The organism is Pseudolactococcus insecticola (genome assembly GCF_011170065.1).
Taxonomy (GTDB): domain Bacteria; phylum Bacillota; class Bacilli; order Lactobacillales; family Streptococcaceae; genus Pseudolactococcus; species Pseudolactococcus insecticola.
In genome coordinates this window covers 1-109,342 of record NZ_BLLH01000006.1, presented here as the reverse complement: position 1 = coordinate 109,342, position 109,342 = coordinate 1, and the positions used below count along the sequence as shown (strand labels likewise).

The following is a 109,342-nucleotide window of genomic DNA, read 5'->3' as shown; positions in this document are numbered from 1 at the left end:
CTACCCTTTTAATTACCCTTTTGTTGAAATGTATTGCGATTCAGTGAGTATCACTTTTTACGAAATGGCTTAACGGAGCGTTTCACACTATCAGTTGCTTTCTAATGATATAGTGTAGTAAAATAGAAAAATGAAGAAGAAATATTTGATTTTAGCTGCTTGGCTTTTAGTCGTTGCTATCTTTTTTGTCATGACACCAAAATGGCATCATAGTGTTCGCTTAGAAGAAAGTCAGATTATCCCAAAAGTCACAACAACAAACCAGGTGCTTGCTGTTCCAAAAGGTGATATTCCTAGTTTACTTGCAGATAGAGAGACAACAGTTGTCGTGATTTTGAATGCTAAAAATACAGCGCTCAATAAAAAATTCGATCATTTTGTCAATCAGGAAGCAACCTTAGGCGTTTCACGGCCAATTTACATCTTCCAGGAACTTTACCATGATAAGTTTGTGGCGGGCTTGAAGCTTGACAATGCTGTGATTAGCATCGTGCGTTTTGATGGCACAAAACAGGTTGCGACCTGGAAAATCACGGATAAGACCCAGCTTGACCAAACTTTTCTCAAAAAACTAAAGGAGTTTTCAAATGAAAAATAAAAAAATGGTGATCACAATCGCCGTCATCGTCGTGATTGGGTTGCTCTCGATCTTTGTCCCGAAATTTGTCAAGCAGCAAGACAAGGTCAAGTCTGCTGACGTCAAAATCGGTGTGCTCCAGTACGTGACGCATCCCGCATTGGACGAAATCTACAAAGGAATCAAGCAAGGCCTATCTGACGAGGGCTATGCCAATGCGAAAATCAACTTTTATAATGCGCAAGCCGACCAGTCAAAAGTGACCACCATGTCAAATCAGCTAGTCGATGAAAAAAATGATGTTCTGATTGGCATCGCAACACCAACAGCACAAGGACTTGCCAATGCAACAAGTAAAATCCCAGTCATCATGGGCGCTGTATCAGATCCCGTTGGCGCAAAGTTAGTCAAAAATGTCAAGAAACCTGAAGGCAATGTGACGGGCGTCTCTGACAAGTTCCCAGTCGCAAAAGAAGTCGGATTGATCAAAGAAGTGACACCAAATGTCAAAAAAATCGGTGTTTTATATAGTTCGTCAGAAGACAACTCAAAATCTCAAGTTGCTGAGTTTAAAAAAGCAGCAAAAAAAGAAGGCTATGACGTAACAGAGTACGCTGTTTCGTCAACAAACGACATCACAACAACCGTAAACGTTGCGCTGTCAAAAGTCGATGCCATCTATGTGCCAGTCGACAACACCATTGCCTCAGCTTTTCCAACAGTCATCGAGCTTTCAAATGCTGCGAAAAAACCCGTCTTTCCATCAGTTGACACCATGGTGGCACAAGGCGGTCTTGCAGCTGTGACCATCAACCAACGTGATTTAGGAATTGCCACGGGTAAAATGGCAGCACAAGTCCTCAAAGGTAAATCAGTTTCAAGTTTGCCAGTTGAGTTTTATGATGCAACAACACCAGTCATCAATAAAGATACGGCAAAAACGCTTAATATCACTATTCCAGAGACAGTCGTTAAGGCTGCTGATGCTGCTGCAGAGAAAGGGGCTAGCTAAAGCTCGCATATGATACTTTCTACTATCAATCAAGGTCTACTTTGGGCCATTTTAGGTCTGGGAATCTTTATGACCTTTCGGATTCTAAACTTTCCTGACATGACGACTGAAGGCTCATTTCCTTTGGGTGGTGCAGTTGCGGTCACGCTGATTACAAACGGTGTGCCACCAATTATTGCTACCATTATCGCATTTGTCGCTGGCTGTGGCGCTGGACTTGCGACGGGGCTACTGTATACAAAGGGGAAAATTCCGACGCTGCTTGCTGGGATTCTCGTCATGACGTCGTGTAATTCGATCATGCTCATGGTCATGGGTCGCGCTAACCTCGGCTTGCTGGGCAGTGCTAAGCTCAAAAGTACTGTGGTCAGTATCGTTGCTGTCATGATTGTCATTGCTGTCATGCTATATTTTTTGAACACGAACTTGGGTCAGGCATTTATCGCAACAGGGGATAATGTGGAGATGGCGCAGTCGTTTGGCATCAATACAGACCGCATGGAGCTTCTAGGACTTGTCATGTCAAATGGTGTCATTGCACTTTCTGGTGCACTAATTTCCCAAAATGACGGCTATGCTGATGTCTCTAAAGGGATTGGCGTTATCGTGATTGGTCTTGCAAGCATTATCATTGGTGAAGTTTTCTTTGGCAATGTGTCCATGTTTGAGCGTTTGCTTGCCATTGTTATTGGCTCAATTTTTTATCAATTTTTGATATTGGCTGTGATTAAACTTGGCTTTAATACCAACTATCTCAAGCTTTTCAGTGCGATTGTTTTAGCGATTTGTCTCATGATTCCAACATTGAAAGATAGATTTTTCAAGGGGGTGAAAGTCAATGCCAGCTGAGAAAACCCCGATTATTTCGCTAAAAAATGCAACTAAAATCATTGAAAACGGTGATGAGCGCAAGGTGATTTTGGATAATGTGACACTTGATATTTATGAGCAGGATTTCATTACGGTACTAGGTGGTAATGGTGCTGGGAAATCGACTTTGTTTAATGCCATTTCAGGCACGCTGACATTGAGCTCAGGGCAAGTCATCATCAATGGTCAAGATGTCACGAGAAAATCACCCGAAAAGCGTGCCAAGGACATTTCCCGAGTCTTTCAGGATCCTAAAATGGGCACAGCACCTCGGATGACGGTCGCTGAAAATCTTGCAATTGCAGCGCTTCGTGGTAAAAAACGCAATCTAAAACTGCGTAATATTGCTGCTTATAAAAAAGAGTTTTCTGAGATTGCTGAGCAGATCGGAAATGGTCTAGAAAAGCATCTGGATACGCCAACGGGTAATCTTTCAGGTGGTCAGCGTCAGGCTTTGAGCTTACTTATGGCAACGATTGTGGCGCCTGAATTATTACTGCTTGACGAACATACGGCGGCGCTTGATCCAAAGACGTCGGTTGCCCTCATGAATCTGACAGAAAGTCTTGTCATCCGGCAAAATCTGACGGCGCTCATGATCACACATCGCATGGAAGATGCACTCAAATATGGTAATCGCTTGATTGTCATGAAAGATGGCAAAATTGTCCAAGACCTTGCTGCGGATGAGAAATCGCAGCTGAAACTAGAAGATTTCTATAGGATATTTGACTAATATGACAAAACTAATTCAACGTGTATCCCGTGTCATTCTTGCTTTCTTTGCGCTGATTTTTCTCTTTATCGGCGCCATGAATTTTCAGCGCTATCTGACGGAGCATAAGGATCCAAAAACTGCCGTCATAGGACTTATTGTCCGACATGATGACGAGAAAGTGGTCCGTTATCAGTACAAGGGCAAGACATACAGTACTGCGCCTGTTGCTAATGTGCTTAAAAATTTCGGAAAAGTAGGCACGCGACCAAAAGTATATGTCAACAACCATCATCCTGAAAAAATTTACATGAAGGCTGGTGCTACTGGACTTTTGATACTTTCCTCAGTGATGATTGGCTGGGCGCTTTTGATTGGGCTTGTCCTCTTTTTCGAGTTTTGGTTCATTCATCAACTCAAGGAAATGCGGGCTACATCTGACGAAAATATAGAAAATGAAATCACTAGTCAAACAAACAAAAAGGAGTAATGATGCAAGAACAAACATTTTTTATGATCAAGCCTGATGGCGTAAAGCGCGGGCTTGTCGGTAAAGTGCTAGGTCGGCTTGAAAACCGTGACTTTAGAATTGAAGACTTACAAATGCGCATGATTACGCGTGAGTTATTAGAAGCGCATTATGCGGATTTAGTTGATAAATCTTTTTTTGAAGGGATTGCGACATTTATGATGTCAGGTCCTGTTGTCACAGGTATCGCAAGCGGTCCAGATGTGATCAAGTCTTGGCGGACGATGATGGGCGTGACAGATCCAGTGCTTGCTTTGCCAGGTACGATTCGTGGTGATTTTGCAAGGGCACAGGAAAATGGTGCAATCCAAAATATCGTTCATGGGTCAGATAGTCCTGAGTCAGCTCGGCGTGAAATACAGATCTGGTTTGGAAAATAAGCCAGTTAGTGTCAAATCTTGTCGCGAGACAAGGTTTTTTATTTCCATAATTTATGGTAAAATTGAGCTATGACTATTGACTTAAATGAAATAAAAACACGGCAGAAAAATATTCGAAATTTTTCGATTATTGCGCATATTGACCATGGGAAATCAACGCTTGCTGATAGGATTTTAGAGCAGACAAAGACTGTCACGGCGCGTGAGATGCAGGCGCAACTTTTGGATTCGATGGATTTGGAGCGTGAGCGCGGCATTACCATCAAACTTAACGCAATTGAGCTGAATTATAGTGCAAAAGACGGTGAAGACTATACGTTTCACTTGATTGACACGCCAGGGCATGTCGACTTTACCTATGAAGTGTCACGGTCGCTTGCGGCGTGTGAGGGCGCGATATTAGTGGTGGATGCAGCGCAAGGTATTGAGGCACAAACGCTTGCAAATGTCTATCTGGCGCTTGACAATGACCTTGAAATATTGCCAGTTATCAACAAAATCGACTTGCCAGCAGCTGATCCTGAACGTGTGCGCAAGGAAATCGAGGATGTGATTGGGCTTGACGCCTCAGAAGCGGTGCTTGCATCAGCAAAAGCGGGCATCGGTATTGAAGATATCTTAGAGCAGATTGTCGAAAAAGTACCAGCACCACAAGGCTCTGTTGATAATCCACTCAAGGCCTTGATTTTTGACTCAGTTTACGATGCCTATCGTGGCGTTATTCTCCAAGTTCGTGTCATGGACGGTATTGTTAAGCCAGGCGATAAAATCCAGCTCATGAGTAATGGTAAGACATTTGACGTGACGGAAGTCGGCATTTTCACACCTAAAACAGTCGGACGCGAGTTTCTTGCGACAGGGGACGTTGGCTATATCGCAGCAGCGATTAAGACGGTTGCTGATACGCGAGTTGGTGATACCATCACCCTTGCTGACAATCCTGCAAAAGAGGCATTACACGGCTATAAACAACTGAATCCAATGGTTTTTGCAGGGATTTATCCGATCGAGTCAAATAAATACAATGATTTGCGTGAGGCGCTTGACAAGTTACAGCTTAACGATGCAAGTTTGCAGTTTGAACCTGAAACGTCTCAGGCGCTGGGATTTGGCTTTCGCTGTGGCTTTCTTGGCTTGCTTCACATGGATGTTATCCAGGAGCGTTTGGAGCGTGAGTTCAACATTGATCTGATCATGACGGCACCAAGCGTGGTGTATCATATCAATACGACTGACGGCGAGATGATTGAGGTCGCAAATCCGTCAGAATTTCCTGACCCGACGCGTGTTGACAACATCGAAGAGCCATTTGTAAAGGCACAGATTATGGTGCCACAGGACTATGTAGGTGCTGTAATGGAGCTTGCCCAGCGTAAGCGTGGCGACTTTGTGACCATGGATTATCTCGATGAAAATCGGGTTAATGTCATCTACCAAATGCCCTTGTCAGAGATTGTTTTCGACTTTTTTGACAAATTGAAATCAAGCACTAAGGGCTACGCTAGCTTTGACTATGAAATCTCAGAGTATCGCAAGAGCTCGCTTGTTAAGATGGATATCATGCTAAATGGTGAACGTGTGGATGCGCTGAGCTTTATTGTGCATAAGGAATTTGCCTATGAACGCGGCAAAATAATCGTGGATAAACTCAAAAAAATCATCCCACGTCAGCAGTTTGAAGTACCAATACAGGCAGCCATTGGTCAGAAAATCGTTGCGCGTAGTGACATCAAGGCTCTGCGTAAAAACGTCCTTGCCAAATGTTACGGTGGTGATATTTCCCGGAAACGCAAGCTCCTTGAGAAACAGAAAAAAGGTAAAAAGCGCATGAAAGCGATTGGCAATGTCGAAGTGCCACAAGAAGCGTTTTTGAGTGTTTTGAGTATGGATGACGAGTGAAAATAACGATTTTTTAAAACGAATCAAAACTGATTCGTTTTTTTTTTGTTTTTTTGATGTCATATACTTGACTTAAAGTATGGTTTAAGGTGTAGAATGAACACTAAAGGAGTAAAAAAATGACAAAAGGTTATGCAATGCAGGATTTGGCAGATGCGTTCAATCTGCCATTAACAACACTTGAGCATTATCGTGAGCAAGGATTGATGCCAGTACGTGAAAAATATACGACTGAAGAAAAAGATGAGATTGCAACAAAACTGAATCGGACCTACACGATGCAGGAGATTGCAGCAGCCTATAACCTCAGCGAATCATCTCTGCGTTACTACGATAAACAAGGTCTGCTACCTTTTCTTGAACGTTCATCATCAGGGCATCGTATTTTTACGTTAGCACAGAAGTATTTGCTTGAAACCGTGATTAAACTCAAACTAACAGGGATGCCAATCAAGAAAATTCGTCACTATATTGATCTGGTCGTTGTAGGTGATGAGACAGTTAGTGAGCGTTTAGTCTTAATGCAGGCGCACAAGGAAAATGTGTTATCACATATCAAGTTGTTAGAGGAAAATTTAGAAGGTGTCGACATAAAAATCGCACGCTACACAAGAAAGGTTAGGAAACAAAATGAAAACAGCATTAGTGACAGGAGCAAATAAAGGAATTGGATTTGAAATCGCAAAGCAACTCGGTTTGAGTGGCTGGCGAGTAGTCGTAGGTGCGCGTGATGCATCACGTGGCAAAGCCGCAGTTGCAACTTTAAAAGCGTTAGGAATCAGCGCGAGTTGGCAAGCGATTGACTTGACTGATAGTGCGACTTTGGATGCTGTAGGAAAACAACTTGAAAATTCAGACTTGAGCTTACTTGTGAACAATGCGGGTATTCCTGGTAATCAAGAATTGATTGGCTATGACACGCCGTTAGCAGATTTACGATCAACAATGGAGGTGAATTTTTTCGGTACCTTTGCATTAACTCAGGCACTTTTACCAATACTTGAAGCTAGTCACGGGCAAATCGTCAATATCACGGTGCCAACCAGTCCGAATGTTTTTTTGAATCCATTTGCTTATAAGACTTCTAAGGCAGCGCAAAACACGATGACGACTTCAATGGCCTTGTGGCTTGAACATGAAAATCAAACGACGACGATTGCTGGCATTCATCCAGGGCCTGTGACAACGGACTTGAATGGCAACATGACAGGTGACTTCATGCAAGATGCGCCAACGGTTGGTGAGAAAATTGTCGCTTTGATCAATAATGGCTTGGCTAATGGGACGCTGGTGGAACTAGATGGGATGGCAATGCCATAAAATGAGATTTTGAAAAAGAGAACTATAACAGTTCTTTTTTTGTATAAAGATACTATTTTAATATTTTTTTGCATAAAATATCAGATTTCACTTGACAATTGCAATATTATACATTAAAATTGAATATATATTCAATAAAGAGGTGATCAAGATGAAAAAAATAGCAATTGTTGGGATTTCTGGGTATTCTGGTTTAGAGTTATTAAGACTATTACACGGCCATTCTGAAGTTGAAATCGATGGTGTTTATGGCACATCAAATATTGGTACATCATTAACAAGTATTTTTCCAAAACTTGCATTTTTTCCAGAATATGCAAGTCTGACGATAAAAGCATTTTCTGCGTCAGAAATCATGGCGACGTCTGATCTGGTCTTTTTTGCAACGCCTGCTGGTATTGCGTCTGAGCTTGCGCGTGAGCTGATTTTAGCTGATTTTCCAGTTATTGATCTGTCGGGTGATTTTCGGCTGCAAGACGTCAACCAATATGAAAAATGGTATAAAAAATCAGCCATTCATAGCGATCTGCTGTCAAAGGCTGACTATTTATTAGCGGATTTTGATACACCACAGCAAAACTACATCTCAAATCCTGGGTGTTATGCGACGGGAACTTTGCTGAGTTTGGCACCACTTTATCAGAGCAAGGTTGATTTGATTGCTTACGATAGTGTCATTGTTGACGCCAAATCTGGCTTGTCAGGCGCAGGTAAGAAGCTGACAGACAGCAGCCATTTTGTCAATGTAAATGAAAATGTTAGCATGTATAAACTCAATCAGCACCAGCATATTCCTGAGATTTTCAATAAATTGAAGTCTTGGCAAAATCAAACGCTGCCTATCCAGTTTACAACGTCGTTGATTCCAGTCAATCGTGGCATTTTCGTCTCAAGCTATGCGAAACTTGCAAAAAATATTACGTTTGAGCAGGTTGTTTCCGCCTATCATGAGCTTTATGACGATAAATATTTTGTTAGGGTGTTTGATCAAGGTCATCTGCCTGACTTGCATCAGGTTGTCGGTACGAATTTCACGGACATCGGTCTTGACTATAATCCTCTGACAAATACGCTGACTGTCGTTACTGTGATTGATAATCTCGTCAAAGGAGCTGCTGGACAGGCGATTCAGAACATGAACCACTTTTTTGGATTTGACGAAAAAGCAGGGCTTGACCTCGTGCCAATATTTTAAAAATGAAAGATGGTAGTAAAGATGACTAAAATGACTGAAATAAAAGGCAATATCGCCTCACCAAAAGGATTTGTGGCAGACGCGACGCACGCTGAGCTCAAGTTTCAAAAGCTTGACATGGGGGTTATTCTATCAGAAGTGCCCGCAGCGGTAGCAGGTGTTTTCACGACAAATAAAGTGTCAGCAGCGCCCGTAAAGCTGGATAAAACAGTTGTGGCAGGCGGTGTGGCACAGGCGATTATCGTGAACTCGGCGATTGCCAATGCCGTAACAGGCGAAGAAGGGCTGATTAATGCGAAAAAAACACAGCGCCTGCTTGCTGAAAAATTTGATCTGGATGCAAAACACGTTGCAGTTTGCTCAACTGGCGTGATTGGCAAGCAGTTGCCGATGGATAAAATTGCGCTTGGCATTTCAAAACTTTCTGCAACAAATGGGCATTCTGACGGCTTTTCTGAGGCGATTCTGACGACGGATTTGGTCAAAAAAGAAATCGTCTATCAAGTCGAATTGGGTGGAGAAGTCGTGACAGTAGCAGGGGTCTGTAAAGGCTCTGGGATGATCCATCCCAACATGGCGACCATGTTAGGATTTATCACAACTGACGCCAAGATTGCGCAGCCGTTGCTGCAAGAAATCCTGTCAGAAGTCATCGAAGTGACTTTTAATCAGATCACGGTGGACGGGGACACGTCGACAAATGATACAGTGCTGGTCCTTGCAAATGGTCAAGCTGGAAACGCTGAAATCACAGCTGACACTGCGGATTATGACGGTTTTAAAGCTGTTTTAGCTGCTGTATGTCAAACCTTGGCAAAGAAAATTGCGGCAGACGGCGAAGGTGCTACAAAGTTGATAGAAGTCAATGTTACAGGTGCGCCAGATGAGTTGTCAGCTCGCATGATTGCCAAACACATCGTAGGCTCTAGCCTTGTCAAAACGGCTATTTTTGGAGCTGATCCAAACTGGGGACGGGTGATTTCAGCCATTGGCCAGGTTGCGCCGTTTGAGGTGCCAGATATTGAACTTGAGATTCAGAGTGACCTGGTTTTATTGCATTCGACACCTGTTGATTTTGATCAGGCTGAGCTGTCAGAAAAGCTCAAAGAGAAAATTGTCGTGATTGATGTTGAACTAAACAATGGTGATAAATCAGGCACTGCTTGGGGATGTGATCTGACCTACAAATATGTCGAAATCAATGCTCTTTACCATTCATAAGCATACAAAATAATAACTAATAGAGTCAAATAGGAGCCGCCATGACAAATTTATTACAAAACTACGGGACTAGAATCCCAATCACATTTACACACGCAGAAGACGTTTATCTGTATGATGCGTCTGGTAAAAAATATTTGGACTTTACAAGTGGCATCGGTGTGATGAACCTAGGCTATTCTTTTGAAGCAGGAAAATCAGCCGTCAAAACGCAGATTGATGCGATTTCTCATCTGTCAAATCTTTATGAAAATCCCTTGCAGGAAGATGTTGCTAGTTTTCTGAATTTTTCTGGTGCTTACAAAGGATTTTTTGCAAACTCAGGCACTGAGGCCAATGAAGCTGCGCTTAAACTCGCCCGTCTCATCAAGCCAGATACTGACATCTTAGCCTTTGTTGATGGGTTTCACGGCAGGACCTTTGGATCAATGTCAGCAACCATGCAAGACAAGATTCAGGCAGGCTTTGCGCCACTCGTGCCGAATTTTACCAAGGCGATTTATAATGATGTTGCTAGTCTGAAAGCAGCAGTGACGGTAAAAACAGGTGCCATTATCTTTGAAATTGTCCAGGGCGAAGGTGGCGTTATGCCAATCACAGCAGATTTTGCGCAAGCTTTGAAAGAGTTTCAAAAGCAAGGCATTCTATTGATTATTGATGAAGTGCAGACGGGCATTGGACGGACAGGTAAATTATTTGCCTTTGAACATTTTGGCTTTGAGCCTGATATTTTCACGTCAGCTAAGGGGCTTGGCAATGGTCTGCCTGTCGGTGCTATGTTTGTCAAAAATGAGTGGGCAGACTTTTTTAGTGCTGGCAAACACGGCTCGACATTTGGTGGCAATCCACTTGCCATGGCGAGTGCAAAGGCAGTTTTAACTGAGCTGTCACAGCTAGAGTTTTTGAAAGATGTTAGAGATAAAGCGGAATTTTTCAAGCAAATATTGTCTGATAAACTGGCTAAAAAAACGTCTGTCAAAGCCATCAGAAATCTTGGATTGATGGTGGGGATTCAGCTTTCTGATGAAAGTCAGCTAGGGCAGGTCTTGTCAGAAGCACGAGAAAAAGGTCTACTTGTCTTATCAGCAGGTCATGACGTTGTCAGACTCCTGCCACCATTAGTCATGACAAAAGCGCAACTAGAAGCAGGCGTTGTGATTTTGGAGGAGGTGCTATGAATATCGCTGAAACGCTGACTGCGGCGCTGCCTTTCATGCTCAAATATCAGGGGCAGACGGTCGTGATCAAGTACGGTGGCAACGCCATGACGGACGAAAAAATCAAGCGCTCCGTGCTGAGTGACATCTTGCTTTTGAAAACCATGGGCATAAACGTCGTCCTCGTTCACGGCGGAGGCCCTGCGATCAACGAGATGCTAGCTAAATATGGCAAAGAAAGTAAGTTTATCAATGGTCTGCGCTATACGGATGCTGAGACGGCTGAGCTTGCTCTTGTTGCCCTTGCGGGCATGGTAAACAAGAGTCTGGTTCGCGATATTCAACGGCTTGGGGGTGAAGCGATTGGTATCTCTGGCGTCGATGGGCGGATGATTGAGGTAGAACAACTATCAGAAGAACTAGGATTTGTCGGCAAAATCAAGAAAATCAATACTGAAATTATTGAACGGATTGCAAAAACGTCAGCTATTCCAGTCATTGCAACGGCGGGTGTGGATGCGTCAGGCGAATTTTACAATGTCAATGCGGACACAGCAGCTAGTCGCATTGCAGGGGAATTGCAGGCGGAACGTTTTATTCTCTTGTCAGACGTTCGTGGGCTTTACTCGAATTTTCCAGAAGAATCGTCATTTTTGTCAGAAACGACATTGTCAGAGATTGATACGCTCATTTCTGACGGTAAGATTTCAGGCGGTATGATTCCAAAACTAGAAGCTATCAAGTATGCCATGAAAAATGGCTTGAATGAAGCTGTGTTGCTTGACGGACGTTTGAAAAATTCCCTAATTTTTGAATTATTCACAGATGAAGGCGTTGGGACCTTGATCAAAAAAGAGGATCTTGCGCTTTCGAAATTTAACAATCTTATCAAATGAAGCACGTCAAGGCAGGGTCAACACACACGGTAGAACTAGGAATTTCCTAGTTTTTTTGGTATAATAGAATCAATACACAGATGCAATATCAATGCGTGTTTGAAAGGCTGTAAATCAATGCAAGACAAAAATGTGGTCAGTGTCAATCTGACCAGTGAAATGAAGACGAGTTTTATCGACTACGCCATGTCTGTTATCGTTGCACGGGCCCTGCCTGACGTACGTGACGGGCTGAAACCAGTTCACCGCAGGATTCTCTACGGGATGAATGAACTTGGCGTGACGCCTGATAAACCGCATAAAAAGTCAGCGCGTATCACAGGTGACGTCATGGGTAAATATCACCCGCATGGTGACTCAGCAATCTACGAGTCTATGGTGCGGATGGCACAATGGTGGAGTTATCGCCATATGCTTGTCGACGGCCATGGCAACTTTGGCTCTATGGATGGCGATGGCGCTGCTGCCATGCGTTATACTGAGGCTCGGATGAGCAAGATTGCGCTTGAAATGTTGCGCGATATTAACAAAAAAACGGTTGATTTTATCGACAACTATGATGGTACTGAGCGTGAGCCGGTCGTTTTGCCAGCCCGTTTTCCAAACCTTTTGGTCAATGGGACAACAGGGATTGCAGTCGGAATGGCGACAAATATTCCACCGCATAACCTTGGTGAAACGATTGACGCAGTTAAGCTTTTGATGGATAATCCTGAGGCGACGACGCGCGACATTATGGAAGTCCTGCCTGGGCCCGACTTTCCGACGGGTGCACTTGTTATGGGGCGCAGTGGTATTCACCGCGCCTATGAAACAGGTAAAGGTAGCATTACCCTGCGTGCCAAGTCTGAGATTGAAACAACTAAAACTGGCAAAGAACGCATCGTCATCACAGAGTTTCCGTATATGGTCAATAAGGCCAAGGTACATGAGCATATCGTGCGTTTGGCACAAGAAAAACGCATTGACGGTATTACGGCAGTCCGTGATGAGTCCAATCGTGATGGCGTTCGCTTTATTATCGAAGTGCGCCGTGATGCATCTGCAAATGTTATTTTAAATAATCTCTACAAGCTGACAAGTGTGCAGACTAACTTTAGTTTCAACATGCTTGCGATTGTGGATGGCGCACCAAAAATTCTGTCAGTTAAAGAAATTTTGACGCATTATATTGCGCACCAAAAAGAAGTGATTACACGTCGGACACAGTTTGACAAGGAAAAAGCTGAAGCACGTGCTCATATTTTAGAGGGCTTGCTGATTGCGCTTGACAATATTGATGAGATTATCACGATTATTCGTGGGTCAGAGACGGATGCGATTGCACAAGAGCAGCTCATGAGTCGTTTTAATCTGTCAGAACGTCAGTCTCAAGCAATCTTAGACATGCGTTTACGTCGTTTGACAGGTTTGGAACGCGATAAGATTCAAAAAGAATATGATGATTTGATTGCTTTAATCGCTGATTTGATTGATATTCTTGCGAAACCTGAGCGTGTCATTGCCATTATCAAAGAAGAGATGGACGACATCAAGAAGAAATTCGCAGATAAACGTCGGACTGAGCTGCTTGTTGGCGAAGTGTTGAGCGTTGAAGATGAAGACCTGATTGAAGAAGAAGATGTTCTGATCACCCTGTCAAATAAAGGGTATATCAAACGTCTTAATCAAGATGAATTCCGTGCGCAAAACCGTGGTGGTCGTGGCGTTCAGGGGTCAGGCGTGTCTGACGAAGATTTCATCAAACACATGGTGTCAACGTCGACGCATGACCATCTGCTCTTTTTCACAAATCTTGGCCGTGTTTACCGCATGAAAGCCTATGAAATTCCTGAGTATGGCCGTCAGGCCAAAGGTTTGCCGATTGTCAATTTACTTAAACTTGACGAGGGTGAAGTGATTCAAACGGTGATTAACGTTGAGAAATCTGACCAGGAAAGATATCTGCTCTTTACTACCTTGCGTGGCGTTGTTAAACGCACAAATGCGCATCAGTTCAGTAACATCAGAACCAACGGCCTCAAGGCGTTAAATCTGCGTGAGGGTGATCAGTTGGTCAATGTTTTATTGACAACTGGTAACGAAGAGCTAATCATCGGGACACATAACGGGTATTCAGTGCGTTTCAAGGAAAATATTCTGCGTGACATGGGGCGTGCAGCAGCCGGTGTCAAAGGTGTCAATCTGCGAGAAGGTGACTTTGTCGTGGGTTCAAGCACTATTGATGATAGCCAAGAAGTCCTAGTGATCAGTGAAAATGGTCTAGGCAAACGCACAAGCGCTGAGCAATATCCGACGAAAGGTCGCGGCGGTAAAGGGATTAAAGTTATGAATGTGACTGAGAGAACAGGTAAACTTGCGGGGCTTGTTACTGTTTCAGGCGACGAGGATCTGATGTTGATCACAGACACAGGTGTTATCATCAGAACACGTGTGGACAATATCTCACAAACAGGTCGTAGTGCGCAAGGTGTCAAGGTCATGAGACTTGATGATGCCGCACATATTGTGACATTTGCCCTGGTTGAACCAGAGCCTGAGTTGTCTGAGCGTGTTGCCACGCCAGATTCAGAAAACCAAGCAATAAAGGATACAGCAAGTGAAGAAGTCTAATCAAATCCTAGTCGCTTGTCTTAGCTTGTTAATCTTGCTGAGTTTGAGTGCCTGTCAGCCTAAACGCGACTTGCGCACAAAAGCTTATGTCAAAGAAACATTTACCATGGGTACCTACGTCAAAATCACGTCTTATGACAAGGGACACGAAAAGGTCATCCAAAATGCGCTTGCGATTGCAAAAGATTATGATAAAAAAACGACGGTCAATCAATCAGGCAGTGAGCTAGATATGATCAATAAAGCGGCTGGTATCAAGCCTGTCAAGGTCTCAAAAACAGTCTACGCCCTTTTGAAATCTGCCTATCGCTACTCTGACAAACAAACAGGCTTTGACATGGCAATCGGTGCTCTGACAAGCCTATGGCATATCGGATTTGATGACGCCAGAAAGCCAAGTCAGGCTGAGATTGATAGGAACTTGCCATTAGTTTCATACAAATTAGTCAAGTTCAATGACGAAAAACAAACCGTTTATCTGACGAAAAAAGGCGTCAAACTTGATTTAGGCGCCATTACCAAAGGCTATGTGGCTGACCGAATGGTTGCTTATCTCAAAAAAAATGGCATTACAACGGCTATTGTTGATTTGGGTTCTTCAAGCCTGTACTTGATTGGGCACTCGCCGCGTGGCGATAAGACGCCTTGGACGATTGGCATCAAAGACCCCAACAAAGAAGTTTCAGCTCAGGTTGGGTTGCTTGACGGTGAAAATGAGTCTGTCGCAACATCTGGCATCTATGAGCGTTATCTGACGGTTGACGGCAAGGTTTATCCGCATATCCTCAATCCCAAAACTGGTTATCCTTTTGATAATGACATCCAAAGTGTGACCATTGTCAGCAAAAAAGGGGTTGACGGGGATGCACTCTCAACGACAATCTTTGCTTTGGGCACCAAAAAAGGCTATGAATTTGTTGAAAAGACGCCCAATGTTGATGCGATTTTTGTAGATAAAAATAACAAAGTTTATATCACGAAAAATCTAACAGACAAGTTTGAGATTGACAAAGATTCTGGCTATACGCTGGGGAAGCTATCTCACTTGAAATGATGCCATCTAGGCAGTATAATAAAGCGAAAGGAGCTTTAGAATATGAAGAGATTTCGTCGTTGGTGTGTCAATATCTTACTGATTTTGCTCTTGTTACTGGGTCTTGCCCTAGTTTTCAACAAGGCAATTCGAAATATATTTATGAGTCTTGGTGCCAATAGGTACCAAATCACAAAAGTAGATAAAAAGACGCTCAAAGATAATGATAAAAAAGGCAAGGGAAATTTTGATTTTTCTGCTGTCAAGTCCATTAGTTTTGAAGATGTGATAAAAAATCAGTGGAATGCGCAAGATTTGCCAGTTATTGGCGGCATTGCCATTCCAGATCTCGGTATTAACCTCCCGATTTTTAGGGGAGTTGGCAATGCTGAGCTGACCTACGGTGCAGGTACCATGAAAGAAGATGAAGTCATGGGGCAAGGTAACTATGCACTTGCTAGTCATCACGTTTCTGCTCTGACGGGCGCACCACAGCTCCTTTTTACACCGCTTGAACGCGCTGAAAATAACATGACAATCTACATCACCAATAAAACAACGATTTATCAGTACAAGATTACCAATATCAAGGTGGTGACGCCTGAGCACGTTGAGGTAATTGCGGATCACCCTGGCAAGAAAGAAATTACACTTGTCACCTGTGCAGACCTAGAAGCGACGCACAGGATCATCGTCCTTGGCGAGTATGTCAAGGAATTCAAGTTTGACACGGCAAGTGACACCGTCAAAAAAGCCTTTGAAGTTAAGTACAATCAAATCGGCAATATGTAACATACAAAAATCACATAGAAAACAGCTTGTTCGAGGCTGTTTTTTATGATTTTCAGTATTGTTTTTTTGTGCTATAATTATGAGAGTTATAAGTAGATGCTTGTACCTATAAAATAGTAAAAAATGTGCCAGCATAATCAGAAAGTGAGTAAAATGAATCCATTATTAGTAGGTATGAATGACCGTCAGGCTGAGGCGGTAGAAACAACAGAAGGACCGCTTTTGATTATGGCGGGGGCAGGCTCTGGAAAGACGCGTGTTCTGACGCATAGAATCGCTTATCTGATAGAAGAAAAACTGGTCAATCCTTGGAATATCCTTGCGATTACCTTTACAAATAAAGCAGCCAGAGAGATGCGAGAAAGGGCTGTGACGCTCAATCCTCGTGCTCAGGACTCGCTAATTGCGACTTTTCACAGCATGTGTGTACGAATTTTACGGCGTGATGCAGATCATATTGGCTATAATCGAAATTTTACGATTATCGATCCTGGTGAACAACGCACGCTCATGAAACGGATTTTAAAAGAGCAAAATGTTGATCCGAAAAAATTTACAGAGCGGACGATTTTGGGCACGATTTCAAATAGCAAAAACGACCTAATCACAGCCGAGCTTTATGAAAAAAATGCGAATGATATGTACTCGCTTGTTGTGGCTAAGGCTTATAAGCGCTATGAAACTGAGCTGAAACGTAGTGAATCTATGGATTTTGACGATCTTATCATGAACACTATCTTGCTTTTTGACCGCAATCCTGACGTTTTGGCCTATTACCAAGGGAAGTTTCAGTATATTCACGTGGATGAGTACCAAGATACCAACCATGCCCAGTATCAATTGGTGCAATTGATGGCAAAACGGTTCAAAAATCTCTGCGTCGTTGGGGATGCTGACCAGTCGATTTATGGTTGGCGTGGCGCAGATATGCAAAATATCCTTGATTTTGAAAAAGACTATCCAGATGCCAAAGTCGTTTTGTTAGAAGAAAATTATCGCTCAACAAAAACGATTCTTAAAGCCGCAAATGAGGTCATTAACAATAATAAAAAACGCCGGCCCAAAGACCTGTGGACGCAAAATCCAGATGGTGAAAATATCATCTATAACCGTTCTGGTGATGAGCGTGAAGAGGCAAACTTTGTTGCAGGTCAGATTAACTATGAACTGCAAGAAAATAATCGGAACTATTCAGATTTTGCTGTTTTATATCGGACAAATGCCCAGTCCCGTGCAGTTGAAGAAGCGCTGCTCAAGTCAAATATTCCTTATACCATGGTAGGCGGCACAAAGTTCTACTCACGTAAAGAAATCCGTGACGTCATTTCCTACCTGAACGTCATTGCCAACCATCGTGACAATATCTCGTTTGAGCGGATTGTCAATGAACCTAAACGCGGTGTCGGACCTAAGGCACTTGATAACTTGCGTGATTTTGCGGCGCAACAAAATACTTCTTTGCTTGAAGCAGCGCGCGATGTAACCTTGAGCTCACTCAAAGGGAAAGCAGCGTCTGAGCTGTTTGGTTTAGCGCATATCTTGCTAAATCTAGCAGATGACATTCAACAGTTTAGCATTACCGAGCTGGTTACGGCTGTTTTGGATAAGACAGGCTATAAAAAAGCGCTCGAAGTGCAGACGACAAGCCTTGAAGCACAAAATCGTCTTGAAAATATCAACGAATTTTTGAGCGTGACGCAAAATTTCGATGAAAAAGATGACGCGCCTGAGGGTGAGACGGGGCTTGATAAGCTCAGCCGTTTCCTCAATGATCTGAGTTTGGTTGCGGACACTGACAGCTATGAAGAAACGTCGCAAGTGACATTGATGACATTGCACGCAGCAAAAGGCCTAGAGTTTCCTGTCGTTTTTTTGGTCGGCATGGAGGAGGGCGTCTTTCCGCTCAGTCGGCAGGCCGAAGATGAAGACGAGCTTGAAGAAGAGCGCAGACTTGCATACGTGGGCATTACGCGGGCTGAAAAAGTGCTTTATCTGACCAATGCGAGCACGCGGATGCTGTTTGGTAGAACGAGCTACAACCAGCCGTCACGTTTTTTACGAGAAATAGACGACGAGCTTCTGACGTATTCTGGTCAAGCACGAAAAGCAAACGCGTCATTTAATGCGACTTATCAGACAAAATCCGAGTCTAGCACGCGCTTTGGCACGGGCATGAGCCTGTCTGACGCCATAAAAGGCAGAAAGTCGCAAGTTTCTGGTAGCCAAACGTCGTCAGCCTTTTCAAATGCCAGACGACATGCTACTGAAAAGCCAAGCGTTGACTGGGCAATTGGCGACATCGCGCGCCACAAAAAATGGGGAGAGGGCACTGTTTTAGATGTCTCAGGAACGGGCGCCAACATGGAGCTCAAAATCGCCTTTCCAGAAGTCGGCTTGAAACGCTTGTTAGCTCAGATGGCGCCGATTGAAAAGGTTGCGAAGTAGTGAGAAATGAGTATGAAAACAGCCACTTGGTTTGATTATTTGGTGACTTGTATATTGAAAACGCGGTATTTCACACACCGGCAACCAATATGTCTAATCGTAGAAAAATCAGTGAAAAGGATTTGCTAAATCCGACTGATTCCAGCGTTAGTCAGAATATAGCTTATGCGCGTCAAATTATCGCCTATCTTGGTAACTTGTAAAGAAAGAATAAATTTTTAGCATGTGAAAACTAAGGAGAAATCATGAATCAAATCAAATGCCCACATTGTGGCGAGTTATTTACAGTTGATGAATCGGGTTTTGCAGATATTTTGTCGCAGGTTCGTACGAAGGAGTTTGAGCAAGAAGTTCAGGCCCATTTGGCTCAGGAAAGAGCCTTGTTGACGGCGCAATCAGCTGCCAAAGTAGCCGAACTTGAAAACCAGCTGAAACTGGTCGAAGAGCAAAGTAAATCAGAAACACAAGCTGCTTTAGCGGGCTTAAAAAGCGAACTTGAAAAGTCAAAATTAGCCCAAGAAAATAGCGAGAAATCAAAAGCGGCTGAGCTAAAATTAGTTGCGACACAAACCAAATCGGAGCTGCAAGCAGAATTGTCAGAACTCAAACAGCAGCTTGCAACCATTAACTCTGAAAAAGAACTTGTTGTGCAGCAGACCATTTCTGAAAAGGAAAAAGCTGTGGCACAAGTTGCGCGTGAACGTGATGCACTCAAAAGTCAGCTTGATTTAGCAGAGAAAGAGCAGGAAATTGTTCAAAATACGGTTAAGGATAAATACGAGGCGCAGCTAAAAGCTAAGGACGAAGAGGTCGAATTTTACAAGAATTTCAAGGCGCAACAGTCGACCAAAGCGATTGGTGAAAGCTTGGAGAATTTTGCTGAAAACGAGTTTAACAAAGTGCGCGCAACCATGTTTCCAAAGGCTTATTTTGAAAAAGATAACGATGCAAGAACGGGCAGTAAAGGCGATTTTATCTATCGTGAAAACGATGAGTTTGGTAATGAAATCATCTCGATTATGTTTGAGATGAAAAACGAAGCCGACGAGACGCAAAGTAAGCACAAAAATCGTGATTTTTACAAGGAACTTGATAAAGATAGGCGCGAGAAAAACTGTGAGTATGCGGTGCTTGTGACCATGCTTGAGGCTGATAGCGACTACTATAACACGGGTATCGTCGATGTGTCTTATGAGTTTGAAAAGATGTATGTGGTGAGACCGACGTTTTTCATTCAGCTGATTGGGCTTTTGCGCAATGCTGCCATGAATTCGCTTGCTTATAAGCAGGAAATTGCCTTGATTCGTGAGCAAAATATCGATATTACGACATTTGAGGACGATTTAGAAGTTTTCAAAACAGGTTTTGCTAAGAACTACACGTCTGCGAGTAAAAACTTTGCCAAGGCTATTGACGAGATTGACAAGTCAATCAAGCGCATGGAAGAAGTGAAAAAGGCCTTAATGACGAGCGAAAATCAGCTCCGCCTTGCAAATAACAAACTTGAGGACGTGTCAGTCAAAAAATTAACAAAGAAAAATCCGACCATGGCTGCGAAGTTTGCGGATTTGAAAAAGGACTAATATGAGCTACAACGGTATTTTAGACATCTACAAAGAAGCGGGTATGACCAGTCATGACGTGGTTTTCAAGCTGCGAAAAATCTTACAGACGAAAAAAATTGGTCATGGTGGGACACTTGACCCTGATGTAACGGGTGTTTTACCGATTGCGGTCGGTCAGGCGACGCGTGTCATCGAGTACATGACTGAGGCTGGTAAAGTCTATGAAGGTCAGGTCACGCTTGGCTTTTCGACTGAAACTGAGGATGTAAGTGGCGAGGTAGTGTCGCAAACGCCAGTGACAGCAGAGGCTGCTGCGCGTCTCACACCAGAATTGATTGATGCGACAATGGCGACTTTTACAGGCGAGATCACGCAGATTCCGCCCATGTATTCGGCGGTTAAGGTCAATGGCCGCAAGCTCTATGAGTATGCTAGGGCCGGGGAAATGGTTGCAAGGCCTGAGCGTCGGGTGACCATTTCTGAGTTTGTCAGAACATCAACGCCTGTTTTTGATGGTGATAATCAGCTCATCAGATTTGATTTTCGGGTGGCTTGCAGTAAAGGTACCTACGTCAGAACACTCGCAGTTGATCTGGGCGCAAAACTTGGGTTTGCCAGTCACATGTCCTACTTGCAGCGTACGGCGTCAGCAGGACTAGGAATTGCACAAGCGCTGAAACTATCAGAAATCGAGCAACTAAAGGCTGATGATCAGCTAGATAAAGCTTTTTTACCTGTCGAGTACGGGGTGTCAGATCTTGAAAAAATCGAATTATCTGACGCGCAAGTCTCAGAGATTAGTTTTGGACGATTTATCAAAATAACAGCGCAAAATGAGACCGTTGCTGGTTTTCAAAATGGCAAGCTCATTGCAATTTTGCAGCAGCGTGATGGCAGACTTTATAAACCAAAGAAAGTGATGATATGAAAGTAATCAATTTTAAAGATGGGCAATTTGACACGGCGAAAACGATTTTAGTTTTGGGCTATTTTGATGGCCTTCACAAAGGACATCAGGCACTGTTTGACAAGGCTCGTGAGCTTGCCAAAGCAAAAAACGCCACGGTATCCGTCCTGACATTTCCTGAAAATCCTTCCATTGTCTTTGACAAATTTCATGAGAATTTACTCAAACATCTGACGTCTTATGACAAGCGTTTGGCGCTTTTCGAGGCAAACGGTGTAGATTTTCTCTATCTGACAGAGTTTACCAGCCATTTTGCCAAGCTGACCAGTCATGATTTTGTACGAGATTATGTGAAAAAATTACAGGTTGAGGCGATTGTGGTCGGATTTGACTATAATTTTGGTTCTGACCACGGTGATATTAGCAAGCTTTCAGGCTATGACACTTATCAGATTGCGCAGGTTTCAGATGAATCCGGTAAGATTTCATCGACTCGGATTCGTAAGGCTTTGCTTGACGGCGATGTGTCACTTGCAAGTCAATTGCTTGGCTATGATTATGAAGTGGCTGGTCTTGTCGTTCACGGTGAGGCGCGAGGGCGTACGATTGGCTATCCCACTGCAAATATTGAGACGAAAAATTATCAGTATATGCCTGCCATTGGTGTCTATGTGGTGGATATTGAAGTCGCAGACACGCGCTATCGTGGCATGGCGTCTATTGGCTACAACGATACATTTGGCGGGGAAAATAAGACGCTTGAAGTCAATATTTTCGACTTTCATGACGAGATTTATGGCGAGATGGCGACGGTTTATTTTCTCAAATTCATTCGTGGCATGGTCAAGTTTGATGGTGTCGAAGCCTTGATTGATCAAATGGCTGATGACGAACGGGTGGCGCGTGATTACTAATACAAAGCCAAGCTCGAGCTATGTTCACATTCCTTTTTGTACGCAAATTTGCTATTATTGCGATTTTGCCAAGGTTTATATTAAAAATCAGCCTGTTGATGCCTATCTGACAAGCTTACTTGATGAGGTTGAAAAGAGTCAAATTACTGAGCTAAAAACGCTTTATATCGGTGGTGGTACACCGACAGCCTTATCAACGAAACAGCTGGATTATTTATTAGCCGGTTTGACTGCAAATCTGGACCTTTCAAAACTGCATGAATTTACCGTTGAGGCAAATCCTGGGGACTTGTCTGATGAGAAGATAAAAGTACTCAAAAAGCATCATGTCAACCGTGTTTCGCTAGGCGTGCAGACTTTTGATGATAAACTGCTCAAAAAAATCGGGCGCAGCCATACGTCGCAAGATGTCTTTGACACGATTGAAAAACTGCGTCAGAACGATTTTGACAATATCACGATTGACCTGATCTACGCGCTACCCACTCAGACGATGGCAGATGTCAAAAAGGATGTGGCAACTCTTTTAAATTTGAATCTGCCACACGTTGCGCTATATAGTTTGATCCTTGAAAATCACACCATTTTCATGAATAAAATGCGCCGTGGCAGGCTGGATTTGCCAGATGAAGATCTGGATTTTGAGATGTATAACTATATCATCGACAGCCTTGAGGCTGCAGGGTATGACCACTATGAAATCTCAAACTTTGGCAAGGCAGGCTATCAAAGCGCGCACAATCTGATGTACTGGGATAATTCGGAATATTACGGATTTGGTGCGGGGGCAAGTGGTTATGTCAATGGCATCCGCTATAAGAATCATGGGCCAATCCATCATTATTTGGAAGCGACTGATAAAAAAGTCACACAAGAAGTCTTAACTTTAAATGAACAGATGGAAGAAGAGTTGTTTTTAGGTCTTCGCAAGAAATCAGGTGTTAGTTTGTCAAGATTTTCTGAGAAATTTGATAGAAGCTTTGAGTCAATTTATGGCGATATTGCAGACAAATTAATCCAAAAACAGCTCTTAAAGCTAGAAAATGACCACATTTTCATGACACGTCAAGGACTTATGTTAGGAAATGATGTATTTGAAGCATTTATTCTAGACGAAGACTAAATTTTTTTGGTATAATTATAATAATGAACATTATGCGCAAACATCTGAATATCGTGGGAACTGTTGTGACAGTCGTATTGTCGGCTTGTTTTGCTGCGCTGATCATCGGGTTGAGCTTCACAAAAGTTCAGCCTGACCCATTTTCAGCAACAGATGAACCTGTGACAAAAGTCAAGCTTTCAGCTGCTTCTGGCGTCGATATTGCAAAACCGATTATTGATATTTCTGGCTGGCAATTGCCATCAGATATGGATTATGATACGATTTCCCAACAAATAACTGGTGTGATTGTCCGTGTGCAGCACGGCATTAGCATGAAAAAGAAAAATAACGCAGCCTATATGAACGGTAAAGACAAGGCTATGGCGACGCATATCAAAGAGTTTCAAAAGCGCAATATCCCGGTCGCAGTTTACGCCTATGTTAATGGTAACTCTGTGGCTGAAATGAAAAAAGAGGCCGACAAGTTTTATGAGCGTGCTGCTAAGTATAAGCCTGTTTACTGGTGGCTGGATGTTGAAGAAGTCACCATGAAAAAGGACTTTAACAAGGGGATTGAGGCGTTTCGAGCTGAACTTGCGAAAAAAGGTGCGAAAAACATCGGGATTTACACACAAGACTGGTTTGTAACGGCAAATAATCTGACGGTCACGTCTTTTGACAGTGTCTGGTTAGCGCATTATGGTGGCGACACGGGCTACTGGGATTCATCGCCTGATACGACCATTCCCTATGATCTCCACCAATACACGAGCCGTGGGCGTCTCAACGGTTTTTCAGGCGATTTGGACTTTAACCGCGTGACGAGTGTGGCAGATTATAACAAGATTTTTAACAAAGGTAAGTTGCTAAAATAGTGGAAGCGCCCCAACAGGCGTTTTTTTTGGTAAAATAAAGGTATGCTAACTTACAAAAAAGATTATATCGTGCCTTACTATGAAAGTGATGCTAATGGCAATATGAAGTTGCCAAGCATTTTCAATGTTGCATTGCAATTATCTGGCGAGCAGTCAATGTTGTTAGAGCGAAGCGACGTCTGGCTCAAGGAAAATTATAACTACACGTGGATTGTGGTCGAATATGAAGTGGCAATCAACCGTCTGCCGATTTTTAATGAAACAATCAGCATTGAGACAGCTGCGCGTTCCTATAATAAATTTTTCTGCTACCGTGACTTTATTTTTTATGATCAAAGTGGTCAGGTTTTACTTACGATTACTTCCACTTGGGTTTTGCTGGATTTTGAAACACGTAAGGTCGTTCATGTGGCTGATGAGATAGTGGCACCATATGAGTCTGAAAAAATCTCGAAAATCATCCGTGGTCACAAGTTCACAGCGCTTGAGTCTGACATTTTAGAGCGGGATTATTTTGTCAGATTTAATGACATTGACCAAAACGGTCATGTGAATAACAGCAAGTATTTTGACTGGATGGTTGATTTGCTTGGCTTTGATTTTTTGAGCGGACATGTGCCAAAACAGATATCACTCAAATATATCAAGGAAGTGCTTTACGGCGTCAAAGTCACGTCGCGCGCGGTTCTGGACAAATCTGACGTGCTTGAAGCAATTTCCAAACATGAGATTGCGACTGAAGAACTGCATGCGCAAGCTGAGATAACATGGCAGGTGAAAAATGGCTGATAGAAAAAATTATAAGGGCTATCTGATTGATTTAGATGGCACGATTTATATGGGTGAAAACAAGATTGAGGCGGGGACACGATTTGTTAAGCGATTACAAGATGCTGGCCTTCCCTATCTCTTTGTGACCAATAACACGACGAAGACACCAGCGCAGGTGCAGACGCGCTTGCGGGAACTCTTTGACATCGAAACGCCTGAAAATAGTATTTATACGGCGACGCTTGCAACATTGGACTACATGGCTGATATGGCAAAAGGTGATAGCGCCTATGTGATTGGCGAGTCAGGATTGAAGTCTGCGATTTACGCCAAGTATAAGCGAGAAACTGAGCACCCTGCCTATGTGGTCGTTGGACTTGATAATGATCTTACATATGAAAAGCTTGTGATAGCAACCCTTGCGATTGCACGTGGTGCCATGTTTATCGGGACAAATCCGGATCTGAATATTCCAACAGAACGGGGATTATTACCAGGTGCAGGCAGTATCAATAAACTGTTAGAGGTGGCAACAAGAATCAAGCCGATTTTTATCGGAAAGCCAAACGCCATCATCATGAATAAGGCGGTCGAGCATATCAATATGGCACGTCGTGACTTGCTAATGGTTGGAGATAACTATCTGACGGATATTCGCGCTGGGATTGATAATGACATTGATACCTTACTTGTGACGACGGGCTTTACGAAGTCTGAGGAAGTTCCTGATTTACCGATTGCGCCGACACATGTCGTAAGCTCACTTGATGACTGGACTTTTTCTGACAAATGACGACACCTCTAAAAGATAATGTTTATTTTGTTCTGACGATACTCTGGTCAATTGCGGCAGGCACAACAGTTACGATTTTCGCTGCAATTCCGATGTTTCAGGGCCTAGTTAGCGTGTTTAAGCTTTCTGAGATTACTTTTCTGACACGTCGCACAATCGTCTATAATTTTGATGTTTTGATGCGCTATCTGCTCAATCCCTTGTCTAACAAGCTTGTCATGCCTGACTTTATCAGCTCAAGCGCTGGGCTGAAACATTTTTTAGATGTGAAACACTTGTTTTTAGTTGCGATTGTCGGGACCATTTTACTTGCTGTGCCTGCTGTGATGTTCGTCAGAAGACGGCTGTTTATCCAGTTTTACCAAGGTCTCAAAATCATGGTTCTGATGCCAGTACTCGTGGGTGTTACCAGCCTTTTTGGCGGGTTTGATGCCATTTTCATCGCCTTTCACGAGCTGTTTTTTAGAAATAGTGACTGGCTGTTTGATCCTGTGACAGATCCTGTCATCAATATCCTGCCAGAGCGCTTTTTCATGCTTTGTTTTATTGTTTTCGGCGTACTCTACCTGATTTTCTGGGGGGGGTTACTCATTTTCACAAGAAGGAGTTTGACACATGCAAAAAATTAATCTAGTGATTATTACCGGAATGAGTGGTGCGGGGAAAACCGTTGCCATTCAGTCTTTTGAGGACATGGGCTATTTCACGGTCGATAACATGCCTGCAAACCTCATCGAAAAGTTCGTGAGTCTCTTAGTCACATCAGATAAGGGCGACATTGACAAGGTAGCAATGGTTGTAGACATGCGAAGTCGTAGCTTTTTTGACGAGCTAAGTGATATTGTCAATGATCTTTCTGACAATCCTGCTGTTGAGTTTAGACTGCTGTTTTTGGATTCATCCGATGAAGAACTCGTTGCCCGCTACAAAGAAACACGACGTAGTCATCCGCTTGCAGTGGACGGTCGTGTGCTCGATGGGATTAACCGTGAACGTGAATTACTGAGCCCGCTCAAGTCATTTTCACAGAACGTGATTGATACAAGTGAGCTAACGCCGCGCAATCTTCGCTCAAAAATCACCCAACAATTTGCGACTGAAAACACCAAAGCACCGTTTAGGATTGAAGTCATGAGCTTTGGGTTTAAGTATGGTCTGCCGTTGGATGCAGACTTAGTCTTTGATGTCAGATTTTTGCCAAATCCGCACTATGTCCCTGAGCTTCGTAATCTGACGGGCCTTGATGACGCTGTTTATCACTACGTGATGGATGCGCCGGAGTCTGGCGCCTTTTATGATAATCTGATGCGGATGCTAAATCCAATTATCCCAGGCTACGAAAAAGAAGGCAAGTCGGTTCTGACCATTGCCATTGGCTGCACGGGTGGTCAGCATCGCAGCGTCGCATTTGCCAAACGTATCTCGGAGGAATTGGCTGAAAACTGGCCGGTCAACACGAGTCATCGGGATAAGGACAGACGAAAGGAGACGGTCAACCGCTCATGAGAAGGAAGAAAATTGTTGTAATTGGCGGTGGGACTGGGATTCCAGTCATCTTGAATTCGCTAAAAAAAGAAGATGTTGATTTGACGGCGATTGTGACTGTGGCTGATGACGGCGGAAGCTCTGGCGAGTTACGTAGTGCACTTGACATTGCCCCGCCAGGTGATTTGCGTAACGTAATGGTGGCAATGAGTGACATGCCAAAGCTCTATGAACGGATATTTCAGTACCGCTTTAATGAAAATGACGGCCCGCTTGGCGGACACCCGATTGGAAATTTGATCATTGCAGGTGTTTCTGAGATGCAAGGCTCGACTTATAATGCCATCCAGATATTGGCCAAATTTTTTCATGCACAAGGGCATATTTTGCCATCAAGTGAGGCGGCTTTGACCCTACACGCTGTTTTTAAAGATGGTGCTGAGGTCGTGGGCGAGAGTCACATTGCTGACTATACGGGCGTGATTGATCACGTGTTTGTGACCAATACTTATAATGACGAGCTACCTACGGCATCAAGGCGTGTGGTTGACGAGATTATGGTGGCAGATACCATTGTCATGGGACCTGGTAGCCTGTTTACGTCTATCTTGCCAAATGTCGTCATTCCTGAGATTCGCGAGGCGCTGGTTGCCACTCAGGCACAGGTTGTCTATGTCTGCAACATCATGACGCAGCGTGGTGAGACGGAGAATTTTACCGATGCCGATCATGTACGCGTGCTTCACGAGCATGCTGGCACACCCTTTATCGATACCGTTTTGGTCAATGTTGAAACCGTCCCTGACGCCTATATGAACACGAATAAATTTGACGAGTATTTGGTTCAGGTCAAGCATGATTTTACGGGTCTTATGGCGCAAGATGTGCGCGTGATTTCTGCCAATTTCCTAGAGTTGATCGATGGCGGTGCTTTTCACAATGCCGATGCTGTCACAGATGAGATTATGAACATCAGCGAGATCCGAATACAATGAGTTTTTCATCAGAAGTCAAAAAAGAGCTGACTCAGCTAGACGTTTCTGACGGGGTTATGATTGCGCTTTTGCGTATGAATGGGACACTTGGCATCTCAAATGGTTTGAGTCTGTCGATTACCACTGAAAATGCGACAACAGCGCGTTTTATCTACGGTGCTTTGTCAGAACACTATCAGATTAAGTCAGAAATCAAAACGCATCAGAAGACAACCTTATCAAAAAATCGTGTCTATACAATCATGATCACAGACAATGTCTCAGAGATTTTAGACAAATTTGAGCTAGCTGATAGTTTGCTGCTTGATCACGGCGTACCTGATTCTGTCAAATTCGACGAAAAATTACGGATTGGTTATCTGCGTGGTGCCTTTTTGAGCAGCGGCAGCCTGACCAATCCTGAAAATGGGAAATACCACCTTGAAATCGCGTCCTATTATGAAGAACATGCTGCTGATTTACAAAGTTTGCTTGCCAGTTTTGGGATTGCAAGCAAGGTTATCGCTCGAAAAAATAAAGTTGTAACCTACCTTGCAAACTCGGAGATGATGATTGATTTTCTGAGCTTGATTGGAGCTAATCATGCCCGTTTCAAGTTTGAGGATGTGAAAATCTTCCGTGAAATGCGAAATAATGCCAACCGTCAGACCAATTTTGAGTCGGCAAATATTGACAAAACAGTCAATGCTGCGCAGTCTGTTATCGAAGACATTCGATATCTGCAAACTCAGGACAAGCTCCCTGAGAATCTGCGTGAGATTGCCATGGCACGCATCGCAAATCCAGATGCGACGATTGTTGAGCTTGGTCAGAAACTTGAACCACCTCTGGGTAAATCTGGCGTCAACCATCGCCTGAGAAAAATTAAAGCATTGGCAGCAGAAAGTCGTCAGAAATGATGGCTTTTTTTAACGCATAAAAATACGAACAATCATACCAATTGTTATGAAAAGATTAGGAAAATACTTGAAATAATCCTGAAAAAGGGATATAATAAGTAATAATAGAAATTTTCAGAAGATTCACTCGAAAGAAAGAGCCGTCATCTATGACCAAAATGAATAAATATACAGAAAAAATCAAAGAAAATACAGTCATTCCCCTGTCGTTTTATGAACAATTCGACGTCAAAAAAGGCTTGCGTGATGTTAATGGAAAAGGTGTATTAGCTGGACTAACTAATATTTCAGCCATTCATTCGTTTGATGAAAACGGCGAGCCAATGCCTGGTGTGCTCGAATATCGGGCCTTCAACATCAAAGATATCACAGCTAATATCAAGTCTGAAAACCGATTTGGTTTTGAAGAGATTACTTATCTGCTCTTGTTTGGTGAGCTGCCGACAGCAGAAGAACTTGCAACATTTACCCAAGAACTTGCTGAAAAACGTGCCTTGCCACAAGATTTTGTCCGTGATATTATCCTAAAATCAACGTCAAGTGACATCATGAACTCAATCAGCCGCAGTATCTTGTCGCTTGCCACGCTTGATCCAAAATCGAGCAATCTGTCGCTTGAAAATGTCTTGAATCAGTCGCTTAGCCTGATTGCAAACTTTCCGCTTTTAGCGATTTACGCCTATCATGCCTACAACCACTATGAAAACGGGGAGAGCCTATATATTCACTATCCTGACCCAAGTCTCACGACGGCTGAAAATATTTTGCGGCTCTTGCGACCTGATAAGAAATTCAGTGATATTGAGGCAAAGGTGCTTGATCTGGCGCTCATTCTCCATATGGAGCATGGCGGTGGGAATAACTCAACGTTTACCACACACGTTGTGACGAGTTCAGGCACGGACACCTATGCCTCTGTCGTTGCGTCGCTATCCAGTCTCAAAGGTGCAAAACACGGTGGCGCCAACATCAAAGTATCACAAATGCTGGATGATATTTCTGAAAATGTCAGCAATCATGCAGATGAGGCAGAAATTTCAGACTATCTGCGCAAGATTTTGCATAAAGATGCCTTTGATAAAAAAGGGTTGATCTACGGCATGGGGCACGCCATTTACAGCGTTTCTGACCCACGTGCCGAGGTACTCAAGTCTTATGTTAAAGAATTGGCTGAGGAAAAAGGCCTTCACGATGACTATCAGTTTTACAAAAAAATCGAGCGTCTGGCGCCTGAAGTCATTGCCCAAGAACGCAATATCTACAAGGGTGTCTCTGCCAATGTTGACTTTTATAGCGGCTTTGTCTATCAGATGTTAGGTCTGCCTGAAGCGCTTTATACGCCGCTGTTTGCCATTGCGCGGATTGTCGGCTGGAGTGCTCACCGCATGGAAGAGATGCTCAACATGAACAAAATCATCCGCCCAGCCTACGAAAGTGTGCTCGCTACCAAAAAATATGTGAAGATTGAGGATAGAAAATGACTTATAAAAAGACCCTGACTGCCAATAACACAGACTATACCTATTTTGATGTCGCATCAGCTGTTGACAATATCGAAAAATTGCCCTATGCGCTTCGCATTCTGACGGAAGGTATTTTGCGCAATTTTGACGGCAGCAAATTTTCGTCAGAACATCTTTCAAAGCTTCAGGTTTATGACGGCAAAACACTGGACAAGGGTGAGATTCCATTTAAGCCTAGTCGTGTGATTTTACAAGATTTTACAGGCGTGCCAGCCGTTGTGGACTTGGCTGCCATGCGAGATTCTGTCAAAACCCTAGGAGGTAATCCACGGCTGATCAATCCAGAAGTGCCAGTTGATCTAGTCATTGACCACTCTGTTCAGGTCGACTGTGCAGGTTCTGAGCTGGCGCTACAATTTAATGCCAAACGTGAGTTTGAACGCAATAGTGAGCGTTATGAATTTCTCAAGTGGGCGACGGAGTCCTTTGACAATTTCCGCGTTGTGCCACCTGCGACGGGGATTATCCACCAGGTCAATATCGAATATCTCTCAGATGTTGTGACCGTCAAAGACGGTGTAATCTTGCCAGATACAGTTTTTGGTACAGATAGCCACACGACCATGATCAATGCCTTAGGCGTCCTTGGTTGGGGTGTTGGCGGGATTGAGGCTGAGGCTGCAATCTTAGGTGAAGCGTCTTATTTTCCTATGCCTGAAGTCATTGGCGTGCGTTTTGTCGGCAAGTTAAATCCGATGGCGACAGCAACTGATTTGGCGCTCACTATGACGAAAATCCTGCGTGACGAAAACGTTGTCGGCAAATTTGTCGAGTACTTTGGTGAAGGTCTGTCAAGTCTGACTTTGGCTGACCGTGCCACTGTTGCTAATATGGCACCCGAATATGGTGCAACCTGTGGCTATTTCCCGATTGACAAGGAAACCTTGAACTATCTGACCAATACCAATCGTGATGCAGCACTTGTCGACTTGGTAGAAAGCTATGCCAAAGCTAATCATCTTTTTTACGATGCAAATAGCCAGGTTGAAGCGAACTACAATAAAGTCATCGAAGTAGATTTGGCAAGTATCGAAACTTACCTGTCAGGCCCCAAACGCCCTCAAGACCTAATCGCACTAGGTCAAATGTCAGACGAATTTGCAGCCTTTTCAAAAGACCTCATCCCAACAACTGATGCAGTTGCTAGCAAAAATGCCCTCGTCCAAAACGGTGATATCGCAATCGCAGCTATCACGTCATGTACTAACACCAGCAACCCTTACGTCATGATGATGGCGGGACTCCTTGCAAAAAATGCCGTTGCAAAAGGCCTCAGTGTACCTGAAACGGTCAAGACATCACTCGCACCAGGTTCAAAAGTTGTCACAGCTTACTTAGAAAATGCTGGACTTATTGAGCCACTTGCGGCGCTCGGATTTGACGTTGTCGGCTATGGTTGTACGACATGTATCGGCAACTCTGGTCCGCTTGATGATGCCGTTTCAAAGGCAATCACAGACGATGACCTGCTTGTGACCTCCGTTTTATCTGGTAATCGTAACTTCGAGGGTCGCATTCATCCGCTTGTCAAAGCTAACTATTTGGCAAGTCCCCCGCTTGTTGTGGCCTACGCCATTGCGGGCAATGTCAAAAAAAATCTGACAACAGAGCCACTTGGCGCGGATCAAAACGGTAAGGATGTCTACCTCACAGATATCCTGCCTGACTATGACACGGTCAAAAGAGAAGTGGACAAGTATGTCACACGTGATCTCTATAAAGAATACTACGCTCACGTTTTTGATGCCAATGAAGCCTGGAACGACATCAAATCCTCTAAATCTGAAACCTATAACTGGAACGACAGCTCAACTTATGTCGCAAATCCACCATATTTTGACGGCATGAGCCTGGCTGAAAATGCCAGCCATGCACCACTTGAAAAGATGCGTGTCCTTGCGAAATTTGCTGACTCTGTCACAACAGACCACATCAGCCCTGCAGGAAACATTGCCATGAAATCACCAGCAGGTGAGTTTTTAGCGAGTCAAGGCGTTGAACCGCGTGATTTCAACTCATACGGTAGCCGACGTGGCAATGATAAAGTCATGACGCGTGGGACTTTTGCCAATATCCGTATCAAAAATCAGCTGACGCCTGGCTTCGAAGGTGGCGTGACCAAATATAAAGAGACGGTGATGCCGATTTACGATGCAGCTATGGCATATAAAGCCGAAAATACGCCGCTTCTTGTTTTGGCTGGAAAAGACTATGGCATGGGCTCATCACGCGACTGGGCGGCAAAAGGCACGAATTTACTGGGTGTCAAGGTCGTGATTGCTGAGAGTTTTGAGCGAATTCACAGGAGTAATCTTGCTATGATGGGCTTGATTCCTTTGCAATTTTTAGCAGGTGAATCAGCTGAAAGTCTGGGATTGACAGGTTTTGAAACTTACAGTTTTGACTTTCCTGAAAAGCCAGAAATCGGGCAAAACATCACCGTTCATGCAGATGAGAAGACATTCCAAACTAAGCTCAGATTTGACTCACAAGCTGATTTAGAGTATTACGAAAATGGCGGTATTCTGCAAATGGTGATTAGAAAAAAGGTGACAAATGGCTAAAATAGACATGGTAGCAGGAAAACTTTCAGTCCCAAACACCCCTGAAATCCCTTATATCAAGGGTGATGGCGTTGGCATTGACATCACACCTGCCATGATTGAGATTGTGGATGCGGCTGTGGCAAAAAGCTACGCCGGTGAGAAAAAAATCATCTGGCAAGAACTTTTGGCAGGAGAAGCAGCCTTTGCTGAGACAGGAGACTATCTGCCTGAAGCGACGCTTGAAGCTCTGACGGCGCATCTCATAGCCATCAAAGGTCCGCTCATGACGCCAATTGGTGGTGGTTTTCGTAGTTTAAATGTCACCTTGCGTCAGAAGTTCGATCTTTTTGCTAATGTTCGTCCCGTGACCTATTTCCCAGGGGTTGCGTCACCTGTCAAGCATCCTGAAAATGTCAACATGACCATTTTCCGTGAAAATACGGAGGATATCTACGCTGGTATCGAGTTTGAAAGTGAGAGTGCTGATGCGACTCGTTTGATTGAGATATTAAAATCTGACTTTGGCATCAACAAAATTCGCTTTGACAAAACCAGTGCGATTGGCATCAAACCTGTTTCACCTGATGGTTCAAAACGCTTGGTACGTGCGGCTTTTGAGCATGCGATTGCGCATGGCAATCAGCGTGTGACGCTCGTGCATAAAGGCAACATCATGAAATTCACTGAGGGTGGTTTTAAAAAATGGGGCTACGAGGTTGCGAAAGACTATCCGACATTTACAGTCAATGACTTTAATGCTATCAAAGCTGATAAAGGTCTAGAAGCTGCGAAAACGGCTAAAGTTCAAGCATTAGCTGACGGAAAGATCTATGTAGACGACGCTATCGCTGATAATTTTTTACAGCAAATCCTGCTCAACCCGTCAGACTATCAAGTGGTCGCCACACTCAATCTCAACGGCGACTATATCTCTGATGCCCTTGCAGCACAGGTTGGTGGCATTGGCATCTCGCCAGGCGCCAATATCAACTTCATAACAGGTCATGCGATTTTTGAAGCAACACACGGCACTGCGCCAGATATAGCAGGTTTAGGCCTTGCCAATCCATCAAGCCTGATCTTGTCAAGTGTGATGATGCTCGAATTCCTAGGTTGGAATGGCGCTGCCAAAGCTATCGAGTCAGCGCTCGCCGCAGCCGTATCTGACGCTCAGACAACGAAGGACCTAGGCGGGACACTAACGACAGCTGACTTTACGCAGGCTGTGATTGAAAGATTATAATAATTTTAAAACACAAAAATCTGATGAAAAATCGGATTTTTTTCTCAGAAAAATGTCGGAATATTTCCTGTAAATTTCTGAAAATAGGTGTATAATAGAAGGATACCGATTTTGGAAAAGAAACACAGTAAAACAGGGCTTCTAGCCGATAGGAATGAGTGAAAATATAAAAACTAACCACAAAACTAACCAAGAAAAAACAAAACATTAGTTGAATAAAAAATAAAGTCCATCAGTGAGAATTGATGGATTTTACTTTATATTTAAAAAGAAAAGAGGATGTAGGAATGAAAAAATACTTAGTATCATTCTTTAATTACAGAAAAGCATTAGCTGTACCAATTTCATATGCGGTTGTTGAAGCAGATAGCGCTGAGCAGGCGGCAGAGAGTGTAGAAAGTCAGACAAACTTGTTCATAAATCAAAATGGAGATGATGCAGCAATGTCTATTAGGGAGCTAGACAAATCAGAGTACATTGAATTGATTGATTTAGCTGACGAACTTGAAAATAGTTGACGGTGATTCATTTGAATTTATTTAAGCTTAAATGAGTTTACAAAAACTATTTTTAATGTATAATATAGTTGTGGAGGATTATTCATTATGACAACTATACAAAAAACATACAGAATTGATGATGATTTACAGCAAAAAGCAGAGCAATATTTTTCAGAAATGGGTTTAACGCCAACGGTTGCGATAACAATGTTTTTTAAACGTGTTGTCGATGAGAAAAAAATACCTTTTACTCCAGAAGTCATAACAGAAAAGGTAGGGTATTCTGTGGAAAGCAAAAATAAATTACCTAATTTAATTAGTGAGATTCCCGTAGAAAACATTTCTGATATGACTAAAACAGAAAAAGCAAATTTGTTAGACGGTTGGGAGCTTTAAATGGAAGAATTTGATATTCTTGTCGCAAAGGTTCCACTTGAAAATTCAAAAGATTATAAATGGAGATCAGTTTGACAGATTGATTTTTGGGTTAGAGTAGTATAATAATACTAAATAGGAGGTACATAAAATGCGTAAAATAGTTGGTACGTTTGGTGAATGGCGATTGAGCATGGACAAAGAAGATATTAAAAAAAATCCTGACAAACCGCAGATTCGTTTTTATGACGATGGTGAGCTGATTGGTATTTTTGATTTAAAGACACTCAATATTTTATATGATAATGAAATGTCTATTTATGATATTAAATTTGCCAAAAAGACGATTGGAAGAAATCAAGATAATTATCTTGAAACTTGGCAAGACTATGTGAGTGGTGTTGCTCATGCCTAATGAATTTTATGAGAAATACCGGATTGAAATTAGGATGAATGAACATAATCACAAGAAACAGTTAGCTCATGTTCATATTTACATGGACGGTGAGGAAGTTGGATCGGTATTTTTAGATGGTACCTTAAGAGATGGGGACATACCCAATAGGCATTTGAAGAAAATTTCCAAAATTGTTCTTGAAAATGCAGAGTATTATCAAGAACTCTGGGATGTGTACCAGTCATCAGAATATTAAAAAAAAAAAAAAAACTAAAGAGTAGGAACATTTATGCAAGAATTAAAACTTTATATGCAAATGGCTACAAGTGATGTCATTTGTTATCCAAATTCGCCGAGGGTTCATATTTATTTAGATGACGAAGAATTGGGTACGCTTTTAATGACTGGAGAGCCTTTAGATGATTTTGGAGAAGCAATTTTAGCTTGTGCTCAAAAAGCATTGAGTGAACGTTACGAGGAAATTATGAATGATTGGAATGCTGTTCAAAAGGAAAATTTGGTATGAGTACAGCTGAAGAACGACCAAAATTGATAAATGCTGAACCCTTAGCCAATAAACAAATAAAATTGTTTTATGAGAACGGAGAGGTTAAAGTTTTTTCTGTCAAGGAATGGATAGAAAAATATCCAATTTTTGCTCATTTGAAAGATGAAGAAAATTTTAGGAATCTAAAAGTAAGATCGCCTTATGTCGCTTTTGATGAAAAGACTGATTTTTCACCTGAAGTTCTATATGATAAGAGTGAGATGTTTTATGCCTAGATATGATTTTGGAATTTTTGGTATTGAGGTTAGAACAAATGAACATAATCATAAAGGGCAAAAAGCACATGTCCACATTTATATAGGCGGAATTGAGCAAGGGTCTATGTTTTTGGATGGGACGGTAAAGGACGGGCTAAATGGCATCTCTGGTAAAGTAAAGAAAATAATTGCTCGGGCGATTGTAATTGATCAAGAAAAGTATCAAGAACTCTGGGATGTGTACCAGTCATCAGAATATTAAAAAAGTTTGTTTTTTTTTCAAAATGTAGAGTAGCGGGAGGAAGATAAAATGCGTAAAATAGTTGGAACGTTCGGAGAATCTATGTTGGAGCTTTCAAAAGAAGACATAAAAAATAATCCAGATAAACCACAAGTTCGTTTTTACGATGATGGTGAGCTGATCGGTATTTTTTCGCTTGAAACATTAGATGTCCTTTATGATAACGATATGGCTGATTACGATGTGAGGTTTGCTAAAAAGGAAATCTCAAGAAATCGTGAAAATTGGCTTGAAACGTGGGAAGATTACGTTAAAGGAATTGCTCATGCCTAAAAATTATTATGACAGGTATGCGGTTGAAATTAGAACTAATGAGCATAATCACAAAAGACAACAAGCACATGTCCATATTTATGTCCGTGGGGAATCGGTTGCTTCTATGTTTTTAGATGGGACGCTGAGAGATGGTGGGCTTTCAAGTCGAGATTTAAAGAATGTCTCCAAGATAGTTATTGAAAATAGTGAGTATTACCAAGAACTCTGGGATAAATACCAATCATCAGAATAATAAAAAAAAACGATCACAGGTTGTTTTTTTTATTTTTCATTCTCCTCATTGCCCAAATAAAAGTCCTGCGCAGTCTCTTTAACAAAAGATTCATACCTAGAAGGAATGCAGGCTTTTTCCATAAATTTGATGTAGTTAAAATCATCATCTATTGGGTAATCGTGGGCAATCAAGGACATAAAATCTCGAATCCGATCCTTTTCGGCTTCGTTTTCTATACGGTGTTGATAAGTCGGCACGTGACTTAAAATGTTTTCAGTATCAAGGCTTTTGAAATGTGCTCGTTCATGAAGAATAACTTGAATCTTTTCATCGTCATCAAGCTCTATGTTGACGATGATAATGAATCGATTACGAATAGGGACAAGCCGTCCCTTTTCTTCATAACTATCTGGAATGGAAAACAAGATTATGAGACCAAGTTTTTCTGTTTCTTGTATGATTTTAGATAAGTCCATAGATTGTTTCCGATATTCTATAAAGTGGTTAGCATTTTTTGGATGTAATAGTTGTTGCTTATTTCAAGAGAATCAAGCAGGTCAAGATTATCGTAGATTTTTTTAATTTCAGAATGGATTTCGCTGAATTTTTGGAGCGTTAGATGTTTGTCGAAATGGGATTCATCAAAACTAAGAGCGAAAATAAATTGCTTATAAAAAATCTTCTCAATAGCTTCGTAATGCTCACAGGGGATTTTTGTTTGATAGTAGGATAAAATTTCACAATTTTGCTTGTAATGTTCTTCGGCTAGAGATTCAGCTGGAATATTTGTGTGTGACATGGGGGATATCTCCTGTAATTTAGAAAGGTTTTTATATGTTAGAAAAAGAAGAGTTTGAAGTTGTAAAAGGAAGAGTGGCAATGTCTGCTTTAGAAATAAGAATGGGGGTATCAGATATTGCGGCTGAAGTTGAGATGAGCAAATACGAGCGCCGTCATTTGCTTCGGGTGGTAGAAGGTCTCGAAAGGTTTAGAACGCATATATCTTATTGTGAAGACGAGGAGCTATTACTAGAGCTTAGAGCGATGTTTATCGTGGTTAAGAGGGGCTATCGGCGTCTCTTGATGCAATATAATAGTACATCACCTTACACACCCACAGATCTTTTGAAAAAATTTGATCTGCATAAACCAGATATTGATTATATGGAACAAGCGCTTAGGGATATAGAGATGTATGTTATTTCAAAAAGAGATGGTTGGGATGATGATTATCAAAGATTACCATCTTTTTTTGCGAAGTAATCTTTAAGCAGGTACTTGATAGCTTCTCTATCGTTCTCTGACAGCTCGTTTCCGTCATAGGCGACTGATTTATCCAGTGCTTCGTCAAGGTCTATATCAAGTTGTGAGGAGCGCTTGTCAGTGTTGCCTAAAAGATAGTCTGTTGAAACATTGAAAAATTTTGCTAACTCATCTACTCTTTTAGCAGATGGTTTTGATTTTTTTGATTTATAATTTGCTAAAGAGTTTCTTGAATATCCTAGTTCTCTTTCAAGCTGATTTATAGATAATTTTTTTTCATTTGCGAGTGATTTTATAATTTCGAAAAACATTTTAGACTCCTTTTTTTATCATGCTGCACAGTTGTGTGTCAGAAAATATTTTTTCGCTAATTAACATCATATTTGAGACAATAATGTTTTCTTCTTTAAAATCAATATGATTGTGTAATGCGTTTGAGATGATCTTTACTTCTTCATCAGAAAGTAATGGAGGGGAAAATTTGACGGCGTCTATAATTAAATCTAAGTTATTTTTATTTAGTAAAAGGAATTTTGATTTATATTTTAAGTTAAGCTTATCAGAAGTCAATTTGATATTATTTTTTGAGGAAATTACTAAATATTGTTTGTAGTAGTCAGTTGAAAAAGTGTAATTAGTTTCTTGTTCAATCCATTTGGGAATGACGTCAAAATGGCGAATAGTACTCTTGCCAAGTTCTGTAGATTCTTTCTTTAAAATCATCTGTTTTCTGTATGATTTCCAAGCAAAGATTTGCGTGTATAAATTATTGGAAATATCTATTCCAGTAATTGTATTTCTTATTTTTACTGATATTTCGATTAGTCCAAAATTTCCAAGTAGATAAATATCAACTTCGTGTTTGAGTTTTTCATCATTCGTCCCTACGTTTGAAAATATTTCATACAATCCTAAATTTTCTTTTTGAAGTTTTCTAAAAACACCATCAATTTCTTTTTCAGCTATTTTAGATAGAATTTGTGTCTTGATGATTTCTTTCAATTCAATGATCTTAGGATTTTTTTCTTTTTCAATCTGTTTTAGGAGTACTTCATAGTTAATATTTGGATTGATTGTTTCGAGGATTCTTTGATTTTGTCGTATGACATCTGGTCGATTAAGATGAAGATTATTTGGATTAAACAGGGACATTTTCGACTCCAATCTTTTTTTGAATTTTTTTGACAAAAGTGTTGACAGAAAATATTTTAAGTGTTAGAATAACAATGTAGTAAAAAAACTACAAAACTTTTCAACTAAAAGCCCATCGCAAAATGAGCAATTAGTTGAAGCATACACCTATCCAAAATAACCAACAAAATCAAAGAACATAATTGTTCATCAAAACAAATTTTGTAGGTATCAAAAAAAGATAGGATTCGATCTTTGAAAATTGAATAACCGTGAGAAACACGGATACGCAACCTTACTAGATGATATAGTAATAACTAGACATTACTATTATATCAAAACTAGCCACGGTTGTCAGGATCTCGCTGCCGAAATTTGGCAGCTCTCACAACGTGTTACGCAGGCACGTATAAAAGCTGTCAGGAGAGCGGCGAACGTGAACTCCTATGAGGTGTCAGGAGAACCCACACGTGGGAAAAATGACAAAAAGTAGTTGGCGAGGATAAGAGCCATCAGCACACTTAAAGCCTTGAAGATTCTGGGTACCAAGCGGAAAGTTGCTAGACCGATAGATGACTAAAAATCTATCAGTGATGATCACAGGCTGAACAACAAGTACAAAAGAGGTCAGAATCAAGTGCAGAAAATGCTAGTTGAACGATTGAAGAAAACAATTCAAAATTGAAAAATTTATTTACAAAAACAAAAAAGGACTATCAACTTAACTGTCGATACTCCTTTTTATAAATTGTTTCGTGATTTTAGGTTCAAAGCTCAATCAAGAACAATTTATTTTAATATTATTTCATTGCTATAAGTTCATTATAGCTTAATAATCAAAACTTACAAAACCATATCTGAGTTGGTAGAAAAATCAAAAAGATTTCAGCTGATAAGTGTTTCAGCGGTTGTTTCTGTCAGACCAAGAAAACGATTATCAATGAGCCAGACAATGTCTGGTGTTTGTTTCTTTAGTAATAAAGAAAATAATCGTCAATGAACTCGATACTAGATCAAAGTGCTTGTTTCTTGATGGGATTGTAATTTTAAAAATACGGATAGCTCAGTTTTCGGATTGAGCTATTTATTATGTGACCGAGAGTATCGCAAAGTAGGTGCAACTCCTGCTGGTTGCTGAAAGGTGTTAAAGATAGTATAATAAGGTAAACAGGAGGTAGTGAATATGATGAGTCCGAAATTCATTGAACATGATGAAGATGTTGTTATTTTGACCAAAAGTGAATATAATGATCTGCAAAAAGAAAATAGTGCTTTAAAAGCGCAAGTGAAGTTCTTCCAAGAAATGGAAAAATCCTCATTTCGTCAGCGTAACGATGGAGAAACGCATTCACTGACTGACTTGAAAGAGAAATTGGGCTGGGTTTGATTTGAAAGATATTGTTTTTGCAGATGAAGCCTTGAATGACGTAGAGCGACTCGAATATTTTTTGAGCGAGTATCCGCAAGCATTGAGAAAATTTAGAAATGAATTATTAAAAGCAGTAGAAGTTATTTCTGCTAATCCTGAAGGCAGTCCTAGAATTTTGGAAACAAATTATAGGAAGAAAGTTCATTATAAGTATATTTACTTTTATGTCAATTACAATAAAGTGATTGAAATTGAAAGAGTGTTTTCTGAAAAAGAAGATTGGATAAACGAGATAAGTTGAAATAAAGAAATCAATTAGGAGGAAAAATAGTGACAGTATTAACGATTGATGAAATCAAAGAAAAAGTTAAACCGATTGCGCAAAAATATAATATTCCTAAAGTTTATCTTTTTGGTTCTTATGCACGAAATAAACCGACCGAAAACAGTGATATTGATTTGGTGATTGATTCTTCAAATATTCTTGATTATGATATTTTGTTTGATATAAAAGAAGAATTAGAAGAAGAGTTGAAACATCACGTTGATATTATTGAATTTGAGGTTTTGAAGAATAACAATACTGCCAAACGCAAGGATTTTAATTTCAATGTTACTAAAGAAATGATGGGTATTCTATGACGATAAAAACGACTATAAATCTAGTCGTTTTTTGTTTTTTAAAGAAAGGTAATAGTATGAAAGAAAACGAAGTTAAAGATGATTTAACTGTCATCGAGAAAATGATGAGTGAGATTTATTTTGGAAAAGAGGAGATCAAAAGGCGATTTAGTCTTTTAGATGATGTTCCAAGGGACGGTAAGTTTAAAGAAATCTTTAAGAAGGTAGAAGAAAATAAAGCTGACTACTTGAAATCAATTTCGGAGCTTGAACAATTAGTAGTAAAATTTATTCAACAAGAGCTGTGAGTTCACTTTGAATCTCAGAAATCAATGTTTCAAAATCGCCTGCGATGATGCTGTATTTTTCACGAGGTATTAAATCATTATCTACCCAGACGTCTAGTCTGCTCCAAAGCTGTTTTCCAATAAGAGTTGCTGAAGCGAGAATGTCATTTTTTAGCTGGTCAAGTTCACTATTCATATTTTTTTGATTAGTGTTACCTAAAAGATAGTCAGTTGAAACATTGAGAATTTTAGCTAATTCTTGTAAACGTTCAAGACTAGGAACTCGTGTTCCTTTTTCCCAATATAAATATGCTGGGACGGAAATTTCAAGTTTTTCTGAAATTTCTTTTTGGGTCAATTTTGCTTCTAAACGTAGTGTTTTCAGTCTTTCAGGCAACATGTGATTTTCCTCCGAAAAATAAATTTAAATTTATTTAAAAAACGCTTGACAAAATTTAAGCAATGAGTTAAACTGTAATTAAGTTAAGCAATTGCTTAACTGAAATTCTGAACTAAAAGCTCATCGCAAAATGAGCAATTAGTTGAAGCATACACCTATCCAAAATAACCAACAAAATCAAAGAACATAATTGTTCATCAAAACAAATTTTGTAGGTATCAAAAAAAGATAGGATTCGATCTTTGAAAATTGAATAACCGTGAGAAACACGGATACGCAACCTTACTAGATGATATAGTAATAACTAGACATTACTATTATATCAAAACTAGCCACGGTTGTCAGGATCTCGCTGTCGAAATTTGGCAGCTCTCACAACGTGTTACGCAGGCACGTATAAAAGCTGTCAGGAGAGCGGCGAACGTGAACTCCTATGAGGTGTCAGGAGAACCCACACGTGGGAAAAATGACAAAAAGTAGTTGGCGAGGATAAGAGCCATCAGCACACTTAAAGCCTTGAAGATTCTGGGTACCAAGCGGAAAGTTGCTAGACCGATAGATGACTAAAAATCTATCAGTGATGATCACAGGCTGAACAACAAGTACAAAAGAGGTCAGAATCAAGTGCAGAAAATGCTGGTTGAACGATTGAAGAAAACAATTCAAAATTGAAAAAATAATGGTGGTTCAGAAATGAATCATTTTCGTTAATATAACGATAACAACACCAACGATTATTTCTGTGATTATCATGTAAATGTTCGTGAAAATGATTGAAAATACAAATTCAATAATAATTGCTGGTATAGAGACTAAGATTATCAGTAATTGCATAATCTTGAAGAAAAATTCTTTTATCATAAACTTCCTTTCTGATTTGATAAAATGGAATGTGAGGAAAAGACGTGAGTCAAGGAGATGTAATTAGGGTTATTATTAGCTTAATTATTGCACAAATAATTCGTAGGTTGTTGGAAAACTTGGGATTTTTTAAATTCTTTTCGATAAAGAAATTATATCACAAAATCAATCGTCTATTTTTGACTCAATTTCGCAAGAAATAATAGCGATATAAAAATACAACAAAAAAAGGAGTATCAACTTAACTGTCGATACTCCTTTTTATAAATTGTTTCGTGATTTTAGGTTCAAAGCTCAATCAAGAACAATTTATTTTTAATATTATTTCATTGCTATAAGTTCATTATAGCTTAATAATCAAAACTTACAAAACCATATCTGAGTTGATAGAAAAATCAGTAGATTTCAGCTGATAAGAGTTTCAGCGGTTGTTTTTATCAGACCAAGAAAACGATTATCAATGAGCTAGACAATGTCTGGTGTTTGTTTCTTTAGTAATAAAGAAAATAATCGTCAATGAACTCGATACTAGATCAAAGTGCTTGTTTCTTGATGGGATTGTAATTTTAAAAATACGGATAGCTCAGTTTTCGGATTGAGCTATTTATTATGTGACCGAGAGTATCATAAAGCAGGTGTAACTCCTGATGGTTGCTGAAAGGTATTAAAGATAGTATAATAAGGTAAACAGGAGGTAGCGAATATGATGAGTCCGAAATTCATTGAGCATGATGAAGACGTTGTTATTTTGACTAAAAGTGAGTATAATGAAATTTTAGCCGAGAATAAACGATTAAAAGCACAAATTAAGTTTGATAATGAAATTGAAAAAGGTTATGTTTCTCTCATTGAAGACAGCCCAATTCCCGTGGACAGAGTTTTAGAAAATTTAGGGTGGGCTTGATTAGTGAGAAGAAGTGTTGAACTATCTAAAAGTGCTCAAGAGGATTTACAACGGTTAGAGGAATATTTGTCGCTCCAAAGCTCTACAAAGGCAGTGGCAAGGTTTAGAAATGAATTTCTAAAAGCAATGGATTTACTTTCAGATGAACTGTCAGGATTTCCATATGTGGAAGGAAAAGATCCGTTGAGGAAAATGACACATTGGAAATATTTATATTTTCATTTGGAGTTAACGGATAGAGTGATAATTGTCCGTATCTTTTCAGAAAAAGAAAATTGGATAAATGAACTAGAATTAAACGACTGAAAAAATCCAGTCGTTTTTTGTTTAAAAGAAAGCTAATAGCATGAAAGAAAACGAAAGTGAAGATGATCTGACTATTGTCGATAAAATGATGAGAAGATATTTTGCTATCATGGAGAAAATAGCAAGAAGAGTTAATAAAATTATGGATAGTAAATTGATGAAAAGGTTTAGTATGGTTCCGTCAATAATTCTTGGATTATACACGTTGTTTTTTTTAATTTTACTGAGCATATATATTATTTGGCTATTTATTTTAAAATATATAATTTGAAACAATACCAAAAGATAGACAAAATTATTGGTGCTATGAGAATGAAAAGTTTGTCGTGGTTTATTTTTTTTGACAGGAATTCTTTTTCGGGATAATAAAGTTCACCAATACATAAAATTTTAATTCCTGAATTAAGAAGGAAAATAGTATAGACAATCTGAAAAAATAGTATGAACACAGCAAAACAAGTGAGTGAGGGTTTGAAAGTTTCTAGGGATAAGTTAGGTGAAGTTGGTGAGAAAATAGAAAAGATAGAGTCAGTCCATCTAATTTTTGAAAATATATACTTCAAGTATCCTGTAAAAACAATTGACCAGAAATATAAAAGTATATTTCTGGTGCGGTATAAAATATTTTTGGTGAATATCATTTTTAATACTACCAAAAATGAAATGATAAATTGGGCGAACCAAGTTAAACTAAAAGTTTTTTGAAAAGATGAGATAAAGGATAGCGCTAGATGTTGTATTGAAATTTGAATATCTGTGACTGTTTCAAAAGTTAAGGTGATTGGATTAGAAACCCAATACTGAACCAGATAGAAAAGAATTATTGTATTTGTTGTAAAGAAAAGTATATTCGAAATTCTTTTACTATCATAATCATAGTTTTTCATTTCGATTGGTGTTGGACTTCCATAATTAGAAAAATTTTTTCTAGAATAACCATAAAAATTATTAGTTTCAGCGTAATTTATAACAGAGTTGTTGGTTATAGAATTATTGATGTTAGTATTTTGTGATTCAGAATGTTTTTGTTTTGAGAACTTTATCATTTTCCATAATTGAGGAACTGCAAAGACAACAGTGAAGATGTTTGCCAAGGAACTAAATAATGGATCAATAAAATTAAAAAATGGTTTCATAAAATTTATGCACTCCTAAGATTTGTACTTTTATTATACCTTAAATTTTACAATTTTTGGAAGCACCATATCAAGCCCAATTTTTATTTTGGGAGCTTATTGTTTGGCTGACCTAAGCAAGTCATAAAACTGCTTTTTTGACACAACTGCTCGTGGCGAGACTTTTAATATTTCCCGATTTTGAATGTCTCTTTTATGTAATTTTCTTTAAAAGTGTGGGTTCGATTCCCACCAGTTGCTTAGGCATTGTCGCAAAGATGGTGCCTTTTTTTGTATAAATTTTATGTGGAGGAAGTAATTAGCAGATATAGAGAAAAGAGATGAAAAGAATGAAAACTAACAATTTTGAAACAAGGAATGCTTTAAATGACACAGATTTTCCAGAAAAGAAAGAAAATCAATTTATTTATGCGTTTAGAAAAATATTTAGAGAAAAAGAAAAATGCGGCAGGGAATGGGAGTTCTTTGCTGATTTTGTTATTCATGAACTATTTGAAAAGTGAAAGAAAGGAGTGCTATGAGTGATGTTATTATAATATCCGATATGGACTTAAGAAGTATTCGTAAAAAACTACATATGTCGCAAAGTGAATTTGCTAAAGAAGTTGGCATCAGTGTGACAACGATTGAAAACGTTGAGAAAGGTTATTGGCTTTTTTCACCGAAAATGAAGGCTAAAGTAATCATCTATCTGAAAGTCAATCGTTTTAATCAAGAAACTTTGACACGGGTAGAAGAGAATGTTGAGCGTAAACAAAAGGCATTGGCAGAAAACATACAACGTCTTTATGATAATTTTGTGTTTTCGGTTGGCATGTATCAACAAGCCCCGAATTATGCAAGAGCTGCTTATCACAGCACGCTCAAACAATACGATGCGCTTGGCGTGGACAGTAGAGAAAGAACATATTTACAAATGAATCGGCAGACGTTTGTAGAAAAACTAGATCAGTTTTTATTGGTCAATATTTAATTGATTATGACCTAAGCAAGTCGTTAAAAGGCGAAAATAAAAAGAAAAAGGAGACATAATCATATGTCACAATTAACTAGTGTTCCTGTAAAACTTGAGGAACTTGTCAAAAACGGAGTTGTCAAAGTAGCTCCAGCCTACGTATCAGTACCAAAATCTGATACCTTGCCTGCACACATTGTTTTCAAAGCAGATGGTGATGGTCAGTCAAACTTTATCGTTATGACAACTGACTTGAACATTGCAAGTAAACAAGACTTTGCTAAAGCTGCACGCATCGGACGTACTGAGGTGGAATTGGTGAATCCAGAACTTATTGGTTTTACTTATCCAGAAAATGGCGAAGAAAAATTGCAACTTGCTTTGAAAGCAGAAACAGTGAAAATTAAGGGGGCTAAATAATGGCTAAATATGGTATTGAGACTTTTAAAGATGGCAAAAACACACGTTTTACAATTGATCAAGAAGAAGTATACGGCAAGCTATACGCAACACGTGTAGAAACTGCATACGTGTTCGAGTATATTGATGAAAATGGTGAGAGTCATTCAGAAGATGAACAAACAAAACATCAACTTTTGTCACGAACACAAAACTTTGTGCCGTGGACACCAAACAACACAGGCGAGATCGGTTCAAAATCTTTGATTGCTTATTCTGAAAAACGTGGCGAGTACATGGATATTAAATTGCCAATTGATTTCGATGGTGATTCTCTTGGATATGAAGAAGAAGTGGTGCTTAAAGGATTGAATGTCTTGGTGAATACAACAGGCTCAGGTCGTAATAAACAATATGTATTCTATGCAAGCACTGAAGCGGTTGAAAAAGTAGGTCAAGCACCTAAACAAGAAGCGGCAAAACCAAAAGAACAAGTAGCACAACAAACAGAAAATAAAAAATAAGTAGGTAAACAATGGGATTTCTAAAAAGTTTTTTTGGATTCCGTGGTTTCAAAATAGGCAATAAGGACAAAATGACGCTACCGTTGGAAGTGATTATATTGTCCTTGCCTTTTTTGGGTTTCTGGTTTGTATTTTTTTGGTTCACAAAAGCATATACGACACCTGCAACTTGGATTTTGTGCGTTGTAACAGGTCTGATTTATGCCTTTGGCGTAGTAGCAGTTTATCGTCAGCTTCAAAAGTTTAGCTTTTTCAGAGTATTAAAGTATCGCAGAATGTTGCGATTTTTTTTGGAAGAAAATGGTTATGTGACAGAGAAAAAATCGAAAAATAAAGATGCAAAACGTAAATTAAAGTATGTAGAGACGTTTTTCAGCTATAAAGATCGTGCTTATATCGTCACTTTTGGTCTGAAGGGTAACAAGCATCAACAAAAGCTGCTCAAAATATCGGGTGATTTAGAGATTACTTTTTCGCTGGATATGATCGACATGATTGATGAAACAGGTTATATTAACTACAAATTCATGAGTGGTTTACTTGATAACGTCTTGAAGAGTAGTGAAATTGCAGGTACACCTAAGGGAGGCTTACAGCTCATGAAGGACGTTGTATGGGACTATATTGGCAATCCGCATCTAATGATTGCTGGTGGTACTGGTGGTGGTAAAACAGTTCTGATGCGTTCAATGTTGATTGGTTTATTGAAATATAGCGTAGTAGATATTTTAGATCCAAAACAAAGTGATTTCGTACCTTTGAACGAGATACCTGTGTTAAAAGATAGAATCTTTTCAGAAACGCTTGAAATGGGACAACGTTTGATTGATGTTAAAAGTTTCATGGATCAACGTTATGGTCAGATGCGCAAGTTATCGAAGGCAAAAAAAGAAAAGCAAATGGAAGCCTTTCATACGTACGGCTTAAAACCTTATTTTATTATGGTTGATGAGTTTCCATCTTTCATGTCAGCTGTTGAAGATGAATTAGGATTTAAAATGGGACGTTCTGCAGAAGAGCGTGCGCCTATTAGCTCTATGGAAGTCATGTCGGCAATTAAACAGATTATTCTAAAAGGTCGTCAAGCGGGTATTTTCATGATTATTGCGACACAAAATATCAAGTCAGATGATATTCCGACAACAATACGTGACAATATCATGACACGTGTCACCGTTGGACGATTGTCTAATACATCTTATGATATTCTTTTTCCAAACTCAAACAAGAATTTCAAGTATATCAAAGAAATTGATGGCAGACGTGTGTTTGGTATGGGATATTACGGGGTCAACGGTGAATCACCACGTCAATTTTTATCTCCTCAGATGCCACCTGCGAAAGATTTTACTTTTTGGGATGCGTATGAAGCAATGCCGAGACTTGAACTTGAAACAGAAGAAGATGTAGTTGTTTCATATACGAAACAAGAGTTTGCGGAAAAACTTGGAATCCATCCACGGACGCTTGGGGAAATTACGAAGTTATTGGTTGATAGAGAATTTGAGTTATCAAAAGAGCTAAATGACGGTGATTTATCCCTATTTGAACGTATAGTTGCTTTCAAGAATCAGACAAAATCTACTTGGCAAGAAGCTGTTGTTAATGAAGTCGGGGAAAAATTTTCGGTAGTCGAAGATTAGTCTTTCGGCTTTCTTGGGTCTTTGCGTAGGGCGGAAGCGATACGGTTTAGGCATAAGAGACGTGTTAGCGATACGATTTAGGCAATGAGGGGCGTCGATGAGCCGCCCCAGCGGCGAATAGCCCCGACTGCCGTTAAGAATCGGAGAGCGTGCGTCTCGTTGCCGTTAAGAACCGGAGAGTGCCCGACCGTCAAGCGCAAAGAGCCAAGAAAGCCGTTAGACTAATAAGCGCTTGCGCTTGGAGACTGCCGAAAATTCTCTATACCCCCTCTACTAATAGGGGGTATAGGGGGTCAACCTGTCAAAAATAGTCAGTGATAGCAAGGCTTGACAGCATGTCGAAAAAGTCAACCAAGTGATAAAGCCAGTGATAGCAAGGCTCGAACAAAAATAGGCTTAAAATGAAGGGAAAAACGTGGATTTAATAACTTATCGTGAGAACATGAATCTTACGCAAAAGGATATAGCAACAGCTATCGGCAAGACAAAACAGTACGTAGCCAAAATCGAATCTGGTAGATCAAACTTGAGCGAGCAAGACGAACATAAGATAAAAAATGTGTTTGAAAGTGTCAGAACGTCAGACGTTGTGTCATGTGTTGACTGGTTACGATTGCGTTTTAAAACACTGCGCTATTACGATGTGATTGAAAAAGTCTTGAAGATTGACATGAATAAATTTCACGAAGAAGAAAAAGGCGGGTACAATTATCCGCTTAGACAACAATACGGACACATGAAAATCTTTTATCACAAAGATGATATTGATATGGGGACGATGTTTGAAATATCTGGTCAAGGCTGCCGTGAATTTGAGTCGATTCTACTTGAACAAGGACGAACGTGGAAAGATTTTTTTATTGATGCAATGATTTATGCACAAGCACACGTTACAGGTAGTGGCGAAGATATTTTTGATAATTTTTTTAAAGTTACTCGAATAGATATAGCGCTTGACGAATTGTACAATGAAAAATATAACTACAATTTAGAAACGCTGCGTATGAAGCTAAAAAACAATCTGATTCAGACAAAAACTAGAACGTTTGAAATTCACGAAGGCTTTCACAAGGATCGTGGTGAAATTGTTTCTAAGGGCATGGCTGTCTATATTGGTGCGAGGGAGTCTCCTTGCTATTTATGTGCTTACGAAAAAGACAAAGAGCAGCAGCTAAAAACAAAAGGCAGCCTTGATGAAATTCATGAAAAAACACGATTAAAAAATCGGTACGAGTTGCGCTTGTCTGATGACAAAGCTAATCAGTTTATTGTCGCTTTCGTAGATCGTGATTCAGATGTAACGCAGCTTGCAATTGATGTAATGGGAAGCTTGTTTACTGTTCATGACGAAGATGGTGATTACAATTTGGAATGGTTGCGACTTTTTGGAAGTTTTCGTAAATACAAATTTTTGACGCAGCCAAAAGATGTCTCGGAAGAACGAACAAAAATTTGGCTAGAACGTCAAGTAATTAGGACGATCAGGATTCAAAAAGAAAAAGATGAGCTTAAAGGTGATAATTGGCTTGAAAGAAAGATTGACGAATACGAACTGACTGATGAAGATATGCAAGAAATTGAATTGTCAAAACAAATCAAGGATCAACAAGATTTTATTCATGTAGCTGTTCGGACTAAAAACGGTAGAGAGCTGCTCGAAGCAACTGGTTATGGGGCAACGTTTGATTATGCAGGAAATTAACGAACCCGTTGATTGGGAAGCAATCAGAGAAAGAAAAAACTTTGAGGAAGCTATCAAGGAACATCAAAAAACATTACGTAAAAAAGGCATGGCGGAGCGCCAAAAACGAATTGACTTTTATCTAAGTGATGCAGGTCTTGAAGTGCGCAGACGAATTGATACACTGTGTGAGCATCGATATGTGCCAGAGTTTTACGAACGCCACGAGTACGAAATGGAATACTTTTTTATTATAAAAGATGAAACAGATAGACTAAGATTTATAAATTGGTTAATTGAAGAATCCGAAAAGCAAATTTAAAAATAGAGGATAGAGTGGAGCAAAATGAATGTAAATGTGTATGAAATGATCAAGGATGATAAATTTTTTATCGGAAGTTATCCAAACAACTTTGCGGTAGGGCGATGGTTCACGGTTGAAGAACTTGCTAGCAAGGATTGGTATGAAATCGAAGAAGAATATCTTGAAAAATATAATCCAGATGAATACGAAGAACTAGAACTTGGTGTCTTTGATGTAGATAACGAATCTGGTTTGTGGCGTGGAGAATATGATGTTTCAGAATTGATTGATAAGCTAGTAGAAATTTTCACGACTGAATATTATGATGTTGATTTAGAAATTTTTGAATTTACGCAAGATTTTTTCGATGAAATGGGATTTTCAGCGTATGAAGTCGCCCAGATGGTATTTTTTGGAAACATCAAGAGTTGGGGCGATGAATATATTGGATTTACAGGCGCTGGTAACTTTGAGTCGTACACTCAGTCAGAATATGAAGCTGAAGCTTTGGAGCGAGTAAAAGACTTAGGTCTTTTTTAATTTGGGGCAAAAAGGAGAAGAATGAAGTGAAAGTAAACGTGTATGAAATGATCATGGATGATAAGTTTTATATCGACCTCTATCATTCTGATTTTTCGCAGGGGCGATGGTTTACAGCTGAAGAGCTTGCAAGAAAAAAATATTCCGAAGTTATGGAAGAGTATCTTGGAAAATATAATCCAAACGAACATGAAGAACTAGAACTTGGTGTTTTTGATATAGACAACGAATCTGGTTTGTGGCGTGGAGAATATCTTGTTGGAAATTTGATGTATAATCTAGCAGAGATTTATAGAGTTGAATATTTTGACGTGGATGCTGATATTTACGAGTTCAGTACCGAGTTTTTTGAAGACATGGGACTGACAGCTATGGATGTAGCCACAAAGGTAGCATCAGGCAATATCAAAAGCTGGAACGATCCATATATTGGGTTTGATGATCAAGGTAATTTTGTGACATATTCAGAAACCGAATACAAAGAAGAACTTTTGGAACGAGCAAGAGACCTAAGCTTTTTTTAATTTAATTTATTTTCAGGGAGAAGTTAGTGGAATTTAAAGAAACAATCAAACAAAAAATCGCTGAAATTGCAGCGTCAATCAATAAATTAGAAGTAATGGACGATAGCGCCTATGATTTTGAATATCTAAGCGGTTTGCTTGACGCATATAGAGATGTTTTGGATATGTTAGAAGCATAACGAAAAGTTAAGGGTATGGGGTGTTTAGTTAGTCTTTCTCACTTAAAAATAGAAAGAAAACAGGAAAACAAAAATGAATCCAGAAAAAGAAGTATTAGCACAAAAAGTCAATGAATTGCAATTGTTGGTAGATACAACATCATCAATCGCCACAGGTACTAATGATTACACAGTAGCTGCAGGTCAGCTCAAGGGCAAAGGCAAAGAATTACTACAATTTGAAAATGCTGGCGTTGATAAGGCACTTCTTGAAGAAGCGTCAAAATCGGTTAATTCGTTGATTAGTAATCTTGTAAAAGCAAGTTCTTATTTCAATTTTATCAAGAAAAATGTGGCAGACGCACAAGCAGTGCTTGAAGCGCTTGCGGCAGAAGCTTACAAAGAAACACCAGAAGCATAATTTTTGGACTAACTAGACAATGGGTAAATTAAAGGAGTAGAAATATGCAAGTAATAGACAGCGCCGAAAACAAAGAAGCACTCAAAAGGCTTCATAACGATTTGGTAGAATCTGTCAATTCGTATCATGATAATGAATATCGTGTTTTTAGAAACTGGTTAGTTCGTAGAACGACTGTGGAAGAACTTATTGATGAAATTTCACATCTTCTTAGCGCTAAATATGTATTGTCACCGTCAATACCAGTGTACATATGTGATCAATATGGCATTGTAATTCGTGAATATACGAAAGAATTTCAGAAAGAGGTAGACGAAAAATGGAAATAGTCGATGGACTTGGAAACGAGAATGCACTCCAAAGGCTTTATAATGATTTGATAGAATGTGATCATCGAAATTACGGAAAACAAGTTTGCATTTTCAAAGGCATAAAATTGCGTAGAGAAGAAGTGGAAGAACTTATTGATAGAATCCCACATCTTCTTAAAGGCAGCTATATGGCACGGACTGTGTTTCCAGAAGCTTTAATCAATAAGTACGGCATTGAGGTTCATGAATTAACAAAAGAATACTATGAGGAGAGAAACAAGAAATGAATACAGTAAGATTAGATGGTAACGGAGAACAACTCCGCAAGCTTTATAACGATATGAAAAAAATATTGATTAGATTTCAAGATTATCAAACTTACAGATTTAAAGGAATGAAGCTCAGTAAAGCAGATGTTGAGATTACGATTGTATCAATTGAGTCGATTTTTCAAGGTCGTGCGGTAGCGACATATGGCTTTGGAGAAGGTATGATTGAAAAGTATGGTATTGTAGTCGGGGGATAGAGAATAGAAAAAGAGGTTTAAAGTGTGTCAAGTAAACAAAATAAAAGTCATAAGCGAAAGCGAATTAAAAGCAAAATGATCATTGGTGGCGCCTATTTAGTATTGTTGTCAAGTATAGTAATTGTTACTGTTATTCACAGTAGAGAGCCTACTCATCTCGAAGCTGATAAGGTGTCAAAAGTTACATCCAGTGATTCTTCTGGCAGAACTATTAAATTAGAAGCGGAAAAAGAAACTTCTAAAAAAGTTTCTGAAGATAGTCAGGAAAAAAGCGGCACGGCAAAAAGCAAAGAGGTAAAAGAAGCTGACAAGTCTAGCGTATCGTCTGATGTGGCAGATACAACTACATTCACTAGCTCAACTAAAGAGCAAATGGCGCATAACATCAATCAGAGTATCACACAAAAGGAAAGTAAAAAAGCACAAGCAACTCAAGTTAAAGCTGAAGCTAAGCAAAAAGAAGTCAGTGAGTTCTTGAACTCACCAGCAACTACAACGGCACAAAATCAAAAGAATACATCGTCTGTTAAAGAAGCGAGAAAAAAGCTTAAAGATGCTGGCGTAGATGATAGTAAATATTCTTATCCAGACATTATTGACTTGATTACTAAAGCAAATGAAGCAGGAAAAGATCTGACAGATTATGCCAAAACTAATCTTAAATAGATAGAAGGAAAAAATGTTAAAAAACGAAGTAATTCAAGTAAATGAAACCAACAAAATTATCGTATCGGATGATAAACGGATATTGGAAGTATCACCAAGCAAACGGACAGTGATTCGGAATAATGGGAGCACAAAAACAGCTGAGGATAAAGAACAAAAAGCTTTGGCTATTAACTGACGGTGGGAGTTTACAGAATCTTTAGAATGTAATTTCAGTAGTTAAATTTGCGTTCCTTCTATTAGCGTTTTTATCATAAAAAGTATATTTTTATATTGATAAGTAGGTTAAAACCATGGTATAATAGATATATAGAAAAATCACGAAAGTGATAGGAAAAAGAGGGTGTTGTTTATGAAAATTAGGAAAATTTTATCTGTTGGAGCTGTTGGTCTAATCTTGTTAGCGGGAGGAGCTTTAGGAACCGCTAAAGCTCATGCGTCTGCGGTGACGGATGCAGACGCAAAGTATCAAGCGGCAGCAAGTGCATATGAAAAAGCTGAAAGTGTTTATGAGAAAAATAAAACAGCTGCAAACTATGATGCAGCCATGAAGCTATACGATGTTCAGTCAAAATTGTATGATACGTATATAGCGGCGGTGAAAGCAGAAGCTGCGGCTGAAAAAGCTGCGGATGAAGCTAATCCAAATTCAATGGTTAATCAAATAAAAAGAATGAATAGTAGTTTTGATTTTTATAATAATCATACATGGCAAACATTGTATCGAATGTATAATCCTAATTCTGGCGAACATTTCTATACATTAAACGCAAACGAAGTTAAAAGTTTGTACAAAGTTGGTTGGAAGTTTGAGGGTACTTCTGGGCTTTTAGTTTCCAAAAGTAAAACGCCAGTATATCGTGTATACAATCCCAATGCGGGGGATCATCACTATACATCTGATAAAGGTGAAAAAGACGCTCTGGTAAAATTAGGATGGCGATATGAAGGGATTAGCTGGTATTCAAACACTGAAGCGCCTGCAAAGGATAATGTATATCGCCTTTATAATCCTAATGCGAAAAAAGCTGGTGCACATCATTATACTGCAAATTACGGTGAAGTACAGCTCTTGGTTTCAAAAGGATGGAAATTCGAGGGAACATCTTTTTATATTGTTGATCCACAAATTCCTAATGGGCAAGCAATTGACGGAAAAACGCCACAGGAAGCGCTTGATTCATATAAACTCGGGAGAGAATTGGGAGATCCAGTCTACTCAAACCGTGGCTGGACAGAGTTCAAAAAGGAAAATAAGCTGAATTACTAATAAGGATAGTTGCAAAAAAAACGTCACAAGAACGAAGAAGAAAAAAATACAGATAAATTTGCCATAAGAAATTGTGGCTTTTTTGTTTGCTTTTTTTCTTTGGAAATAGACTCAGTCTAAAAGGGTCTAGCAAAATAAAAAAATCTCAAAGGAGAAAAATGTTTAAAAACAATATTAAAAACACACACTTTCGCCAGTGGAAGTCAGGCAAACGTTGGCTTTATGCGTCATCGGCATTAGCCGTTTTAGTTGGTAGCGAAATTGCGTCATCTACAATCTTACCATTGATGAACAATCACGCAGTTGTTTATGCGGATCAAAATGACGTTGCATCCGCAAAAACAGCATTAACAAATGCGGTAACGGCAGCTGATAATGCTGGGGTAAATGTTGTGAGAGATCCGACAATCACAAGTCAAATTGGTGATGAAGCCAAAATCAATGCTGACTATGCAGCACAAACAAAAGATGTACAAGCGGCTATCGCACAACTCAATGACATCAAATCGAAAAATGCTGCAACAAAAGCGGCGTATGATGCTAAGATGGCAGATTATAATGCAAAACTTGCTACTTATAATGCACAAGTGGTAGCCGCAAAAGATGCAGCAGGTACGACAGGGAATTTCAATGAGGTTCTAAATAGTATGTTGAATTTTAAAAACGAACCCAATGCTAATATCAGCGTGAGCGGCGGCAATTACATTTCTGCGGTGGCTTTTCAATTGCAGTATCAACGAAATGATTTAAACGGCGATCCTAACACTAGCGGTATGCTCAACGGTCATACACTTAATGATGTGGAGTATGCATCAAATAGTTATTCCGCAACGCCACAGCTCAATGCAGCAGGCGGAGTTGCAGTAGAGACGTCTATTGGACAAATTATCACAGTAACTTACACAGGTCTTGATAATTCAGATTTTGGTGGAAAGAAAATTTCTAAAGTAGTCTTTCAATATATTTTGCGAAGCACGCCTTCACCTGATGGACACGCAGTATTTCAACTACACAAAGATCCGACAGACGGGATTACGCAAGGGGCACAAAATCCGAACGGTAGCACAAATGACCTCGCAACTGATGTAAATATCGCTTTTTACACAGACGATGGCGAACGAGTATCATTTAGTAGTGCAGATCCTGCGGTCTTTACTTTTGCGTCGCTAAATAACAACTCGATCACTAACGGGATTGAAAAAGTGAATAACTTCAACGGTACTTTCAAAACAATCGCTGGATCTAGTGTTGGAATCCACGGAGATTATGCCTATTCTGAAAACGATAACGACTGGGTTTCTAAAGGCGCTGCCATGGATGTGACTCAGTGGGATGGTGTTTCAGGAAGGATGTACTATGGTGCTATCGGCGGTCAAGTCACAAGTGGAGATTACGTTGGTTTAACGTTCCGTACTAGCGTTCCTGGTTTGACGGCTTGGCAAAATGAACATAACAACATGATACTTGCTCAATGGTTCCAAATCAATACACGTACGGCTGCTGGTGGTATTGTGAGTAAACCACTTAAACCAACTCCACCTACGTATCTCCCTGAAGATGTTACGGTGCATTATCAACTCTATACAAACATTCCAACTGTGACGAGTCCTAATCCACCTACACCACCAACAGTTAGTGAAGTTGTTAATCCACCTGCAGGACCGAATCTACCAGATTCACCTTCACTTGATGGGTCTACGCCACCTAAACTTGGAACATTGCCATTGTCACCAGATTTATCACTTCCCGATTCACCTGATGCACCACCGTTGCCAAAGGCACCAGCGCTTGGAACAGAGGTTGCACCAAAACTTGGCGCAACGCCTAATGTTCCTAAATTGACATTGCCGAATGCACCAACGGTAACATTACCGAAAGCACCTGCAACACCAACATTGCCATCTTATACAAAACTTGGCAAGATTCCAGATTCACCAGAGGTGCCAAAACTTCCTGTACCACCAACATTCAAACCGTTGAGTGATAACAAAGCACCAGTGAAAGACATTTTGGACGGTGACGGTAAGTCTATCAATGGTAAAACAACCTTGACAGATACACAGTGGAATTGGGTTATCTCACAAGAAATTGGCGGGACAGCCACTCAGTATACAGATTTCACAAAATACGTGCAGGCGGTTAAAGATTGGAAAGCAACAGTTGATAAGTTGATTTCTGATTATAATACAGCTTATGCGGCTTATAGCCCTGCTTATGATAAAGTCGTCAGTGACTATCTTGATGCTTATCAAAAATATTCAGACCAGTATGACGCAACTGTGAGTGCTTACAATACCGTTTATAACACTTACAGCTCAGATTACGATGCTAAGAAAACAGCATATGATGCAGCATATAAGCAATATGCTGCAGATTATTTGAAAGCAGTTAATGACTATGATGATGCTTATGATAATTATAGCGATGGTTTTGATAAAGTAGTCAATGCTTATAATGCAGCTTATACAAAGTACAAGACCGCAATGACAAGTGATATTTCTGATTATAACAGTGCTTATAGCGCTTATAGTACAAAATATGATGCAGCTGTAAGTAAATACAATACAGCTTATGATGCTTATGTAACAAAATTCCAAACAGCAGTATCTGATTATCTGGCTAAGTATGCAACTTATAGCGATAACTATGATAAGATTGTGAATACTTATAACACTGCTTATGCAGCTTATGCAGCAGATTTCAAAGATAACGCTGGAGATTATACAGAAGCTTATGCTGCTTATAGTACTGCTTATGATAAAGCAGTTGCGGACTACAATACAGCTTATGCGGCTTATGTGGCTAAGTATAATTCAGTAGTTTCTGCGTACAATGCAGACTATGCACAATATAAAATTGATTATGCGGATTATAAAGCTAAATGGGAAATATATGACGATGCTGGCGGTACAGACGATTTGGTATCAATGGCAAAACCACGGGTCTTCGCTGGTGTTAAACCCAAAATTGACTACGATGATAAAGAATCTGCGGATTCAGCTGGTAAAGTTGTTGCTAAATTAAAAATTCCTGCAAAAGATGCGAAAGATCCACTTTCTAGTAGCAAAGCTGATGCTAAAGCAACTCTAGCTGCTAAAGTTGCTAAAGTTGCCATTCCTGATATTTCTGAAAAAGCAACACTACCAGTTAAATCAAAAGAAGAAGAACTATCTGATCCAGATGATAAATTGAAACTTGACGTAAAAGCCACCAAAGCAACATTTGCAGCAAAAACAGCTAAAGAAACAATTCCTGCAAAAGCAGTTAAGGCAGTTATTACAGCACCAGCAACACCTGATACAGATATTTCAAACTTCTTGATTACAAAAGCGGTTATTGTTGATACTTTTGATACAAGTAAAGTTAGTCTACCTGATATTTCAAAAGTAACGGCTACTGATAAATCGGGCACGAAACTTACGACCAGTCAAATTAAGTTTGCTTATAAAACGATTGATGCGACACACGTACAACTTGTAGCGACATTCCAAGATGCTTTTGTGAAATCAGATGCGTTCTATAATAATAAGTACGCTATCACGATTCCAACACTGTCAAATATTGATGATCAATCAAAAGCTGATAAGGATATGAAATTTATCAATATTGCTGAATCTGATATTCCAGATCCAGACCCAGATGGCACAACGCCAGATACACCAGAGAAGTCAAATGAAGTACCAATTACGCCAAAATATACTGATTCAACTATTCATAAATCAGAACTCACAGCTGACGGTAAAAAGGCAGATGACAAATATAATCTTGCGGCACATGATGATTTCTTCGATGAGCAAATCGACTATGTCCTCTCAAACCATGCAGATTATACTGACATTCAATTGACCGAAAACTGGGAATCTGTTAAGTACGTACCGCTTAAAAACATCACTTTTAAAGACAATGACGGAAAAGCCATTGCAGGCTCTATCAAAGTGTTAAATAGCAAAGGCGAAGACGTAACAACTGATTATGAAGCTAAGAAGTTCCAAAAAGATGGCGTGAAAGAAACACTTAAAATTGTATTCACGGTCAAAGATCCAACACAATTCACACGTGCACAAGGTGATGACTTGAAGATTACTGAGTATGTGGACAATGCGACACTCAAAGGAGCAACTGTTTCTGAAGAACACAACTATCTTCAAAGTGATGGCACGATTTATGTACCAGATACGGCAAACTTAACATGGACTGATAAAACGCCTGAGGATGGTGATAAAGGGACTAAGACAATCAAGTCAAACGAGGTAGGTGTCTTACCACCAACGCCTAAGAAACCAGAAAAACCTGTAAAAACAGTGACCGATGGTAAAAATAGTCTTGATGGCAAAACAGCAACTACTGACAAACATCTTATTTTCGATGTAGCTCAAGAAGTTCCGAAAACTGACGTAACTGCTGGTTACCAAACATTCGTAATGCACGATGAAGTACCTGCTGAAGTTAATATTCTATCAGTGAAACTGGTTGATGAGACTGGTAAAGATGCGACAGATAGATTGGATCTTAAAGTCACAGGTCATACAATCACAGCAACGGCTAAGGCTACTCTTTTGAATGATATGCAGTCTAGTTTCTATAATCACACGTATCATATTGTGGTAGATACTCTTGAAAATATCGACGATCAAACGAAGAAACCAGCTGATATGGTTGTGGAAAATGAAGCAGATACGACTGGTAAACTAATTGATGACAAGTCTTGGACAGATAAAACTAATAAGACAAAAACAACACCTGTTTATACAGAACCAAGCATTCATAAATCAGAACTCACAGCTGACGGTAAAAAGGCAGATGACAAATATAATCTTGCGGCACATGATGATTTCTTCGATGAACAAATCGACTATGTCCTTTCAAACCATGCAGATTATACTGATATTCAATTGACTGAAAACTGGGAATCTGTTAAGTACGTACCGTTGAAAAACATCACTTTTAAAGACAATGACGGCAAAGTGATCGCGGGTTCTATCAAAGTGTTGAATAGCAAAGGCGAAGACGTAACAACTGATTATGAAGCTAAGAAGTTCCAAAAAGATGGTGTAAAAGAAACACTCAAAATTATATTTACAGTTAAAGATCCAACACAATTCACACGTGCACAAGGTGATGACTTGAAGATCACTGAGTATGTGGACAATGCGACACTTAAAGGAGCAACGGCTGCTGAAGAAATTAACTACCTTCAAAGTGATGGCACAATCTATGTACCAGATACGGCTGATTTGACTTGGTCTGATAAAACGCCAAAAGACGGCGATAAAGGGACAACAACAATTAAATCAAATGAGGTTGCTGTATTGCCACCAGCAATCGATCCAGACGTAGATAAATACGTTGAGAATAATCCTGCTGATGATGGTACTAAGGGACTTATGGACGACACGGGAGAAAGTGAATCCGATAAACAAACCGATGATAAAACAGAACAAGCATCAAGTAATGCTAGCCAAACGGACAATTCAACGTTAGATGGACAAATTGCTCGTGCTAATGAATTGATGAAATCTTATCCTGCGGTTCCTGCAGTCCAAACGAAAGTAGATGCGGTAATGGCACTTTTTGATAAGAGTGGGGCATTGGAAACAACGACTTATGATAAATTGAAAACAGCTCTTGATGAACTCGAATCGGCTATTGCGACAGCCAAGGCAACAACAGACACTACGTCTAAATGACAATTAAACTAAACTACGACTAGATGCGACCGTATAAACGGGGTGAGAAGCCCGTGAAAAAAATAAAAATAAAATAAAAGAGGTAAAACAGTTTGAATAAACTAAATAAAGTAATGTCTTTAGCGACTGTCTCGTTTGCGTTGGCAACACCTTTAACAAGTGTCTTTACTGCATTTGCGGATGACGCTAAGCAAGAGACTGCTGCTACTGATAACGGTCAGTCAAAGGGGGATGGTGTGTGGCAAAATGTTGTTAAAGTTAATGGTAATGCGCTTAAAAAAGATGACGTTATTTTGCCAGGGGACACAGTAACGTTTGATATTGTATTTTCGCCAGGAAATAAGGGCTTGCTAACCAGCCTAACAGATACCTTGCCAGTTGGTTTGCGTTTTGACCCTAATAATTATAATTCCAGTGAGTTTTTCAAAGCTAATAACGATGGAACACAGGGTAAAGAAGTTACGGATCAGTTCGATATTTCGATTAACCAGAGTAAAATTACGGCAATACCTAAAAATCCATTGGATTGGTTTTATGTTGGCTCGACAACAAACGCACGTGGTATTTGGCGAGTAACAACGGTTGCAGAACAAACAATTAAAGCAGATACAATTTTAACAAATAGCGTTTCACAAATTGTGACAAACCCTAAAGATCCTGATCATCCGATTACAACGGAAGATACTGCAAAAGTTCACACGCTAAAAGCCCCAGTAGGATTAACGGCTGAAAAATTTGTTTCAAAAGATAATCTTGATTTTTCGGATAAAAATAAAAAATGGGAAAAATTCACTACTCTTGATGATAAGTCAAAATCTTATGATTATAAAGTTGTGTATAAAGTAGATCGAACTGCTAAATTTGCTAATTTCACAATGAAGGATGCAGTTGAGGGGCTTCAAGCTATTAAAGCAGTAGATGTGTATGATACAAAAGGTGATAAGACTGATAAGGTAACGGATAAGTTCGATGTGAAATCTGATCTAACGCCAGCAATGCAAACAGATGGTAATGATGATCAAGCAACTGTTTCAGCAACTGCAAAAACTGTGCCATTAACAATCCAAAAAGATGAATCATATACGCTTTTTCTTGATGATGTAACTTTTAATGCGGCAAGTGATGAGGAATTAGATAATTATCTTAAAGGAGCTTTTTACGTTATTCCGAATACTGCGGGAGCTGACTATCAGGAGCAGGGACGTGATAAAAAAGAAATTAAATCAGATACGGTTAAAGTTAAAGCACGTAAACCAGCGGAAACACTTCTTGATAAAGTTGTTCAAGGAATTGTTCCACCGACAGCACCAAGCTTTTTGCCACAAACTGGTGAACAAGCTTTACGCTTTGGTGGTGTGATTGGTGCATTGATTATTGCAGGAGTTGCGTTTATTAAGCGCAAAGCAATTAAAAATGTTATTGAGAAAAGGAAGGCGTGAGTAGCAAGTGATTAAGTTTAATGGAAAAACATATCTGAATGAAGTGGTGATGATGTATGCACTCAAAATTGAGAGAAACAAAGATATTTTGATTAAGGCGGTAGCACGTGAAACATATGATTTCTTTGGGTTCAAGAGTGCTTTTGATGATCTTGGACAGCATGATTTTATTGAAGAATATGGCTTTGATTTCATGTCTAAAAAAGTTCTTGATGAAGCAACAAAACGTATTTATGAAGCAATTGTGGATTCAAAAATTGAAGATGTGTCAGATTCATATATTTATGAATACCTATATCAAGCAAGGTTAGACAGCTAAGCTTTTATTACGGGAGGAGGAGGTGGTTGGGAAGATGTCGGAGAAGCGGATTTTTCGGTTCAAACTGAATTTATTTCTTGGTATACTAGTATTTTGTGCTGTTTATAGTGGATTGATGACAAAGGTTGGGGCTGTAAAATTTGTAGAAATAGATACCAAAAGAGCAGTAACGAAACAGTTAGTGGAGCGAGAAAAAATGGTATCATTACCGCCAAAACAAAAGGTAGAGGTAAAGTCGTCAGAATCGAAACCAAAACCAGAACCAGAATCAAAATTGGAACAACAAGAAGCAGATTCTAGTGATTTGAATGTTGAAGAAGGTGCACAATCGGATGTTAATACAACTGAATCGTCTAGTCAACAAGAGGAAACTTCGGATATAAATGCAACTGACCAATCGAAAATAGATGCGTACAATGCTGAAGTAAATGCGTACAACAAGAAGCTGATGGATGATTATCAAGCGGCGCTTAAAAAATATAATGAGGGAGTAAAATAATTGTCAAAAAAACGAATATACGAGGTAGCCCGAGAGCTAGATAAAGAAAGCAAAGAGATTTTGTCTGTTGCAAAAGAATTGGGTTTTTCAGTAAAAACGGCGTCAAGTGGTTTAGATGAAGATGAGGTGGCTCAGGTTGAGCAGTATTTCAAACCTAAAAAAACCAAAACTAAGACAAAGCCAAAAAAGAAAGTAGTTAAAAAAGTTGTGGAGCCTGATTTAGAATTTGATGAAGATGATGAATTTGATGAGGAGGAAGAAGTACCTGTCAAAAAGAAAAAACCAAAATCATCTAAAAAAACAAGTGCTAAAAAGGCAGAGCTTAGTGAAACTTTGAATAAAAGCAAACTAAATCCAAAAAAATACAAGAAAAAGAAAAAACTTAAAGAACCCGCACTGAAAAAAAGCGGTACGGTTTCAAGAAAATTTGCGGACACTGCTTTGACTGCTGGTATAATGTTGATGTTTGGCGTTTTGGCAGTTGGAACAGTTAGGGTAGTATCATCAGCAACAAGAGCAGATCAAAATGAGCAGAAAATTGAAAAACTACAAGCGTCGGTAAATCATATTTTGCCAAATACAGGTCAATCTGAATTAGATGATGTTAAGCTTGCTAATTTTGCTAATCAGTTTACAAAAGGTTATATTAACTACTCAACGGATTCTGATGCCAATCAAAAACGTCAAGATTTTTTGAAATCATGCTTTGCAGAAGGTTTTAATTATAATCAAGAATCAAGCTCAGGACAACGTGATTATGTATCTTCCGAGCTGATTGATACTGAAAATCAGGGTGATATAACAATTGCTAAAGTCAGAGTGTTTTATACAACTACGGTTGACAGTAAAACGACAAGTCTTTCAAAAGTTTTGGCAATTCCAGTATCAGGAAAAACAGTCTTTACAGTAATGGCAAATCCATATTTTGTAGAAGATGAATTGGTTGCTGGTCGCACTAAGGCGATTGAACAAAAAGTAAATCAAGATGGCTTAGCAGGCGATACTAAGAAAAGTATTACCGATTTTACTGAAATGTTTTTCACAAAGTACGCTGAAAACAAAGCTGATGAGATGAAAATTCTCATGAAAACGCCTGAATTGATGGGTGATGGTTTCAGTGTAGATCAAGTGAAAAATACAACGATTCAAGAGAAAAATGATGTCTATACTGTTGAAACAACGGTGACATATAAAGATGCACAAGGTTTGACGCATGATGAAAATTATACGTTGGATCTGACAAAACAAGAAAACAGTTATTTTGTAACTGCAATGTATCATTACTTTAAGTAATATAGGAAAAAGGTAAATAAAAATGGATTTTAACAATCTTCAAAATTTCATGTCAAATCAATTGCCAATTCTTTTGACAGCTGTCGCAATTATCTTGTCTATCAAGTCTTGGAAAAATCAAAAATGGTTGGAACTAGGATCAGTGCTGCTGTTCTTCGTTATCATTATGTCATTGACTAAAGGCTTCACGGGCATTTACAACTTCTTTAAAGCAATCTTGGCATTCTTTGGAATTAACCTAGGCTAACAACTGAAAGAGAGAAAAGAGTATGGACGAGGAATACATTTACGATTACACCAAGGGCTTACACGCACCATATTGGATGCAAGAGTTCAGAAATCCTAAAACCCACGCTGTTATTTTTTCTTTTCAAACACCGATGCAGTTATCATATTTTGTGGTAATTGCTTTGGTCGCAATTATTGAGCTTTTATTTATTAAAGTTTGGGTTGTCTTAGGACACTTTACTCTCAGTTTGAGTTGGTTATTAGCAATATACTTACCTCTTAGAGCGGCAAAACTTTATGTGACGTACGAGCCTCAAGGAAAGAAGATGCACGTGTTTGCGATTGATTATATTCGTTTTTTGTTTGAATTTAAGCTAAACAAAAAATCAATCTATCAAACAGGGCGGGTTGAAAAAGTAGAAAAAATTGTTTTTGAAAAAACAATGTTATAAAATAAAGAAAGGGGTAAGATGGCATTAAATTTAGAATATCCAATAGCTAAAGTTCACAATAATATGGTTCTGACAAAAGAAAAAGAAGTCATTGCATATTATGTGATACCAAGTACACCAATTACATTGGTTGATGAAGAAAAAAAGAAGCGTCAAAAAATCAATGTGATGCAGGTCATCTCAAAATTGAAACAGAATAAAAATTTTGAGATTGCCTTAGTGCCGCAAGACTATCTCTTAATTGAAAAGATGCGGGACTTATCAAATGACTTAGCTGAAGATAGCCAAGAAATTGGGTTAAATAGTTTAGGGCGCACAGTTGATTACTTGACAAATGAGATGGAAATTCCGTATAAGTATGTTTGGGTTATTGGCGTTAAACTAGAAAAACCACAACTGATAGATGATATAAAGGCGTTTGCGATAGATCGAGTTGATACAGTAGCCGAAAAAGCTTTTAATGCACTAGGCTATCAGTTAGAAGAAAAAGAAGATTGGCAAGAAGAATATAAAACAAGTGAGCAAGACGCTTATCAAAAACTTCAAACAATCAGGGGCAGACGTGTTAAGGACGAAGAACTGTTTTATTTACAACGTAGCCAGTTCTTGAGAAACATTCCGCACCAAAAAGATGAAGTTATTGCAAGCAGGGCTATATTGAATGTGACTGATACAAATATTGACGTTGAAAGCGGCTATCTAAAATTGACTTCACCTTATGGTGAGTCATATGTGTCAATCTTGCCTATCGCAAATAGTCCCGTTATTATTAACGCTAATCATATTGCGGAATTGGCGCAACGTTTTAACTTTCCTGTTGAATATCGAATCAAGGCAGAGTTTCAAGGCAATGATAAAATTAAAACGCAAGCTGGAAGAAACAGAGTACGCTTAACCAATATTATTCAAGAAGCACACAGTCAAGGCTCTGTCCAAGATGATAATATTCTACTTAGAAAATTATCAATTGATGACTTATATAAAAAACTAGGTAATGACGAATCATTCTTTGATGTTGGTCATTTTTTTATTGTCACGGCGTCAAGCATAGAGCAGCTAAATGCGAGAAAACAAGCCATTATGGGTTATTTTCAAAATATGCGCATTGAGCTTGGAGAAGGTAATCAGGATCAGCCTTATTTGTTTCAAAATATCTTATATGGTAAAAGTTTGAATCCAGACACAAGAAAATGGGTACATACATTCACGCCAAAGGGAATTGCTGAAAGCATGTTGTTTACTACTACGTTCTCTGGAACTAAAGTCGGTCACTATATCGGTAGAGTTGATAACTATGCTGGCAGATGGGATGACATAAACGATGCGATTTACGGGTCAAGAAATCTTGTCTTGTACAATGCGACAATCGGTAACAAAGAAGGTGTAGAAGGTAAAATTACAAAGAACCCTCATATTATTATTACAGGCGCTACGGGACAAGGTAAATCTTATCTAGCACAATTACTGTTTTTCTCAACAGCAATGCAAGATGTAAAAATGTTGTACGTGGATCCAAAACGTGAAATTCGCAGTCATTACATGAAGAAAATCAATGATCCAGTTTATCGTAAGAAATATCCAGAACGTTGTGCTCAGATTGAAAAATTCAACTTCGTAACGCTTGACGCAAGAAATAAGGATAATCACGGTGTGCTTGATCCAATCGTTATTTTAGATGAACTTGATTCAATTGAGGTCGCAAAATCTATCTTGGACTTTTTGGGTGAAGATAAATTTACTAACTTTGAGAAAACAGTAATTTCTAAAGCAATCAAAGAAGTTGTTGCTGATAGAGTTGCAGGTAAAAAAGTCGGTTTCAAACATGTACTTGATAAGTTACGCACACACAAGGACGAACGTGCTCGTGAAGCTGGTGAGTATCTGTACGAAATGTCTCAAGGTACAATTCTTGACTTAGCCTTTTCAGACGGTACAGCTCGAGGGCTTGATTATTCAGAAAGAATCACAATTTTAGAAGTTGCGGATTTGTCATTGCCAAAAGACAATGCTGACAAGATCACAGATCATGAACGTAATTCAATTGCGCTGATGTTTGCGCTGGGAAGTTTCTGTAAACGTTTTGGCGAACAAAACCGTGACGAACAAACATTAGAATGGTTTGATGAAGCGTGGATTTTGATGCAAAGTTCTGAAGGTAAAAAAGTAATTAAATCTATGCGCCGTGTTGGTCGTTCACAAAATAATACACTTGCTTTGATTACGCAGTCTGTAAATGATGCAAAAAGCGATGACGATACAACTGGATTTGGTACAATTTTTGCATTTTATGAAAAATCAGAGCGAGAAATGATTTTGAAACATGTAGGACTAGAAGTTGATCAAGAAAACTTGGACTGGATAGATAATATGATTTCAGGTCAATGTCTGATGTATGATGTGTATGGTAATACAAACATTATCAGCGTTCACAATATTTTCCCCGATTTAGAAGAATTGTTCTCACCAATGAAAGCAACTGTTTCAAGTCTCGCAGAAAATAAATACGTTTAAGAAAGGAGTCAAATGGATTTTATATCAAAAGTGCCAACGCTTGTTTCGATGGCAAATTACGACATTTTCAAGATGAAGCCGTTTATTGAGCCAAGTTCAGTAGAAAATAAAATCTGGGGTGGCTTGACGTTTATTTTTGTAGAGTTACCATTTTGGATTTTGAAACTGGTAGCGTTTATTTTTTATTGGCTGATCAAGTCAATTGGGAATTTAAGCCCTTATGATACGTTTAAGTCAGCAGTCTTTGATACATCAAAGGATTTGTTTGATAAAATTGGTGGTGGTTCAGGTAATTTCTCACTAACGTCAATAGCGGGCTTTTTTATCATGATTACGTTGATTTATTTAGTCTATGCTTTTATGCAGGGCAGAAATTTCACACAAAAAGTCGTGCATGTGCTAGCTGTTTATGCGGTAGCCTTGATCTATTTCGGGTCGATTGGGGGAACGAATGGCGGTATCTACATTTTAGATACGGTGCATAATGTTTCAAAAGAGGTTACAACTAAATTGGCTGATGTGTCTGTTACTAATTCTGACGGTAAGAAAACAACTTCGGGTGCGGAAGGATCATTTGCGAATACCTATTTGTCCAATGAAGTATATGATACTTATCGTTTTATTAACACAGGTTCCACTGATCCAGACGTTAAGCCATCTGTGAAAATAGATGGTGATTATCCGCAATTGAAGCTTGACGATGTATCGGTTGGTATTGTTAAAGATAAAGATGGGGAATATAAGAACAAAAGTGATGTATCTGATTATTTGAATGCACTCGGTGAAGGTGCTGATGAAAAAGATGTACCTAATGAATGGGTATCAGCAATATCTGATTATATCATGCCAAAAATGTTTTACGTTGTTTTTAAAATAGTTGATGCGGTAATTGTTGGTATTCCAGTTTTGTTCATTCAGTTGATCTCAGTAGCAGTTGAATTTTTAGTTTTGTTGATTATGTTTATGATTCCAATCGGTATCATGATTTCATTTTTACCAAGTATGCAAAATATCTTATTTAATATGCTCAAAACATCGTTCGGATTTCTATTACTGCCAAGTATCACAAGCATTGCGTTGCTTGTTTTCTTTTATTTCAATAGTATGATTGGAAATTCATTCTCGAATTTATCAGGTGATATTAAAAAAGAAGGAGTGCTGGTCGGTGGACTTGTTGCGATTGTTTCTTTAGCAGTTACCTTAATTGTAGAAGTATTGATGTATGTTGGCATTTGGAAATTTAAGGGTACAATTGCTGGTTTTATCTTAGGTAATTCCGCAGCTAATGCTTTACCTGTTAATAATGTTAATGGAAAAGTGTTAGGCAAAGAAGGTGATATAGTGACAAAAGCGGGGCAAATTGCTCAAGTGACATCGCAAACGGTTGCTCCGGTAGTATCTGGTGCAAGTATGGTGGCAGGTAAAGCAACAAGTGGTGTAGCAGCTGTAGCTGGTATGGGTGCGGGAACTCTTTATCGTGGTGGCAAGGCGCTAAATGCTTACACGGGATTAGAAGACGCACCATATCAAAGTAATTCGTTGCCTGACAAAGATAGTGAAAGTACCAATCAAGTACAGGAAGATCTGCAAGATTCTGATGTCGATGTAGCCGAGCCAATTGAAGCAACAGAAACAGAACCAACGGAAGCGCCAGTTTTAAGTGAATCGCAAGCAGCAACTGATTTAGTAGAGCCAGAAACGGCAAGTGAACCAACGGAAGCGTCAGTTTTAAGTGAATCGCAAGCAGCAAGTGATTCAGTAGAGCCAGAAACCGTAAGTGAACCAACGGAAGCGCCAGTTTTAAGTGAATCGCAAGCAGTAACCGATTCAGTAGAGCCAGAAACCGTAAGTGAACCAACGGAAGCGCCAGTTTTAAGTGAATCGCAAGCAGCAAGTGATTCAGTAGAGCCAGAAACCGTAAGTGAACCAACGGAAGCGCCAGTTTTAAGTGAATCTCAAGCAGCAACTGATTCAGTAGATCCAGAAACCGTAAGTGAACCAACGGAAGCGCCAGTTTTAAGTGAATCGCAAGCAGCAACTGATTCAGTAGATCCAGAAACCGTAAGTGAGCCAACGGAAGCGCCAGTTTTAAGTGAATCTCAAGCAGCAACTGATTTAGTAGATCCAGAAACCGTAAGTGAGCCAACGGAAGCGCCAGTTTTAAGTAATTCTCGAGCAGTAACTGATTTAGTAGAGCCAGAAACCGTAAGTGAGCCAACGGAAGCGCCAGTTTTAAGTGAATCTCAAGCAGCAACTGATTTAGTAGATCCAGAAACCGTAAGTGAGCCAACGGAAGCGCCAGTTTTAAGTGAATCTCAAGCAGCAACTGATTTAGTAGATCCAGAAACCGTAAGTGAGCCAACGGAAGCGCCAAAAGACGCTGATTATTATTTGTCAAACAAGCCAAAAATCAAAGAAAAAGTTGTAACAGTCGCAAAAACACCATTGACCAAAACAGCTCAATTGATTAAAGATACAGCGAGCAAAAAGCTGAACGTCAATCAACCAATCACTGTGGCAGCTGCTCAAGAACATGTCGAACGTTTAAGCGATGACAAAAATATCTACAAGACACCAAAACAAGGTAATGCTTTTACACGGGGATTTAATAGAACAGGAATGAATAAACGTGCAAAAGTAGAAACAAATCTTGCTCAAAAAGCAGAGATGGAAAAATTCTTAACAGATTTAAACTCTAGTCGTGATGTATCTTTAGACTCTGATGATATTTAGTAGGTTCAAGGTGCTGAATGTGATATACTATAGGAAACGGAGGTGTTATATGTTGAATCCAAAATTTATTGAAAATAACGAAGATGTTGTGATTTTGACGAAAAGCGAGTATGAAAAGTTACTTTCAGAATTAAGTGATTATAAAGAAAAAGCTCATGTATTTTCTGATGCTTTTAATGATGCCTACTCTCAAATTGAAAAGAAAGATGGTGCAGCAACTTTCTCTAATTTTAAAAAAGAGCGAGGTTGGTCTGATTGAAAGAAGTGATTTTAACACAAAATGCTATTGCTGATATTGATAGTATTGAAGATTTTATCTCCACTCATTACAGTGTGCCTAATAGTATATCAAAGTTCAGGAGAGACTTAGAAAATGTTTTAGAAGAAATTGCAGAATTTCCTGAAAGCGGAGTGTCTTATCGAGAAATAGAAGGTGACGTTGTTAGGAAGTGGGTACGTAACAGATATATCTATTTATATGTTGAGTACAGCGTTTCAATACGTATTTTGCAAATTTCTTACGAGAAAACTGATTGGCAAAATAGAAAATAAATTCAAGAAAAAGTCGAGAAATCGGCTTTTTTGTTTATAAAAAAATAAGGAAATGAGATGAAAAAATATCTATTGATTGGCGGGCTAACGTTGTTTATGCCCGTTATTTTATTTGTAACAATTTTGTTTACCATCTCAAAGAATAACGATTCTGCTTCAGCAGATGCGCAAACACAAACAGGTGGCTACTATGTAAAACATTGGTCTGGGGCGGATGCTTATACGCACAATCTTCTTTGTCAACGCTATGGTATTACAGCAGATCAATTGGATGGTTTTTTAGCTACCACGGGTATTTCTTATGATAAGAATCGAATCAATGGTGCTAAGTTACTTGAGTGGCAAAAAGCAAGTGGTTTAGACGTCCGAGCAATTGTTGCAATTGCACAAATGGAATCGAGCTATGGAACGGCAGGCGTAGCAACACAGAAAGGCGCTAATATGTTTGGTTATGGCGCTTTTGATAATGATCCGAATAATGCGTCAAATTTCAACGATGAAAAAGCAGTTGTGGGTTTAACAACACAAACAATTATTGCTAACAAAAACGAGACGTTCAAGGATCAAGATGATAAGGCAAAAGCTTTAGCGAACGGTTCGTGGAATCCAAGCATGGGTGGCGTTTATTTTACAGCAACAAATGGTACAGGGCAAAAACGTGCAGATGTGATGACCGCGCTTGATAAATGGATTGACGATCACGGCGGAACGCCAGATCCTCCATGTGGCTACGGTGCTATCGGCGGAGTTGTTGGTGGTGGCGCCATCGGCATACTTGATCAGGTGGCGGGGCAACGGATTGGCTCAGGACAGTGTTATGCGCTGACAAGTTATTATGCAGAAAAGATGGGCTTTGGCGCTTTAAGCGGAGGTATTGCAGCAGCTGATATTGGAAAAGATTACAATTGGGCAGCTAAAGGATGGCAAGTTATAACGGATCCGAAGGCAATGAAGATGAAAACAGGTGACATTATCAATTTCAAACGTGGCGGCTTAATCAATTACGGTAGTTTTGGAGTAACGGTAGATGGAACTTATGGTCACACAGGAGTTGTTGGTGGCGTTAATGCGGATGGATCGATTGTTTTATATGATCAAAATCCCAAACCAGTTTCTAAAACGACAGTTAGTTTTCCAATGTCAAGCGTGGCGTCGATTATTCATCCACCAGCAGGCACAAAATAAAGAAAGGTAAATATGAAAAGAATGTTTTTAATTGCATTAACGGTTTTTATTGGTGTTATCGCAGTATTTAATTTTTTAGATGACAAAGATAAAGCAAAAAAAGTTGTTCAAAATCAAACTCAAAAAAGTTCGAATGTAAAGAGGGTGAAAAATAGTTTAAAGATAAATGAAGCATCTTCAATTCAATCAACAGAATCTGAAAAAATTAGCTCAAGCGAGTTAAAGACAAAAACGTCAGATAGTGAAAAAGATCGACAAGCGGTCTTTGAAAATTATCTGACAATAGAACTTAATCAAGACGCTCTGACGAAACGTCAAGCTGGTTTGAAAGCGACTATGACAGATGACCTATATCAAAAGCTGAGTGTTGCATCAGATACGAATATACTCAAAAAGATGCTATCAGATTGGACGGATAAAAAAATCATGAACTCAAATATGCCCGTTCAATTATTGGAACAAGATATTTCGGACATCAAGGTGTCTGAGAATGTACAAGATAAAAATCAGATGATGGTGCAAGTCTTTTTGAAATTAACAAGTCCAATGAGTCCTACACCAGCTAAAGCGTCAAGAATTTATAGTGTGACGTTTTCTGGCGACAAAATGAGTGATATTAACTTATTAGACGAAAGTGTGGTGAAATAATGCTCAATGCAGAAAAAATACTTGATTTTGAAACAAGTCGAGAGTATAGACGGCGTGAAAAAGTATCTGTAAGTGTTTTGGTTTATTATGTGAAACGCCCGTTTATTGTTGTAACGATCATGAATCGCACTCATAAATTAGAAGTTGACACATTTGCTTTTGAGGAGGACTTTTCAATTATCGAAAAATTGTATGACGGCGATTTAGGAAACTTTGAGATTGCTAGAAGTACGATAGTAAAAAATCAGGATCATATCAGGCGGGCGCTAGAATACTTAAAAGTACGCCAACTTGAAATAGAAAAAGAAGGCGGAAAATGAATACAGAAGAAATGATAGACGAGTTACCAAAGTATATTTCAAAAAATGTAGATGAACTTTTAGGGATTTTCGGAACAAAGGAAATGTTGCTTGAACACTGGAAGTCTGATCTGGTTCTTTATCAAGGAATTGATAATGATTGGGATTTGGGTGTATATGTTTTTGAAAATTATCCAGAGATTAAAGATGTTCAAATTGGTTGGAACTTTCTTTCAGAATATATTGACTTCCAAGCGTTAGGACGAGATGTTGAAATGAATGGTTATGGTTTTTATGTTGATGAAGGATTTCTTAAGTATGTAGGTGGAGGGCTTGAATGGTAGAGTGGTTTAAAAAATGGTTTAATACACCGTTTTTCGAAGATGATTATGATGAATACCTTGAATCGTTGGAGGTACTATGAGAAGCAAACGAGAAAAGAGTTCTTATGGGAAAAACGTAAAAAAAGCAGTTGTTTGTTCAACTATTTTTATTGCTGGGGGTCTGCTTGCTGGTGTAATGAAAGCTTCTGCAGAAGATGTTGGTAGCCAAGTCATATATAGGGTTTATAATCCTAAATCTGGTGAACATTTTTATACAGCCAATGAATTTGAACGAGATAATCTAGTCAATAAAAACAACTGGAAATATGAAGGAATTGGCTGGGTTGCTCCAGTTAGTTCAAAAATCCCTGTTTATCGTCTTTATAGTAAAAATATTGGTGATCATCATTATACGGCAAGTGTGGCAGAGAAAAACAATTTAGTTAAATCAGGATGGGAATATGAAGGAATTAGTTGGTATGGATCAGAGAGTAATAAAGTTCCAGTCTACCGTGCATATAACAAAAATGCAAAGAGCGGGCGTCATAGCTATACAACAAGTGAAGTTGAGCAACAAAACTTAATTAAAAATAAGTGGCAGGACGAAGGCGTAGCTTGGTCAGCTATTGGTACTGGGGTTGTAACAAATACGGCTGGTGCAGATGCAACGACCGTCATCAAACAAATTTCATCGAATCCGAAATTTGCGGATCCTAGTGCCATCAGTGTGAAGGGTGTTACCTACATGTATGGCACGGGTACAGGAGGAAAGAAAATTCCGCTTGCTATTATGAACGGCGATGGCAGTTATAGGGTTGTGAAAGACGCTTTGAACAGGCTGCCAAAGTGGGGTACTGGTGGAATTTGGGCACCTAGCGTCAGCAAATTTAACGGCAAATATTACCTGTATTTTTCTGTGAAAGACAAGACAACAGGAAAGCGTCGGATTGCAGTTGCAACTTCTAGTACACCCGATGGCACATTTAGCGTTTCAGATAACCCTGTGATAGCTATGGATAATGCAGGTGGTGTGATTGATCCGTCAATTTATATTGAAAACGGTACACCTTATTTGCTTTATAAAAACGATGGTAATGCAATTATGCAAGCAAGTAATCTATATATCAGAAAATTAACCGCATCGGGTTTTACCGCAGCGAGTAACCCTTATAAGATGATTTCAAATCTAAACGTGGAGAACCCTAGTCCTAAACATAAAGGCAAACCAGCTTCTACAATTGAAGCGCCAAGCTTGATTAAATCGCCTGATGGCACATATGTTTTATTTTTTGCGGGAAACTCCTACGCGACCACTGACTATTTCACGGGATACGCAACATCTAAGAGCTTACTTGGCACATATAAATATCAAAATACAGTTTTAACGACAGAGAAAACAAATAATAAAATACAAGGTTCAGGAGGGGCAGAGATACTAACAAGCGATAGCGGTGAAAAGAAGCTCTACTTGCATGGTTGGGTAAATTATAATTCGTCAACTGATAAAAAGCGTGTCACCTATGGTATACCGTTTTCTTGGCAAGGAGGACACGTACCGTATGTGAACGTGAAATGAGGGGTTAATGATGAAAAGACAAAAGAAAATAATGCTGTGTGCGGGAATTTTGACTGTGGCACTTGCAGCAGGAGAAATAATTTTAGATGGTGTTAATCATCATGGGAAATTAAGTCCATATAGTGTCAGCGCAGACTCGATTACCGATAAAGCAGGAATAAGATTACGAACGCCATACCCGTCTGGAAAATACTCAGTGCAAGGACAATTATTGACCGATAATATTACAGCGACACTTGACTTCTCAGGTAAAGTGCCTGCAGATATAACGAAAAGCGGCGTCTATTTCAAAGTTTGGTCAGAAAGCAAAGGGCAAGACGACGTTTTTTGGTACAAAGGTGTCAAAAACGCATCGGGTGGATATGTCGCTATGATAGATGCCACAAAGCCCCTCGCATCAGGCAATGTCATTGTGCAAGCTTATACGGGCGATAAAAAGCGAGTGATTATCAGTGCTACTTATACAAACGGAACAATCAAGACAGCAAGTGACATACAAACAGCAATCAATGCAACTAAATCAGGTGGGACAACTGTCTTATCTGGTATTTATCGCTTGGATGGCTCAAGTATTTATATGGCGTCCAATAAAAAAGTAGATGCAAGGAATGCGGTATTTGTTGGATCTGGGTACATTTCAGCAGTTAATGCTAACAATATTTCATGGAATGGTGGGACATTCATCAGACGTAGCGATAGCGATCCAGTGAATCGAGCAGGTAGTAGCATTTTAGTTTTTCCAATTTGGAACTCTGATCACCTTAATTTTACAAACATGACCTTCATTCACAGTGGGATAAGCAGTCATATGTTTGACCTAATGGGGGCATCCTACGTCACCTTTTCAGGGATGGCTTTCAAAGGCTATCACCCGCTAGCCAATTCCTTTGCGACAAAACAAACTGCACACACCTACTATGCTGAAAGCGTACAAGTGGACTTTGCGACATCTTTGGCTGCAGGGGGCACTATTTTTGATAAGATAATTGCTCCAAAAGGTGGAAAAGAAACAGGTGCCCCAAGTCATCACATTACAATGAAAAACTCGACTTTCACAGATTATAATGTCTGGGGGCGTCCATATGAAAAGATGAAAAATCCAATGGGCAACCATAATAACCCAAATCCAGCACTAAACGGTGCTCCTTTGCCAGGTAAAAGCAAAGGTATTGGTTGGACACACGACATTTTAGTGCAAAATATTATTTGGAATCCAAAAGTAGGTGTGCCATTACCAAGTGGCTATAAAACATTCATGTTTCCAGCTGCCTATAACGTGACGGTGAGAAAATGATGAAAAAAATAAAAGTACTCGAACTTTTTGCTGGTGTTGGTGGTTTTAGGATTGGGCTTGAAAAAGCAAACAAAGATAAGTTTGAAACAAAGTGGAGCAATCAATTTGAGCCAAGTCGGACAAAACAGTGGGCATATGAAATTTATGATAAGCACTTTCCAGACTCTCAAAATATCAACGAAGACATCGCAAAAATGAACGATGAGATTTTCAAAAATATGGATGCTGACATGATTGTTGGCGGTTTTCCTTGTCAAGACTATTCAGTAGCACGCTCACTAAATAGAGAAAAAGGAATTGAAGGCAAAAAAGGTGTGCTTTTTTGGGAAATCATCCGTGCTGTAAAAAATATTCAACCTAAGTATTTGATTTTAGAGAACGTTGATCGGCTTTTAAAATCACCATCAAAACAACGTGGTCGAGATTTTGCAATTATGCTTAAAGCCTTTTCAGATTTGGACTACTCTGTGGAATGGCGAGTTGTTAATGCTGCTGATTACGGTGCACCACAGCGCAGACGTCGTGTTTTTATTTTTGTTACTAAAAACGTTTGCGAGGTAAGTGAAAACTATCTGATTAAGAACGGTGTCATGGCTAAAGCTTTTCCACTAACAGGAAATATTATAAAAAATAGGATAAAGTCTGATAATCTGCCATCAGATATTGTCAGTGTTTCTGATACCTATTCTAGCGAATTTTATAATTCTGGCATCATGAGTCACGGGAAATTTTTGACGATTGAAGTTGAACCAAAATCAGAAGGCGCAACACCACTTAAAGCAATTGTTGATGAAAAAGTTGAAGAGAAGTACTATCTTTCTGAAGAAAAAGTTGAGAAGTTTAATTATCTTCGTGGTGCTAAAAAGATTGAACGAAAAACAGCAGATGGACATAAATACTTTTACAGCGAAGGCGGCATGAGCCCGCATGATGATTTAAGCCTACCCGGACGCACGATGCTGACGAGCGAAGGAAGTATAAATCGTTCAACGCATTTTATTAAAGATGGCGACAAATATCGTATTTTAACACCTACTGAGGCAGAACGGTTGAACACTTTTCCAGATAATTGGACAGAAATATCTGGTATTACTGATGCAACGAGACGATTTTTAATGGGGAATGCCTTGGTGACTGACATGATTGCACGGATTGCTGAGGTGATTGATCGTGGTTGAATGCAATTTTTATGAAGATTTGGAATAAGAAAGAAGGAACGGATGCACAAAGAAATTTTTAGAGCAAACAGACACATCTGCCGAAATTGTGGCAGCGAAGAATTTGAGTGGTACGGCAGCACTTTTTACGATGGTGAAAGAATAGAAGAAGGGGCATGTGTAAAATGTCACAGCAAACATTCTAGGGTGTTTGACTTTTATTATATTTATACTGAACTGATTGATAGCAAAGAAAAGCATTATGATAAAGAAACAACTTGTCCAAACTGTGGTTCTTTTTTGGATAAAGATGAAGGTGAGCGACATAGCAAAGATAAAAAAATATGGTGGGTGGTGAAATGCCCTAATCCAAAATGTAAAAAACACTCTGCGGTAGTTTATGATGATGTGTATCAATTTTCAGTTGCAGAAGTAGAAGAAAGAGAATAAATGAATTATTTAACAGAAGAAGAGCAAGAAGAAATTTCGCAATATTTTCGTGCGTATGAAAAGAGTCTACTCACAACAAAAGAGCTTGCAGAGATTTTGCTTGAGTATTCAATTAGAGAGGATAATCGTTTTGCAGCATATTGGGAGGAATTAAATTCTTAATCAGATAGTTGTTTATTTGTAGTATATCATTAGTTCAATGGTAGAACGCTTGAAAAAAAGCGATGCGGGTTCGATTCCTGCATGATATGTTGATTTTGGGTGAAAGGAGGAAAAAGTTTGAAGCTGGTTTGAACTTGAAAATTTGATATAATAGAATTAAAGAAACAGGGAGGAATAGATTATGACGGTATTGACAGTGGGTGAAATCAAAGAAAAGATCAAGCCAATTATCGAAAAGTATGGTCTAAAGGAAGTTTACCTTTTTGGCTCTTATGCTCGTGGCGAAGCTGATGAAAACAGTGATGTAGATTTAGCTTTTGACTATGAAAGTAGCATGATTAGAGGTATCTTAGGTCAAATAAAGTTAAAAACCGAGTTAGAATCTGTTCTGTCTTTACCTGTTGATTTATTGACACTAGACAGGGTATATGAAAATGGAAGACTCGAAAATAGGCTAGTAAAGAGTTTTGAGAGAGATAGGGTGGAGCTAGTTGCGAGATAGTGTGAAGGAAGATTTACGTTATATTGAATTGATGATGTACAACATTGAGCGAATTAGAGAAAATATGACTCGTTTCTCAAAATTAGGAATAGATTTAAGTGATGAGATGGTTGTAGAAAACATTTCGTTTAACTTGTCGCAAATGGGGGAACAAGCTAGTTTGGCTAAGTTGTCAGAAGAAACGAAAGAAAAATATCCAGAAGTTGATTGGAATAGTATTCGTTTGTTAAGAAACTTTATAGATCATGAGTATAATAACATTCCTAAACGTGAAATTTTAGATGCTGTCAGAATTGATGTTACTAAATTAGAAAAGATTTTACCAGTGATTTATGATGATTTGCGTCATCGAAATAATTTTAGAAAAGACTAATAGAGCTAGTCTTTTTTTGTTGCTAAAATAACATCATCCAATGAAAGGAGAAGATGAGGATGGATATAAATAATTTTCCAGATATTTTAGTTGATAAGAAGTATTTGATTGAGCACTACTTACCATCATTAAAAATAAAAACGTTGGAAAAATACATGACGGAAATCAGGAAAAATAATGAATTTAAAAATATTTTAGTAAGCCCGAGTAGCAGAATGACGTTGATCAATGTGAAGGGCTTTTTTGGTTATCTGAAATATAGAGAGACGGAAAAATTTAAGTAAAAGTGGTATAATTAGTCTATTCAACTAATGATATACCGATGAAGGAGGGTATATTGTTTTATAAAAAAACGAGCAACGGTAAATACCGTTACTATGAAAAATTCTACGATGAAAGTGAAGGTAAGTGGAAACAAGCGACTGTCACGTTAAGTGCTAAATCAAGACAGGCACAAGGAGAAGCAAGAAGACGACTTGATAAGAAAATTGACGAAAAGTTGTCAGGGGAGTATGATTCAAGGAGAAACAGAAAGAAAATTGATCTTATAACTGTTGGTGAGGTTTTTGAAGAATATTGTGCTTTTAGAAAGCAAGAACTCAAAGATAGCACCTATTGGACTCAGACTAGAACGGTTAGGAGTATTTTAGGAAGTGTTATGGATAAGCGGATAAAAAGCGTAACAACTAGATATTTTCAAGTTTTTTTCACTTCGAGTCAAAGTTCGGCTACATATAAAAGAACTCAAAAAGTGTTGTTAAATCTATTTTTTCGTTATGCTTTGAATCTTGGCTATATTGACGATAATCCGATTGAAAAAGTTGAGTTGCCAAGACAAAGGAAACAATTAGAAGTAATTGAAAGAAAAAAAGCAAAGTTCTTTTCTAGGGAAGAGATGAAGCAGTTTATGAGTTTTTTCGATCCAAATCCAATCGCAATAAGAAAGAACCTTTTAATTGAGTTTATGTATTTGACGGGTGTTCGTATTGGAGAAGCACTGGCATTAACATGGGAAAATGTTGATTTAGAAAAACGGATAATTAACATAAAATATACAGTTGATTATCTGAGCGTGAAAATAAGCGATTTTAAAATAACATCCCCAAAAACAATTGATTCATACCGAAAAATTTCAATCAACACAAGGTGTATTGAGATATTAAACGAGATGAACCGTTTGAATCATGAAATAGTACCGAAAGATAAAAGATTTGTTTTTTTGAATAACAAAGGCACCTTGATAGATCCAAAAACAGTTAATTTTTATCTGAAAGAAGTAGGCAAGCGAGCTTGTCTGAATGAGAAATATCCAGAAGGATTTTCTAGTCATATGTTAAGACATTCGCATATTAGTTTGTTGGCTGAAATAGGTGTACCAATTAAGGCAATTATGGAGCGTGTAGGTCATAGCGACGAGAAAACGACTATTGGAGTTTATATGCACGTAACAGAAAAAATGCGGGATGAAGTGAGCGAAAAAATGGAAAATATTGGGTAAAAAAGAGTAACCAAAAGAGTAACCAAAAGGCTTGGTTAGCGTGTAGAATATAGGAGGATGTAGGAGACCAATGGTGCTTTGCAAATGCCTTGAGAATGGGACTTAAGAGGATGTGGGAGTAGATGAAAGAATCTAAAAAAGGTATAATAGAAGTGTTTATCAGAAAGGTCATATCACTATGAAACTCTATTTTCAATTCATGTATATCCTCTTGTTTTCTATCGTAGGAGAATTTTTATCAACAGGACTAAATCTACCTGTACCAGGCTCGATTATTGGCATGGTTTTACTATTTGTTGCACTCAAGCTCAAATGGCTTCGCCTGCGACAGATCTATGATGTGGGGCAGTTTTTGATTGAAAATATGACGATTTTATTTTTACCAGCAGGCGTTGGCATCATGAGCCATTGGGGTGCGATTTCAAAGTACTGGTGGCAGATTATCGTGATTGTCGTGCTTGCCATTGTGGTTAATATTGCCGTGATTGGGTTTGTGACCCAGTTTGTCAAAAGACGTTTTGAAGGAGATTATAAAAAATGAGTCAAGTATTTGCAAATCCCTTGTTTGGTCTGACGGTATCGATTTTGGCTTATTTTATTGCCGCACTGATTCACAGAAAGTGGACTAATCCAGCGACGACGCCCTTGCTTCTCGCGGTGCTCATGATCATCATTTTTTTGAAACTCACAGGTATTTCCTACAAAGATTATTATGTGGGCGGCTCTTATCTGAATACCTTGATTGTGCCCTCGACCGTGGCGCTTGGCATTCCGCTTTTCCAAGCCTTTAAACTCATGAAGTTTCACGCGCGCAGCATCATCACAGGCGTTGTCGTGGGTGCTATCGTAAACACTACGCTGACAGCTCTCCTTGCCAAAGCCTTTGGCATGAATTTTTTCCTTGCGATAAGTCTCTTTCCAAAGTCCGTCACCACCGCCATGGCCATTGGTATTACTGGGAAAATGGCGGGTATGACCACGATAACGCTTGTTGTTGTAGTAGCGACAGGTATTTTGACCTCAGTTATCGGACCAGTCCTGCTTGATTTATTTGGCATTAAAGATAAAGTCGCAAAAGGTGTTGCCCTTGGTGGCACAGGCCATGCTATTGGGACAGGTGCAGCCATGCAGCTTGGACAAATTGAAGGCGCTATGGCAGGCCTTTCAATTGGCGTTACAGGCATCGTTTATGTCATCGTGAGTCCGATTATTGCAGCCATCATCCTAAAATAAGGTTAATTTTAAGGTATTTTTGATATAATAGAGATATGAAAAAATTTCAAATTATTTATAACGATTTTAGAAACAAAATTGTAAATGGCACCTATGCAGCAGGGCAAGCATTGCCAAAAGAAGCTGATGTTTGTGAAACATTTGGCGTCAGCAAGATGACAGCAAAGCGTGCGTTTGACATGCTTGTTTCTGACGGCTTCATCGTTAAACAACGTGGCAAAGGCACATTTGTCCAAGATATTTCACCAGCAGAGATGGAAATACTGGCTGAAGCCAACCAGTTTTTAGGGACGACCGCGCTCAATCCAAAAAAATCTGTCACCTCAAGTGTTCTACATTTTGAGACGATCAGTGTGCCACTTGACGTCGCAGACAAGCTCAATATTTCGCCAATCGAGCAGGTCTACGACATTTTACGTGTGCGTCAGGTTGACGGGATGCCCATGGTCATCGAGCATACATACATGCCGATCAAGACCATTCCTGATCTCAGTCTCAAAAATGTTGAAAGCTCAATTTACAACTATATCGAGCATAAGCTTAACCTGAAAATCGCCTCAGCACGTCGGACAATCAGTGCCCGAAAAGCAACGGGCGAAGAAGCAGCACTGCTCATGTTACGCAAAAATGACCCCGTAGTCGAGGTCAAACAAATTGGTTATTTGGCAGATGGGGTTGCCTTTGAAAATTCAACGAGTATTCACCGTTATGACGAATATGAGTTTGAGATTGTTTTGCATCGGAAAAACTAAGTAAACTTATGGAAGACTTAGTCAAAATAACCCATGAGTTCGTCAGAAACAGCTGGCAGATATTCATGACCGTATTCTGGAACAGTGATAAGCTGTTTTTTTGATATAATCGTGTTTAATTTGTTTAATCCACACTTGAAAAAAGATGATAAATAGCTTATACTAGATAAAGATGTAAGCGCATTCATTGCAAAACATAAAACAAATGGGAAATGGAGAAAAAATGGCACTACTTACAATAGACGTTGGTGGCACGACTATCAAATATGCGAGCTTTGAAAATGGGGAACTCGCGCACAAAGGTGCAGTTGACACGCCAAATCAACTCGCAGATTTTTATAAGGTACTCACGAAAATCAAAACAGATATGGCTGAAAAAGTTGATCTGACGGGTGTTGCCATGAGCTTGCCAGGCGCTGTCAGCAAGTCTGACGGTGTCATCTATGGTGCATCGGCGATTCCCTACATTCACAACTTTCCAATCAAGCCTGTTTTGGAGGCAAGCTTTGAGCTGCCCGTTTCCATGGAAAACGATGCCAATTGTGCGGCGCTTGCCGAAGTTGCCTACGGTGCGGGGAAAGACTATCAGGATTTGCTCTTTTTCGTCATTGGAACGGGGATTGGCGGTTCGGTCGTTCTTGACCGGAAGATTCGCCATGGCGCACACCTCATGGGCGGCGAGTTTGGCTTCATGCTCATGCGAGACCACACGCTGTCGACCGATTCTAGCCCGGTTCAGATGGCAGGGCGCTACAATCTAAAAAACGGGACTAACGTCAGTGGTCAGGAAGTCTTTGCGCTAGCGGAAAATGGAGACAGCGAGGCAAAAGTCGTTGTTGACACTTTATTTGACAGTCTTGCCCGCGCGATTTTTAACTTGCAATACGCGCTAGACCCTGAAATTGTTTTATTAGGTGGCGGGATTTCACAGGCAGACTTTCTGATACCAAAACTACAAAAAGCACTTGAAAAAGTCTATCAACAAGTCGAGATTGCAACGATCATGCCTAAAATTGCTGTCTGTCATTTTCAAAATGATGCCAATTTAATTGGGGCAGCAGCAGATTTTATTGCTGAAAACTAAAAAAGCCTATAAAAGCCGTTCTGACGCGTCAGAATCGCTTTTTTTAGATGTCAAAAAAAGCTGTTTCTCCTATAAGAAAACACAAAAACAAAGTTGAAACTTGACAAGATGAAAAAAAGCCGTTATCATAAGTTAAACAAGACTTTATCGAAAATAGAAAGTTGGCACCGCTATGGTAACAGCAACGACAACAAAAGCAAAGACTGTCAAAAAAACGGCAGCGAAAAAAACAACCACCACAAAGAAAAAAGCAACAAGCAAAATAAAGAAAAACCTCGTCATTGTCGAATCACCTGCTAAGGCAAAGACCATCGAAAAATATCTAGGTCGCAACTATAAAGTTGTCGCCTCAGTCGGTCATATCCGTGATTTGAAAAAATCAACCATGTCAGTCGACATTGAACACAACTATGAGCCGCAGTATATCAATATCCGTGGTAAAGGACCCCTGATCAATTCGCTGAAAAAAGAGGCGAAAAACGCCAAAGCTGTCTATCTGGCAAGTGACCCGGATAGAGAGGGAGAAGCGATTTCTTGGCATTTAGCGCATATCTTAGGGCTTGACGTTGCGGATAAAAATCGTGTGGTCTTTAATGAAATCACAAAAGATGCCGTTAAAGACGCTTTTAAAGAGCCTCGTTCTATTGATTTAGACTTGGTCGATGCGCAACAAGCCAGACGGATTCTTGACCGCCTAGTTGGCTATTCGATTTCGCCGATTTTATGGAAAAAGATCAAAAAAGGTCTGTCTGCCGGCCGTGTTCAATCCATCGCACTCAAGCTAATCATAGACCGTGAGAACGAAATTAATGCTTTCATCCCAGAAGAATATTGGTCGATTGAGGGCAATTTCAAAAAAGGCACGAAGAAATTCGCAGGTAGTTTTTATGGCATTGATGGTAAAAAGAAAAAACTGCATAAAAATGCCGATGTCATTGAGGTTATGGAACGCTTGACGTCTAACGACTTTACTGTCGAAAAAGTTGATAAAAAAGAACGCCGTAGAAATGCACCGCTGCCTTATACGACGTCATCATTGCAACAGGACTCAGCAAATAAAATCAATTTTCGTGCCCGTAAAACCATGTCTGTGGCGCAACAATTATACGAAGGCATTACCCTTGGTCCAAACGGTCATCAGGGCTTGATTACCTATATGCGGACGGACTCGACACGGATTTCACCTGTCGCACAAAGCGCCGCATCAAGCTATATCGTAAGTACTTTTGGGGAAAAATACAGCAAACATGGCAGCAAGGTCAAAAATGTCGCAGGCGCGCAAGACGCCCATGAGGCCATCCGCCCGTCAAACGTCTTTAACACGCCTGAAAGCATTGCCAAGTACCTTGACAAAGACCAGCTTAAGCTTTATCGCTTGATCTGGAATCGTTTTGTTGCCAGTCAGATGACATCCGCAGTCTTTGATACTGTCAAGGTCAACCTCGTGCAAAATGGTGTCATGTTCACGTCAAACGGCTCACAAGTCAAGTTTGACGGGTATATGGCTGTTTACAACGATTCTGATAAAAATAAAATGCTACCTGAGATGGCTGCAGGTGATACGGTCAAAAAAGATAGCATCAAGCCTGAACAACATTTTACCCAGCCGCCAGCTAGATATAGCGAAGCAACGCTGATTAAAACGCTTGAAGAGATTGGCGTTGGCCGTCCGTCGACCTATGCGCCAACCTTAGAGACGATTCAACGCAGATACTATGTCAAACTCTCAGCCAAGCGTTTTGAGCCGACTGAGCTTGGCGAGATTGTCAACAACATGGTTGTCGAATTTTTCCCAAATATCGTTAATACTGAGTTTACCGTAGATATGGAACACTCACTTGACGACGTTGAGCACGGCGCTAGAAAATGGGTGGAAGTCGTAGATGAGTTCTACAAACCATTTGCCAAAGAGCTTGTCAAAGCTGAAACAGAGATTGAAAAAATCCAGATAAAAGATGAGCCCGCAGGATTTGACTGTGACGTCTGTGGCAATCCAATGGTCATCAAACTTGGCAAATTTGGCAAGTTTTATGCCTGTAGTAATTTCCCTGATTGTCGCAATACCAAGGCCATTGTCAAAGAAATCGGCGTGATCTGTCCGACTTGTCATGAAGGACAAGTCATTGAGCGTAAGTCAAAACGTAATCGTATTTTCTACGGCTGTGCCCGCTATCCTGACTGCGAGTTTACATCGTGGGATAAACCTGTCGGTCGTGACTGTCCAAAATGTGGTCAGTTCCTGGTCGAAAAGAAAGTCCGCGGTGGTGGGAAACAAGTCGTGTGTAGCAATGGTGACTATGAAGAAGAGAAGATCAAGTAAGCTTGATTTTGTATGTTCGTTGTAGGCTGCAATCGCATAAAACGCTGTCTAAGGATAGCGTTTTTACACGAAATTTTGCCAAAATCAAAAAAATAAGGTATGCTATAAAGTAAGTGGTATCGTAAAGCTACCAAATGTCGTACCAAAGGAAAACTAAATTGACAATAGATATTAACAACTATAACGACGATGCCATTCAGGTTTTAGAAGGCCTTGATGCTGTTCGTAAACGTCCTGGGATGTATATTGGCTCAACTGATGGCATCGGTCTGCATCATTTGGTCTGGGAAATCGTCGATAATGCCGTAGATGAGGCCTTATCAGGCTTTGGCGACAAGATTGATGTGACCATTCACAAGGATGGCTCGCTCACAGTCGCAGATAGCGGGCGTGGCATGCCAGTTGGGATGCACGCGACAGGGATTCCGACAGTTGAGGTGATTTTTACCGTGCTCCACGCAGGCGGTAAGTTTGGCCAAGGTGGCTACAAAACATCGGGCGGGCTCCATGGTGTCGGATCGTCCGTGGTCAATGCCCTCTCAAGCTATCTCGAAGTTGAAATCACGCGCGATGGCACTGTTTATCGTCAGCGTTTTGAAAATGGTGGCAAACCCGTGACAACGCTTGAAAAAATCGGAAAAGCACCAAAAAGTCAGACTGGAACAAAAGTCCATTTTATGCCTGATGATACGATTTTTTCAACGACAGAGTTCAAGTATGCAACGATTTTTGATCGGCTCAACGAGTCTGCTTTTCTCTTGCCAAATGTCACAATGAACCTGACAGATGAGCGTCGTTTGCTAGATGACGGTAGTTTTGAGACAGCTAGTTTTCACTATGAAAATGGCGTTCAGGACTTTGTTGCCTATCTGAACGAAGATAAAGATACCTTGACGCCTGTCATGTATTTTTCAGGAGAAGCAGAGGACTTTCAAGTTGAAGTCGCAATTCAGTACAATGACGGTTATTCTGACAATATCTTAAGCTTTGTCAATAACGTTAAGACAAAAGATGGTGGTACGCACGAAGCTGGACTGAAACAGGCAATCACCAAGTCTATGAACGATTATGCGAGAAAAACAGGACTGCTCAAAGAAAAAGATAAAAACTTAGAAGGTTCTGACTATCGTGAAGGATTGACTGCGATTTTATCTGTTTTGGTGCCAGAAGAGCATTTGCAGTTTGAAGGTCAGACAAAAGATAAGCTGGGCAGTCCTAAGGCACGTCCAATTGTTGATAATGTCATCAGTGAAAAACTGGCATTTTTTCTCATGGAAAATGCTGAGCTATCGCAAAATCTGATTCGCAAAGCAATCAAAGCGCGTGATGCCCGTGAAGCTGCACGCAAGGCGCGTGATGATGCCAGATCAGGTAAGAAAGGTAAGAAAGACAAGGGCCTCTTATCGGGTAAATTGACGCCAGCGCAAGGGAAAAATCCTGCGAAAAACGAGATTTATCTGGTCGAAGGAGATTCTGCCGGTGGTTCTGCTAAACAAGGTCGTGATCGCAAGTTTCAAGCGATTCTACCATTGCGCGGGAAAGTCATCAACACTGAAAAAGCAAAAATGGCTGACATTCTCAAAAATGAAGAAATCAATACCATGATTTACACCATTGGTGCGGGCGTCGGGGCTGATTTTCAGATTGATGATGTCAACTACGATAAGGTCATCATCATGACCGATGCAGATACCGATGGTGCGCATATCCAGACGCTACTTTTGACATTTTTCTACCGTTATATGAAACCATTGATTGAAAACGGGCATGTCTACATTGCCCTACCGCCTTTATATAAAATGAGTCAGGGTAAAGGCAAGTCGGAAAAAATCGAGTATGCCTGGACTGACGGCGAGTTAAATGACATTCGCAAGCATTTCAATAAAGGTGCGATTTTGCAACGTTATAAAGGGCTTGGTGAGATGAATGCGGATCAGCTCTGGGAAACAACTATGAATCCTGAGTCGAGAACCTTGATTCAAGTCACGCTAGATGATGTGGCGCAGGCCGAAAAACGGGTATCCGTGCTCATGGGTGACAAGGTTGAGCCACGCCGTAAGTGGATTGAAAACAATGTCGAGTTTACACTTGAAGAAAAAAGCGAAGTGATGCAATAAGATGGTTCTTTTTCGTTTGATGCAGCTGATTCGGCGATTTTTTTCAAAAATGAAACCACCTCAGATGATTATTTTTGGTTTCTTATCAGTAATTTTGATTGGTTCAATCTTGCTTGCGCTGCCTATATCTGATCAAAATGATCAGGCAACGTCCTACATTGATAGTCTATTTATGGCGGTTTCAGCAACCTGTGTGACAGGACTTGCTGTGGTCAATACCGCAGAACATTGGAATTTGTTTGGACAGGTGGCGATTTTAGTCATGGTCGAAGTTGGTGGTCTAGGCTTCATGAGTTTTTTGGTCTTGCTGCTCAAAATGGGCGGTCAGCACAGCTCATTTAAGTCCAAAATGCTGATACGCGATGCCTATAATTTCACTAGCATTAAAGGCGGGGCAAAACTTGTCAAGTCAATCGTCAAGTTGTCACTCTGGATTCAAGCGATTGGGGCTGTTTTACTGAGTTTTGATTTTATTCCGAGATTTGGCCTTGAAAAAGGCGTCTGGTATAGCATTTTTCACGCCATTTCGGCCCATTCAAATGCTGGCTTTGACTTGTTTGATAATTCGCTATTTCAATTTCGGGATGATCCCTATGTACTTGTGATCATGAGTCTTTTGATCTTGTCAGGGTCTTTTGGCTTTATCGTCTGGTTTGACTTGTTAGCCATTAAAAGACGGCACCGCATCACACTTCATACGCGTCTGGCATTGACCATGACGGCTGCGCTTGTAGTGACGGGGACGGTTTTATATAGCTTGCTAAATGTTCGAAGTTACAACGGGCATTTGCTAAATTATCTGGCGCAGAATTTCTTTTTGAGTATCACACCACGCTCAGGTGGTTTTAGCTTTGGCGATTATAACGTTTCGAGCTATGCGAGCCTTGTTCTGACCATGATTTTGATGTTTATCGGTGGGACTTCAGGCTCGACTGCGGGCGGTGTCAAAACGACAACTTTTGGTGTTCTACTTTTAAATATTAAGACCATTTTTGGTAATAAGGAAAAGACGATTTATCATGAACGCCGTCTGTCACGGCGGACGATTAGTCGGGTTTATGAGATTATTTTCATGTATCTGGCGATTATCTTTACAAGTTCGTTTGTGTTGCTGATAACGGAGCATCTGCCTAGAAATAATGGTATCGAATATGTCTTTTTTGAAGTCATTTCAGCCCTTGCAACGGTAGGTTTATCACTAGGCTTAACACCAGATTTGACGGATATTGGTAAGATTATCATCATGTTACTCATGTTTATCGGTCGGATTGGTGTGATGACAGTCATCTATGCGGCTAGCCGCCCAGCAAAAATCGATGAAGATTTGATTCAATATCCTGACGAAGAAATTATCGTCGGGTAACAAGTTAAGAAAGAAAAATCATGAAAAGTTTCTGTGTTATTGGTCTGGGGCGCTTTGGTTCAAGCGTCGTCAGAAGTCTTGTCAAAAATAATTATGAAGTTGTGGTGATTGATACAGATGCCAAAAAAATTGATGATTTCAAAGATATCGCCACGCACGTAATGATTGCAGATGCAACAGATGAGCGTGTGTTAAAAAATATCGAGATTGACAAATTTGACGGCGTTGTCATCGCAATCGGTCAGAACGTTCAAGCGAGTATCCTGACTACGATGATTGTGGTGGAGTCTGGTGCCCGAAACGTCATTGCCAAGGCAACAACTGACGTTCAGGTCAAAGTACTTGAAAAAATCGGTGCTGATAGGATTATCCAGCCTGAAAAAGATGCGGGAAACCGTGTGGCTGATAACCTTGCCCACCCTGATATTTCAGACTATCTTGACCTGTCTGACGATTATTCATTTGCCAAGATGAAAGTGAGAAATATCAAGTTTGACGGTCTGACCCTGTTTCAGGCGAATCTGACGCAGACTTATCGTGTCAATGTCGCATTTATCAACAAAACAGACGGCACGGCAAGCATTGGTAGGCACGACACCAAGATCGGTATTGGTGACATTCTCTATCTTGTTGGCACTAAAACAGACATCGAAAAATTCTCTGAAATCATTTAAGAAAAGAAAAAAGTTATTATTATGAGTAATGTTCAAAAACTCTCTCTTGAGGAGATTATGGGTGACCGTTTTGGTCGCTATTCTAAATATATCATCCAGGAGCGCGCGCTGCCTGATATTCGTGATGGCCTTAAACCCGTTCAGCGTCGGATTCTTTATTCGATGAATAAAGACGGCAACACCTTTGACAAGGGTTACCGCAAGTCTGCCAAGTCCGTGGGAAATATCATGGGGAACTATCACCCGCACGGGGATAGCTCGATTTATGATGCCATGGTGCGTTTGTCGCAGGACTGGAAAATGGGCGAAGTGCTGGTTGAGATGCACGGCAATAACGGCTCTATGGACGGTGATCCACCCGCTGCCATGCGTTATACCGAAGCACGTCTGTCAGAAATTGCGACTTATTTGCTTGAGGACATAGATAAAGATACAGTACCTTTTGCTTGGAATTTTGACGATACTGAAAAAGAGCCTACTGTTTTGCCTGCCAGTTTTCCAAACCTTTTGGTCAATGGCTCGACAGGGATTTCAGCTGGTTATGCAACAGATATTCCGACGCATAATTTAGGTGAAGTTATCGATGCGACGATCTATATGATTGACCATCCGAGCGCTGATGTCGATAAACTCATGCAATTTTTACCTGGGCCAGATTTTCCGACAGGTGCTACCATCCAGGGTAAGTCAGAAATTAAAAAGGCCTATGAAACAGGTAAAGGTAAGGTTGTTGTCCGCTCAAAAACAGCCATAGAAGAGCTCAAAGGTGGTAAGACACAGATTGTCATCACAGAGATTCCCTATGAGTTAAACAAGGCGACACTGGTCAAAAAAATCGACGATGTCCGTGTCAATGCGAAAGTTGCAGGCATCGCAGAAGTGCGTGATGAGTCTGATAGAGACGGGCTGCGCATCGCAATTGAGCTCAGAAAAGACGCTGACAGCGATCTGATTTTAAATTACTTCCTCAAATACACAGACCTGCAAGTCAACTATAATTTCAACATGGTTGCCATCGACAATGCGACACCACGTCAAGTTGGGATTGTGCCGATTTTATCGAGCTATATCAGTCATAAACGTGATATTATCCGTTCGCGCTCGATTTTTGACCGTGATAAGGCTGAAAAGCGCCTGCATATCGTTGAAGGGCTCATCCGTGTTTTGAGCATCTTGGATGAAGTCATTGCGCTGATTCGCGCCAGTGATAATAAGTCTGACGCCAAAGAAAACTTGATCGCGTCATATGAGTTTAGTGAAGCGCAGGCTGAGGCCATCGTAACCTTGCAGCTCTACCGTCTGACGAATACAGACGTTGTAACCTTGCAAAGTGAAGAAGCTGAGCTAAAAGAGCGCATCACAACCTTGTCAGCCATCATCAACGATGAAAAAACCATGTTTAACGTCATGAAACGTGAGCTGCGTGAGGTCAAAAAGAAATTTGCGCAGCCACGAAAAAGCGTTCTAGTTGACGAAGTGGAAACGATAGAAGTCGAAGCGCAGTCGCTGATTGTCAAAGAAGAAACCATTGTCAGTGTGACCCGCGCGGGTTACGTCAAGCGCACGACGCCACGCAGTTTTGGCGCCTCAAAACTTGATGAAATCGGCAAACGCGAAGATGACGTGCTGCTCTTTCATCAAAATGCGCTTACAACCCAGCATCTGCTCATGTTCACGTCTCTTGGCAATGTCATCTATCGGCCGATTCATGAGCTTGACGACATCAAATGGAAAGATATTGGGACACACAGCTCATCACTCGTCAATAACTTTTCACAAGACGAAGAGATTTTAATGGTCCAAATTTTAGATGACTTTGAGCTTGAAAGTCAGGAACTTCTGATGGCAACCAAGTTTGGCTTGATCAAAAAAATTGCCATGTCAGACTTCAAACCATGGCGGACCTATCGTTCAAAATCTGCACAATATGCAAAGTTCAAGCAGTCTGACGATAAAGTCATCACCATTGAACTTGCCCAAAACGCAGATCTCATGCTTGTGACTTATAATGGCTATGCCCTCAGATTTTCGTCAGAAGACGTGCCACTTGTTGGCGCAAAAGCCGCAGGGGTTAAGTCAATCAATCTTAAAGAAGATGATTTTCTGGTATCTGCTTACTTTGCTAGTACAGACTCGTTTTACGTCTTGACGCAGCGTGGTAGTTTGAAACGTGTGAAATTCACGGAAATTCCGAGCAAGAGTCGCGCAGGTCGTGGCATGCTAATCTTGCGTGAGCTTAAAAAGGCACCACACCGCGTGTTTGCATCAGGCTTAGTGAAAAATCTTTATGGTGGCGATTTGTTTGCTGAAAGTGACAATGAGACGCAAGTGCTCGAAGTCGTCTCAGAAACAAACAAGCATTTTGACATCAATCTACCTGATCTTCATACATCTGAGAGAACCGCAAACGGCGCATTTATCTTTGATGAAGCAGTTGAACACGGCGTTTTAAAAGCTTACGAGAAACTAGCTTCTGATCACGAATAAAACTTTTAAAAATAGGGAATTGCCTAAGCAGAGCCCTGTTTTTTTTGATATAATAGACAGATGAAGTTAAAAAAAATCAGTCTACCCATTATTATCGTGCTGGGGTTAATCCTTGATCAGCTTGTCAAGCATGCCATTACACAGTATATCAAGCTATCAGGACAAAAAACAGTTATCAAGCACGTTTTATCTCTGACCAACCTCAGAAATGACGGCGCTGCGTGGTCAATGCTTGAAGGACAGCAGTGGTTTTTCCTTGTGATTACCATTGTCGCCGTGTGCGTTGCCATCTGGTTTCTGATGAAAAATCTCAGTAAAAATTGGTATGCTTTCGGTCTGACGCTGATTATCTCAGGGGCACTTGGCAATTTCATTGACCGCATGCGTCAGGGTTATGTTGTAGATATGTTCCAGATTGATTTTGTTAATTTTCCTATTTTTAATGTCGCAGATGTCTTATTAACCATAGGCTTTGTGCTGTTGTTTATCGGTATTTTGACGGATAAAGACGATATTGAAAATAATAAAAAAGATGTCAATGAAGGGCACGCATGAAACTCAAAATTAAAGCATCAAGCGCAGGATTGCGCCTAGATAAAGCCATCTCAGACAACTCAGATGTCTCACGAACGCTCGCAAATGACCTCATCAAAAAAGATGCCGTTTTTGTAAATAACGAACTCAAAAAAGCCAAGTATAAAGTACAAGAAAACGATCTAATCACTTTTGAGCTCCCTGAGCCTGAAGTGCTGAGCTACGAGCCAGAAAATATCCCGCTTGAGATCATCTATGAAGATGATGATCTAGCCGTGATCAATAAACCACAAGGCATGGTCGTGCATCCATCAGCAGGTCACAAAACAGGCACGCTTGTCAATGCGCTCATGTACCATATGACGCAGCTTTCAAGCATTAATGGCATCATCAGACCAGGCATTGTCCACAGGATTGACAAGGACACGAGTGGTCTTCTGATGATAGCAAAAAACGATCAGGCGCACGAATTTTTAGCGGCGCAGCTCAAGGCGCACACGTCAAAACGCCGTTATATCGCGATTGTGCATGGTAATTTGCTCAATGACCGTGGTGTCATCGAGGCGCCAGTTGGTCGCAGCACCAAGGACCGCAAGAAACAGGCGGTTATTGCAGGTGGTAAGCACGCGCTGACACACTTTGAAGTGCTTGAGCGTTTTGGTGATTTCACGCTTGTGTCACTTGAGCTCGAAACAGGTCGCACCCATCAGATCAGGGTGCATATGGCCTATATCGGTCATCCTGTTGCAGGCGATCCGCTTTACGGCCCAAAAAATGAGCTCAAGCCTAACCACGGTCAGTTTCTGCATGCACAAGTGCTCGGATTTGAACACCCAACGACGCATGAGTGGCTAGAGTTTGAGAGCGAGCCTCCGGCATTGTTTACTCAAACACTTGAAAAACTCAGGGCTGAAAATTAAAATTCAAGTCGCAAAACCGCCATTTTTTATGGTAAAATGGTATCAGATAAAACATAAGGAGTGCCACATTGACAACCAATTTTGACGAAAAACTGCAAAAGATTATCGTGCTGGACTACGGTAGCCAGTACAATCAGCTGATTACCCGTCGTATCCGCGAATTTGGCGTTTTTTCAGAGCTAAAAAGCCACAAAATGACGCTAGATGAGATTAAGGCGTATGATCCCAAAGCCATCATCATCTCAGGCGGTCCAAACTCAGTCTATGAAGACAATGCTTTTGACATTGATCCAGGTGTGTTTGAGCTTGGCATCCCTGTTTTGGGCATCTGTTACGGCATGCAGCTGATGACGCAAAAACTAGGCGGTAAAGTCGAAGCCAATCCTGGCAATGGTGAATTTGGTCCGACAAGTATCACGCTTGATGCGACGTCAAAACTCCTAGCTGGCACGCCGTCAGAACAGACAGTGCTCATGAGCCATTCTGACAATGTCACAAGCTTACCAGAAGGCTTTACAATTGCGGCGCATACGGATAAAACACCGATTGCAGCGATTGCAAATGATGAAAAAGGACTTTATGGCGTTCAGTTTCACGCTGAAACAACACTCAGCGAATACGGCCACGTCATCATCGAAAATTTCGTAAAAAATATTGCAAAAGCGTCAGGCGACTGGTCAATGGCAGGATTTGTTGACCAACAAATCGCAGAAATCCGTGCTAAAGTTGGCGATAAAAAAGTCTTGTTAGGCTTGTCTGGCGGCGTTGATTCATCTGTTGTTGGGGTGTTATTACAGCGTGCGATTGGTGATCAGCTGACCTCTATCTTTGTTGACCACGGGCTTTTGCGCAAAGGTGAGGCTGAGCAAGTCATGAACGACCTAGGTGGAAAGTTCGGGCTCAATATCATCAAAGTCGACTCAAAAGAGCGTTTCATGAGCAAACTCGCAGGTGTTTCTGACCCTGAGAAAAAACGTAAAATCATCGGTAATGAATTTATCGAAGTCTTTGACGATGAGGCGTCTAAGCTCGATGGCGTAGACTTTTTGGCACAAGGCACGCTTTATACGGACGTCATCGAGTCGGGAACTGAAACCGCACAAACCATTAAAAGTCACCACAATGTTGGTGGTCTACCTGACGACATGCAGTTTGAGCTGATTGAACCACTTAACAAGCTTTTCAAGGACGAAGTACGCGAACTCGGTGAAGTACTTGGTATGCCGCATGATCTCGTGTGGCGCCAACCTTTCCCAGGTCCTGGTCTTGCCATTCGGATCATGGGTGAAATTACAGAGCCGCGCCTCGAAAAAGTGCGTGATTCTGATTTGATCCTGCGTGAAGAGATTGCAAAAGCAGGACTCAATGAAAAAATTTGGCAGTATTTCACGGTTGATACAGGTGTCAGCTCGGTCGGCGTAACGGGTGATTTTCGGAGTTACGATACTGTCATCGCCATCCGTGCCATCACATCAATCGACGGCATGACAGCAGACTTTGCTGAGATTGACTGGCAAGTCCTAGCCGAAGTATCACGCCGCATCACAAATGAAGTCAAAGGCGTCAACCGCGTCGTTTACGACATTACGGCGAAACCACCTGCAACGGTTGAGTGGGAATAAAAGTTAGAGATTGAAGTAAAAAAACAGCACTTTCTTTGTTGAAAGTGCTGTTTTCATACCACCAATCACAAACGATGCGTCAAGCTAGGAAAAACATATTGATCAGCGTAGTTGATAATCGTCCCTTGAAAAAGCAGAGCGACTGCGGTGCCGATATTGACTGCGACTAGCTGATGAAAGCTGATGACAAGCAGCAACATAACAGCAGCAGGGATTGAAAAATTGACCCATTGGGCAAGTTTGGCGTTGCCGTTAAAATAGCGAAAGCGCAGGATATTGGTCATCTCATCGCCAGGATGCAAGATCAGATTTAGCCGTTGATAGATAGAAACAGCGATACCGACTAGGAAAATGCCCAAAATATCTAGAAAAATTACAGCCACTATTGGCAGCTGGGGCACACCTAAGGCGATAAAAAAAGTCTTGAATAAACTCACAAATGGACCGAAAAAAGAAATAAAGACAACATTGCCCAAAATACGTGGCAGGTCAATCTGACGGGTGAGTGCGATGTTGATCAGAATCTGCGAGGCGCCATAGATGACAAGCACCCAGGCGATAGAAAAGTTGAAATCATGCGCGATATTGGCGGCAGAAGCCGTCCACATACTGCTGCCCATGTTGGCCGCAACCGTCAGACCATTGCCTGTGGCATTGATCAAAAGTGAGAGCACAAAGTAGCAAAAAGCCTCAAAAATCGTAGGCTTTCGTAAGCCATCCTGTGTTTTTATCATGACTTTATTATACTATAATCCTAAGCGTTCTGCTGAAAAGTCCTAGCAGTTATCTTTTTCTCAGAATTATGTTAAAATGGAGGAATGAGTGATTTATTAACTATTATATGGGACGTGATCAGGACTTATTTTTTCAACTTTCTTGGCCTGATTGATATCTTGCTTTCGATTATTATCATTTTTCGTGAGCGCAAAAATACTGCCTCGACCTGGTCGTGGCTTTTTGTGGTCAATGTTTTACCGCTTTTTGGCTTTATTCTCTATATTCTCATCGGCCGTGGCATTTCGGATATTCGGATTTTTGATCTACAAACTCAGCTGAGACCAGGATTTGAGCGGGAAATAACGCACGCGAAAAAAGCGTTTTCAGAAAATAAATTTCTGACTAAAATCACGGATAATCACGTGATTGGGCAGTTATTACACATGCTTTTTATTTCTGAAGAGTCGATTGTGTCTATGAACACTGAAGTTACGCTATTTACAGATGGCAGGGAAAAGTTTGATGCACTGATTGCAGATATCGATCGTGCTCGCGAGAACGTGCACGTTGAGTACTATATTTTCCGCATGGATAATCTCGGACAAGAACTTTACCAAGCTTTGATTCGGGCACGTAAGCGTGGCGTTGAAGTCCGCGTCTTGGTTGACGCCTGGGGCTCAAACGGCACGAAATTGCGGCAATTTAAGGAATTGACTGACTTAGGTGGTCAGGTAGTTTATTTCTTTCCGCTGATCATGCCGATCATCAATCCACGGACCAACTATCGTCTGCACCGGAAAATTGTCGTCATTGATGGGAAAATCGGCTATACGGGTGGCTTTAACGTGGGCGATGAGTATGTGAGTGTGACCAAGAAATTTGGTTATTGGCGTGATAATCACTTGCGGGTGACGGGAGATGTTGTTTATTCGCTGCAAAACCGTTTTATCATGGACTGGAATAGTCAGCATAAGTACGAGATTACAGACTCGCTCAGCTATTTTCCTGAAACCGCTTCATCTGGGAATATCACGGCGCAGTTTGTGTCGAGTGGCCCTGATAGCAAGCGCGAGCAGATCAAGATGGCTTATCTCAAGATGATCAACGGTGCAGAGGACGAGATCATCATCCAGACGCCCTATTATATCCCGGATGACGCCATTCACGAGGCGCTGAAACTCGCCCTCATGAGTGGTGTCAAGGTCAAGATGCTGATACCAAACAAGCCTGACCACCCCTTTGTTTACTGGGCGACCTACTATTACAGTGCGAGTCTTGTCAAGTATGGCGCTGAGGTTTATACTTATGAAAATGGTTTCGTACACGCAAAGACGATTATCATTGATGGGAGCTTTGCATCTGTTGGCTCTGCCAATTTTGACTATCGCAGTTTCATGCTAGATTTTGAGGGGAACATGATTATCTATAACAAAGCCTTTTCTCAAAAACTGCGGGAGAATTTCATGATGGATCTGACGGTTAGTCAACAGCTGACATTGGCACGTTACGAAGAACGTTCGATTTTTATCAGATTTAAGGAAGGTATTGCACGTCTGATCGGCCCTATGCTGTAAAAACCGAACATTTGCGTGAGAAATCATGTAAAACTATGAAAACAGCTTGTCAGTTATCTGCAAGTTGTTTTATAATAGGCTATGGAAGTTGTGACGAGCAGAAGAATAATCTGTCACAATAGCGAGGTTGGCATGCCCAACTCGGTCGGTCTCTGCAAATACTAACCCTATTTGATTTGGAGAACAAACATTATGAACAACTTACCTGTATTTGACTACGAAGACATCCAGTTGGTGCCAAACAAGTGCATCATTGACAGCCGCAGTGAGGCTGATACGTCAGTCAAACTTGGCAATTATAGTTTTAAAATTCCCGTGGTTCCGGCAAACATGCAGACCATTATTGATGAAGATGTGGCTGAATTTTTGGCGAAAAATGGCTATTTTTATGTCATGCACCGATTTGACGAGGCAGGCCGAATTCCTTTCATCAAAAAAATGCAAGAAAAAGGTCTGATTGCGTCTATCTCAGTCGGTGTAAAGCCGTATGAATACGACTTTATTGACAGCCTAAAAGCTGAAAATGCCGTGCCTGAGTTTATCACCATTGACATCGCACATGGTCACTCAGACAGCGTCATTCGCATGATTCAGTATATCAAAAAAACGATTCCTGAAACCTTTGTTATAGCAGGAAATGTCGGGACACCTGAGGCCGTTCGTGAGCTTGAAAATGCGGGTGCCGATGCGACAAAAGTTGGTATTGGTCCAGGAAAAGTCTGCATTACTAAAGTCAAAACTGGTTTTGGCACAGGCGGTTGGCAACTTGCTGCATTGCGCTGGTGTGCCAAGGCTGCAAGAAAGCCAATCATCGCTGATGGCGGGATTCGCACGCACGGTGACATTGCTAAATCCATCCGTTTTGGCGCAACATTTGTCATGATCGGTTCACTATTTGCAGGTCACGAAGAAAGTCCTGGTGCAACCATCACAAAAGATGGCGAGCTCTACAAAGAATACTTTGGCTCAGCGTCTGAGTACCAAAAAGGTGAGAAGAAAAATGTCGAAGGCAAGAAGATTCTCGTGCCCCACAAAGGCAATCTGCAAGATACTTTGACTGAAATGCAACAAGATCTGCAAAGTTCGATTTCTTACGCCGGTGGGCGTGATATCGAAAGTCTGACTAAGGTCGATTATGTGATTGTCAAGAACTCGATTTGGAATGGTGATAGTAATCACTAAAACTTTTTCATCGCTGTCAAGTTTTTTTCTTGACAGATAAAAATAGTATGCTATAATAATAAAGTAAAGAAAAAAGAAAAGAGAAATATCATGTCTGTAAAAATTCGTTTGACTCGCATGGGTTCAAAGAAAAAACCTTACTACCGTATTAACGTTGCTGATTCACGTACACCACGTGATGGCCGTTTCATCGAAACTGTTGGGACATACAACCCACTTATCGCTGATGAAAACCAAGTAACATTGAAAGAAGATCGTATTCTTGAATGGCTTGGCAATGGCGCACAACCTTCTGACACAGTTAAAAACATCTTGTCAAAAGCTGGCGTTATGAAGAAATTCCACGAAGCTAAATACGCTTCAAAATAAGCAAATTTTATAAATTTGTGAGAAGAAGCGGCTGATTGGTCGCTTTTTTTGCTCAAAAATTTGTTCAAAAGAAAGAGAAAACTATGGATTTAGATGTGCAAGAATTGGTGCTGACCATTGTGAAACCTTTGACGACAGACCCTGATGCTGTCAAGATTGATGTTGTTGATGGTGAAGAGTTTACAGAGTTTCACCTCCATGTTGCTGACCAAGATATGGGTCGCATCATTGGCAAACAAGGCAGAATCATCCAAGCAATCCGAACAATTGTCTACTCTGTGCCAGTTTCTGGTCAGAAAGTACGGTTATTGGTTGATAAATGAAATGACAGATTAGTCATGTCAAAACGCTGAAATACGGCGTTTTTTTTGATATAATGGTAATATGGATTATTATAAAGTAGGAACGATTGTCAACACTCAGGGATTGCAGGGGGAAGTTCGTGTGATTTCGGTGACGGACTTTGCTGATGAGCGCTATCAAAAAAATGCTGAGTTGGCCCTTTTTGACAAGGCAGACAAGTTTGTCAGAACGCTGAAAGTCAAAACGCACCGAAAGCAAAAAAACTTAGATATTATCAAGTTTGACGGCCTTTATAGCATTAACGACGTTGAAAATTTTCGTGATTTTTCATTGAAAATCGCAGCTGAAAATCGTGCAGAACTTGAAAGCGACGACGAGTTTTACTATGACGATATCATTGGGCTTGACGTTTTTGAAAATGACGAAAAAATCGGCGTTGTTTCTGAGATTTTGCAGCCTGGTGCAAATGACGTCTGGGTCATCAAACGTCAAGGTAAAAAAGATTTGCTATTGCCTTTTATAGATGATGTGATTTTGTCTGTTAATGTGGCTGAAAATCGAGTTGACGTTGCTGTTTTAGAAGGTTTGGACGATTGAGATGCGCATTGATATATTGACATTGTTTCCAGAAATGTTTTCAGCATTAGAACACTCCATCGTTGGTCGTGCTCAAAAATCTGGCAAAATCGAGGTAAATTTTCATAATTTTCGTGATTTTGCAACTAACACACAAAAACACGTTGATGACATGCCTTATGGTGGTGGTCAGGGGATGCTACTCATGCCACAGCCGATTTTTGATACCATGGCGTCATTTCCACATGAGAATGCACGGGTGCTGATGATGGATCCAGCAGGTCGCACCTTTGATCAGAAATTTGCTGAAGAATTATCCCAGGAGTCGCAAGTGGTCTTTTTATGTGGTCACTATGAAGGTTTTGATGAGCGTATCAAAAGCCTTGTCACTGATGAGGTATCGCTTGGAGATTATGTTCTGACGGGAGGAGAAGTTGCGGCGTCTGTCATGATTGATGCGACCGTTCGGCTGATTCCAGATGTTTTGGGAAAAAAAGCAAGCCATGAAGATGACAGTTTCTCGTCAGGTCTGCTTGAGTATCCGCAATACACACGTCCTGAGGACTTTCGTGGGCTCAAAGTTCCGGATGTTCTGATGAGCGGGCATCATGAAAACATCCGCAAATGGCGCTTGCGTGAAAGTTTGGCGAAAACCTTACGATTACGTCCTGACCTGCTTGAAGCGTACGACTTTTCTGATGAAGAAAAAGCCATGCTTTCTGACTTAAAGGCGGCTGATCATGCGGTATAAAAATTATATTTGGGACTTTGACGGCACCTTGTTTGACACCTATCCAGCGATGATGATAGCGCTTAGGCAGACGATGAAGCAGCACAAGGTCAAACTTGATGCGGATTTTGACTTAGAGGATTTTGTCAAGCGGTACTCAATTCGCAAGTTTGCCTTGGACTATACATCTGGTGCTGATTTTCTAGCTGATTTTCATACTTTAGAGCATGAGCTGACGCAAGATGTGGCCTATTATCCAGCCATACCTGAGATTTTAAAAACAATCGTTGCAGGTGGTGGTAGGCATTTCATCCTCAGCCATCGTGACGATACAACCTACCGTCTTCTGGCTGATTTACTACCATTGTTCACGGAAATCGTGACGAGCGACAATGCTTTCGCCAGAAAGCCTAACCCTGAGGCAATCAACTATCTGGTCGCTAAATACGGTCTTGTGCCTGATGAGACGGTCATGATTGGCGATAGGCCGCTTGATGTTAAAGCCGGAAAAAACGCAGGAGTTCAAACAATTTTGTTTGACGACGCTGATTTATTTACTGAAAACGACGCCTTGGGCGCTGATTTACATATTAAAACATGGGAGAACTTTACTGATGAAAATTGAACGCGAAAAAGAATTTGTCCACCAATTCCACTATGATGCAAGAAACTTAGAGTGGGAAACTGAAAATGGCACACCTGAGACTAATCTCAATGTCCAGTTTCAGTTAGTTGATAATCTTGAAAATGCAAGCGAGGCAGACACGGCGATTAACGGTCTGTTGACATTTATGATTGTCCTTGAAAATCTCGTGATTTCAGGCTCTTTGAGTCAGATGAACTACATTCGTGGGCAAGTCATTGAGGATCGAAATGAACTAACGCAAGACGACATGCAGATGCTTGCCGCGCCTTTGTTTGATCTTCTAAAACGCTTGACTTATGAAGTCACAGAGATTGCCTTGGATGAGCCTGGCGTGAATTTGGAATTTTAAGCATGAAGACAGCTATTATCACAGACACGTCAGCTTTTTTGACTGATGATATTCGCGCAAAGGACAACGTTTTTGTGCTGGATATTCCTGTTTTCATTGACGGTGAGAGCTACATCGAAGGCCAAAATCTCACGACTGAGCAATTTTACAGCAAAATGGCAGCTGCGAGTGATCTGCCAAAAACCAGCCAACCTAGTGTGGCTGAGCTCTCAGATTTGCTAGAAACTTTACAAAAAGATGGCTATACCCATGTTGTCGGGCTATTTTTGACGGCTGGCATTTCAGGATTTTGGCAAAATATCCAGTATCTGACAAGCGAGTTTGACGGGCTTGAGGTTGCCTTTCCAGATACAAAAATCACGTCAGCACCGCTTGGCTACATGGTCGAGATGGCGTATAACATGACGAAAACCAACGCTGGTTTTGACTTCCTCGTGACAGAAATGCAGGAAATCATTGACAAAACAACAGCCTTTATCATCGTGGATGACTTGGACCACTTGGTCAAGGGCGGGCGCCTGTCAAATGGTGCCGCCATTATCGGTAATCTACTCAATATCAAGCCAATCTTACGCTTTGACAATGAGGGGAATATCGTCGTTTACGAGAAAATCAGAACCAGTAAAAAAGCGTTCAAACGCCTGTATAAAATACTTGCTGAGACGACAAAAGACGGCGACTATCAGGTTTATGTGATACATTCGAATATTCCTGAGAAAGCACGTGAGGTTGCTTATGAGCTTGAAGATAAAGGATTTGACGTTGCCATCGCAACATTTGGTGCTGTGATCGGCACACACTTAGGAGAAGGAGCACTCGGATTTGGTATCAGTCCGAAATTAAACTAATGACAAAAGTAATTATTGCAGGTTTCAAAGGTCGCATGGGCTCAACAGCCGTTGATATGGTTAAAAATGACAACACGCTAGAATTAGCAGCACTTGTCGATCCATTTGCAACTGAAAAAGAGATTGACGGCGTGCCTGTTTTCAATGACAAAGCTGATTTAGCTGGTTTTGCCGCAGATGTTTGGGTAGATTTCACCATGCCAAGCGTGGCTTATGACAATACAAAATTTGCCTTGGAAAATGGTTTTCGTCCTGTTGTCGGGACAACAGGTTTTACAGAAGCACAGATAACAGAATTGATTGCCTTATCTAAAAGCAAAGGACTGGGCGGATTGATTGCGCCGAATTTCGCAATTGGTGCGATTTTGCTCATGGAATTTTCACAAAAAGCAGCCAAATATTTCCCAGACGTGGAAATTATCGAGTTGCACCATGATAAGAAAAAAGATGCGCCGTCAGGTACTGCGGTCAAAACGGCAGAGCTGATCAAGGAAACGCGCACTTACAAAAAACAAGGTGCGGCTGACGAAGTTGAGACGATTGCTGGCGCACGTGGTGCTGAGTTTGACGGCATGCGGATCCATTCTGTACGCTTGCCTGGCCTTGTTGCACATCAGGAAGTGATTTTTGGGGCAAATGGAGAAGGCTTGACTTTGCGTCATGATTCTTATGATCGCGTGTCGTTTATGAGCGGCGTCAACATTGGCATCAAGCAAGTCATGACAATCACTGAACTGGTTTACGGGCTTGAGCACCTTTTATGAGACTAGAAAAAATGCCGGCGGAGTTTGTAGAAGCTCTGCCGATTTTGCAAAAAATCAGAAATGCTGGCTATGAGGCCTATTTTGTCGGGGGAAGTGTCCGTGATGTCTTGCTGGATCGTGAGATTCATGACGTTGATATCGCAACGAGCGCTTATCCTGCTGAAACCAAGCGAATTTTTGAGCACACGATTGATATTGGTATTGAGCACGGGACTGTTTTGGTACTTGAAAATGGTGGTGAATATGAGGTCACGACCTTTCGGACTGAGGACGTTTATGTCGACTATCGCAGGCCCAGCCATGTGAATTTCGTGCGGCAGTTGTCGGAGGACTTGCTGCGGCGAGATTTCACGATAAATGCCTTTGCACTCGCTGAAAATGGGGATGTCATTGACTTATATCACGGGCTTGATGATCTTGAAAATCGTATTTTGAGGGCTGTTGGCACACCACAAGACCGTTTTAACGAGGATGCACTTCGGATCATGCGTGGGTTACGTTTTGCTGCTGTGCTTGATTTTGAGCTGGCAAGTGAGACGTTTGTCGCCATGAAATCTCATGCCCATTTGCTTGAAAAAATCTCAATTGAACGAATTTTTATCGAACTTGATAAACTTTTGACAGCTGATTTTTGGCAAAAGGGTTTTCGTGATTTACTTGCGATTTCAGCAGCAGATTATCTGCCTGGTTTTTCTGATGCGCAGAAACTTGCCCAGTTGCTTAAACTGCCAGAAGGATTTGTCTTTACAAATTCAGTGCAGGCTTGGGGATATTTACTTCATTCTCTAGGCTATTCTGACGGGAAATTTTTGCTGAAAAAATGGAAAGTTTCAAAGGATTTTGCAGGTCAAGTCACGCACTTTCTGACGGCTTATCAGCATCGCAAAGCAGCTGCTTTTTCGTCAGAAGACCTTTATCATTTGGGACTATCAAGTTTGACTCTGGTTGAAGAACTGTTAGCCGCACAGGGTGCTGAGACTGATTTTGAGCGAATTTGTGCGCTTTCTGACGCTTTGCAAATCAGAGAACGAAAAGAAATTGTCATGACTGCTGGTCAGATTATGACGGCATTTGACATCAAACCTGGCCCAGAAATCGGCGAACTTTTTCATGAGATTGAGCTTGCCATTGTCAGAAACCAACTTGAAAATAGTGAGACCGCTATTTTAAACTATGTAAAGGATGTACGCAAATGACAGATTTTCGAGTGGAAAACCTGACGAAATCCGTCGGTGACAAGACTGTTTTTTCAAACCTGAATTTTCTGATTCATCCGCTGGATCGGATTGGTCTGATTGGGGTAAATGGGACGGGTAAGACGACCTTGCTTGATGTTATTTCAGGGACTGCTGGTTTTGACGGTGATAATTCACCATTTTTTGGGCGCAATGATTTTAAAATCGAATACCTGACGCAGGATCCATCTTTTGATGACGAGCTGTCAATCATGGATGCTGTCTTGTCTGACGAGTTGCCACAGATGCAGGCAATCAAGCGATATGAAGCGGCACTGTTTGATTTGACGCAAGATCCGACTAATGAAAAATTGCAAACTAAACTCAGCAAAATCGAAGAAGAAATGACTGCAATCGAAGCCTGGGAAGTAGAAAATCAGGTCAAAATTGTGCTGTCAAAACTGAAACTTCCTGATCTGACGGCGCAAATCAAGACCTTGTCGGGTGGTCAGAAACGCCGTGTCCAACTGGCACAGGCATTGCTAAATCCAGCAGATTTATTACTGCTTGATGAGCCGACCAACCATCTTGACGTTGACACGATTGCTTGGCTTGAAAACTATCTAAAAAATGCCCGTCAGACCGTCCTTTTTATCACGCATGATCGATATTTTTTGGACAATCTTGCCACACGCATTTTCGAGCTAGATAGCGGTCGCTTGATCGAATATCAGGGGAATTATCAAGATTATCTGCAGCAAAAAGCCGAAAATGATGAACGAGACGCCAGTCAACATCATAAAAATCAGCAATTGTATAAGCAAGAACTGGCCTGGATTCGCAAGTCACCGCAGGCCCGTGCTACCAAGCAACAAGCGAGAATTGACCGCTTTGAAGACATCAAAAAAGACGTCCAAAGTGTGACCACTAAAGACGATTTATCAATCAACGTCGCTACGTCACGCATTGGCAAAAAAGTCATCAATTTTGAGCAGGTTAATTTTGCATACAATCCTAAAAAAGTGATTTTACGAGATTTTGATTTACTGGTGCAAAACACAGATAGAATCGGTATTGTCGGCAATAACGGGACAGGGAAATCAACCCTGCTCAATCTCATCAATGGTGATTTAATACCTGATTCTGGGCGTGTTGACATTGGCGAAACAGTCAAAATCGGCTATTTTTCCCAACAAATCCGTGGACTTGATGACACAAAACGCGTGATCAATTTTCTCCAAGAAATTGCCGATAATGCCCAAACCTCAACAGGTGAGTCGATTAGCGTGGTGAATCTACTAGAACAGTTTCTTTTTCCACGAACAACGCACGGCACGCAGATTTCAAAACTTTCAGGTGGCGAAAAAAAACGCCTGTATTTGCTAAAAATTCTCCTTGAACAGCCAAATGTTTTGCTGCTTGACGAGCCGACAAATGACCTTGACATTGCAACCTTGACGGTTCTTGAGAACTTTATCCAGCACTATCAAGGCGTGGTCATCACCGTCAGCCATGACCGGTATTTTCTAGATAAAGTGGCTTCAAAGCTACTCGTTTTTGACAATGGTAGCGTCACAGAAATCCACAAACTTTACTCAAACTACTTAGCAGATAAGCTTGCTGATGAAAAAGCAAGTAGCGCGAAGCTATTACCAAAAGTAGAGACGCAACAGCATGTAGCGCCAAAAGAAAAAGCGCCCCGCATGACCTATGCTGAGCAGCAGGAGTGGGCGAAAATCGAAGATGAGATCATGGCGCTCGAAGAAACTATCGAAGCTATCACAGCTGAAATGACCGAAAATGGTAGCGACTTTGGCAAACTTGCGGGCTTACAAGCAGAGCTTGACGAGAAAAATGCTGACTTACTCGAAAAATATGAGCGCTATGACTACTTATCTGCCTTTTGAGCTAGTCTCTCGCAAAAAAATCAATGAAATGGTAAAATAATAGCATGAGAAAAGCAGATCAAATCTTTATTGATAACATTAACAAAATCATGACAGAAGGCGTCTGGAGTGAGAATGCCCGTCCAAAGTACAAGGATGGAAAAACCGCCAATTCCAAATATATCACAGGCTCATTTGCAGAGTATGATTTGAGTAAAGGTGAGTTTCCCATCACAACTTTGCGCCCGATTCCAATCAAATCAGCCATCAAAGAGCTCTTGTGGATCTACCAAGATCAGACAAGTGATTTATCCGTGCTTGAGGATAAGTATGGCGTCAAATACTGGAGTGACTGGGAGATTGGTGAAACGGGAAATATTGGGCAGCGCTATGGTGCGACGGTCAAAAAGCATGATATTATCGGTAAACTGCTAGATGGGTTTGAAAAAAATCCTTGGAATCGCAGAAATATCATCAACTTATGGCAATACGACGACTTTGAAGCGACAGAAGGTCTGTTGCCCTGTGCTTTTCAGTCAATGTTTGACGTCAGACGGGTTGGCGATATCATTTATCTTGACGCGACTCTGACGCAGCGCAGTAATGATATGCTGGTTGCTCACCACATCAATGCCATGCAATACGTGGCACTTCAGATGATGATCGCCAAACACTTTGGCTGGCAAGTCGGTAAATTTTTCTATTTTATCAACAACTTGCATATTTATGACAATCAATTTGACAATGCTCGTGAGCTTTTGAGTCGAGCTCCAAGCGATGTCAATCCGATTTTGAAGCTAAATGTCCCTGATGGTACTAATTTCTTTGACATCAAAGCTGAGGATTTTGAGTTGGTTGACTATGAACCTGTTAAGCCACAGTTGAAGTTTGATTTGGCTATATAAAAAGTTAGAAAATAAGCTTAGATGCTTATTTTTTTTCAAATTTTACAAAATATTGATATAACCACTAACACAAGCCATGTAAAATAGTGTATAATAAAGAAAACTAAAAATACTATATTGGGAAAAGGGTATTATTTATGAAACGAAAACGACTAAATCAATTTTTAGCTATTTTTGTTGGCTTTTTAGTAGTTGGTGCTGTGATTGGTGTGAGGCAAGTCGCAGCGGCCGGCAACCTTGTTTATAACGAGGAGAGTGAGTTGACCTTGGCTGATCCAGCAGGAAATACTAAGCCACTTGCAGGTGCAACGCTTTCAAATACTGCACAAGTTCAAGAACTTGATATTCCAGTCAAATCAGCCAATAAAACGAAAAAAACAGACTATGTTCCCGTGAATGTCTACGTTGTAGACAAGTCCGGTAAGATGACTACTTTGGTAGAGGCGATGAGTAATACAGTTGAACAGCTAGAAGGCTTTTCAGACGAGTTGATCCAGTCTTTAGGAAAACAAGCAATCTTACAAGGAGCATTAGGGACGAAAGTTATTAGCACGACTTATAATGGTTTTTCACAAACTAATTTTTATAAGTACTATATAAGGGGTGCAGTCAATATCGTGCTGTACTTAGGGTAAAATTTATGAAGACAAAACGTATTGGGAAATACCTTTTTGTGGTCCTTCTGTCAAGTGGCTTGATAAAAGCACCGATGATGCTAGAGTCAGTTCATGCGGAAGATACCATTGGTTGGACGGATATGGCTCCCTTGGAGTACATAGGACAGGGAGGAATTGTCGCCGGTCCAAAGGGGAATAATATACGTGTTAAATTTGTTTACTACTTTTATGTAGTAAACTCACCTAAATATACTCACTACGAAACAGACGATACTCTATTCTCTTATTATGATCCAGATACAGGGCAGCCACTATACTATATACTTCCTGCTAGTGGGAAAGGTCCAGTAGAGTTTACAACGGATTTCTACAGCTCGGAAGCTGCTAAAAAATCTCCCCATGTGACGCCATTACCAGAATTAACGCTTGCTTTCGAGGTCGAGGGGAGGGCAGCCGCCTATGCGGAGGCGTCCCTAACTTATACGGAGGGATTAGCTAAGTACACCCCAGAGGGTTATACATTTAGTTTGTCAGATCAAACAAGTGGTATATTAGGATTTGGAGTTTGGGAAGATGGTACAAAGGAGGTATGGGCGGTTTATGCGCTTCCAATTATCATAAGACCTATTGATCCGATAGAGTCTACGACACCAACTTCTTCAGAAGCGTCTACAGCAGTTTCAGAGCCAGAAACGACATCTGAGTCGTCTACTGACGCTGAAGAAACATCAACAAGTTCAGAGCCAGCAGAAGCACCAAGTGCTCCAACATCGAGCTCAGCCCCAGAAGAAACACCGGACACGACGACAGTACAACCGCCAGTTAAATCTGAAACTCCATCAACAAGTTCAGACCCAACGGAAGCACCAAGTGCTCCAACATCGAGCTCAGCCCCAGAAGAAACACCGGACACGACGACAGTACAACCGCCAGTTAAATCTGAAGAACCGTCAACAAGCTCAGAGTCAACGGAAGCACCAAGTGTTCCAACATCGAGCTCAGCCCCAGAAGAAACACCGGACACGACGACAGTACAACCGCCAGTTAAATCTGAAACTCCATCAACAAGTTCAGACCCAACGGAAGCACCAAGTGCTCCAACATCGAGCTCA

122 protein-coding genes, 1 tRNA gene and 1 pseudogene are annotated in these 109,342 nt (G+C 40.3%); 118 read left to right on the top strand and 6 right to left on the bottom strand.

Features of this window, described 5'->3' with window-relative positions; all coding sequences use genetic code 11:
- The first annotated feature begins 130 nt into the window (after nt 1–130).
- The 40 genes from Hs20B_RS06625 (at nt 131) to Hs20B_RS06430 (ending at nt 37,121) form a co-directional block, all read left to right on the top strand.
- Nucleotides 131–598: a hypothetical protein gene (locus Hs20B_RS06625; protein WP_172356831.1), complete on the top strand. Its 468-nt coding sequence runs from the start codon at nt 131–133 to the stop codon at nt 596–598.
- Nucleotides 588–1,589: a tryptophan ABC transporter substrate-binding protein gene (gene trpX / locus Hs20B_RS06620; RefSeq protein WP_172356829.1), complete on the top strand. Its 1,002-nt coding sequence runs from the start codon at nt 588–590 to the stop codon at nt 1,587–1,589. The genes Hs20B_RS06625 and trpX overlap by 11 nt, the downstream gene beginning before the upstream one ends.
- A 9-nt stretch (nt 1,590–1,598) precedes the next feature.
- Nucleotides 1,599–2,438, top strand: coding sequence for an ABC transporter permease (locus tag Hs20B_RS06615; protein ID WP_172356827.1), 840 nt, complete (start codon nt 1,599–1,601; stop codon nt 2,436–2,438).
- Nucleotides 2,428–3,195, top strand: a complete 768-nt coding sequence (locus Hs20B_RS06610) for an ABC transporter ATP-binding protein (RefSeq protein WP_172356825.1) — start codon at nt 2,428–2,430, stop codon at nt 3,193–3,195. Before Hs20B_RS06615 ends, Hs20B_RS06610 begins: the two co-directional genes overlap by 11 nt.
- A 1-nt stretch (nt 3,196) precedes the next feature.
- Nucleotides 3,197–3,664 carry a hypothetical protein gene (locus Hs20B_RS06605; RefSeq protein ID WP_172356823.1) on the top strand — a complete coding sequence of 156 codons (468 nt, stop codon included), beginning with the start codon at nt 3,197–3,199 and terminating at the stop codon, nt 3,662–3,664.
- A 2-nt stretch (nt 3,665–3,666) separates the two neighbouring features.
- Nucleotides 3,667–4,083: a nucleoside-diphosphate kinase gene (gene ndk / locus Hs20B_RS06600; protein WP_172356843.1), complete on the top strand. Its 417-nt coding sequence runs from the start codon at nt 3,667–3,669 to the stop codon at nt 4,081–4,083.
- Between the two features lie 69 nt (nt 4,084–4,152).
- Complete coding sequence (gene lepA / locus Hs20B_RS06595) at nt 4,153–5,982, top strand: translation elongation factor 4 (RefSeq protein WP_371863849.1); 1,830 nt, start codon at nt 4,153–4,155, stop codon at nt 5,980–5,982.
- 119 nt (nt 5,983–6,101) lie between these two features.
- Nucleotides 6,102–6,644 (top strand): MerR family transcriptional regulator, encoded by a 543-nt coding sequence (locus tag Hs20B_RS06590; RefSeq protein WP_172356821.1) that lies wholly within the window; start codon nt 6,102–6,104, stop codon nt 6,642–6,644.
- The gene (locus Hs20B_RS06585; protein ID WP_172356819.1) at nt 6,613–7,302 is read left to right on the top strand and encodes an SDR family NAD(P)-dependent oxidoreductase; all 690 of its coding nucleotides are present in this window, start codon (nt 6,613–6,615) and stop codon (nt 7,300–7,302) included. Before Hs20B_RS06590 ends, Hs20B_RS06585 begins: the two co-directional genes overlap by 32 nt.
- Nucleotides 7,303–7,453: 151 nt before the next feature.
- Nucleotides 7,454–8,497, top strand: coding sequence for an N-acetyl-gamma-glutamyl-phosphate reductase (gene argC / locus Hs20B_RS06580; protein WP_172356817.1), 1,044 nt, complete (start codon nt 7,454–7,456; stop codon nt 8,495–8,497).
- Nucleotides 8,498–8,527: 30 nt separating this feature from the next.
- Nucleotides 8,528–9,718, top strand: a complete 1,191-nt coding sequence (argJ, locus tag Hs20B_RS06575; RefSeq protein ID WP_172356815.1) for a bifunctional glutamate N-acetyltransferase/amino-acid acetyltransferase ArgJ — start codon at nt 8,528–8,530, stop codon at nt 9,716–9,718.
- A gap of 41 nt (nt 9,719–9,759) precedes the next feature.
- Nucleotides 9,760–10,896 carry an acetylornithine transaminase gene (gene argD / locus Hs20B_RS06570; RefSeq protein ID WP_172356813.1) on the top strand — a complete coding sequence of 379 codons (1,137 nt, stop codon included), beginning with the start codon at nt 9,760–9,762 and terminating at the stop codon, nt 10,894–10,896.
- On the top strand, nt 10,893–11,771 hold the full coding sequence (argB, locus tag Hs20B_RS06565) for an acetylglutamate kinase (RefSeq protein WP_172356811.1): 879 nt from the start codon (nt 10,893–10,895) through the stop codon (nt 11,769–11,771). The genes argD and argB overlap by 4 nt, the downstream gene beginning before the upstream one ends.
- A 117-nt stretch (nt 11,772–11,888) precedes the next feature.
- Nucleotides 11,889–14,384, top strand: a complete 2,496-nt coding sequence (gyrA, locus tag Hs20B_RS06560) for a DNA gyrase subunit A (RefSeq protein ID WP_172356809.1) — start codon at nt 11,889–11,891, stop codon at nt 14,382–14,384.
- On the top strand, nt 14,371–15,438 hold the full coding sequence (locus tag Hs20B_RS06555; RefSeq protein ID WP_172356807.1) for an FAD:protein FMN transferase: 1,068 nt from the start codon (nt 14,371–14,373) through the stop codon (nt 15,436–15,438). Before gyrA ends, Hs20B_RS06555 begins: the two co-directional genes overlap by 14 nt.
- A 42-nt stretch (nt 15,439–15,480) precedes the next feature.
- Nucleotides 15,481–16,209, top strand: coding sequence for a class A sortase (locus Hs20B_RS06550; protein WP_172356805.1), 729 nt, complete (start codon nt 15,481–15,483; stop codon nt 16,207–16,209).
- Nucleotides 16,210–16,362: 153 nt separating this feature from the next.
- Nucleotides 16,363–18,654 (top strand): DNA helicase PcrA, encoded by a 2,292-nt coding sequence (gene pcrA / locus Hs20B_RS06545; RefSeq protein WP_172356803.1) that lies wholly within the window; start codon nt 16,363–16,365, stop codon nt 18,652–18,654.
- Nucleotides 18,655–18,899: 245 nt separating this feature from the next.
- On the top strand, nt 18,900–20,237 hold the full coding sequence (locus Hs20B_RS06540; RefSeq protein ID WP_172356801.1) for a DUF2130 domain-containing protein: 1,338 nt from the start codon (nt 18,900–18,902) through the stop codon (nt 20,235–20,237).
- Between the two features lies 1 nt (nt 20,238).
- Nucleotides 20,239–21,147 carry a tRNA pseudouridine(55) synthase TruB gene (gene truB, locus Hs20B_RS06535; protein ID WP_172356799.1) on the top strand — a complete coding sequence of 303 codons (909 nt, stop codon included), beginning with the start codon at nt 20,239–20,241 and terminating at the stop codon, nt 21,145–21,147.
- Nucleotides 21,144–22,040: a bifunctional riboflavin kinase/FAD synthetase gene (locus Hs20B_RS06530; RefSeq protein WP_172356793.1), complete on the top strand. Its 897-nt coding sequence runs from the start codon at nt 21,144–21,146 to the stop codon at nt 22,038–22,040. The genes truB and Hs20B_RS06530 overlap by 4 nt, the downstream gene beginning before the upstream one ends.
- Nucleotides 22,012–23,163 (top strand): radical SAM family heme chaperone HemW, encoded by a 1,152-nt coding sequence (gene hemW, locus Hs20B_RS06525; RefSeq protein ID WP_172356787.1) that lies wholly within the window; start codon nt 22,012–22,014, stop codon nt 23,161–23,163. The genes Hs20B_RS06530 and hemW overlap by 29 nt, the downstream gene beginning before the upstream one ends.
- A gap of 32 nt (nt 23,164–23,195) precedes the next feature.
- On the top strand, nt 23,196–24,020 hold the full coding sequence (locus tag Hs20B_RS06520) for a glycoside hydrolase family 25 protein (RefSeq protein ID WP_172356839.1): 825 nt from the start codon (nt 23,196–23,198) through the stop codon (nt 24,018–24,020).
- Between the two features lie 42 nt (nt 24,021–24,062).
- Nucleotides 24,063–24,809, top strand: a complete 747-nt coding sequence (locus Hs20B_RS06515; RefSeq protein ID WP_172356785.1) for an acyl-ACP thioesterase domain-containing protein — start codon at nt 24,063–24,065, stop codon at nt 24,807–24,809.
- Nucleotides 24,802–25,584, top strand: a complete 783-nt coding sequence (locus Hs20B_RS06510) for a TIGR01457 family HAD-type hydrolase (protein WP_172356783.1) — start codon at nt 24,802–24,804, stop codon at nt 25,582–25,584. The genes Hs20B_RS06515 and Hs20B_RS06510 overlap by 8 nt, the downstream gene beginning before the upstream one ends.
- On the top strand, nt 25,581–26,213 hold the full coding sequence (locus Hs20B_RS06505; protein ID WP_172356781.1) for a TIGR01906 family membrane protein: 633 nt from the start codon (nt 25,581–25,583) through the stop codon (nt 26,211–26,213). Before Hs20B_RS06510 ends, Hs20B_RS06505 begins: the two co-directional genes overlap by 4 nt.
- Nucleotides 26,200–27,090 (top strand): RNase adapter RapZ, encoded by an 891-nt coding sequence (rapZ, locus tag Hs20B_RS06500; protein ID WP_172356779.1) that lies wholly within the window; start codon nt 26,200–26,202, stop codon nt 27,088–27,090. Before Hs20B_RS06505 ends, rapZ begins: the two co-directional genes overlap by 14 nt.
- The gene (locus Hs20B_RS06495; protein ID WP_172356777.1) at nt 27,087–28,064 is read left to right on the top strand and encodes a gluconeogenesis factor YvcK family protein; all 978 of its coding nucleotides are present in this window, start codon (nt 27,087–27,089) and stop codon (nt 28,062–28,064) included. The genes rapZ and Hs20B_RS06495 overlap by 4 nt, the downstream gene beginning before the upstream one ends.
- Nucleotides 28,061–28,963 carry a DNA-binding protein WhiA gene (whiA, locus tag Hs20B_RS06490; protein WP_172356775.1) on the top strand — a complete coding sequence of 301 codons (903 nt, stop codon included), beginning with the start codon at nt 28,061–28,063 and terminating at the stop codon, nt 28,961–28,963. Before Hs20B_RS06495 ends, whiA begins: the two co-directional genes overlap by 4 nt.
- Nucleotides 28,964–29,112: 149 nt before the next feature.
- Nucleotides 29,113–30,444, top strand: a complete 1,332-nt coding sequence (locus Hs20B_RS06485; RefSeq protein WP_172356773.1) for a citrate/2-methylcitrate synthase — start codon at nt 29,113–29,115, stop codon at nt 30,442–30,444.
- A complete protein-coding gene (gene acnA / locus Hs20B_RS06480; RefSeq protein ID WP_172356771.1) occupies nt 30,441–33,050 on the top strand; it encodes an aconitate hydratase AcnA in 2,610 nt (869 codons plus the stop codon). Before Hs20B_RS06485 ends, acnA begins: the two co-directional genes overlap by 4 nt.
- A complete protein-coding gene (icd, locus tag Hs20B_RS06475; RefSeq protein ID WP_172356769.1) occupies nt 33,043–34,275 on the top strand; it encodes an NADP-dependent isocitrate dehydrogenase in 1,233 nt (410 codons plus the stop codon). Before acnA ends, icd begins: the two co-directional genes overlap by 8 nt.
- 245 nt (nt 34,276–34,520) lie before the next feature.
- On the top strand, nt 34,521–34,793 hold the full coding sequence (locus Hs20B_RS06470) for a hypothetical protein (protein WP_172356767.1): 273 nt from the start codon (nt 34,521–34,523) through the stop codon (nt 34,791–34,793).
- A gap of 87 nt (nt 34,794–34,880) precedes the next feature.
- On the top strand, nt 34,881–35,171 hold the full coding sequence (locus tag Hs20B_RS06465; RefSeq protein ID WP_172356765.1) for a type II toxin-antitoxin system RelB/DinJ family antitoxin: 291 nt from the start codon (nt 34,881–34,883) through the stop codon (nt 35,169–35,171).
- Between the two features lie 130 nt (nt 35,172–35,301).
- On the top strand, nt 35,302–35,565 hold the full coding sequence (locus Hs20B_RS06460; protein ID WP_172356763.1) for a hypothetical protein: 264 nt from the start codon (nt 35,302–35,304) through the stop codon (nt 35,563–35,565).
- Nucleotides 35,558–35,803 (top strand): DUF4160 domain-containing protein, encoded by a 246-nt coding sequence (locus Hs20B_RS06455; protein ID WP_172356761.1) that lies wholly within the window; start codon nt 35,558–35,560, stop codon nt 35,801–35,803. The genes Hs20B_RS06460 and Hs20B_RS06455 overlap by 8 nt, the downstream gene beginning before the upstream one ends.
- A 33-nt stretch (nt 35,804–35,836) precedes the next feature.
- The gene (locus Hs20B_RS06450; protein ID WP_172356759.1) at nt 35,837–36,073 is read left to right on the top strand and encodes a hypothetical protein; all 237 of its coding nucleotides are present in this window, start codon (nt 35,837–35,839) and stop codon (nt 36,071–36,073) included.
- A complete protein-coding gene (locus tag Hs20B_RS06445) occupies nt 36,070–36,330 on the top strand; it encodes a DUF2442 domain-containing protein (RefSeq protein ID WP_172356757.1) in 261 nt (86 codons plus the stop codon). Before Hs20B_RS06450 ends, Hs20B_RS06445 begins: the two co-directional genes overlap by 4 nt.
- Nucleotides 36,323–36,574 carry a hypothetical protein gene (locus tag Hs20B_RS06440; RefSeq protein WP_172356755.1) on the top strand — a complete coding sequence of 84 codons (252 nt, stop codon included), beginning with the start codon at nt 36,323–36,325 and terminating at the stop codon, nt 36,572–36,574. Before Hs20B_RS06445 ends, Hs20B_RS06440 begins: the two co-directional genes overlap by 8 nt.
- A gap of 57 nt (nt 36,575–36,631) precedes the next feature.
- Nucleotides 36,632–36,886 (top strand): hypothetical protein, encoded by a 255-nt coding sequence (locus Hs20B_RS06435; protein WP_172356837.1) that lies wholly within the window; start codon nt 36,632–36,634, stop codon nt 36,884–36,886.
- On the top strand, nt 36,879–37,121 hold the full coding sequence (locus Hs20B_RS06430; RefSeq protein ID WP_172356753.1) for a DUF4160 domain-containing protein: 243 nt from the start codon (nt 36,879–36,881) through the stop codon (nt 37,119–37,121). The genes Hs20B_RS06435 and Hs20B_RS06430 overlap by 8 nt, the downstream gene beginning before the upstream one ends.
- A gap of 29 nt (nt 37,122–37,150) precedes the next feature.
- Here Hs20B_RS06430 and Hs20B_RS06425 read toward each other — a convergent pair whose 3' ends face one another.
- Complete coding sequence (locus tag Hs20B_RS06425; RefSeq protein WP_172356751.1) at nt 37,151–37,579, bottom strand: ImmA/IrrE family metallo-endopeptidase; 429 nt, start codon at nt 37,577–37,579, stop codon at nt 37,151–37,153.
- Nucleotides 37,580–37,596: 17 nt separating this feature from the next.
- Entirely contained in the window at nt 37,597–37,902 is a 306-nt protein-coding gene (locus tag Hs20B_RS06420) for a hypothetical protein (RefSeq protein ID WP_172356749.1), read from the bottom strand.
- Between the two features lie 35 nt (nt 37,903–37,937).
- Here Hs20B_RS06420 and Hs20B_RS06415 point away from each other — a divergent pair, with 35 nt between their 5' ends.
- On the top strand, nt 37,938–38,366 hold the full coding sequence (locus Hs20B_RS06415; protein ID WP_172356747.1) for a hypothetical protein: 429 nt from the start codon (nt 37,938–37,940) through the stop codon (nt 38,364–38,366).
- Here Hs20B_RS06415 and Hs20B_RS06410 read toward each other — a convergent pair.
- Together Hs20B_RS06410 and Hs20B_RS06405 are read right to left on the bottom strand one after the other, a co-directional pair.
- Nucleotides 38,336–38,677, bottom strand: a complete 342-nt coding sequence (locus tag Hs20B_RS06410; RefSeq protein ID WP_172356745.1) for a helix-turn-helix domain-containing protein — start codon at nt 38,675–38,677, stop codon at nt 38,336–38,338. The two genes, Hs20B_RS06415 and Hs20B_RS06410, sit on opposite strands and share 31 nt — an antisense overlap.
- 1 nt (nt 38,678) lies before the next feature.
- Complete coding sequence (locus Hs20B_RS06405) at nt 38,679–39,518, bottom strand: hypothetical protein (RefSeq protein ID WP_172356743.1); 840 nt, start codon at nt 39,516–39,518, stop codon at nt 38,679–38,681.
- A 1,162-nt stretch (nt 39,519–40,680) separates the two neighbouring features.
- Here Hs20B_RS06405 and Hs20B_RS06400 point away from each other — a divergent pair.
- From Hs20B_RS06400 to Hs20B_RS06385, 4 genes are read left to right on the top strand one after another with little or no spacing between them, the layout of a single operon-like run.
- Nucleotides 40,681–40,884, top strand: a complete 204-nt coding sequence (locus tag Hs20B_RS06400; RefSeq protein WP_172356741.1) for a hypothetical protein — start codon at nt 40,681–40,683, stop codon at nt 40,882–40,884.
- Between the two features lies 1 nt (nt 40,885).
- On the top strand, nt 40,886–41,167 hold the full coding sequence (locus Hs20B_RS06395; RefSeq protein ID WP_172356739.1) for a type II toxin-antitoxin system RelE/ParE family toxin: 282 nt from the start codon (nt 40,886–40,888) through the stop codon (nt 41,165–41,167).
- A 29-nt stretch (nt 41,168–41,196) separates the two neighbouring features.
- Nucleotides 41,197–41,508, top strand: coding sequence for a nucleotidyltransferase family protein (locus Hs20B_RS06390; RefSeq protein WP_172356737.1), 312 nt, complete (start codon nt 41,197–41,199; stop codon nt 41,506–41,508).
- A 56-nt stretch (nt 41,509–41,564) separates the two neighbouring features.
- Entirely contained in the window at nt 41,565–41,795 is a 231-nt protein-coding gene (locus Hs20B_RS06385; RefSeq protein ID WP_172356735.1) for a hypothetical protein, read from the top strand.
- On the opposite strand, the gene Hs20B_RS06380 is transcribed toward Hs20B_RS06385, so the two are convergent.
- Nucleotides 41,776–42,174: a helix-turn-helix domain-containing protein gene (locus Hs20B_RS06380; protein WP_172356733.1), complete on the bottom strand. Its 399-nt coding sequence runs from the start codon at nt 42,172–42,174 to the stop codon at nt 41,776–41,778. The two genes, Hs20B_RS06385 and Hs20B_RS06380, sit on opposite strands and share 20 nt — an antisense overlap.
- 1,564 nt (nt 42,175–43,738) lie before the next feature.
- On the opposite strand from Hs20B_RS06380, the gene Hs20B_RS06375 reads away from it, so the two are divergent.
- The 58 genes from Hs20B_RS06375 to guaA all read left to right on the top strand — a co-directional run bounded on the left by Hs20B_RS06375 (nt 43,739) and on the right by guaA (nt 95,589).
- Nucleotides 43,739–43,939, top strand: a complete 201-nt coding sequence (locus tag Hs20B_RS06375) for a hypothetical protein (RefSeq protein ID WP_172356731.1) — start codon at nt 43,739–43,741, stop codon at nt 43,937–43,939.
- Nucleotides 43,940–43,942: 3 nt separating this feature from the next.
- Nucleotides 43,943–44,245, top strand: coding sequence for a type II toxin-antitoxin system RelE/ParE family toxin (locus Hs20B_RS06370; RefSeq protein WP_172356729.1), 303 nt, complete (start codon nt 43,943–43,945; stop codon nt 44,243–44,245).
- 40 nt (nt 44,246–44,285) lie between these two features.
- Complete coding sequence (locus Hs20B_RS06365) at nt 44,286–44,516, top strand: hypothetical protein (protein WP_172356727.1); 231 nt, start codon at nt 44,286–44,288, stop codon at nt 44,514–44,516.
- 170 nt (nt 44,517–44,686) lie between these two features.
- Complete coding sequence (locus Hs20B_RS06360) at nt 44,687–44,950, top strand: hypothetical protein (protein ID WP_172356725.1); 264 nt, start codon at nt 44,687–44,689, stop codon at nt 44,948–44,950.
- A gap of 760 nt (nt 44,951–45,710) precedes the next feature.
- Entirely contained in the window at nt 45,711–45,884 is a 174-nt protein-coding gene (locus Hs20B_RS06355) for a hypothetical protein (RefSeq protein WP_172356723.1), read from the top strand.
- A 14-nt stretch (nt 45,885–45,898) separates the two neighbouring features.
- Complete coding sequence (locus tag Hs20B_RS06350; RefSeq protein ID WP_172356721.1) at nt 45,899–46,354, top strand: helix-turn-helix domain-containing protein; 456 nt, start codon at nt 45,899–45,901, stop codon at nt 46,352–46,354.
- 63 nt (nt 46,355–46,417) lie between these two features.
- Entirely contained in the window at nt 46,418–46,756 is a 339-nt protein-coding gene (locus tag Hs20B_RS06345) for a hypothetical protein (protein ID WP_172356719.1), read from the top strand.
- A complete protein-coding gene (locus Hs20B_RS06340) occupies nt 46,756–47,259 on the top strand; it encodes a hypothetical protein (protein ID WP_172356717.1) in 504 nt (167 codons plus the stop codon). Before Hs20B_RS06345 ends, Hs20B_RS06340 begins: the two co-directional genes overlap by 1 nt.
- Before the next feature lie 71 nt (nt 47,260–47,330).
- On the top strand, nt 47,331–48,902 hold the full coding sequence (locus Hs20B_RS06335) for an FtsK/SpoIIIE domain-containing protein (RefSeq protein WP_172356715.1): 1,572 nt from the start codon (nt 47,331–47,333) through the stop codon (nt 48,900–48,902).
- A 415-nt stretch (nt 48,903–49,317) separates the two neighbouring features.
- Nucleotides 49,318–50,604 carry a replication initiation factor domain-containing protein gene (locus Hs20B_RS06330; protein ID WP_172356713.1) on the top strand — a complete coding sequence of 429 codons (1,287 nt, stop codon included), beginning with the start codon at nt 49,318–49,320 and terminating at the stop codon, nt 50,602–50,604.
- Nucleotides 50,573–50,905, top strand: a complete 333-nt coding sequence (locus Hs20B_RS06325; RefSeq protein ID WP_172356711.1) for a hypothetical protein — start codon at nt 50,573–50,575, stop codon at nt 50,903–50,905. Before Hs20B_RS06330 ends, Hs20B_RS06325 begins: the two co-directional genes overlap by 32 nt.
- A gap of 24 nt (nt 50,906–50,929) precedes the next feature.
- Nucleotides 50,930–51,427 (top strand): hypothetical protein, encoded by a 498-nt coding sequence (locus Hs20B_RS06320; protein WP_172356709.1) that lies wholly within the window; start codon nt 50,930–50,932, stop codon nt 51,425–51,427.
- Nucleotides 51,428–51,453: 26 nt separating this feature from the next.
- A complete protein-coding gene (locus Hs20B_RS06315; RefSeq protein ID WP_172356707.1) occupies nt 51,454–51,951 on the top strand; it encodes a hypothetical protein in 498 nt (165 codons plus the stop codon).
- Nucleotides 51,952–51,977: 26 nt separating this feature from the next.
- Nucleotides 51,978–52,130 carry a hypothetical protein gene (locus tag Hs20B_RS06310; RefSeq protein WP_172356705.1) on the top strand — a complete coding sequence of 51 codons (153 nt, stop codon included), beginning with the start codon at nt 51,978–51,980 and terminating at the stop codon, nt 52,128–52,130.
- Nucleotides 52,131–52,203: 73 nt separating this feature from the next.
- Nucleotides 52,204–52,530 (top strand): hypothetical protein, encoded by a 327-nt coding sequence (locus tag Hs20B_RS06305; RefSeq protein ID WP_172356703.1) that lies wholly within the window; start codon nt 52,204–52,206, stop codon nt 52,528–52,530.
- Between the two features lie 44 nt (nt 52,531–52,574).
- The gene (locus Hs20B_RS06300; protein WP_172356701.1) at nt 52,575–52,859 is read left to right on the top strand and encodes a hypothetical protein; all 285 of its coding nucleotides are present in this window, start codon (nt 52,575–52,577) and stop codon (nt 52,857–52,859) included.
- Entirely contained in the window at nt 52,850–53,128 is a 279-nt protein-coding gene (locus Hs20B_RS06295) for a hypothetical protein (protein WP_172356699.1), read from the top strand. Before Hs20B_RS06300 ends, Hs20B_RS06295 begins: the two co-directional genes overlap by 10 nt.
- Nucleotides 53,125–53,367, top strand: coding sequence for a hypothetical protein (locus Hs20B_RS06290; protein WP_172356697.1), 243 nt, complete (start codon nt 53,125–53,127; stop codon nt 53,365–53,367). Before Hs20B_RS06295 ends, Hs20B_RS06290 begins: the two co-directional genes overlap by 4 nt.
- Nucleotides 53,368–53,391: 24 nt before the next feature.
- Nucleotides 53,392–54,033 (top strand): hypothetical protein, encoded by a 642-nt coding sequence (locus Hs20B_RS06285; RefSeq protein ID WP_172356695.1) that lies wholly within the window; start codon nt 53,392–53,394, stop codon nt 54,031–54,033.
- Nucleotides 54,034–54,046: 13 nt separating this feature from the next.
- Complete coding sequence (locus Hs20B_RS06280; protein WP_172356693.1) at nt 54,047–54,211, top strand: hypothetical protein; 165 nt, start codon at nt 54,047–54,049, stop codon at nt 54,209–54,211.
- A gap of 174 nt (nt 54,212–54,385) precedes the next feature.
- Complete coding sequence (locus Hs20B_RS09645) at nt 54,386–55,303, top strand: hypothetical protein (RefSeq protein WP_191088436.1); 918 nt, start codon at nt 54,386–54,388, stop codon at nt 55,301–55,303.
- A 158-nt stretch (nt 55,304–55,461) separates the two neighbouring features.
- On the top strand, nt 55,462–60,990 hold the full coding sequence (locus tag Hs20B_RS06270) for a GbpC/Spa domain-containing protein (protein ID WP_172356835.1): 5,529 nt from the start codon (nt 55,462–55,464) through the stop codon (nt 60,988–60,990).
- 92 nt (nt 60,991–61,082) lie between these two features.
- The gene (locus Hs20B_RS06265) at nt 61,083–62,429 is read left to right on the top strand and encodes an LPXTG cell wall anchor domain-containing protein (protein WP_172356691.1); all 1,347 of its coding nucleotides are present in this window, start codon (nt 61,083–61,085) and stop codon (nt 62,427–62,429) included.
- 7 nt (nt 62,430–62,436) lie between these two features.
- The gene (locus Hs20B_RS06260; protein ID WP_172356690.1) at nt 62,437–62,748 is read left to right on the top strand and encodes a hypothetical protein; all 312 of its coding nucleotides are present in this window, start codon (nt 62,437–62,439) and stop codon (nt 62,746–62,748) included.
- Nucleotides 62,749–62,782: 34 nt separating this feature from the next.
- A complete protein-coding gene (locus Hs20B_RS06255; protein ID WP_172356688.1) occupies nt 62,783–63,247 on the top strand; it encodes a hypothetical protein in 465 nt (154 codons plus the stop codon).
- Nucleotides 63,248–64,540, top strand: coding sequence for a translation initiation factor IF-2 N-terminal domain-containing protein (locus Hs20B_RS06250; protein ID WP_172356686.1), 1,293 nt, complete (start codon nt 63,248–63,250; stop codon nt 64,538–64,540).
- A 22-nt stretch (nt 64,541–64,562) separates the two neighbouring features.
- Nucleotides 64,563–64,787, top strand: coding sequence for a hypothetical protein (locus Hs20B_RS06245; protein ID WP_172356684.1), 225 nt, complete (start codon nt 64,563–64,565; stop codon nt 64,785–64,787).
- A 22-nt stretch (nt 64,788–64,809) separates the two neighbouring features.
- Entirely contained in the window at nt 64,810–65,220 is a 411-nt protein-coding gene (locus Hs20B_RS06240; RefSeq protein ID WP_172356682.1) for a conjugal transfer protein, read from the top strand.
- 18 nt (nt 65,221–65,238) lie between these two features.
- Nucleotides 65,239–67,731 carry an ATP-binding protein gene (locus Hs20B_RS06235; RefSeq protein ID WP_172356680.1) on the top strand — a complete coding sequence of 831 codons (2,493 nt, stop codon included), beginning with the start codon at nt 65,239–65,241 and terminating at the stop codon, nt 67,729–67,731.
- Between the two features lie 12 nt (nt 67,732–67,743).
- Entirely contained in the window at nt 67,744–70,464 is a 2,721-nt protein-coding gene (locus tag Hs20B_RS06230; RefSeq protein WP_172356678.1) for a ribonuclease E domain-containing protein, read from the top strand.
- 49 nt (nt 70,465–70,513) lie between these two features.
- The gene (locus Hs20B_RS06225) at nt 70,514–70,723 is read left to right on the top strand and encodes a hypothetical protein (RefSeq protein WP_172356676.1); all 210 of its coding nucleotides are present in this window, start codon (nt 70,514–70,516) and stop codon (nt 70,721–70,723) included.
- Between the two features lie 5 nt (nt 70,724–70,728).
- Nucleotides 70,729–71,016 (top strand): type II toxin-antitoxin system RelE/ParE family toxin, encoded by a 288-nt coding sequence (locus Hs20B_RS06220; protein ID WP_228407521.1) that lies wholly within the window; start codon nt 70,729–70,731, stop codon nt 71,014–71,016.
- A gap of 57 nt (nt 71,017–71,073) precedes the next feature.
- Nucleotides 71,074–72,201, top strand: coding sequence for a CHAP domain-containing protein (locus Hs20B_RS06215; protein ID WP_172356672.1), 1,128 nt, complete (start codon nt 71,074–71,076; stop codon nt 72,199–72,201).
- 21 nt (nt 72,202–72,222) lie between these two features.
- Nucleotides 72,223–72,849 carry a hypothetical protein gene (locus Hs20B_RS06210; RefSeq protein ID WP_172356670.1) on the top strand — a complete coding sequence of 209 codons (627 nt, stop codon included), beginning with the start codon at nt 72,223–72,225 and terminating at the stop codon, nt 72,847–72,849.
- A complete protein-coding gene (locus Hs20B_RS06205) occupies nt 72,849–73,169 on the top strand; it encodes a hypothetical protein (RefSeq protein WP_172356668.1) in 321 nt (106 codons plus the stop codon). The genes Hs20B_RS06210 and Hs20B_RS06205 overlap by 1 nt, the downstream gene beginning before the upstream one ends.
- Nucleotides 73,166–73,492: an antirestriction protein ArdA gene (locus Hs20B_RS06200; RefSeq protein WP_172356666.1), complete on the top strand. Its 327-nt coding sequence runs from the start codon at nt 73,166–73,168 to the stop codon at nt 73,490–73,492. Before Hs20B_RS06205 ends, Hs20B_RS06200 begins: the two co-directional genes overlap by 4 nt.
- A 76-nt stretch (nt 73,493–73,568) precedes the next feature.
- Nucleotides 73,569–75,047 carry a family 43 glycosylhydrolase gene (locus Hs20B_RS06195; RefSeq protein WP_172356664.1) on the top strand — a complete coding sequence of 493 codons (1,479 nt, stop codon included), beginning with the start codon at nt 73,569–73,571 and terminating at the stop codon, nt 75,045–75,047.
- Between the two features lie 7 nt (nt 75,048–75,054).
- A complete protein-coding gene (locus Hs20B_RS06190) occupies nt 75,055–76,341 on the top strand; it encodes a GBS Bsp-like repeat-containing protein (RefSeq protein ID WP_172356662.1) in 1,287 nt (428 codons plus the stop codon).
- On the top strand, nt 76,338–77,519 hold the full coding sequence (gene dcm, locus Hs20B_RS06185) for a DNA (cytosine-5-)-methyltransferase (RefSeq protein ID WP_172356660.1): 1,182 nt from the start codon (nt 76,338–76,340) through the stop codon (nt 77,517–77,519). Before Hs20B_RS06190 ends, dcm begins: the two co-directional genes overlap by 4 nt.
- A gap of 42 nt (nt 77,520–77,561) precedes the next feature.
- A complete protein-coding gene (locus tag Hs20B_RS06180) occupies nt 77,562–77,948 on the top strand; it encodes a hypothetical protein (RefSeq protein ID WP_172356658.1) in 387 nt (128 codons plus the stop codon).
- The gene (locus Hs20B_RS06175) at nt 77,949–78,110 is read left to right on the top strand and encodes a hypothetical protein (RefSeq protein ID WP_172356656.1); all 162 of its coding nucleotides are present in this window, start codon (nt 77,949–77,951) and stop codon (nt 78,108–78,110) included.
- A gap of 23 nt (nt 78,111–78,133) precedes the next feature.
- Nucleotides 78,134–78,199 (top strand) — tRNA-OTHER (locus Hs20B_RS06170).
- Between the two features lie 92 nt (nt 78,200–78,291).
- Nucleotides 78,292–78,612, top strand: coding sequence for a nucleotidyltransferase family protein (locus Hs20B_RS06165; RefSeq protein WP_172356654.1), 321 nt, complete (start codon nt 78,292–78,294; stop codon nt 78,610–78,612).
- A gap of 31 nt (nt 78,613–78,643) precedes the next feature.
- Nucleotides 78,644–78,985 (top strand): HepT-like ribonuclease domain-containing protein, encoded by a 342-nt coding sequence (locus Hs20B_RS06160; RefSeq protein WP_172356652.1) that lies wholly within the window; start codon nt 78,644–78,646, stop codon nt 78,983–78,985.
- A 59-nt stretch (nt 78,986–79,044) separates the two neighbouring features.
- Nucleotides 79,045–79,269, top strand: a complete 225-nt coding sequence (locus Hs20B_RS06155; protein ID WP_228407515.1) for an excisionase — start codon at nt 79,045–79,047, stop codon at nt 79,267–79,269.
- Nucleotides 79,270–79,322: 53 nt separating this feature from the next.
- Nucleotides 79,323–80,483, top strand: a complete 1,161-nt coding sequence (locus Hs20B_RS06150) for a tyrosine-type recombinase/integrase (protein ID WP_172356648.1) — start codon at nt 79,323–79,325, stop codon at nt 80,481–80,483.
- 178 nt (nt 80,484–80,661) lie between these two features.
- Nucleotides 80,662–81,024, top strand: coding sequence for a CidA/LrgA family protein (locus tag Hs20B_RS06145; RefSeq protein ID WP_172356646.1), 363 nt, complete (start codon nt 80,662–80,664; stop codon nt 81,022–81,024).
- Entirely contained in the window at nt 81,021–81,716 is a 696-nt protein-coding gene (locus Hs20B_RS06140; protein ID WP_172356644.1) for an LrgB family protein, read from the top strand. Before Hs20B_RS06145 ends, Hs20B_RS06140 begins: the two co-directional genes overlap by 4 nt.
- A 35-nt stretch (nt 81,717–81,751) precedes the next feature.
- Complete coding sequence (locus tag Hs20B_RS06135; protein ID WP_172356642.1) at nt 81,752–82,468, top strand: GntR family transcriptional regulator; 717 nt, start codon at nt 81,752–81,754, stop codon at nt 82,466–82,468.
- 223 nt (nt 82,469–82,691) lie between these two features.
- A complete protein-coding gene (locus Hs20B_RS06130; RefSeq protein ID WP_172356640.1) occupies nt 82,692–83,552 on the top strand; it encodes an ROK family protein in 861 nt (286 codons plus the stop codon).
- Between the two features lie 172 nt (nt 83,553–83,724).
- Nucleotides 83,725–85,872 carry a type I DNA topoisomerase gene (topA, locus tag Hs20B_RS06125; protein ID WP_172356638.1) on the top strand — a complete coding sequence of 716 codons (2,148 nt, stop codon included), beginning with the start codon at nt 83,725–83,727 and terminating at the stop codon, nt 85,870–85,872.
- Between the two features lie 134 nt (nt 85,873–86,006).
- Entirely contained in the window at nt 86,007–87,989 is a 1,983-nt protein-coding gene (parE, locus tag Hs20B_RS06120) for a DNA topoisomerase IV subunit B (protein WP_172356636.1), read from the top strand.
- A gap of 49 nt (nt 87,990–88,038) precedes the next feature.
- Nucleotides 88,039–89,352 carry a TrkH family potassium uptake protein gene (locus Hs20B_RS06115; RefSeq protein ID WP_172356634.1) on the top strand — a complete coding sequence of 438 codons (1,314 nt, stop codon included), beginning with the start codon at nt 88,039–88,041 and terminating at the stop codon, nt 89,350–89,352.
- A 20-nt stretch (nt 89,353–89,372) separates the two neighbouring features.
- Nucleotides 89,373–90,026 (top strand): potassium channel family protein, encoded by a 654-nt coding sequence (locus tag Hs20B_RS06110; RefSeq protein ID WP_172356632.1) that lies wholly within the window; start codon nt 89,373–89,375, stop codon nt 90,024–90,026.
- Between the two features lie 21 nt (nt 90,027–90,047).
- Complete coding sequence (gene parC, locus Hs20B_RS06105) at nt 90,048–92,513, top strand: DNA topoisomerase IV subunit A (protein WP_172356630.1); 2,466 nt, start codon at nt 90,048–90,050, stop codon at nt 92,511–92,513.
- A 60-nt stretch (nt 92,514–92,573) separates the two neighbouring features.
- The gene (gene lspA / locus Hs20B_RS06100; protein WP_172356628.1) at nt 92,574–93,068 is read left to right on the top strand and encodes a signal peptidase II; all 495 of its coding nucleotides are present in this window, start codon (nt 92,574–92,576) and stop codon (nt 93,066–93,068) included.
- Nucleotides 93,065–93,967 carry an RluA family pseudouridine synthase gene (locus Hs20B_RS06095; protein WP_172356626.1) on the top strand — a complete coding sequence of 301 codons (903 nt, stop codon included), beginning with the start codon at nt 93,065–93,067 and terminating at the stop codon, nt 93,965–93,967. Before lspA ends, Hs20B_RS06095 begins: the two co-directional genes overlap by 4 nt.
- Nucleotides 93,968–94,035: 68 nt before the next feature.
- Entirely contained in the window at nt 94,036–95,589 is a 1,554-nt protein-coding gene (gene guaA, locus Hs20B_RS06090; RefSeq protein ID WP_228407511.1) for a glutamine-hydrolyzing GMP synthase, read from the top strand.
- Between the two features lie 65 nt (nt 95,590–95,654).
- On the opposite strand, the gene Hs20B_RS06085 is transcribed toward guaA, so the two are convergent.
- Nucleotides 95,655–96,323: a DUF6198 family protein gene (locus Hs20B_RS06085; RefSeq protein ID WP_172356624.1), complete on the bottom strand. Its 669-nt coding sequence runs from the start codon at nt 96,321–96,323 to the stop codon at nt 95,655–95,657.
- An 84-nt stretch (nt 96,324–96,407) separates the two neighbouring features.
- On the opposite strand from Hs20B_RS06085, the gene cls reads away from it, so the two are divergent.
- The 15 genes and pseudogenes from cls to Hs20B_RS06010 all read left to right on the top strand — a co-directional run.
- A complete protein-coding gene (gene cls / locus Hs20B_RS06080) occupies nt 96,408–97,880 on the top strand; it encodes a cardiolipin synthase (RefSeq protein WP_172356622.1) in 1,473 nt (490 codons plus the stop codon).
- Nucleotides 97,881–98,072: 192 nt separating this feature from the next.
- Entirely contained in the window at nt 98,073–99,062 is a 990-nt protein-coding gene (gene guaC / locus Hs20B_RS06075; protein ID WP_172356620.1) for a GMP reductase, read from the top strand.
- 90 nt (nt 99,063–99,152) lie between these two features.
- Nucleotides 99,153–99,431: a 30S ribosomal protein S16 gene (rpsP, locus tag Hs20B_RS06070; protein WP_172356618.1), complete on the top strand. Its 279-nt coding sequence runs from the start codon at nt 99,153–99,155 to the stop codon at nt 99,429–99,431.
- Nucleotides 99,432–99,514: 83 nt separating this feature from the next.
- The gene (locus Hs20B_RS06065) at nt 99,515–99,754 is read left to right on the top strand and encodes a KH domain-containing protein (protein WP_172356616.1); all 240 of its coding nucleotides are present in this window, start codon (nt 99,515–99,517) and stop codon (nt 99,752–99,754) included.
- Nucleotides 99,755–99,815: 61 nt separating this feature from the next.
- Nucleotides 99,816–100,331, top strand: a complete 516-nt coding sequence (gene rimM, locus Hs20B_RS06060) for a ribosome maturation factor RimM (RefSeq protein ID WP_172356614.1) — start codon at nt 99,816–99,818, stop codon at nt 100,329–100,331.
- Between the two features lies 1 nt (nt 100,332).
- Entirely contained in the window at nt 100,333–101,061 is a 729-nt protein-coding gene (trmD, locus tag Hs20B_RS06055; RefSeq protein ID WP_172356612.1) for a tRNA (guanosine(37)-N1)-methyltransferase TrmD, read from the top strand.
- Nucleotides 101,051–101,665 carry an HAD-IA family hydrolase gene (locus Hs20B_RS06050; protein ID WP_172356610.1) on the top strand — a complete coding sequence of 205 codons (615 nt, stop codon included), beginning with the start codon at nt 101,051–101,053 and terminating at the stop codon, nt 101,663–101,665. Before trmD ends, Hs20B_RS06050 begins: the two co-directional genes overlap by 11 nt.
- A complete protein-coding gene (locus tag Hs20B_RS06045) occupies nt 101,655–102,035 on the top strand; it encodes a DUF1149 family protein (protein ID WP_172356608.1) in 381 nt (126 codons plus the stop codon). Before Hs20B_RS06050 ends, Hs20B_RS06045 begins: the two co-directional genes overlap by 11 nt.
- A 2-nt stretch (nt 102,036–102,037) precedes the next feature.
- The gene (locus Hs20B_RS06040; RefSeq protein ID WP_172356606.1) at nt 102,038–102,883 is read left to right on the top strand and encodes a DegV family protein; all 846 of its coding nucleotides are present in this window, start codon (nt 102,038–102,040) and stop codon (nt 102,881–102,883) included.
- The gene (gene dapB, locus Hs20B_RS06035) at nt 102,883–103,647 is read left to right on the top strand and encodes a 4-hydroxy-tetrahydrodipicolinate reductase (protein ID WP_172356604.1); all 765 of its coding nucleotides are present in this window, start codon (nt 102,883–102,885) and stop codon (nt 103,645–103,647) included. The genes Hs20B_RS06040 and dapB overlap by 1 nt, the downstream gene beginning before the upstream one ends.
- Nucleotides 103,644–104,843, top strand: coding sequence for a CCA tRNA nucleotidyltransferase (locus tag Hs20B_RS06030; protein ID WP_172356603.1), 1,200 nt, complete (start codon nt 103,644–103,646; stop codon nt 104,841–104,843). Before dapB ends, Hs20B_RS06030 begins: the two co-directional genes overlap by 4 nt.
- Entirely contained in the window at nt 104,840–106,729 is a 1,890-nt protein-coding gene (locus Hs20B_RS06025; protein ID WP_172356602.1) for an ABC-F family ATP-binding cassette domain-containing protein, read from the top strand. The genes Hs20B_RS06030 and Hs20B_RS06025 overlap by 4 nt, the downstream gene beginning before the upstream one ends.
- Before the next feature lie 44 nt (nt 106,730–106,773).
- Nucleotides 106,774–107,613, top strand: coding sequence for a thymidylate synthase (locus Hs20B_RS06020; protein ID WP_172356601.1), 840 nt, complete (start codon nt 106,774–106,776; stop codon nt 107,611–107,613).
- A gap of 137 nt (nt 107,614–107,750) precedes the next feature.
- Nucleotides 107,751–108,248 carry a hypothetical protein gene (locus Hs20B_RS06015; RefSeq protein ID WP_172356600.1) on the top strand — a complete coding sequence of 166 codons (498 nt, stop codon included), beginning with the start codon at nt 107,751–107,753 and terminating at the stop codon, nt 108,246–108,248.
- A 5-nt stretch (nt 108,249–108,253) separates the two neighbouring features.
- Nucleotides 108,254–109,342 (top strand): annotated as a pseudogene (locus tag Hs20B_RS06010) (hypothetical protein); the annotation flags it as partial.

What these genes read in the sequence shown, in the direction of transcription:
- Hs20B_RS06015 (WP_172356600.1), top strand. Translation starts at nt 107,751, where the DNA reads ATGAAACGAAAACGACTAAATCAATTTTTAGCTATTTTTGTTGGCTTT.
- Hs20B_RS06365 (WP_172356727.1), top strand. Translation starts at nt 44,286, where the DNA reads ATGAAAGAAAACGAAAGTGAAGATGATCTGACTATTGTCGATAAAATG.
- Hs20B_RS06140 (WP_172356644.1), top strand. Translation starts at nt 81,021, where the DNA reads ATGAGTCAAGTATTTGCAAATCCCTTGTTTGGTCTGACGGTATCGATT.
- Hs20B_RS06530 (WP_172356793.1), top strand. Translation starts at nt 21,144, where the DNA reads ATGAAAGTAATCAATTTTAAAGATGGGCAATTTGACACGGCGAAAACG.
- argC (WP_172356817.1), top strand. Translation starts at nt 7,454, where the DNA reads ATGAAAAAAATAGCAATTGTTGGGATTTCTGGGTATTCTGGTTTAGAG.
- Hs20B_RS06160 (WP_172356652.1), top strand. Translation starts at nt 78,644, where the DNA reads ATGATGTACAACATTGAGCGAATTAGAGAAAATATGACTCGTTTCTCA.
- Hs20B_RS06505 (WP_172356781.1), top strand. Translation starts at nt 25,581, where the DNA reads ATGACGACACCTCTAAAAGATAATGTTTATTTTGTTCTGACGATACTC.
- Hs20B_RS06215 (WP_172356672.1), top strand. Translation starts at nt 71,074, where the DNA reads ATGAAAAAATATCTATTGATTGGCGGGCTAACGTTGTTTATGCCCGTT.
- lepA (WP_371863849.1), top strand. Translation starts at nt 4,153, where the DNA reads ATGACTATTGACTTAAATGAAATAAAAACACGGCAGAAAAATATTCGA.
- parE (WP_172356636.1), top strand. Translation starts at nt 86,007, where the DNA reads ATGTCGTACCAAAGGAAAACTAAATTGACAATAGATATTAACAACTAT.
- parC (WP_172356630.1), top strand. Translation starts at nt 90,048, where the DNA reads ATGAGTAATGTTCAAAAACTCTCTCTTGAGGAGATTATGGGTGACCGT.
- Hs20B_RS06165 (WP_172356654.1), top strand. Translation starts at nt 78,292, where the DNA reads ATGACGGTATTGACAGTGGGTGAAATCAAAGAAAAGATCAAGCCAATT.
- argJ (WP_172356815.1), top strand. Translation starts at nt 8,528, where the DNA reads ATGACTGAAATAAAAGGCAATATCGCCTCACCAAAAGGATTTGTGGCA.
- Hs20B_RS06415 (WP_172356747.1), top strand. Translation starts at nt 37,938, where the DNA reads ATGTTAGAAAAAGAAGAGTTTGAAGTTGTAAAAGGAAGAGTGGCAATG.
- Hs20B_RS06050 (WP_172356610.1), top strand. Translation starts at nt 101,051, where the DNA reads ATGCGGTATAAAAATTATATTTGGGACTTTGACGGCACCTTGTTTGAC.
- Hs20B_RS06065 (WP_172356616.1), top strand. Translation starts at nt 99,515, where the DNA reads ATGGATTTAGATGTGCAAGAATTGGTGCTGACCATTGTGAAACCTTTG.
- gyrA (WP_172356809.1), top strand. Translation starts at nt 11,889, where the DNA reads ATGCAAGACAAAAATGTGGTCAGTGTCAATCTGACCAGTGAAATGAAG.
- Hs20B_RS06255 (WP_172356688.1), top strand. Translation starts at nt 62,783, where the DNA reads ATGTCGGAGAAGCGGATTTTTCGGTTCAAACTGAATTTATTTCTTGGT.
- argD (WP_172356813.1), top strand. Translation starts at nt 9,760, where the DNA reads ATGACAAATTTATTACAAAACTACGGGACTAGAATCCCAATCACATTT.
- trpX (WP_172356829.1), top strand. Translation starts at nt 588, where the DNA reads ATGAAAAATAAAAAAATGGTGATCACAATCGCCGTCATCGTCGTGATT.
- Hs20B_RS06350 (WP_172356721.1), top strand. Translation starts at nt 45,899, where the DNA reads ATGAGTGATGTTATTATAATATCCGATATGGACTTAAGAAGTATTCGT.
- Hs20B_RS06440 (WP_172356755.1), top strand. Translation starts at nt 36,323, where the DNA reads ATGCCTAGATATGATTTTGGAATTTTTGGTATTGAGGTTAGAACAAAT.
- Hs20B_RS06470 (WP_172356767.1), top strand. Translation starts at nt 34,521, where the DNA reads ATGGATTTTACTTTATATTTAAAAAGAAAAGAGGATGTAGGAATGAAA.
- rapZ (WP_172356779.1), top strand. Translation starts at nt 26,200, where the DNA reads ATGCAAAAAATTAATCTAGTGATTATTACCGGAATGAGTGGTGCGGGG.
- lspA (WP_172356628.1), top strand. Translation starts at nt 92,574, where the DNA reads ATGAAGTTAAAAAAAATCAGTCTACCCATTATTATCGTGCTGGGGTTA.
- Hs20B_RS06455 (WP_172356761.1), top strand. Translation starts at nt 35,558, where the DNA reads ATGCCTAATGAATTTTATGAGAAATACCGGATTGAAATTAGGATGAAT.
- Hs20B_RS06445 (WP_172356757.1), top strand. Translation starts at nt 36,070, where the DNA reads ATGAGTACAGCTGAAGAACGACCAAAATTGATAAATGCTGAACCCTTA.
- guaC (WP_172356620.1), top strand. Translation starts at nt 98,073, where the DNA reads ATGAACAACTTACCTGTATTTGACTACGAAGACATCCAGTTGGTGCCA.
- truB (WP_172356799.1), top strand. Translation starts at nt 20,239, where the DNA reads ATGAGCTACAACGGTATTTTAGACATCTACAAAGAAGCGGGTATGACC.
- Hs20B_RS06540 (WP_172356801.1), top strand. Translation starts at nt 18,900, where the DNA reads ATGAATCAAATCAAATGCCCACATTGTGGCGAGTTATTTACAGTTGAT.
- argB (WP_172356811.1), top strand. Translation starts at nt 10,893, where the DNA reads ATGAATATCGCTGAAACGCTGACTGCGGCGCTGCCTTTCATGCTCAAA.
- Hs20B_RS06135 (WP_172356642.1), top strand. Translation starts at nt 81,752, where the DNA reads ATGAAAAAATTTCAAATTATTTATAACGATTTTAGAAACAAAATTGTA.
- Hs20B_RS06095 (WP_172356626.1), top strand. Translation starts at nt 93,065, where the DNA reads ATGAAACTCAAAATTAAAGCATCAAGCGCAGGATTGCGCCTAGATAAA.
- Hs20B_RS06355 (WP_172356723.1), top strand. Translation starts at nt 45,711, where the DNA reads ATGAAAACTAACAATTTTGAAACAAGGAATGCTTTAAATGACACAGAT.
- Hs20B_RS06195 (WP_172356664.1), top strand. Translation starts at nt 73,569, where the DNA reads ATGAGAAGCAAACGAGAAAAGAGTTCTTATGGGAAAAACGTAAAAAAA.
- Hs20B_RS06400 (WP_172356741.1), top strand. Translation starts at nt 40,681, where the DNA reads ATGATGAGTCCGAAATTCATTGAACATGATGAAGATGTTGTTATTTTG.
- Hs20B_RS06590 (WP_172356821.1), top strand. Translation starts at nt 6,102, where the DNA reads ATGACAAAAGGTTATGCAATGCAGGATTTGGCAGATGCGTTCAATCTG.
- Hs20B_RS06270 (WP_172356835.1), top strand. Translation starts at nt 55,462, where the DNA reads ATGTTTAAAAACAATATTAAAAACACACACTTTCGCCAGTGGAAGTCA.
- Hs20B_RS06360 (WP_172356725.1), top strand. Translation starts at nt 44,687, where the DNA reads ATGAACACAGCAAAACAAGTGAGTGAGGGTTTGAAAGTTTCTAGGGAT.
- Hs20B_RS06340 (WP_172356717.1), top strand. Translation starts at nt 46,756, where the DNA reads ATGGCTAAATATGGTATTGAGACTTTTAAAGATGGCAAAAACACACGT.
- rimM (WP_172356614.1), top strand. Translation starts at nt 99,816, where the DNA reads ATGGATTATTATAAAGTAGGAACGATTGTCAACACTCAGGGATTGCAG.
- Hs20B_RS06410 (WP_172356745.1), bottom strand. Translation starts at nt 38,677, where the DNA reads ATGTTTTTCGAAATTATAAAATCACTCGCAAATGAAAAAAAATTATCT.
- Hs20B_RS06320 (WP_172356709.1), top strand. Translation starts at nt 50,930, where the DNA reads ATGAATGTAAATGTGTATGAAATGATCAAGGATGATAAATTTTTTATC.
- Hs20B_RS06550 (WP_172356805.1), top strand. Translation starts at nt 15,481, where the DNA reads ATGAAGAGATTTCGTCGTTGGTGTGTCAATATCTTACTGATTTTGCTC.
- Hs20B_RS06030 (WP_172356603.1), top strand. Translation starts at nt 103,644, where the DNA reads ATGAGACTAGAAAAAATGCCGGCGGAGTTTGTAGAAGCTCTGCCGATT.
- rpsP (WP_172356618.1), top strand. Translation starts at nt 99,153, where the DNA reads ATGTCTGTAAAAATTCGTTTGACTCGCATGGGTTCAAAGAAAAAACCT.
- Hs20B_RS06460 (WP_172356763.1), top strand. Translation starts at nt 35,302, where the DNA reads ATGCGTAAAATAGTTGGTACGTTTGGTGAATGGCGATTGAGCATGGAC.
- Hs20B_RS06495 (WP_172356777.1), top strand. Translation starts at nt 27,087, where the DNA reads ATGAGAAGGAAGAAAATTGTTGTAATTGGCGGTGGGACTGGGATTCCA.
- Hs20B_RS06305 (WP_172356703.1), top strand. Translation starts at nt 52,204, where the DNA reads ATGAATCCAGAAAAAGAAGTATTAGCACAAAAAGTCAATGAATTGCAA.
- pcrA (WP_172356803.1), top strand. Translation starts at nt 16,363, where the DNA reads ATGAATCCATTATTAGTAGGTATGAATGACCGTCAGGCTGAGGCGGTA.
- Hs20B_RS06430 (WP_172356753.1), top strand. Translation starts at nt 36,879, where the DNA reads ATGCCTAAAAATTATTATGACAGGTATGCGGTTGAAATTAGAACTAAT.
- Hs20B_RS06515 (WP_172356785.1), top strand. Translation starts at nt 24,063, where the DNA reads ATGCTAACTTACAAAAAAGATTATATCGTGCCTTACTATGAAAGTGAT.
- Hs20B_RS06300 (WP_172356701.1), top strand. Translation starts at nt 52,575, where the DNA reads ATGCAAGTAATAGACAGCGCCGAAAACAAAGAAGCACTCAAAAGGCTT.
- Hs20B_RS06230 (WP_172356678.1), top strand. Translation starts at nt 67,744, where the DNA reads ATGGATTTTATATCAAAAGTGCCAACGCTTGTTTCGATGGCAAATTAC.
- Hs20B_RS06115 (WP_172356634.1), top strand. Translation starts at nt 88,039, where the DNA reads ATGAAACCACCTCAGATGATTATTTTTGGTTTCTTATCAGTAATTTTG.
- Hs20B_RS06585 (WP_172356819.1), top strand. Translation starts at nt 6,613, where the DNA reads ATGAAAACAGCATTAGTGACAGGAGCAAATAAAGGAATTGGATTTGAA.
- Hs20B_RS06380 (WP_172356733.1), bottom strand. Translation starts at nt 42,174, where the DNA reads ATGTTGCCTGAAAGACTGAAAACACTACGTTTAGAAGCAAAATTGACC.
- Hs20B_RS06295 (WP_172356699.1), top strand. Translation starts at nt 52,850, where the DNA reads ATGGAAATAGTCGATGGACTTGGAAACGAGAATGCACTCCAAAGGCTT.
- Hs20B_RS06145 (WP_172356646.1), top strand. Translation starts at nt 80,662, where the DNA reads ATGAAACTCTATTTTCAATTCATGTATATCCTCTTGTTTTCTATCGTA.
- dcm (WP_172356660.1), top strand. Translation starts at nt 76,338, where the DNA reads ATGATGAAAAAAATAAAAGTACTCGAACTTTTTGCTGGTGTTGGTGGT.
- Hs20B_RS06280 (WP_172356693.1), top strand. Translation starts at nt 54,047, where the DNA reads ATGTTAAAAAACGAAGTAATTCAAGTAAATGAAACCAACAAAATTATC.
- acnA (WP_172356771.1), top strand. Translation starts at nt 30,441, where the DNA reads ATGACTTATAAAAAGACCCTGACTGCCAATAACACAGACTATACCTAT.
- Hs20B_RS06175 (WP_172356656.1), top strand. Translation starts at nt 77,949, where the DNA reads ATGAATTATTTAACAGAAGAAGAGCAAGAAGAAATTTCGCAATATTTT.
- Hs20B_RS06210 (WP_172356670.1), top strand. Translation starts at nt 72,223, where the DNA reads ATGTTTTTAATTGCATTAACGGTTTTTATTGGTGTTATCGCAGTATTT.
- Hs20B_RS06180 (WP_172356658.1), top strand. Translation starts at nt 77,562, where the DNA reads ATGCACAAAGAAATTTTTAGAGCAAACAGACACATCTGCCGAAATTGT.
- Hs20B_RS06325 (WP_172356711.1), top strand. Translation starts at nt 50,573, where the DNA reads ATGGGGCAACGTTTGATTATGCAGGAAATTAACGAACCCGTTGATTGG.
- Hs20B_RS06020 (WP_172356601.1), top strand. Translation starts at nt 106,774, where the DNA reads ATGAGAAAAGCAGATCAAATCTTTATTGATAACATTAACAAAATCATG.
- Hs20B_RS06190 (WP_172356662.1), top strand. Translation starts at nt 75,055, where the DNA reads ATGATGAAAAGACAAAAGAAAATAATGCTGTGTGCGGGAATTTTGACT.
- Hs20B_RS06520 (WP_172356839.1), top strand. Translation starts at nt 23,196, where the DNA reads ATGCGCAAACATCTGAATATCGTGGGAACTGTTGTGACAGTCGTATTG.
- Hs20B_RS06335 (WP_172356715.1), top strand. Translation starts at nt 47,331, where the DNA reads ATGACGCTACCGTTGGAAGTGATTATATTGTCCTTGCCTTTTTTGGGT.
- Hs20B_RS06610 (WP_172356825.1), top strand. Translation starts at nt 2,428, where the DNA reads ATGCCAGCTGAGAAAACCCCGATTATTTCGCTAAAAAATGCAACTAAA.
- Hs20B_RS06130 (WP_172356640.1), top strand. Translation starts at nt 82,692, where the DNA reads ATGGCACTACTTACAATAGACGTTGGTGGCACGACTATCAAATATGCG.
- Hs20B_RS06375 (WP_172356731.1), top strand. Translation starts at nt 43,739, where the DNA reads ATGATGAGTCCGAAATTCATTGAGCATGATGAAGACGTTGTTATTTTG.
- Hs20B_RS06425 (WP_172356751.1), bottom strand. Translation starts at nt 37,579, where the DNA reads ATGGACTTATCTAAAATCATACAAGAAACAGAAAAACTTGGTCTCATA.
- Hs20B_RS09645 (WP_191088436.1), top strand. Translation starts at nt 54,386, where the DNA reads ATGAAAATTAGGAAAATTTTATCTGTTGGAGCTGTTGGTCTAATCTTG.
- Hs20B_RS06205 (WP_172356668.1), top strand. Translation starts at nt 72,849, where the DNA reads ATGCTCAATGCAGAAAAAATACTTGATTTTGAAACAAGTCGAGAGTAT.
- Hs20B_RS06450 (WP_172356759.1), top strand. Translation starts at nt 35,837, where the DNA reads ATGCAAGAATTAAAACTTTATATGCAAATGGCTACAAGTGATGTCATT.
- Hs20B_RS06225 (WP_172356676.1), top strand. Translation starts at nt 70,514, where the DNA reads ATGTTGAATCCAAAATTTATTGAAAATAACGAAGATGTTGTGATTTTG.
- hemW (WP_172356787.1), top strand. Translation starts at nt 22,012, where the DNA reads ATGACGAACGGGTGGCGCGTGATTACTAATACAAAGCCAAGCTCGAGC.
- Hs20B_RS06420 (WP_172356749.1), bottom strand. Translation starts at nt 37,902, where the DNA reads ATGTCACACACAAATATTCCAGCTGAATCTCTAGCCGAAGAACATTAC.
- topA (WP_172356638.1), top strand. Translation starts at nt 83,725, where the DNA reads ATGGTAACAGCAACGACAACAAAAGCAAAGACTGTCAAAAAAACGGCA.
- whiA (WP_172356775.1), top strand. Translation starts at nt 28,061, where the DNA reads ATGAGTTTTTCATCAGAAGTCAAAAAAGAGCTGACTCAGCTAGACGTT.
- Hs20B_RS06245 (WP_172356684.1), top strand. Translation starts at nt 64,563, where the DNA reads ATGGATTTTAACAATCTTCAAAATTTCATGTCAAATCAATTGCCAATT.
- ndk (WP_172356843.1), top strand. Translation starts at nt 3,667, where the DNA reads ATGCAAGAACAAACATTTTTTATGATCAAGCCTGATGGCGTAAAGCGC.
- Hs20B_RS06625 (WP_172356831.1), top strand. Translation starts at nt 131, where the DNA reads ATGAAGAAGAAATATTTGATTTTAGCTGCTTGGCTTTTAGTCGTTGCT.
- Hs20B_RS06040 (WP_172356606.1), top strand. Translation starts at nt 102,038, where the DNA reads ATGAAGACAGCTATTATCACAGACACGTCAGCTTTTTTGACTGATGAT.
- Hs20B_RS06605 (WP_172356823.1), top strand. Translation starts at nt 3,197, where the DNA reads ATGACAAAACTAATTCAACGTGTATCCCGTGTCATTCTTGCTTTCTTT.
- Hs20B_RS06385 (WP_172356735.1), top strand. Translation starts at nt 41,565, where the DNA reads ATGAAAGAAAACGAAGTTAAAGATGATTTAACTGTCATCGAGAAAATG.
- Hs20B_RS06200 (WP_172356666.1), top strand. Translation starts at nt 73,166, where the DNA reads ATGAATACAGAAGAAATGATAGACGAGTTACCAAAGTATATTTCAAAA.
- Hs20B_RS06485 (WP_172356773.1), top strand. Translation starts at nt 29,113, where the DNA reads ATGACCAAAATGAATAAATATACAGAAAAAATCAAAGAAAATACAGTC.
- Hs20B_RS06510 (WP_172356783.1), top strand. Translation starts at nt 24,802, where the DNA reads ATGGCTGATAGAAAAAATTATAAGGGCTATCTGATTGATTTAGATGGC.
- Hs20B_RS06045 (WP_172356608.1), top strand. Translation starts at nt 101,655, where the DNA reads ATGAAAATTGAACGCGAAAAAGAATTTGTCCACCAATTCCACTATGAT.
- Hs20B_RS06465 (WP_172356765.1), top strand. Translation starts at nt 34,881, where the DNA reads ATGACAACTATACAAAAAACATACAGAATTGATGATGATTTACAGCAA.
- cls (WP_172356622.1), top strand. Translation starts at nt 96,408, where the DNA reads ATGAGTGATTTATTAACTATTATATGGGACGTGATCAGGACTTATTTT.
- Hs20B_RS06240 (WP_172356682.1), top strand. Translation starts at nt 64,810, where the DNA reads ATGGACGAGGAATACATTTACGATTACACCAAGGGCTTACACGCACCA.
- Hs20B_RS06615 (WP_172356827.1), top strand. Translation starts at nt 1,599, where the DNA reads ATGATACTTTCTACTATCAATCAAGGTCTACTTTGGGCCATTTTAGGT.
- Hs20B_RS06025 (WP_172356602.1), top strand. Translation starts at nt 104,840, where the DNA reads ATGACAGATTTTCGAGTGGAAAACCTGACGAAATCCGTCGGTGACAAG.
- icd (WP_172356769.1), top strand. Translation starts at nt 33,043, where the DNA reads ATGGCTAAAATAGACATGGTAGCAGGAAAACTTTCAGTCCCAAACACC.
- Hs20B_RS06405 (WP_172356743.1), bottom strand. Translation starts at nt 39,518, where the DNA reads ATGTCCCTGTTTAATCCAAATAATCTTCATCTTAATCGACCAGATGTC.
- Hs20B_RS06155 (WP_228407515.1), top strand. Translation starts at nt 79,045, where the DNA reads ATGGATATAAATAATTTTCCAGATATTTTAGTTGATAAGAAGTATTTG.
- Hs20B_RS06110 (WP_172356632.1), top strand. Translation starts at nt 89,373, where the DNA reads ATGAAAAGTTTCTGTGTTATTGGTCTGGGGCGCTTTGGTTCAAGCGTC.
- Hs20B_RS06290 (WP_172356697.1), top strand. Translation starts at nt 53,125, where the DNA reads ATGAATACAGTAAGATTAGATGGTAACGGAGAACAACTCCGCAAGCTT.
- Hs20B_RS06235 (WP_172356680.1), top strand. Translation starts at nt 65,239, where the DNA reads ATGGCATTAAATTTAGAATATCCAATAGCTAAAGTTCACAATAATATG.
- dapB (WP_172356604.1), top strand. Translation starts at nt 102,883, where the DNA reads ATGACAAAAGTAATTATTGCAGGTTTCAAAGGTCGCATGGGCTCAACA.
- Hs20B_RS06345 (WP_172356719.1), top strand. Translation starts at nt 46,418, where the DNA reads ATGTCACAATTAACTAGTGTTCCTGTAAAACTTGAGGAACTTGTCAAA.
- Hs20B_RS06085 (WP_172356624.1), bottom strand. Translation starts at nt 96,323, where the DNA reads ATGATAAAAACACAGGATGGCTTACGAAAGCCTACGATTTTTGAGGCT.
- trmD (WP_172356612.1), top strand. Translation starts at nt 100,333, where the DNA reads ATGCGCATTGATATATTGACATTGTTTCCAGAAATGTTTTCAGCATTA.